Consider the following 115,343-nt stretch of genomic DNA (forward strand, 5'->3'; position numbering starts at 1 on the left):
TTTCGAAGTTGCCGCCGGTGGCGTCCTTGATCGTGACCTCAACCTTGCCGGCGTCCTTGTAGACGTCGTCGGCAGGGGCCGGAACGGTCACGGTGCCGGACGTCTTGCCGGCCTCGATGGTGATGGTCGCGCCGTTGGACAGGGTCACGGTCACCGGGGTGCCCGCTGGGTTGGTCAGCGTGGCGGTGTAAACGATCGAACCGCCCTCGGCCACAGTGCCGGTGGCGCTGAGCGTCAGGTCAGTGGTGTCGACGGTGTCGGTCACAGTGGTGCTGACCGGGGTCTTGTCGGCGACCAGGTTCTCGTAGTTGCCGCCGGACACGCCGGTGATCGAGTTGGTCAGCGGTGCATTGCCGGCCAGGGTGTCGTTCGGCGCGGTGGTGGTGATCGTGCCGGTGGTCTTGCCGACTTCGATGGTGATGGTCTGGCCGTTGGCCAGGGTCACGGTCACCGGAGAACCGGTCACTGGCGCGCCGACGGTGGCGGTGTAGGTGACGGTGCCGCCTTCCGCTGCCGTTTCCGAAGCGGTTAGCTTCACGGTGGAGGTGTCGATGGTGTCGGTGACTTCGGTGACGGCCGGAACGGTGCTCGGCACGAGGTTTTCGAAGTTGCCGCCGGTGGCGTCCTTGATCGTGACCTCAACCTTGCCGGCGTCCTTGTAGACGTCGTCGGCAGGCGCGGGGACGGTCACGGTGCCGGTGGTCTTGCCGGCCTCGATGGTGATGGTCGCGCCGTTGCTCAACGTCACGGTCACCGGCGTACCTGCCGGGTTGGTCAAGGTCGCGGTATAGACGATCGAACCGCCCTCGGCCACGGTGCCGGTGGCGCTGAGCGTCAGGTCGGTGGTGTCGGCGACATCGGTCACGGTGGTGCTGACGGGGGTCTTGTCGGCCACCAGGTTCTCGTAGTTGCCACCGGAAACACCGGTGATCGCGTTGGTCAGCGGCGCGTTGCCAGCCAGGGCGTCGTTCGGCGCGGTGGTGGTGACCGTACCGGTGGTCTTGCCGACTTCGATGGTGATGGTCTGGCCGTTGGCCAGGGTCACGGTCACCGGAGAGCCGGTCACCGGAGCACCCACGGTAGCGGTGTAGGTGACGGTGCCGCCCTCGGCCACCGACGTGTCGGCCGTCAGTTTCACGGTCGAGGTGTCGATGGTGTCCGTGACTTCGGTGACGGCCGGCGTGGTGCTCGGCACCAGGTTCTCGAAGTTGCCGCCGGTGGCGTCCTTGATGGTCACTTCGACTTTGCCGGCGTCCTTGTAGACGTCATCGGCCGGTGCCGGAACGGTCACGGTGCCGGTGGTCTTGCCGGCTTCGATGGTGATGGTCGCGCCGTTGCTCAACGTCACGGTCACTGGGGTGCCCGCTGCGTTGGTCAGGGTCGCGGTGTACACGATCGAACCGCCTTCAGCCACGGTGCCCGTTGCGCTCAGCGTCAGGTTGGTGGTGTCCACGGTGTCGGTGACGGTGGTCGAAACCGGCGTCTTGTCGGCGACGAGGTTCTCGTAGTTTCCGCCGCTGACGTCAGTGATCGCGTTGGTCAGCGGCGCATGGCCGTTCAACGCATCGTTCGGCGCAGTGGTGGTCACGGTGCCGGTGGTCTTGCCGACTTCGATGGTGATCGATTGGCCGTTGGCCAGGGTCACGGTGACCGGCGAACCGGTCACTGGAGCGCCCACGGTGGCGGTGTAGGTGACGGTGCCGCCTTCAGCCGCCGATTCGGTGGCGGTCAATTTGACGGTGGTGGTATCGACAGTGTCGGTGACGTCTGTCACGGCCGGAACGGTGCTCGGCACCAGGTTCTCGAAGTTGCCGCCCGTGGCGTCTTTGATGGTCACCTCGACCTTGCCGGCGTCCTTGTAGACGTCGTCGGCAGGCGCAGGGACGGTCACGGTGCCGGACGTCTTGCCGGCCTCGATGGTGATGGTCGCGCCGTTGGACAGGGTCACGGTCACCGGGGTGCCCGCTGGGTTGGTCAGCGTGGCGGTGTAAACGATCGAACCGCCCTCGGCCACGGTGCCGGTGGCGCTGAGCGTCAGGTCGGTGGTGTCGGCGACATCGGTCACAGTAGTGCTGACCGGCGTCTTGTCGGCGACCAGGTTCTCGTAGTTGCCACCGGAAACACCGGTGATCGAGTTGGTCAGCGGCGCATTGCCGGCCAGGGCGTCGTTCGGCGCGGTGGTGGTGACGGTGCCGGTGGTCTTGCCCACTTCGATGGTGATCGATTGGCCGTTCGCCAGGGTCACGGTGACAGGTGAGCCGGTCACTGGCGCACCGACGGTAGCGGTATAAGTGACAGTTCCGCCCTCGGCCACCGAAGTGTCCGCCGTCAGTTTCACGGTCGACGTGTCGATGGTGTCGGTGACTTCGGTCACGGCCGGTGTGGTGCTCGGCACCAGGTTCTCGAAGTTGCCGCCGGACGCATCCTTGATGGTCACCTCGACCTTGCCGGCGTCCTTGTAGACGTCGTCGGCAGGCGCGGGGACGGTCACGGTGCCGGACGTCTTGCCGGCCTCAATGGTGATGGTCGCGCCGTTGGACAGGGTCACGGTCACCGGAGTGCCGGCCGGATTGGTCAGGGTTGCGGTGTAGACGATCGAACCGCCTTCGGCCACGGTGCCGGTGGCGCTGAGCGTCAGGTCGGTGGTGTCGACGGTGTCGGTGACGGTGGTCGAAACCGGCGTCTTGTCGGCCACCAGGTTCTCGTAGTTGCCGCCGGAAACGTTGGTGATCGAGTTGGTCAGCGGCGCATTGCCGGCCAACGCGTCGTTCGGCGCGGTGGTGGTGACGGTGCCGGTGGTCTTGCCGACCTCGATGGTGATCGATTGGCCGTTCGCCAGGGTCACGGTCACCGGCGAACCGGTCACGGGTGCGCCCACGGTGGCGGTGTAGGTGACGGTGCCGCCCTCAGCTGCCGACTCGGTGGCGGTCAGCTTCACGGTGGTGGTATCGACAGTATCGGTGACCTCAGTGACCGCCGGAACGGTGCTCGGCACCAGGTTCTCGAAATTGCCGCCGGACGCGTCCTTGATGGTGACCTCGACCTTGCCGGCGTCCTTGTAGACGTCGTCGGCCGGGGCTGGGACGGTCACGGTTCCGGTGGTCTTGCCGGCTTCGATCGTGATGACGGCGCCGTTCGACAGGGTCACGGTGACAGGCGTCTGGGCCGCGTTGGTCAGGGTCGCGGTGTAGGTGATCTGGCCGCCCTCGGCGACCGAGCCGGTGGCCGACAGGCTCAGGCCGGTGTTGTCGATCGAGTCGGTGACGGTGGTGGTCGCCGGCGTGGTGCTCGGCACCAGGTTCTCGAAATTGCCGCCGGTGGCGCCGGTGATGGTGGTGCTGACGGTGCCGCCGTTGTTGTAGACGTCGTTCGGCGCGGTCGACACGTTGACGGTGCCGCTGGTCTTGCCGGCTTCGATGGTGATGGTCGCGCCGTTGGACAGGGTGACGGTCACCGGCGTCTGCGCCGGGTTGGTCAGGGTGGCGGTGTAGGTGATCTGGCCGCCTTCGGTGACGCTGCCGGTGGCGGTCAGCGTCAGGCCGGTGGTGTCCTTGGAGTCGACGATGGTGGTCACGGCCGGCGCCGGGTTCGGCACCAGGTTCTCGAAGTTGCCGCCGCTGGCGCCGGTGATGGTGGTGGTGACGGTGCTGCCGTTGTTGTAGACGTCGTTCGGCGCGGTCGGCACGTTGACGCTGCCGGTGGTCTGGCCGGCGCCGATGGTGATGGTCGAGCCGTTGGACAGCGTAACGGTCACCGGTGTCTGCGCCGGGTTGGTCAGGGTGGCGGTGTAGGTGATCTGCCCGCCTTCGGTGACGCTCGGCCCGGCCGTCAGGGTGACGGTGGTGGTGTCGATGGTGTCGGTGACCTGGGTGGTGGCCGGGGTGGTCGGCGTGGTCACGGTGATGCCGTTGCCGCCGGTGGTGCCGGTGACGGTCACGTCGATCTGTTTCGGGTCGTTGTAGACGGTGTCGTTCGGGGCCAGCGGCACGTTGACGGAGCCGGTGGTGGAGCCGGCCGGGATCACGATCACCGAACCGTTGGACAGGGTGACGGTCAGGTCGGTCAACGGTGCCTGGGTCACGGTCGCGGTGTACACCAGCACGCCGCCGGCTTCGGTGATGGTCGGCGTGGCGCTGAGGGTCAGGGTCGAGTCGCGCAGCGCGTTGGTGGTGGTGTCGGTGGTTTGCCCGCCGGTGGTGTTCTGGGCGGCCTGGCCGGCGCCGCCGATGCCGGCGGTCGGGAAGCCGATGGTCGGATCGACGCGGCCTGCGGTCGCATCGAGCATCACGAAGCTGTGGCCGCCGCCGGCCGCGCCGCCCGAGCCTGCGGCGCTCGGGCCTGCGGCGGTGGCTTCAAGGGCGGTGGTCGGGTCGGCGCCGGCGGCGATGGCCTGCTGCAGCTCTTCAACGGAAGGCGCCGCTTGCGCGGTGGCCTCGGCCAGGTCGGTGCTGGAGTCCGGAGCGTTGGCGCTCCACTGCGTGTCGCGGCCCAGGTCGAGAGTGCGGCCGTCGGCCAGCTCCAGGGACACCGCGCCGGCGACGCCGGTGTCGACCTGATCGCCGGCGAACAGCCGGTCGCCTTCAACGAGCACGCGGCGCACGCCTTCCGGCGACACCACGAATACCTGACCGACAATGCTTTTGACGATGGCAACAACACTGCTCATTGAAGACTCTCCGGGTGTCACGTTCAGTTGACTTCCATAGACCTGATGGTTCTTAGCCGATTCAGTCTGGACGTACTTTCAAATAAATGGGTGAAACATGTTTGACGCTGATCTGTGTCAATATTTTGGCTAGATTCTTTCGCTATTAACTTTATGCCAAACTATTGACCTTCTGGGAGCCATCCTAAACAATCGCCCCGGTAATGTCACATTGATATTTATGCGGCGACCCGTCCGTCAGCGTGTGACCCAGTTCCGGTTTTCAACTTTCCGACATACGGTCATCACGGTTGCCATCTTCCGACGCAGCACCCCCTTTTGCTGTGATTCAAGACAAGAAGTCCTGGGAAACACTCACCATGCGTTCGTACCTGTTCAAGGCACTACCCTTCGCCCTCGCCGCCTCTTTCGCACAAGCGCAAACCCTGCCGCAAGCCATGCAGCAGGCGCTGGATGTCCATCCGGAGATCCAGGCAGGGGTCAATAGTCGATTGGCTGCGGATTATCAATTAAAGGCGGCAAAAGGTGGATACCTGCCCAAGGTCGATCTGCTCGGCGGTTACGGCCGCGAAGGCACCGACAGCGTCACCACCCGCGCCAACGGCGGCGGCAACCACTGGGAGACCCTGAACCGCAGCGAGTCAAGTTTGCGTCTGTCGCAAATGGTCTTCGACGGTTTTGCGACGTCCAGCGAAGTCGGGCGTCAACAAGCCACCGTCAACTCCCGTGCCTATTCCTTGCTCGGCACTTCCGAGCGTACCGCGCTGACCGTGGCCCAGGTGTACCTGGACGTACTGACCCGCCGCGAGTTCGTGCGCCTGGCCGAGGAAAACCTCAAGAGCCACCAGCGCATCTACGACCAGATCCAGCTGCGCACCCAGCGCGGCGTCGGCAGCGGCGCCGACCTCGACCAGGCCGAGGCGCGGATGGCCCAGGCGCGCAACAACCTGATCACCGAGCAGACCAACCTCGCCGACGCCGAGACCAACTACCTCAGCGCCGTCGGCCAGATGCCCGACCAGTTGGAGCGCCCGGCGCCGTTCATGGCGATGCTGCCGGCCAACCTGAACGAAGCCCGCGCGCAGATGCTGGAGAACAGCCCGATCCTGCGGTCGGCCGAGTCCGACATCGCCGCGGCCGAGAAGCAGTACGAAACCGCCAAGTCGACCTTCTACCCGCGCTTCGACGCCGAGCTGGGCCGCACCGCCGACAACGACCTCGACGGCCAGAACGGCCACAACAACGAATGGCAGGCCATGCTGCGCATGCGCTTCAACCTCTATTCGGGCGGCAGCAACAAGGCCGACCTGGAATCCAAGGCCTACCTGTCGAACCAGGCGCTGGACATCCGCAACAACGCCCTGCGCCAACTGAACGAAGAACTGGGCCTGGCCTGGAACGCCCTGAACAACGCCAACGCCCAAGTGCCGATCGCCCAGCAGTACGTCGATCACAGCACCGCCGTGCGCACCGCCTACCAGCGCCAGTTCAGCCTCGGCGAGCGGACCCTGCTGGATCTGCTCGACAGCGAGAACGAATTGTTCACCGCTTCGCGCCGTCTGGCCGAGATCAAGAACATTCAGTTATTTACTCAATACCGAATCAAGGCGACCATGGGCGAGTTGCTCAAGAGCCAGGGAGTGGTCGCACCGATGGCGTCCGTCGTGCAGAACGACGTGAAGCCCAAGGTCCAACTGCCCGGGATGAATTGAGTTGTCCCCTTTCAATCGTTAAAGAGTGTCGAGCGTGGAATCAGAAGTCAGTCGAGTTCAACTCAGCCATGATCCACGCGCGATGCACGACGACCCGCTGCTGGACGGTCTGCTCGCCCTGTGCATGCTGCACCAGAAGCCCGCCAGCGCGGCGATGCTCACCACCGGCCTGCCGCTGCCCAAGCAGCGCCTGAGCGTCGAGCTGCTGCCCCGTGCGGCGGCCCGCGCCGGCCTGCAGGGGCGGGTGCTGCAACGCAAGCTGGAAGAGATCCCGGCCATCGCCATGCCGGCGCTGCTGCTGCTCAAGGACGGCCGCAGCGCCGTCCTGCTCGGCTGGCAGGACGACGGCCAGGCCCGGGTGCTGCTCAGCGAAAGCGACGGCGGCGAATCCCTGGTGGGCCGCGACCTGCTGGCCGACGACTACACCGGCAAGGTCTTCTTCGCCCAGCCCCAGCACAAGTTCGACGTCAACCACGGCACGCTGATCCCCCGGGCGCGTTCGTGGTTCCGCGACACCCTCAAGCGCTCGCGCTGGCTGTACGCCGACGCCATCGCCGCCAGCCTGCTGATCAACATCATCGCGATGGCCGCGCCGCTGTTCGTGATGAACGTCTACGACCGCGTGGTGCCGAACCAGGCCGAGGCGACCCTGTGGGTGCTCGCGCTGGGCATCACGGGGGCCTACCTCTTCGACCTGATCCTCAAGAGCCTGCGCAGCCTGTGCCTGGATCTGGCCGGCAAGAAAACCGACCTGATCATCTCCGCCACGCTGTTCGAGCGGATCGTCGGCATGGCCATGAAGTACCGGCCGGCGCGGGTCGGCAGCTTCGCCCAGAACATCCATGAGTTCCAGAGCCTGCGCGACTTCCTCGCCTCGCTGACCCTGACCAGCGTGATCGACCTGCCGTTCACGATCCTGATCTTCATCGTGATCGCCATCCTGGGCGGGCACCTGGTGTGGATTCCGGTGCTGGCCTTCCCGATCGCCCTGGCCATCGGCTACGCCCTGCAGAAACCGCTGGTGGCGACCATGGAGCGCACCATGGCGCTGGGCGCCGAGCGCCAGTCGAGCCTGATCGAGACCCTCGCCGGCCTCGACGCGGTGAAGGTCAACAACGCCGAGAGCGAGCGCCAGTACCAGTGGGAGCAGACCATCGGCACCCTCAGCCGCCTCGAGCTGCGGGTGAAGATGCTGTCCGGCCTGGCGATGAACATCACCCTGCTGATCCAGCAGTTGGCGGGCGTGGTCATGATCGTCTTCGGCGTGTACCAGATCATCGCCGGCAACCTGAGCATGGGCGGCCTCATCGCCTGCTACATGCTCAGCGGCCGGGCGCTCAGCCCGCTGGCGTCGCTGTCGGGCCTGCTGACCCGCTACCAGCAGGCGCGGGTGACCATGACCTCGGTCGACCAGATGATGGAGCTGCCCCAGGAGCGCAATTTCGAAGAGCGCCCGCTGAGCCGCAAGGTGCTGCAGGGCGCCATCGAGTGCCGCCAGCTCAACTTCACCTACCCGGAGCAGCAGAACCCGGCGCTCAAGGGCATCAACCTGGTGGTCCGTCCCGGCGAGAAGATCGGCATCATCGGCCGCAGCGGTTCGGGCAAGAGCTCGCTGGCCAAGCTGCTGGTGGGCCTGTACCAGCCGGACGACGGCGCCCTGCTGGTGGACGGCGTGGACATCCGCCAGATCGACGTCAGCGAGCTGCGCTACAACATCGGCTATGTGCCTCAGGACATCCAACTGCTGGCCGGCACTCTGCGCGACAACCTGATTTCCGGCGCCCGCTACGTCGAGGACGAGCTGGTGCTGCAGGCGGCCGAGCTGGCCGGCGTCCATGAGTTCGCCAGATTGCACCCCAAAGGCTACGAACTGCAGGTCGGCGAGCGCGGGCAGAACCTGTCCGGCGGCCAGCGCCAGAACGTGGCCCTGGCCCGTGCGCTGCTGCTCGACCCGCCCATCCTGCTGCTCGACGAGCCCACCAGCGCCATGGACAACACCGGCGAGGAGCGCCTCAAGCAACGTCTGGCGGCGGTGATCGAAAACAAGACCGTGGTGCTGGTGACGCACCGGGCGTCGCTGCTGTCGCTGGTGGATCGCCTGCTGGTGGTCGACCGTGGCCAGATTCTCGCCGACGGCCCGAAGGCCGCGGTGATGGAAGCGTTGAAGAAGGGGCAGATCAGTGTTGCTTAAGTCGGGTGTCAAGGAATCGATCCGCCGCTACTTCAAAGGCTCCGCGTCGTTGCAGGGCCAGCCGCTGCCGGAGGTCAACAAAGCGCTCATCGAGGACGCGCCGAGGGTGGTGCGCCTGACGATCTGGGCGATCATCGGCTTCTTCCTGTTCCTGCTGCTGTGGGCCAACTTCGCGGTCATCGACGAAGTGACCAAGGGCGACGGTAAGGCGATTCCGTCGTCGAAGATCCAGAAGATCCAGAACCTCGAGGGCGGGATCGTCTCCGAGCTGTTCGTCAAGGAAGGCCAGATCGTCGAGGCCGGCGCGCCGCTGATCCGCCTGGACGACACGCGGTTCGCCTCCAACGTCGGCGAGACCGAGGCCGACCGGCTGTCGATGCTGCTGCGGGTCGAGCGCCTGAGCGCGGAGGTCGAGGACCGTCCGCTGAACTTCCCCGAGGACGTGCTCAAGGCCGTGCCGGGCCAGGCGAAAAGCGAAGAGTCGCTGTACCTGAGCCGCCGTCAGCAGTTGCATGACGAGATCGGCGGGTTGCAGGAACAGCTGATCCAGCGCCAGCAAGAGCTGCGCGAGTTCACCTCCAAGCAGGCGCAGTACCGTCAGCAGCTGGGCCTGCAACGCCAGGAAATCAACATGTCCGAGCCGCTGGTGGCCCAGGGCGCGGTGTCGCCGGTCGAAGTGCTGCGGCTCAAGCGCGCCGAAGTGGAGACCCGCGGCCAGCTCGACGCCACCACGCTGGCGATTCCGCGGGCCGAATCGGCGATCAAGGAAGTTCAGCGCAAGATCGACGAGACCCGCGGCAAGTTCCGCAGCGAGGCGCTGACCCAGCTCAACGAGGCGCGCACCGACCTGAACAAGGCCCAGGCTACCGGCAAGGCGCTGGAGGACCGGGTCAGCCGCACGCTGGTCACTTCGCCGGTGCGGGGCATCGTCAACAAGATGCTGGTCAACACCATCGGCGGCGTGATCCAGCCGGGCAGCGACCTGGTGGAGATCGTGCCGCTGGACGACACCCTGCTGGTGGAAGCCAAGATCCGTCCGCAGGACATCGCCTTCCTGCATCCGGGGCAGGATGCGACCGTGAAGTTCACCGCCTACGACTACACCATCTACGGCGGCCTGAAGGCCAAGCTGGAGCAGATCGGCGCGGACACCATCACCGACGAAGACAAGAAAACCACCTACTACGTGATCAAGCTGCGCACCGAGCGCAGCCACCTCGGCACCGACGAGAAGCCGCTGCTGATCATTCCGGGGATGGTGGCGTCGGTGGACATCATCACCGGCAAGAAGACCGTGCTGAGCTACCTGCTCAAGCCGATCATCCGCGCGCGGGCCGAGGCCTTGCACGAGCGGTAGGCCATTGCCACAGGGGCGGCGCCCGACGCCGGTCCCCTGTGGAAGCGAGCCTGCTCGAGAACGCGTCTGTCCAGGCACCGCATTCGGTGGGGCTGTGACAAGAACCGCCGCTGTCCCCAATCGCCATATCGTTATTCATTAACGGTATTTAAATTTCAATTTTTATACCTATAAAGTCACACCCCTGCGTACCTGCCGACCAATCGGCGCGCCGCACGACACGAACGAACACGCAATCCAGCGTGAGTTTCTTGATCGACGCGCGCGCCCTTGAGCGTGCCGTATGTGGGAGTGATTTATGTCCGCCGCCACCGCCTCACCCGGCATCGCGCCGCAACCCTTTGAAGTCCGCCCGTTCGCAGGCGCCGTCGGCGCCGAAATCATCGGCCTGGACCTGGCCCGTCCGGTCAGCGATCAAGACTTCGCCCGCATTCACCGCGCCCACCTCGATCACCACGTGGTGGTGTTCCGCGAGCAGCGCATCACCCCGCAGCAACAGATCGACTTCAGCCGCCGCTTCGGCGTGCTGCAGATCCATGTGCTCAAGCAGTTCCTGTTGGCCGGTCACCCGGAAATCCTCATCGTCTCCAACATCGTCGAGAACGGCCAGAACGTCGGCCTGGGCGATGCCGGCAAGTTCTGGCACTCCGACCTCTCCTACAAAGAACTGCCGAGCCTGGGTTCGATGCTGCACGCCCAGGAACTGCCGTCCGAAGGCGGCGACACCTTGTTCGCCGACATGCACAAAGCCTGGGACAGCCTGCCGCAAGCGCTGCGCAACGCGGTCGAGGGCCGTTCGGCGGCGCATTCCTACACCGCCCGCTACAGCGAGACCAAATTCGAAGGCAACTGGCGCCCGACCCTGACCCCGGAGCAACTGGCCCAGGTCGCGGAAGTGGTGCACCCGGTGGTGCGCACTCACCCGGAAAACGGCCGCAAGGCGTTGTTCGTCAGCGAAGGCTTCACCACCCGCATCGTCGGCCTGCCGGAGGATGAGAGCCGACAGCTGCTGGCCGAGCTCTACGCCCACAGCGTCCTGGCGCAGAACATCTACCGCCACCGCTGGCAGCCCCACGACCTGGTGTTCTGGGACAACCGCTCGCTGATCCACCTGGCCGCCGGCTGCCCCGCGCACCTGCGCCGCAAGCTCTACCGCACCACCATCCAGGGCGACGCGCCTTTCTGAATTGCCGGAGAACCGATTATGTCCAAACGTCTTCCATTCGCGCCGCTGGCCGCCGCCATCGGCTTGGGTTTCAGCCTGATCGCCGGCAGCCTGGCGGCGCCGTCCGTGGCCCATGCCGAAGGTGAGATCCGCATCGCCGAACAGTTCGGCATCGTCTACCTGTTGCTCAACGTCGTGCGCGATCAGGGCTTGATCGAGAAGTACGGCAAGCAGGAGGGGATCGACATCAAGGTCGACTGGACACAGCTGTCCGGCGGCGCGGCGGTCAACGATGCGTTGCTGTCCGGCTCCATCGACATAGCCGGCGCCGGCGTCGGCCCGCTGCTGACCATCTGGGACCGCACCCACGGCAAGCAGAATGTCAAGGCCGTGGCTTCGTTGGGCAACTTCCCGTATTACCTCGTGAGCAACAATCCCCAGGTCAAGACCATCGCCGACTTCACCGAAAAGGACCGCATCGCGGTGCCGGCGGTCGGGGTCTCGGTGCAGTCGCGGTTCTTGCAGTACGCAGCGGCCAAGCAGTGGGGCGACAAGGAATTCAACCGCCTCGACAAGTACACCATCGCCGTTCCGCACCCGGACGCCACCGCTGCGCTGATCGCCGGCGGCACCGAGCTGACCGGGCATTTCTCCAATCCGCCGTTCCAGGATCAGGCCCTGGAGAACCCCAACGTCCACGTCGTGCTCAATTCCTATGACGTGCTCGGCCCGAACTCGCCGACCGTGCTGTTCGCCACCGAGAAATTCCGCAACGACAACCCGAAGACCTACAAGGCCTTCGTCGAAGCCCTGACCGAAGCGGCGCAGTTCGCCCAGAACGACAAGGGCGCGGCGGCGGACACTTACCTGCGCGTGACCAAGGCCAAGATCGACCGCGCCGCGCTGCTGAAGATCATCGACAACCCGCAGTTCGAGTTCAGCGTCACGCCGAAGAATACCTACCCGTTGGCCGAATTCCTCTACCGCGTCGGCGCGATCAAGAACAAGCCGGACTCGTGGAAGGACTACTTCTTCCAGGACGCCAAGCCACTGCAGGGGAGCTGACCGCCATGAACGCCCCTTTGCAAGGCCACACGGCCAGCAACCGCGCCGCCGGCACCGAAGCGCTGCTGGCGGTCGATCAGGTCAGCCTCGAATACCGCACGCCGCAACGGGTGGTGCGGGCCACCCACCAGGTCAGTTTCGAGGTCGATCCGGCGGATCGCTTTGTCCTGCTCGGCCCCTCCGGCTGCGGCAAGTCCACGCTGCTCAAGGCGGTGGCCGGGTTCATTGCGCCGCGCGAAGGCGAGATCCGCCTGCAAGGCCGGCGCGTGGAGGCGCCGGGGCCGGACCGGATCGTGGTGTTCCAGGAATTCGATCAGCTGCCGCCGTGGAAAACCGTGAAGCAGAACGTGATGTTCCCGCTGCTGGCCTCACGCACGCTGAAGAAAAGGGAAGCGCAAGAGCGCGCCCTGCATTACCTGGAGAAGGTCGGCCTGGCGGCGTTCGCCGATGCCTATCCGCACACCCTGTCCGGCGGCATGAAGGCGCGGGTGGCGATTGCCCGGGCGCTGGCGATGCAGCCGAAGATCCTGCTGATGGACGAGCCCTTCGCCGCGCTGGATGCGCTGACCCGGCGCAAGATGCAGGAAGAGCTGTTGCGGCTCTGGGAAGAGGTGCGCTTCACGCTGCTGTTCGTCACCCACTCCATCGAGGAGGCGCTGGTGGTCGGCAACCGCATCCTGCTGCTGTCGCCGCATCCGGGCAGGGTGCGGGCCGAGGTGCACAGCCATCAGTACGATCTGCACAGTCTGGGCGGCATCGCGTTCCAGGAGTCGGCGCGGCGCATCCACCGTCTGCTGTTCGACGAAGGCCGGTCGCCGGAGACCGCGCAGGTCTTGGACTTCACCGACATCCGCATCGCCTATTGAGCGGCCAGGAGCATTGCCCGATGAACCCTTCATCTTCTTCGCGTCATGAGTTCGAAACGGTGCTGGAGCCGCTGACCCGTGTGCCGGTCGAACGCGAACTGGCGCTCGGCCAGCGGTTGTGGCAGCAGGGTTGGCTGCGCAAGAGCATCATCCTGCTGGTGCTGGCGGTGCTTTGGGAGGCAGTCGCCCGGGTGCAGAACAACGATCTGCTGCTGCCGAGTTTCCTGCAGACCGCCCACGCCCTGTACGACGGCCTGCTCAGCGGCGAGCTACCGGGCAAGGTGTGGATCTCCCTGCTGGTGTTGCTCAAGGGTTACCTGATCGGCATCGTGCTGGCGTTCGCCTTGACCACCCTGGCGGTCTCGACCCAACTGGGGCGCGACCTGTTGAGCACGCTGACCTCGATGTTCAACCCGCTGCCGGCCATCGCTCTGCTGCCGCTGGCGTTGCTGTGGTTCGGCCTGGGCCAGAACAGCCTGATCTTCGTGCTGGTGCATTCGGTGCTGTGGGCGCTGGCGCTGAACACCTATGCCGGTTTCCTTGGCGTGTCGGAAACCCTGCGCATGGCCGGGCGCAACTACGGTCTGAAGGGCATGCGTTTTGTGCTGTCCATCCTGATTCCGGCGGCGCTGCCGTCGATCCTCGCCGGCCTGAAGATCGGCTGGGCGTTCGCCTGGCGCACCTTGATCGCCGCTGAGCTGGTGTTCGGCGCCACCAGCGGCAAGGGCGGCCTGGGCTGGTACATCTTCCAGAACCGCAACGAGCTGTACACCGACAAGGTGTTCGCCGGGCTTGTGGTGGTGATCCTGATCGGGTTGCTGGTGGAGAACCTGGTGTTCGATACGCTGGAGCGGGTGACCGTGAAGAAGTGGGGAATGCAGCGCTAGGTGCCTGGACTGGCCTCATCGCCAGCACGCTGGCTTCCACAGGGTTCTGCTCCGATGCAAATCCATTGTGGGAGCCAGCCTGCCGGCGATGGCGTCTGTGCAACCGCCGCCGATCCTGAAGCATGTCTGCTAGCATTGCGTCGGAATCAATCCTGATCGGCCATGAGTGCTTGCGATGCAACTCCCGGACATGAACCTGCTGGTCGCCCTCGACGCCCTGCTCAACGAAGGCAGCGTGGTCGGCGCGGCGCGGCGGATGAACCTCAGCCCGGCGGCCATGAGCCGCACCCTCACGCGGATCCGCGAGGCCATCGGCGACCCGGTGCTGGTGCGTGCCGGCCGGGGCCTGGTGCCCACGCCCAAGGCGCTGGAGCTGCGCGAACAGGTGCGCGATGTGGTCGAACAGGCCGCGCTGCTGTTCCGCTCGGCGGACACCGTGGAGCTGGGCACCTTGCGCCGGCGCTTCAGCATCCGCGCCAACGATTTTTTTGTCGGCGTCTATGGCGGCAAGCTGTTCGACACCCTCGACCGGCAGGCGCCGCACTGCGAATTGCGTTTCGTCCCCGAAGGCGACGGCGACGATGAGGCGCTGCGCGAAGGGCGGATCGACCTGAGCGTGAGCAACACCCGCCCGGTGATGCCGGAGGTGAAGGTGCAGAACCTGTTCTCCACCCACTTCGTCGGCCTGGTGCGCGAAGACCATCCGTTGTTCGACGCTGAAATCACCGCCGAGCGCTACGCCGCGTTCTCCCACATCAGCATGTCCCGCCGGGGCATCGCCCGCGGCCCCATCGACACGGCGCTCAATGCCTTGGGGCTGGAGCGGCGGGTGGCGGTGATCGCCCCGAGCTTTCACGCCGCGATGTTCGCCTTGCCGGACTCCGACCTGATCCTGCCGGTGCCCCGGGAAGCCTTGCTGAGCGTGCGGCGGCTGGGGCTGAAGCTGCGTCCCTTTGACTTGCCGATCCCGTTGCCGACCCTGATGCTCACCCAGGCCTGGCACCCGCGCTTCGACAAGGATCCGGCCCACCGCTGGCTGCGCGAGACCCTCAAGGCGTGCTGCGACGAGACCTGGCGTGCCGCGCGGCCCTGAGCGCACCTGATCCGTAGGGGCGCCATCGCCAGCAGGCTGGCGCCCACAACGCAAACGGTTGCGTCAGATGCACTTATAAGCTGCCGATAAGTCAATTTTCGTCAACATTAAGCCTCACTACCATGCTCCGGTATTCAATCAACCGGAGTGTGCGTTCATGACATCCCTGACGGTGCCGGCCCCTGGGGCCGCGACCGCTGCGGCGCCGGTGTTCGGAGCGCGGATCATCATCGGCCTGGTCGGTGTGCTGCTGGCGGTGCTGGTGTCGGGCCTCAACGAAATGGTGACCAAGGTCGCCCTGGCCGACATCCGCGGCGCCCTGGGCATCGGCTACGACGAAGGCACCTGGCTCGTCGCCAGCTACACCGCGACCTCGGTGGCGGCGATGGCGTTCGCGCCGTGGTGCTCGGTGACGTTTTCGCTGCGGCGTTTCACCCTGTGCGCCATCGCTGTGTTCACCCTGCTCGGCGTGCTCTGCCCGTTCGCCCCCAACTACGAAAGCCTGCTGCTGATGCGCACCCTGCAAGGGCTGGCCGGCGGCGCGTTGCCGCCGATGCTCATGACCGTGGCGCTGCGTTTCCTGCCGCCCGGCGTCAAGCTCTACGGCCTGGCCGGCTACGCGTTGACCGCCACGTTCGGCCCGGGCCTGGGCACGCCGCTGGCCGGGCTGTGGACCGAGCACGTCGGCTGGCAGTGGACGTTCTGGCAGATCATCGTGCCGTGCCTGATCGCCATGGCCGCCGTGGCCTACGGTTTGCCGCAGGATCCGCTGCGCCTGGAGCGCCTGAAGGCGTTCAACTGGAGGGGCCTGCTGCTGGGGTTTCCGGCGATCTGCATGCTGGTGATCGGGCTGCTGCAAGGCAATCGCCTGGACTGGTTCGAGTCGGACCTGATCTGCGGCCTGCTCGGCGCCGGTGCGCTGCTGCTGGTGGCGTTCCTGGTCAACGAGTGGTCGCAGCCGATCCCGTTCTTCAAATTGCAGATGCTGGGCATCCGCAACCTGTCGTTCGCCCTGCTGACCTTGGCCGGGGTGCTGGTGATCCTGCTGGCGGTGATCCTGATCCCTTCCAGCTACCTGGCCCAGGTGCAGGGTTACCGCCCGGTGCAGACCGCGCCGATCATGCTGCTGGCGGCGTTGCCGCAACTGATCGCGCTGCCGCTGGTGGCGGCGCTGTGCAACCTGCGCTGGGTCGATTGCCGCTGGGTGCTGGGGCTTGGCCTGAGCATGCTGGCGCTGTCGTGCCTGGGCGGCTCGCAGCTGACGTCGGCGTGGATCCGTGACGATTTCTACGTCCTGCAATGGCTGCAGATCTTCGGGCAGCCGATGGCGGTGCTGCCGCTGCTGATGCTCTCCACCGGCAGCATCACGCCGCTGGACGGACCGTTCGCCTCGGCCTGGTTCAACACCGTGAAAGGCCTGGCGGCGGTGATCGCCACCGGGGTGATCGAGGCGCTGACCACCGCGCGGCTGCATTTCCACTCGACGATGCTGGTGGACCGCCTCGGCAACTCGCCCCTGGCCGAACCCGACGGCGCCGGCCTCGCCCACCGCCTGCACGAGCAGGCGGTGGTGCTGACCTCCTCGGATCTTTACCTGTGCATGGCCGGCGTCGCGGTGGCGCTGATCCTGCTGATTTTCTGGCTGCCGACGCGGATCTTTCCGCCCCGTGCGCCGACCTGACTGGAACTGAAGGTTTTTATGACGACTCAAGCAAAGCAAAAACTCGCGGTCGCCGTGGCGGCCGCATTGGCCGTCGGCGTGCTGCTGCACCTGGCGGTGCCGGGCCTGTTCGGCAAACGCACCCAGCAGAACACCAACGACGCCTACGTGTCCGCCGACTACACCCTGGTGGTGCCGCGGGTGGCGGGGTTCATCAAGCAAGTGCTGGTGGAGGACAACCAGCAGGTCAAGGCCGGGCAATTGCTGGCGCTGATCGACGACCGCGACCTGCGCGCCGCCGCCGAAGCCGCCGATGCGCAGACCCAGGTCGCCCGTGCGCAACTGCAGAACGCCAAGGCCACCCTGGAGCGCCAGGCGTCGGTCATCGCCCAGGCCCAGGCCTCGGTGGTGGCGGCCAAGGCGGAAATGGCCTTCGCCCAACAAGAATTGAACCGTTACAGCCACCTGGCCGGCGTCGGGGCCGGCACCGTGCAGAACGCGCAGCAGGCGCGCACCCGCATCGATCAGGCCACGGCGCGGCTGGACACCGCCACGGCGGTGCTGGCGGCGGAACGCAAGCAGGTGGAGATCCTCACCGCCCAGCGCGATGCCGCCGACGGTGGCCTGAAACGCGCGCAGGCCGCGCTGGAGATCGCCAGCTTCGACCTCTCGTACACCCGCATCACCGCGCCGCAGGACGGCATGATCGGCGAGCGCGCCGTACGGGTCGGCGCCTACGTGACGCCGGGCAGCAAGCTGCTGGCGGTGGTGCCGCTGCAGCAGGCCTACGTGGTGGCCAACTTCCAGGAAACCCAGTTGACCGACGTGCAACCGGGGCAGGACGTGCAGGTGCGGGTCGACAGCCTGGGCGGCGAAGCCCTGAACGGGCGCGTGGAAAGCATCGCCCCGGCCACCGGCGTGACGTTCGCGGCGGTGAAGCCGGACAACGCCACCGGCAACTTCACCAAGGTGGTGCAGCGGATTCCGGTGAAGATCCTGCTGGAGCCGGGTCAGCCGTTGGCCGAGCGGCTGCGGGTGGGCTTGTCGGTCGAGGCGAGCATCGACACCGACAGTTCGGTGACGGCGGTGCGTGAGGTGACCCAGCGATGATCACTGTCGACCCGGCCGGCGCCTGCGCGAACGGCCTCGCACACATCGCCCTGCGGGAGCGGGCCTCCTCGCGGATTGGCCAGTGGCCGCTACGCCTTTCGAGCGTTCTGCTCGTCGTCAGTCTCAGCGCCTGCACCGTCGGCCCGGACTTTCGCAAACCGGAGGGCGTGCAGATCGGCGAATGGGCCCAGCCCGCCCGGACCGCCCCGAGCCAAGCGGTAGCCGAGCCCCTGAGCGAACGCTGGTGGGAGGTCTTCCACGATCCGCAACTCTCGGCCCTCACCCAGCGTGCGATGAACAGCAACCTCGACCTGCAGCGCGCCGCCAGCCGTCTGCAACAGAGCCGCGCGGTCCGTCAGGCGATCACCGCCGACCGCTATCCGACCACCGCCGTCACCGGCAGCTATGGGCGCAAGCGCAACAGCGGCGAGGGCCTCAACGACCCGTCGGGGCGCAATGGCGACTCGGCCTTCAACCTGTGGGACGCCGGGTTCTCCGCCTCGTGGGAGCTCGACTTCTGGGGCCGCGTGCGCCGGGAGACCGAAGCCGCCGACGCCAATCTGGAGGTGGCGGAAAACGACCGCCGCGGCGTACTGCTGGCAGTGCTGGCCGACACCGCGCAGAACTACATCCAGCTGCGCGGCGTGCAGAACACCCGCGCCGTCACCGAACAGAACCTGGAGGTCGCCCGGCACAGCCTGAAACTGTCGCAGCTGCGCCTGAACGATGGGGTGGCCACCGACCTGGACGTCGCCGAAGCCGCTGCGCAGGTGGCCGCCATCGAGTCGCGGCTGCCGGCGCTGGAGCAGCGTCAGGCGCAGCTGATCAACGCCATCAGTCTGCTGATGGGTGAACCTCCCCAGGCCCTGTCCAAAGCGTTGTCCGCCGATGCGCCGGTGCCGCAGTCGCCGCCCCAGGTCGCCATCGGCCTGCCGTCGCAACTGGCCGAACGCCGCCCGGACATTCGTCAGGCCGAAGCCCGGCTGCATGCGGCCACCGCCAACATCGGCGTGGCCGAAGGGGATTTCTATCCGCGCATCACGCTGTCCGGCAACCTGGGCTCCCAGGCCATGCAACTGAGCGACTTCGGCTCCTGGGGCTCACGGGCCTTCGCCATCGGTCCGCAACTGAGCCTGCCGTTGTTCGACGGCGGCCGCCTGCGCGGCGTGCTGCAGCTACGCGAAGCCCAACAGCAGGAGGCGGCGATCGCCTATCAGCAGACCGTGCTGCGCGCCTGGCATGAGATCGACGACCAACTGACGGCCTACAACGCCAGCCAGCGCCGCCGCGACAGCCTGGCCGAAGCCGTGCGCCAGAACCGCATCGCCCTGCGCACCGCGCAACAGCAGTACGTCGAAGGCGTGGTCGATTTCGTCAACGTCCTCACCGTGCAGAGCGCGTTGCTGACGACGCAGGAGCAATGGGTGGAAAGCTCCGCCGGCGTGTCGCTGGCGATGGTCGGGCTGTACCGGGCGTTGGGCGGGGGGTGGGAGTCGGTGTATCCGGAGGGGGAGGCGGTGCAGCGCTGAGGCTCATGTGATCGGGCAGGAATTGCCTCACCCGAACGGGCAGCGGATGCGGAACCCGAAAGCCTCGCAGGTTCAATTGAGCCTGGAGGCCTCAACCTGCGAAGTTTTCGATTTTGATCTGCCCGTCGGGAAATGTGGCGATGATTTCGAGCTCGCCGCCCATTGCGCGGATGTAGTTGCGCAAGGTGCTGATGTACATGTCGGTCCGGCGTTCCATTTTCGAGATCGCCGCCTGATTGACGTGCAGTGTTTCGGCGAGCGTCGCCTGGCTCAAGGCTTTGGCCTGCCGCAACTCGTTGAGAGGCATTTCCTTGATGTGTTGTTCGTAGATCGATTCGGCGCGTGCCCGGGCTTCGGGTGTCATGCGCGCTTCGAGTTCGGCAAATTTCTTAGCCATCGTGATAACCCTCTTTGCGCAATGTATCGAGATGCTCGTCGTACAGTCGATCGGCGAGCGGGACATTGACCTCATACCAGCGATCCTGACCGGTTTTGTCTCCGCCGATCAACAGCAATGCGCAGCGCCTCGGATCAAATGCATACAGGATGCGGTAGGGCCGTCCGCCATGTTGGATCCGCAATTCGCGCAGATGGCCATGTCGTGATCCATTGATGGCGCTGCTGTGCGGGAAGCGCAGGCCCGGCCCGAACTGGCCCAGCAGTTTGACGCTTGCGGCCACAGAGCTCTGCTCGCTTTCCGTGAGGTCGTCCCACCAGTTGCCGAACTCGTCGGTGTATTCGATTTCCCAATTCATGGGAAGCAAATATAAGCGCCATGGAATATTCCATAAAGGTTATATTTTCGATGGCTCGACCATAGTCTGTTTTATGGGATTACGCCAGTCTTCGTCGCAATGGTGGCCTTTCGCTTGACGCTAAACCCCGCTGTCGTAGACTCCGCACATCCGACAGGGAGTAGCGGTCATGCAGCGTTTTCGTGGTTGGGTTCTCGGAATGTCCCTTGCAGCGAGTGCAGTTCAGGCGCAACCCCCCGTGCCAGACGATCCGCTGCTGGAAAACGGTGTGGCCGCCCAAGCTGCCGCCAGTGGCAGCGAGGCCCGCGGCGTGCTGCGCGCCCGCGATCAGGCGGTGCTGGCCAGCGAGCTGTCCGGGCGCATCGTCGAGCTGCCGTTCAGCGAGGGCGAGTCGTTCAAGAAGGGCGACACCCTGGCGCGGTTCGACTGTTCGGCCTATCAGGCCCAGCTCAACGCGGCGCAGGCCGCCAGCCGCGGCGCCGGCGAGGAGCTGGCGCACAACCGGCAACTGGCGGCGCTCAACTCCGTCGGGCGGTTCGAGGTGGCGCGGGCCGAGGCCAAGGTCAGCGAGACCCAGGCGCAATCCCAGGTGTATCAGGTGCAGGTCAAGCGCTGCAGCGTGATCGCGCCGTTCGACGGGCAAGTGGTGGAGCGCAAGGTGCAGCGCTATGAGAGCGTGCCGGCGGGTGCGCCGCTTCTGGACGTGGTCGACAACCGCACCCTGGAGATCCACCTGCTGGTGCCGTCGCGCTGGATGGCGCGGCTCAAGCCCGGCCAGACCTTCAGCTTCGTCCCCGATGAGACCGGCAAGCCGATCGATGCCACGGTCAAGCGCCTTGGCGCGCGAATCGACGAGGGCAGCCAGACCCTGCTGCTGGTGGCCACGCTGCCGAACGCCACCGGCCTGCTCGCCGGCATGAGCGGCACCGCACGCTTTGCGGAGCTCAATTGAACGCCCCGGCGGGGGGCGGCGCCGAGCAGGTGTTCGCCCGCTTCCTTGACCTCGAACGGCAGATCCGCGCGGCCCGCGACGTTCCACAACTGGCCTACAGCCTGGTCAATGACGGGCAGTCGCTGTTCGGCTATCGCCACGCGACACTGTTGATTGCCGGCAAGGTGCAGGCCGTCACCGGGGTCAGTGCGGTGGAGCCGAACGCGCCGTTCGTGGCGTTCGTCGAGCAGGCGGTGGCGCAGCTGTTCAAGCAGGATGTGCTGAAGCAGGCACGGGTGATTGCGCCGTCGATGGTCAGTGAGCCGATCCGGGCCGACTGGCAGAGCCTGTCGGCGCTGCAGGTGTTCTGGCTGCCGCTGATCGACCGTCACGGCGAGGTGTTCGGCGGTTTGTGGCTGGCCCGGGACGTGCCGTGGAACCCCTCCGAACAAGTCCTGCTGTCGCAGCTGGGCGACACCTGCAGCCATGCCTGGCTGGCCTTGCAGCCGCGCAAGCCGTGGCGGTTGCGCTGGACGCGCAAGCGCCAGGCGGCATTGGCGGCGCTGGTGCTGCTCGGCCTGTTGGTGCCGGTGCGCCAGTCGGTGCTGGCGCCGGCCGAGGTGGTGCCGTTGGGCGGCCGCGTGGTCGCCGCACCGCTGGACGGGGTGATCGCCGAATTCCGGGTCAAGCCCAACCAGAGCGTGAAGGCCGGCGACCTGCTGCTGCGCTTCGACAGCACGACCCTCAAGGCCCAGGCCGACGTCGCCGAGCGTGCCCTGGGCGTCGCTGAAGCCGAGCTCAAATCCAATTCCCAGCGCTCGTTCGCCGATGCCGAGTCCAGTTCCCGGGTGGATCTGCTGGCCGCCCGGGTCGAGCAGAAGCGCGCCGAGCGCGATTACGCCCGCGAACTGCTCAACCGCAGCGAAGTGCGTGCCGAGCGTGACGGCATCGCCGTGTTCGCCGACGCCGAACGCTGGACCGGCAAGCCGGTGCAGACCGGCGAACGGCTGATGGAGATCGCCGACCCGAGCCAGGCCGAGCTGCGCATCGAGCTGGCGGTGGGCGACGCCATCGCGCTGGAGCCCGGCGCGCAGATTTCGCTGTTTCTCGACAGCGACCCGCTGCAACGTCACCTCGCCACCCTCGAACGCTCGGCCTACGAGGCGCAGCCCACCGCCGGTGGCCAACTGGCCTATCGGCTGGACGCCGGCTTCACCGAGGCGCCGCCGCGGATCGGCTTGCGCGGCACGGCGAAGATTTTCGGCGACCGTGCGCCGCTGGCGCTGTACCTGCTGCGCCGGCCGTTGGCGGGCCTGCGCCAGAGCGTGGGCCTGTAAATGATCCTGCCGAGCCTGCGCGCCGACCTGCAACTGTCGCCCGCGGCGCCGGCCCTGGACGGTTCGCCGCGCTGGACATTGGCGGATCCGGTGAGCGGTCGCTACTTCAAGCTCGGCGGGGCGGCGATGCGCCTGCTGCGCCACTGGGCGCTGGGCGACGCCGAGCAAGTGCTGCGCGCGGCCAACCGTGAGCCGGGCCTGGCCCTGGACGGCGCCGAGCTTGAGCAATTGCTGACGTTCCTGCGCAGCCACGACCTGATCAGCGCCGTCGACGATCAGCAGCGCGCCAGCTATCGGCTCAAGTCCTTGGCGCGACGCCAGAGCCTGTGGCAGATCCTGCTTCACCAATACCTGTTCTTTCGCATTCCGCTGTGGCGCCCGGACGCGTTCCTCAACCGCGCCTGGCCGTGGCTTGAGCGTTTCGGCCCCAGGCTTCTGCGCTATGGCCTGCCGGCGTCGCTGGGGCTCGGGGTGTTTCTGGTGTCGCGGGACTGGCAGCGTTTCGTCGGGACGTTTCCGCACCTGTTCAGCCTGGGCGGGGCGATCGCGTTCGGCGTGTCGCTGTTCTTCGCCAAGCTCTGCCACGAGTTCGGCCATGCGTTCATGGCCAAGCGTGCGGGCTGCCGGGTGCAGAGCATGGGCGTGGCGTTCATGGTGCTGCTGCCGATGTTCTACACCGACGTCAGCGACGCCTGGCGGGTCAACGACCGGCGCGCGCGGCTGCTGATCGGCGCCGGCGGGGTGATGGCGGAACTGCTGCTGGCCTGCCTGGCGTTGCTGGCCTGGTCGCTGTTGCCCGACGGGCCGGGCCGCACGGCGGCGTTCATGCTGGCCAGCGCGACGTGGATCACCACCCTGGTGGTCAACCTCAACCCGTTCATGCGCTTTGACGGCTACTTTCTGCTCAGCGACCTGTGGGAGGTGGACAACCTGCAGGGCCGGGCGTTTGCCCTGTGCCGCTGGCGCCTGCGCGAGTTTCTTTTCGGCTACGGCGCCCCGGCGCCTGAGCCTTGGTCGCCGGCGATGCAGCGGCGTTTGCTGATCTGGGGGTACGGTTCGTGGCTATGGCGTGCGGCGTTGTTTTTCGGGATCGCGCTGGCGGTCTATCACCTGTTCTTCAAGGTGTTGGGGATCTTCCTGATGCTGGTGGAACTGGTGTGGTTCATCTTCTTGCCGATCATGCGTGAGTGGCGCCAGTGGTGGAGCCGCCGCGAACAGGCCCATGCCCCGCGGGTGCTGCTCAGCGGCCTGGCGGTGCTCGGGCTGTTGCTGCTGCTGACCGTGCCGTGGCGCAGCGCCGTGGAACTGCCGGTGATGCTGGAGGGCGGCCGCGCCAGCGCCTTGCATGCGCCGGTGGCGGCGCGGGTCAAGACGGTGAACGTGCGGGACGGGCAACAGGTGGCCCAGGGCGATGTGCTGATCGAACTGGAGTCGTCGGACCTGGATTCGCGCCAGGCCATCGTGCGCAAGGAAATCCAGATCCAGCAATTGCTCATGCGCCGTCAGGCCGGGCGCAGCGAAACCGCCGCCGACGCCGGCATCGTCGAGCAGCGGCTGGCCGAGGCCGTGGCGGACTACCGCGGCTTGAGCGCCCAGCGCGAGCGCCTGCTGCTGCGCGCGCCCCATGCCGGCACCGTGCGCGACCTGCTGCCGAACCTGGCGCCCGGCCGCTGGTTGTCCACCAAGGACGCGCTGGCCCGGGTGGTCGAGGACGGCACGCGCCTGCGCGGCTATCTGGCGGAGGCCGAGCTGTGGCGGGTCAAACCCGGCGCCACCGGGCGGTTCATCGCCGACGATCCGATGCACCCGGCCATCGCCGTGCGGCTGGACGAAATCGACACCAACGGCGTGGCCTACGTCGATCAGGAGGCGCTGACGTCTGACCACCATGGGCCGATCGCTGTGCGCCGCGACGTGCAGCAGCGGGCCGAACCGGTGCAGGCGCAGTACGGCGCGCGCCTGGAGGCGTTGGATCGGCTGCCGATGCCGGCGCAGCCCCTGCGCGGCGTGGTGGTGCTGCAGGGCAGCGGCGAGTCGCTGCTGGGGGTGGCCTGGCGCCGGTTGGCGGCGCTGGGCGTCAGGGAAAGCGGTTTCTAGGAGGGCATGACGATGGCGGACAACACGAATGTCGCGGCGGACGGTCTGGTGGTGCGGCCTTCGCGACCCACCGACGGGCCGTTCCTGCACAGCCTTTACCAGTCGGCGCGGCCGGACCTGCAATGGATCGACGGCGAGCAGGAGTTCGTCCAGCAGATCGTCGGCCAGCAGTTCCAGGCGCAGGAACTGGGCATGGGTGAACACTACCCCAATGCCATGCATTACGTGGTCGAAAAGCTCGGCACGGCCATCGGCTCGTTGAGCACCGATTTCGGCGCCAACGAAGTCCGCGTGCTGTACCTGGCCTTCATCCCTCAGGCCCGCGGCCAAGGCTACGGCCGCGCCGTGCTGCAAGGGGTGCAGAAGGCCGCGCAGCAGATCCGCTGCCCGGTGGCGACGGTGGTGTGGGCCAACAACCCCCATGCGCGCCAGCACTACCTGGCGCTCGGGTTTTCCGTGGAGGAGCGCTCGCCGACGGCGGAGCGGCTGGTGTGGTATCCCCAGGGCTGAGCTTGCCGGCGGCTAGATGAACGAATCGAGGTCGAGGGTGTAGGGCGCGCCGATGGTGCGGCCCGACAGCGTGGCCAGCAGCGGGTCGTCCGCCAGGCTGTCCGGCGCCATGGCCAGCTGTTCCTGCGCAAGATTCTGCGGATGGGCCTGCCAGCGCGGCAGGCTCTCGGCCAGCCGCTGCGGGTGCCCGGCGAGGGAGCCGTAGACGTCTGCGGCCTTGACCTGGCGGTGGCGCAGGATCGCGAGGCGCTGACGGGTGCTGTCCACCCGGTCGACCTCACGGCTGAGCGCATCGATCTGCTTCTGGTGGGCGCGCACGGCGTTGTCCGGCCGCCCCGTCAGTTCGTTGCGCCGCTTGCGCAACTGCCCGGTGATGCGCTGGAGCGCCGATTCGACGTGTTCGAACTCGCGGTCGGTGACCAGCGAACGCCCCGCTTCCTGCGCCTCCTGCCAACGCCGCAAGGCCGCCCAGCACGCTGGGATGTACGCTCCGGTCATCGAATGGTGCCCGCCGTCGAGCAGTTGCTTGAGCAGCGACGGCCGATCCGGCAGGCCGTGGCGCTGGCGCACCGCCACTTCGCAGGCCGCGTGCTGGGTGATGGTGTCGCAACCCGGCGCCCACAGGATCGACGACACCTGCCCCTGCCCGAACTCCACCGGCATGGCGTGGCGCAGGGCACCGTGGTGGCCGTAGGCTTCGCCCGTCCAGTTGGTGATGCCGGCGACGAACAGCGACAGGCCGACGGGCACATTGACGAACGTCAGCGCCGCCCCCGCGCCGTAGACATCGGCCTTGGTGTTCATCCAACTGCCGGGCACGCTGGGCACCGGGTCGTTGTGGTTGACCATGCGGTAATGCACCAGCTCGCCCGCGGCCTCGACGAAACGGCGGTCGCCGGCGCGGGGGGCGCCGTAGGTGTAGAGCTGGATGTCGTAGTTGAATCCGGCCCTTCGACGGAGCATTTCAGACAAGAGCAGGGTGATCGCGCCACCAAGGCTGTGGCCGCAGATGAGGAGTTTTTGGCCGACGTGGAATTTCTCGAGGTACGCCACCACGAAGTCATAGGCTTTCTGGGCGGCTTGGTAGAACCCCCGATGGACTTGCCCTTCGCCTTCCTCAAACGGCACTTGCAGCGCATCTGCGTCACGCAAGCCGTCGGGGATTTTCTCGGCGGTGCCGCGCACGGCGATCAGTATCAGTTCGTCGTTGTGGGTGATGAAGGCTTGGGTGTCGGTGCTGTCTTTGTCACCGACATCATCTAGAAAGTGAACGCTGGCCGGGTGTTCCAGTTCGCCTTCCGGTGTCGGTCGGTTCTCGGCGTAAAGGATCGGGTCGAACGGTATGATTTCCAGCCGTCTGGAATACGGCACATCTTCGTAGAGCGGGTAAAAGGCTTTGGTCTGTGCGCTATCGACTTTCCAGAGTTCTTCGCACTTGGCCAGTGCATCGCCGAACCAGTTGCCGACGCTGGGCTGAAGCGAGAACTTCAGGGTTTGTGTCTCGGCGGAAGGTATCGCGGGTTGTTGGCCGAAAGGGCTGTAGCTCAAGGTCGCCATCAAGGCGAGCTGGTAAAGGTTGAGCGCACAGAACGACGTGTCTGTGGACAACAGGGGGCGCAATGCCCTCAGCGGACGCACTTCAAGCACCGTGTGCCGGTTCGGCATCAGGGCGGCCCCTAGTTTGCCGTGCTCAAGCATGATGGCCGCGCACCCCGAGTCGAGGGGGAAATGGCGGAACACCTCCGGCGGCAGGTGCGAAACGTGTCTGACCAGATGCCGGACTTCTACCTGAAAGTAATCGACGCCGTCGGCCAATGCGGGCCGTTCGCGTGTGCGGGTGGAGTCCGGGTTCAGGTAGCGGGTCTTCTCGGCGCGAACCTGGAGTTCAGTAATCTTGAGTGGGTAATGCGGCCTTTCCTTGAGTCTCAAGTAGACCGCCTCCTTTCCCTCGTAGGCTTGTTCAAATAACAATGAAACAGGCCCGGCAAAATGGTTCTCTAGTTTGCCGATGCCTTTTGCGTCTAAGTTACCTGCATATCTCATTCCTTCTGAGTCAGTAGCGATATAGGCCAGTCCGGCATAAGGCTCGCTCGAGCAGAACTCATCGATCAATTGAAAGCTGATCCATTTACCCCCAGTTGGACAAGCCAGCATACGGTTGCTCAAGGGATGTTCCAAATTCATCTCAAGTGATGTCATGTTGAACCTCCTTATTCCGTGCAGCCCGGATAAATGGTGCAAACGCGACCATCCGGCATTCTAAAAATGCTGAAGTCGGTGTAGTTGCCATGGCAGTAAGCCTCTTGATCTTCGTAACCGTCACCGAGGCAACGCTTCCAGCCGTTGGGCACTTTCACCCAAGTGTCTCCCCAACCCGGTTTTTCCTCCTTCGCCAACTTGACCTTCAACTTCACGGTCTTACCCGGCAATTGGTCGAGGGTATAGGCGGAGAAGGTCTTGCCCTGTTTGCGGGCGCCTTGATCGTCGGATGTCGTGCAATCAAGGATTTTCACGATGCGCCGGCTTGCGCCTGCGGTGCGAAACCACCATTCGCACTGGCTGTAGATTAAGCTTTCACCCTCTGGGTTGAAGGTGTTCTTGTAGCGCTCCTCCAGCACGTCACGAATGATGACCATGCCCTCGTCACGACCGAAATCACCGCGCTCCTTGCCATACTTCGCATAGATTTGCAGGGCGATTTTCCTGACCACCAACGGGCAGCCCTTGACGGTCTTGCGAACAGTGATTTCAGCATCGGGCCGGTAGTCCGTCCGCCACTGGCTGTTGAACACCGGCGCCAGGTTGTCACGCCTTTCGACGGTGCAGGTCTGGCCTTTTTCAGGGACGTAATGAACCGCCGCCACATAGGCAAACCCCGGCGGCAGGTCGGCGGTGAACGTGAAGGTGTTGGGTTCCCCCGCCGCGCACCCCATGAGCATCGCCAAGCTGCCGTACAGCCAGGCACCGCTGATCCAAAGCCTCATCGCGCGTCCTCCCCTTGCCAATGTCTCGACAACTGACAGACCCGCTCGAAATGCTCGTCCGGGGACTCGTCCGGCCCCGGTCGCCAATGCGGCGCGAGTTCGTGGGCCGGGGCCTGCAGGCTTTGCAGCAGGAGAACCTCCAGCCGCTGCGGGGCCGTCCAGCCCCAGGCGTCGGCCAGCGCCAGCCGTGCGCGCAGCCAGGTGTGCGGATCCTCCGAGCGGGCCAGGTCGGCGTAGGCCTGAACGTGTCCGGCCAGCAGGAAGCGGTGGGCGTTGGCCAGGCGGATGTCCAGGGTCTGCTCATCAGGCAGCGGCAGTTGCAGCCACGGCGGCGAATCCGGCACGGGGTAGGTGCCCGGCGCCGGGTTGTCGACGGACTGCCAGTGCGAGCCGTGCCAATGGCACACGCTGATGGCCGGCCCCAGGTACGCCGGCAAGGCCTCGGCGGGCAGGTGCGCCAGGGCCCGGGCCAGCACCCGGGCGTCGTGGAAGCGGTACAGCGCCTGATGAGGGCGGGTGCCGACGATCAGCCGCTCCTGCCAATGCCTGACCCACCCGGGCAGCCCACCCTGATCCAGGCTGGCCAACCAGCCCCAATGGGTGTGGGGCCTGTCGAGCAAGGCGTCGAGGCGACGGTCGTCGGGCCGCTCGAAGGTGAAGACGTAGGGGCCGGCGTCGGCCAGTTCGGCCACAACGGTTTCGCCGTAGACGCTGCGGAACTGTTCGTAGCGGCTGCTCTTGAGCCAGCGCTGGCGCATGTCGCGTTCGTTCTGCGAGTCGAGGACCAGGCACAAGAGGCGGTCGGCGCGGTGCTGTTCGGCCAGCCAGGGCAGTGCGGTGGAGTTCGTCATACCGCCGCTCCCGGCACCGGGCAGGCGCCGTCGCGGCAGGCTTCGCAGATCGGGCAGAAGTCTGCCCCCAGGGCTTTGCTGGCAGCCATCAGGCCCGGTTGCGAAGGCGCCACCAACGGCGGCAGCGGCGGTGCCGGCGCTGCGTCCGCGATGCCCTCGGGCTGCAGCGGCGGCGCGTGCAGGAAGGATGCCGGTGCGCCGCCGATCTGCAGGTCGGTGCTGGCCAGGATCCCGCGATGGTCGACCAGCAGGTGCTCGCCGCCGACCCTCAGGCTGATGCTTTTTTGAGCTTCCAGAACCAGATGTTCACCGGCGCGCAGGCACAGGTGCCCGGCGGCGTCGACCGTCATGGACGCACCGATCCGGGTGTGGCTGCCGGCGCTGACGTGCAAGTGGTCGCCGGCCTCCAGACGGGTCTTGCGGTCGCCGGTGACGGTGCGGTGCTCCTCGGCCTTCAGCACGCTGATGCTGTTGCCCCGGACGGTTTCCCGGCGTTCGTGGCCGACGTCGAGACGGCTGTCGTTGGCCACCTCCTGGTGCAGGTCGCGCTGGGCGCGCAGGCGGATCAGTTCATGGCCGGCGCGATCCTCGATCATCAGCTCGCTGGAGCCGCCGCTGTCCGGAGAGCTGCGGGAACGGAACACGCTGCGGGTCTTGTGCGTCGGCAGCTCGTAGGGCGGCGGGTTGAGGTTGTTGGTCAGGCAGCCACTGATCACCGGGCGATCGGGGTCGCCGTCGAGGAACGTCACCAGCACTTCCATGCCGACCCTAGGAATGACTGTGCTGCCGTGTGCCTGGCCGGCCCAGGTCTGGGCGGTGCGCAGCCAGCAGCTGCTGTGGGCGTCCCTTCGGCCTTCGCGATCCCAGAAGAACTGCACCTTGACCCGGCCATGGCGGTCGCAGTGGATTTCCTCGCCTGGGGGACCTGTGACCACGGCGGTCTGGGTGCAGCCGATGAGCGGTTTCGGGTGGCGCAGCGGCGGGCGGTAGACCGTGTCCCACGGCGTGGCCACGAAATGGTTGCGGTAGCCCTGGCGCAGTTCGTCGGGTGCGCCTGGGGCGTCAGGGGCGGCGATGTCGCCGCCGTATTCCTCCAGCGCCTCGGGCTGCTGGCCTTCGTGGCGGATCTCGGTCAGCAGCCAAAGGTCGTTGAGACCCGGATCAGGGTGGTCGGACAGCGACAGGAAATGCCCCGGCACCAGTGCCGGCTCGTCGCTGTCTCCGGTGCAGGGGCGGTCGTCGCTGCGGTGGCGTTCCAGGGCCCTCCGGGCGAGCAGCTTGCCGTGGTCGCGTTCGGTAGGGCGGCCGGGGTATTGGTAATCCTCCAGGCCGGGCTGACGGCCCCCCTTCGGCAGGCGGGCGTCGGCTTCCTGCACGATGTGCGCCTTCTCGAAGTCGTAGGCGCGGCGGCTGGCGCTGTCGGGCCGGGTCGTGCGCCGGTCGTCGAAACGCTGGATCGCCGGCCGGTCGGCGACCAGGGCGGCGGGCCGCTTGAACGGCGTCGGCCCGGCCAGCCTGGGGAACACGGTCTGGTCGTCGCCGAACACCAGCAGGTGCCGGTCGCGGCTGTGGCGAAAGTGATAGTGCAGGCCATCTTCCTCGCACAGGCGCTGAATGAAGTGCAGGTCGGATTCCTTGTACTGCACGCAGTACTCGCGGTCCGGCAGCGCGCGGCCGATATGGAAGTGGTGGAGGTCGGCGTGGATGCCGTGCTCCCCGAGCACCTGCGCGATGATCCGGGGGACGCTCAGATGCTGGAAGATCCGCTGGTTGACGCGATGGCGCAGGTTCGCCAGCCGGGGCGTCAGGGTTACGTCGTACCGGGTCAGCCGGTGGCCGATGTCGCCGCGGGCGACCTCCAGGATCTGGCCGTGGCGGCCGGATCCGGCATTGTCGAAGGCCAGGAAGGCCTGCCGCTGCATGAGATCGGCCAGGTCGATGTCCGGCCTCGGGCTGACCAGCCGGATCTCGAAGGCGAACGGCTGGCTGACGGACTCGGTGCCGGTGAAGGACAGCACCCGGAAATCGTGTTTAAGGTCGTCGGTCGAGAAGCGGAAACGCGCGTTGGCATCGAACATCCGTTGTTCCTTGTCCTGTGGCGGAGTCGGAACAACGTAACAAGCGGAACGGCGCAATGATGTCGGACGTTTCCCAATTCATCCGGTTGAAATGCAGGGACTACAGGGCGTTGACTGGTGTCCTACAGCCCGTTCCTGCAAGGGTTTTCAGTTGAAGGAAATGCAGAAATAACCCAACTGCGGATCCCGTCCCATCGGCGGCACCCGTGATACGAAGATGTCGTCCACCCGGCCGAGCTCCGGCAGTTCCAGGGCACACAGGCCGTCGACGAAGGCGGTCGGCTCCAGGCTGTCGAACTCCAGGCTGAACGGCATGCGTTCGCTGTGGCGCAGCTTGGCCGAAGGGATTTCCTCGTAGTGCCGGATGTGGATCGCCAGGGCCGAGCCGTCCGGCAGGTGCAGGGTGCCGGTCTGCCCCAGCAGGGCCTGGAAATGGTGGTTCTGGACTGATTGCAGCATGGTTGGGCTCCGGTGACGGGAAAAACGGCCGGGGGCTTGCGCCCCCGGCGTCCTTTCAGTTGCGCGACGGGAAGATGCCGTTCAGGGCGACGCTGAAGTTCACCACCAGGAACGGGTTCATCACGCCCATCGGCTGGCTGCCGCCCGCTGGGGAGATGTCCCCGGTGACGGTGGTGGTCAGACCCTTGAGCGGCACCGGCGTGGCGCCTTGCGCGTCGGAGTAGATGTTGGCCGAGCCCGGGCCGCCGCCGGAGGCGCCGAGGTAGGCGTTGGTGGCGGTCGGGGTGGTGGCCGGGTTGCTGGCCGGCACGGCCAGCTGCAGGGCGCTGTTGGCCGTCAGACCGGTCATCGCGTGGGTGTGGTTGGGCATGTTGGCGATGGTGGCGGTGACGCTTTCGACGCCGGCCACTTCGCCGATGGTGCGCGGCGTCAGGCCCAGGCCGTTGCCCTGCGACATGGGCATGCGCCCCTGCAGGTTGGGCAGCGCGAAGTTGGTCTGGCCGTTGCCGCCGTAATAGGTGCCGAGCAAGGCGAACAAGGCGTTGTACTGTGCGATCGAGAGAATCTGTCCGTTGCACCAGGCCCAGTCCCGTGGAGCGAACTGGAAGGCGAACGGCTGAATCGTACCCATGAATACTTCCATGATTCCTCATCCTTCTGTTGTGTGGTCGGCGCGCCGCGCATCGGCTCTTTTCGCCGGGCAGGTCAGGACGATCCGCCGGTTCCTTCCCGTTGCGCGGGCAGGTCACGCCAAGCCGTAGCGTAGACCCGGATCGGCAGACCTGCCGGATGTCGTCGCTATTGCGCATGGGGGGTGTCGCTGGCCTACAGTGAGCGTTCCGGGGGAATGGTTTAGGGCGGGAAAAGGGGAGGTTGATGGAAGCGCGTCGTGAAACACCGTTCGGGGACGCCCAGGAGCCGTTCGCGGCGCCCAATGCCGGCGTGCGGCGTCTGCTGCGCTGGGCCCGCGAGCATTGGCTGCTGCCGATCCTGCTGCTGGCCGCGGCGGTGCGGTTCTATGACCTCACCGCCGCCGCGGTCTGGGGCGACGAGGGCTCCAGCCTGCTGCTGGCCGCCTATCCGCTGGACGGCATCTGGCGCCATGCGGCGTTCGACGTGCATCCGCCGCTGTACTTCATGCTGCTGCACGGCTGGATCGCGCTGTTCGGCGACGGGATCTTCGCGATCCGCAGTTTCAGCGCCGTGCCCGGCATCGCCACGGTCGCGCTCGGCATGTGGCTGGTGGACCGCCTGGCCACCCGCCGCGCGGCGGTCATGGCCGGGGTGCTGCTGGCGCTGCTGCCGACGGCGGTGCGCTACAGCCAGGAAGTGCGCATGTACGCGCTGCTCGGGCTGTTGCTGGTGGCCGCCACGCTGGCGCTGGTGTGCTGGATCAAGCGCCCTCAGCGGCGCCGCTATCTGGCGGCCTACGCCCTGCTGCTCACGGCCGCGCTCTACACCCATTACTTCGCGGTGCTGGCGGCCCTGAGCCATTGGTTGTACCTGGGGCTGATCCGCTTGCAGCCCGGCCATCGCCTGCGGCACATCCAGCGGCGGGACTGGTGGCTGGCGAACCTGGCCGTCGCCGCGCTCTACCTGCCGTGGCTGCCGAACCTGTTGGGGCTGCTGCAGCACCTGGAGGCGCTCAAGGCCGGCGGGGACGTGGGCTGGGAGGATCCGGTGACGCTCTCGTCGCTGCCGTCGATGATCTGGACCTGGCTGATCCAGGACGACGGCGAACACCTGCCGCTGCCGGTGTTCTGCTCGGTGCCGCTGGCGGTGCTGGCGCTGGGCTGGGTGGCCGTGGCCCGTGACCGCAGCGTGGGGCACGGCAGCGCGCTGCTGGCGCTCTACACCGGCGTGCCGCTGCTGCTGGTGTTTGCGGTGTCCTTCATCTCACCCATGTTCATCGAGCGTTACCTGACGGCCTATGCGCTGGGCCTGCCGATGCTCGCCGCCGTGGCCGTCGACCGGCTGTACGCCGGCGCGCGCGTGCTGGCGGTGGCGGCGCTGGTGTCGTTCGCCGGGGTCGAGATGATCGGCGTGAACGCCAACGCCACGGTCGACCCCAATGACCAGTTCAGCGTCATGGTCGATCACGTCAACCGGCATTACGCCGCCGGCGACCGGATCGTCACCAGCGACATGCTCTGGTACTTGAGTTACGTCTACTACAACCGCACCGATGCCCAGGTGCGGCTGTTCACCCCGCCCGCCGCCGACGGCCGTCCGACCCGCCCCAACAGCTACGGCTTCGGCACGTTGGTCAGCACCGACGTGTACCTGGACCGCCTCGCCGATCTGCCCGAGGGCAGCCGACGGGTCTGGCTGATCGGCTCGCTCGACGATCCGGCCGAGTTCGGCCCGTTGCCCGACGGATGGCAGCGCGTCAGCGAAGTGCATGCCGGCGGTGCCTACGCTCGCCTGTATGTGCGGCCAAGTGCCGACAAACCGGGGGGATGAGCGCTTAAACGATTCACCGGGGCAGTCATTCGCGAAACGGATGGTCAACGTCGATTTAGCTTCGATTTGATATCAAAACACCACTAGTCGAAAGGTTATTGTTGGGCTACGCTCTGTCCGACAAACGGACTTAACCATTTGGTGAAGGGATGCAGCAGTTCCACTTTATCTCCGGCTTGCCGCGATCAGGTTCGACCCTTCTTTCTGCGATCCTGCTGCAGAACCCGCGCTTTCATGCCGGCATGACCAGCCCGGTGGGTGCGCTGTTCTCAGGTGTACTGGAGCAATGCAGCGCCGGCAGCGAGTTCGGCGCGGTGATCGACACCGACATGCGCCGCCGCCTGCTGCGCGGCCTGTTCCAGTCCTACTACGCCGACAAGGCCGACAAACCGGTGGTGTTCGACACCAACCGCCAGTGGAGCGCCCGCCTGCCGGCGATCAACGACCTGTTCCCCAACGCCAAGGTGATCGCCTGCGTGCGCAACGTCGCCTGGGTGATGGACAGCCTGGAGCGGCTGTACCGCGCCAATCCGTTCGAGAACACCAAGCTGTTCGGCGACGCCGGGGAGCGCAACACCGTCTACAGCCGCTGCGAGACCCTGGCCCAGCGCAACCGCCTGGTGGGGTTCGCCTGGGCGGCGCTCAAGGAAGCCTATTACGGCGAGCACGCCGATTCCTTGCTGATCATCGACTACGACCTGCTGACCCAGGCCCCGGAGCGGGTGCTGCGGCTGGTCTACGAGTTCATCGGCGAGCCGTGGTTCGAACACGATTTCGAGCATCTGGCCTACGACGCGCCCGAGTTCGACCAAGCCCTGGGGGTGTCCGGCCTGCACAAGGTCAAGCCCAGGGTCGCCCTGCAGTCCCGGCGCACCATCCTGCCGCCGGACCTGTTCAACCAATACGCCGATCTGTCCTTTTGGCTCGATGGCTCAGCCAGCGCCGCCAATGTCATTCGTATGAAGTCCGACGCCGCGATCAGTTGATCGCGGCGTTTTTCATTGATGTGTCACAACTGTTCGAGTCCGGGTGAGCAACATGTGGTGGAGCAAGAAACACGCGCGGGTAACCGAGGGTGCACGGACGCTGGCCGCGCCGATGATCATGTCGCTGGAGCCGCGCATGCTGTTCGACGGCGCGGTGGCGGCGACCGTCGCCGACACCGCTGCCCAGGCTGACAGCCATCCCGCCGCCGACGCCGCCAAGGCGCCGACCGCCGACCACCCGGTCGCCAGCAAAGACACCCACGGCCAGGCCGATGCCGCGCCCGCCGCCAGCCCAGTGGCGGTGCCGGGCCAGAGCGTGGTGTTCGTCGACTCCCGGGTCAAGGACGCCGACAGCCTGCTCCAGGGCATCGCCCCCGGCACCCAGGTGGTGAAGCTCGACGCGGGCAAGGACGGCCTGCAGCAGATCGCCGACTACCTCGACCAGCACCACGGCGTGAGTTCGGTGCAGATCATCGCCCACGGCAACGCCGGCGACCTGTGGCTGGGCAACAGCTACCTGTCGGCGGACAACGTCGCCCAGCGCAGCGCGGTGCTGGCGGAAATCGGCAAGGACATGAACGTCGGCGGCGACATCCTGATCTACGGCTGCTACACCGCCGAGGGCGACCGCGGTCTGAGCTTCGTCGATTCCCTGGCGCAACTGACCGGGCGCGACGTCGCGGCCTCGAACAACCGCACCGGCGTGGGCGGCGACTGGAACCTGGAAATCGCCACCGGCAACATCGAAAGCGCCAACGTGCTGTCGGCCAAGTCGATGAGCGAATACCAGTGGGGCCTGGCCACCTGGACCGCGACCAACAACCTCAACACCGGCGTCGGCTCGCTGCGGGCGGCGCTGGCCTCGGCGCAGAACGGCGACATCGTCACGTTCAGCTCCGGCATGACCGTGCAGCTCACCTCCGAACTGCTGATCAACAAGAACATCACCGTCGACGGCGACCTGAACAACGACGGCGTGGCCGACGTGACGCTCGACGGCCAGTACAAGACGCGAGTGGTGGAAATCGCCTCCGGCAGCACGGTGACGCTGGACGGCCTGGTGATCACCCGCGGGCTGGTGTCGGGCAACGGCGGCAACGGCGGCTACGGCGCGGCCGGCGCCATGGGCGGCGGGATCTTCAACGCCGGCGTGCTGACCCTCAGCAACGTTTCGGTCACCAGCAACGCGGCGGCCGGCGGCGGTGGCGGCGGCGGTGTCACGGGCGCGTTCTACGGCGGCGGCGGTGGCGGCGGCGGTGGCATCGGCGGTCAGGGCGGCGGCCATGGCGGCAGCGCCGGCCCCGGCGTCGGTACGCTGGGCGGCGGGGCCGCCACCGCCGGCATCGGCGGCTACGGCGGCGGCTACGACGCGGTCCAGATGGGCGGCCGCGGCGGCGGCACCACCGGCGGCACCGGCGGCCTGGGCGTGTCCAACTACAGCAACGGCGGCAACGGCGGCACGGCGAGCAACGGCACCATCTCCATCGGCGGCGGCGGTGGCGGGGCCGGCTGGGACAAGGTCGGCGGGGCCGGCGGCAACGCGGCCGGCGGTATCTACAACGCTGCCAGCGGCACCCTGAAGATCGTCGGCACGTCCGTCATCAGCAACAACATCGGTGCGGGCGGCGGCGGTGGCGGCGGTGGCGGCCAGGGCAGCAACGCCAGCAACGGCGGGATCGCCGGGCGCGGCGTCGGCGCCATCTGGAACCAGGGCGGCACGGTGCTGATCACCGCCGCCAACTTCGCCGCCATCAGCGGCAACGGCGCCGGCAGCGGCGCGGGCGGCACGGCCCAGGGCGGCGGCTCGACGGGCGCGTCGCCGACGGCCTTCGCGGCGATCTTCAACAACGGCGGCACCCTCAACACCGCGTACGTGGAACCGCCGACCGCAACCATCGTGGTGTCCGACACCGCGCTGAAGATCGGCGAGACCTCGCTGGTGACCATCACCTTCAGCCGGGCGGTGACCGGTTTCACCAACGCCGACCTGACCATCGCCAACGGCACCCTGAGCGCGGTGAGCAGCGCCGACGGCGGCATCACCTGGACGGCGACCTTCACCCCGACCAACGGCATCACCGACACCACCAACCTGATCGTCCTGGACAACACCGGGGTGACGGCGGTCTCCGACGGCGCAGCAGGCGTCGGCACCACCTCGTCGAACAACTACGCCATCGACACCCAGCGGCCGACCGCGACCATCGTGCTGGCCGATTCGGCCCTGAAGGTCGGCGAAACCTCGCAGGTGACCATCACCTTCAGCGAGGCCGTGAGCGGCTTCACCAACGCCGACCTGACGATCCCCAACGGCACGCTGAGCGCGGTGAGCAGCGCCGACGGCGGCATCACCTGGACGGCGACGTTCACGCCGACCGCCAACATCACCGACACCACCAACCTGATCACCCTGGACAACACCGGCGTCGTCGACCTGTCGGGCAACGCCGGCAGCGGCACCACGGACTCGGCCAACTTCACCATCGACACCCAGCGGCCGACCGCGACCATCGTCGTGACGGACACGAACCTGGCGGCCGGCGAAACCTCGCTGGTGACCATCACCTTCAGCGAAGCGGTGACCGGCTTCACCACCGCCGACCTGACCGTGGCCAACGGCACGCTGTCGGGCCTGAGCAGCAGCGACGGCGGCATCACCTGGACGGCCACCCTGACGCCGAACGCCAACATCACCGACAGCACCAACCTGGTCACCCTGGACAACACCGGCATCGCCGACCTTGCGGGCAACGCCGGCAGCGGCACCACCAACTCCAACAACTACGCCATCGACACGGCGCGCCCGACCGCCACCATCGTGGTGGCCGACAATGCGCTGAAGATCGGCGAGACCTCGCTGGTGACCATCACCTTCAGCGAGGCGGTGACCGGCTTCACCAACGCCGACCTGACCATCGCCAACGGCACCCTGAGCGCGGTGAGCAGCAGCGACGGCGGCATCACCTGGACGGCGACCTTCACGCCGACCGCCAACATCACCGACGCCACCAACGTCATCACCCTGGACAACACCGGGGTCACCGACGCGGCGGGCAACACCGGCAGCGGCACCACCGATTCGAACAACTACGCCGTCGACACCCAGCGCCCGACCGCCACCATCGTGGTCGCGAACCCGACGCTGGCCGTCGGCCAGACCTCGCTGGTGACCATCACCTTCAGCGAGGCGGTGACCGGTTTCACCAACGCCGACCTGACCATCGCCAACGGCACCCTGAGCGCGGTGAGCAGCAGCGATGGCGGCATCACCTGGACGGCGACCTTCACGCCGACCGCCAACGTCACCGACGCCACCAACCTGATCACCCTGGACAACACCGGGGTCGCGGACACGTCGGGCAACGCCGGCAGCGGCAGCACCGATTCGAACAACTACGCCATCGACACCCAGCGGCCGACGGCGACCATCGTCATGGCCGACAGCAACCTCGCCGCCGGCGAAACCTCGCTGGTGACCATCACCTTCAGCGAAGCGGTCACCGGGTTCACCAACGCGGACCTGACCGTCCCCAACGGCACGTTGAGCGCGGTGAGCAGCAGCGACGGCGGCATCACCTGGACGGCGACCTTCACCCCAAGCGTGGGCGTCAACGACGCCACCAACGTGATCACCCTGGCCAACACCGGCATCGCCGACCTGGCCGGCAACGCCGGCAGCGGCACCACCAACTCGGGCAACTTCACGATCAACACGCAGGTGCCGACGGCCACCATCGTGGTCGCCAACAGCAGCCTGGGGGTCGGCGGCACCTCGCTGGTGACCATCACCTTCAGCGAAGCGGTCACCGGGTTCACCAACGCGGACCTGACCGTCGCCAACGGCACCCTGAGCGCGGTGAGCAGCGCCGACGGCGGCGTCACCTGGACGGCGACGTTCACCCCGACCGCGAACATCACCGACACCAGCAACCTGATCACCCTGGACAACACCGGCGTGCAGAACAGCGTCGGCAACGCCGGCAGCGGCACCACCGACTCGAACAACTACGCCATCGACACCCAGCGCCCGACCGCCACCATCGTGGTGGCCGACACGGCACTCGGCGTCGGCCAGACCACCACGGTGACCATCACCTTCAGCGAAGCGGTGACCGGATTCAGCCTGGCCGACCTGACCGCGGAAAACGGCACGCTCAGCGGCCTGACCACCTCGGACAACATCACCTGGACGGCCACCTTCACCCCGGCGGCGGGCATCACCGACACCACTAACCTGATCACGCTGGACAACACCGGCGTCGCCGACGTGGCGGGCAACGCCGGCAGCGGCACCACCGACTCGAACAACTACGCGGTCGACAGCCAGCGTCCGACGGCGACCATCGTCATGGCCGACACCGACCTGCGCCCGGGCGAGACCACCACGGTGACCATCACCTTCAGCGAGGCGGTGACCGGGTTCGACAACAGCGACCTCAGCATCCCCAACGGCACCCTGAGCAGCGTCACCTCAAGCGACGGCGGCATCACCTGGACGGCGACTTTCACGCCGGCCCTGGGCGTGACCGACAACACCAACCTCATCGTCCTCAACAACGCCGGCTACACCGACGTGGCGGGCAACGCCGGCCTCGGCACCACCAGCTCGGCCAACTTCACGGTGAACACCCTGGTGCCGACCGCGACCATCGTCGTCGCCGACACCGCCCTCAAGGCCGGTGAAACGTCATTGGTGACCATCACCTTCAACGAGGCGGTGAGCGGCTTCGACAACAGCGACCTGACCATCGCCAACGGCACGTTGAGCAACGTCAGCAGCAGCGACGGCGGCATCACCTGGACGGCGACGTTCACCCCGACCGCCAACGTCACCGACACCACCAACCTGATCACCCTGAACAACGCCGGGGTGACCAACGCCTCGGGCAACAGCGGGGTCGGCACCACCGACTCGAACAACTTCGCCATCGACACCGCGCTGCCGACCGCCACCATCACGGTCGCCGACAACCGCCTGGGCATCGGCGAGACCACCACGGTGACCATCACCTTCAGCGAGGCGGTGAGCGGTTTCGACCTGTCGGACATCAGCGTCGCCAACGGCGTGCTGTCGAACCTGAGCAGCAGCGACGGCGGCGTGACCTGGACCGCCACGCTGACGCCGACCGCCGGCGTCAACGACGCGACCAACCTGATCGTGCTCGACACCGCCGGCGTGCAGGACGCGGCGGGCAACCTCGGGGCGAGCATCGCCATCTCCAACAACTACATCCTCGACGCGACCCGGCCGACGGTGAACATCGTGGTGGCCAACCCGCACCTGGGCATCGGCCAGACCACCACCGTGACCTTCACCTTCAGCGAGGCGGTGAGCAACTTCGACCTGTCGGATCTCAGCGTCACCAACGGCGACCTGAGCAACCTGAGCAGCAGCGACGGCGGCAAGACCTGGACGGCGACCTTCACGCCGACCGCGAACGTCACCGACCCGAGCAACTTCATCGCCCTCGACACCAGCAACGTCACGGACCTGGCGGGCAACGCCGGCAGCACAGTGGCGGTGTCCAACAACTACGCCCTCGACGCCGAGCGGCCCACCGCCACGGTGGTGGTGGCTAACCCGAACCTGGGCATCGGCCAGACCACCCAGGTGACCATCACCTTCAACGAGGCGGTCAGCGGCTTCGACCTGGCGGACATCAGCGTCGCCAACGGCACCCTGTCCGGCCTGAGCAGCAACGACGGCGGCAAGACCTGGACCGCGACCCTGACGCCGAACGCCAACGTCAACAGCGCCAGCAACGCGATCAGCGTCAACGCCGCCGGGGTCAGCGATCTCTCCGGCAACAGCGGCAGCGGCATCAGCCAGTCCGGCAACTACGTGATCAATACCGTGCCGCCGACGCCTCCGACGTCGCCGACCGTGGTGGTGACCCCGGATCCTGAATTCCGCAGCAGCGACCCGGTGACCGTAGCGCCGCCGCCGTACGTGCCGCTGCAACCGATCGTGTTCACCCCGCCCACCGGCAACCTCGGCTCGCCGCTGACCTTCTCACCGCTGTTCGAGCAGCGGGTGATCGGCGACGGCATCCGTCCGCTCGGTGACATTTTCATCAACCGCGGCGCGCTGAGCCCCAGCTTCATCGCCCAGGTGTTCGGCGACAGCACCTACGGCGACGGCACCGGTCACGGTTTCCTCGGCTTCGGCGGAGGCGACGGCGGGGTGTTCGGCAGCAGCACGTTCGCCGGCCTGTTCAATCAGGCCAGCGATGCCGAGCGCGAATCGGTCAACGCCTTCGACAGCCATCCGATCAAGGGCGGCGACGTTTCCCAGGGCCTGCGCGGCGTGTTCGGCGCGCCGACCCTGGGCCAGCAACTGCAGCAGTTCCAGGACAGCGAGCAGCACCGGGTCGACAGCCTGGCGGCGGCGCTCAAGCAGATCGGCGTCAGCGAAACGCCGAGCGCATAAAAACAACACACCATTTGTAGGACCCAAGGGGCGATCCAGGGATGAAGAAGAGTCAGAAGTTGTTCGGCGCCAGCCTGCTGGCGCTGGCGATCAGCGGATGTGCAGTCACCAGTGAGCCGATCGAGCGCAGCGTCAGCGAACAGCGGGCCCGAAGCGATCTGCAGAACATGTACAAGGGCCAGGAGCCGCTGCACGGCCCGCTGACCCTGCACCAGGCCATGGCCCGGGCGGTGAAGTACAATCTCGAAGGCCGGCTCAAGGTCATGGAGGAGGCGCTGGCCAAGCGGCAGCTCGACCTCGCCAGCTTCGACATGCTGCCGCGCATGGCGCTGGACGCCGGCTACGTGGGGCGCAACAACGTCAGCGCCTCCAGCAGCCAGAGCGTGCGCACCGGCACCCAGTCCCTGGAACCGTCGACCTCCCAGGACCGCGACCGCGACGTCGCCGACCTGACCATGGTCTGGAACGTGCTCGACTTCGGCGTCAGCTACATCAGCGCCAAGCAGCAGGGCGACCAGCGCCTGATCGTTCAGGAGCGCCGGCGCAAGGTGATCAACACCATCGTCCAGGACGTGCGCTCGGCCTACTGGCGGGCGATGGCCGCCGAACGCCTGCTCAAGCAGATCGATGCCTTGATGGCCCGGGTCGACACCGCCCGGCGCAACAGCCAGAGCATGAGCGACCAGCGCATCGGCGACCCGGTGCAGGCCCTCGGCTACCAACGCTCGCTGATCGAGGCGACCCGCCAGCTGGAGGAGCAGCGCCGCGCGCTGTCGCTGGCCAAGACCGAACTGGCGACCCTGATCAACCTGCCGATGGGCTCGGAGCTGACCCTGGCCACCGACGACGGCTACCAGATCCCGGAACTCAAGGTCGACCTGGCCAAACTGGAACAGGAAGCCCTGACCAACCGTCCGGAACTGCGCGAGCAGGACTACCAGACCCGCATCAGCGCCGCCGAGACCCGCAAGGCCATGTTGCGCATGCTGCCGGGGCTGGAGTTCTCCGCCGGCGGGCACTACGACAGCAACTCGTTCCTCGTAGAGCAAGGCTGGGCCGACTACGGCGTGAAAGTCACCTGGAACCTGTTCAACGTGATCTCCGCCCCGGCGGCCATCGACGTGGCCAAGGCCGGCGAAGAAGTCGCCGCCGCACGCCGTCAGGCGATGTCGGTGGCGGTGCTGGCCCAGTTGTACGTGGCCAACGCGAACTATCAGGAGGCGCTGCGCCAGTTCAAGACCAGCCAGCAGTTGTCGGAGATCGACGGCCAGATCGTCGGTCAGTTGCGCAACCGCCACCAGGCCGCCGGCATCGGCGAACTGGACCTGATCCAGGGCGAACTGAACAACCTGCAGGCCGACCTGCGCCGCGACCTGGCCTACGCCGACCTGCGCAACGCCTACGGCCAGATCTTCGCCAGCGCCGGGCTCGATCCGCTGCCGGATCAGGTGCAGTCGACCCAGGTGCAGTCGATCGCCACCGCCCTGGCCAACCGCGAAGCGGCGTGGGCCTCGGGCGACATTTCGGTGCCGGTGGCCCATGCCCCTGCGCAGTGATGCGCCCGGTGTCCCATGAGCCGGCCGGCCTACTCGCGGTTGCCGGTGGCGGTGGATCTGCCGCTGCTGCGCCAGGCGCTGGCGGCGATTGACGACAGCGCCTGGCGGGGGCATTTCAACACCGCGTACTTTGCCGGCGACTGGAGCGGCGTGGCGCTGATCTCCGCGGCGGATGCGTTCACCGAACTGTCGCCCGGCCAGGCTGCGCCGGTGCCCCGCGGGCCCTGGCTCAACGACCGCCGCTGGCGCCAGGCGCTGCGTGGCCTGCCGTTGCAGATCGTCAGCGCCCGGCTGCTTCGGCTCGGGCCGGGCGGGCAGATCCACGAACACCGCGACTACGACCTGGAAGGCCCCGAGGCGGATCTGCGCCTGCACATCCCGCTGCTCAGCCCGCCCGCCGTGGATTTCTGGCTGGACGGCCAGCGCATGCCGATGCAGGCCGGGGAGTGCTGGTTCCTCGACCTGTCGCGGCCCCACCGGGTCGACAACCGCGACAGCAGCGTTCGGGTTCATCTGGTGCTCGATTGCCGTCCCTGCCCTTGGCTTGAGCGGATGATCGGCGAAGGCCTGGCGGACACGCCGGCCCCCGGCACCGAAGACACGGCCCTGCAGCAGTTTCAGCGGCAAGTGGCGGACGATCCGGCGCTCAGCGCGACGCTGCAGGCCGTGCAGGATCCCGAGCGCTTCATCGATTGCGCCGTGGCGCTGGCCGCCGAGCGCGGCCTCGCGCTCACGCCTCAGGCCCTGCGCGCCGCGATGCGCAACGGACGGCGGACATGGAACGAACAATGGCGCGCATGAATTTCGACGGCTGGCTGCCGATCCGCATCTGGAGCGAGGCCGGGCAGTGGCAGGTGGACTGGTGCTGGTTCGGCGATGCGCCGTTGCGCCAGCCGTTTTTCCGCGATGCGGTGGACGACGCGCTGCGGCTGCCGTTCAACCAGGCCTTGCGCCGGCAGACGCCGCTGTCGGCGCTGACGGACTGGCAGGCGCACAGCCCCGGCCTTGCGCCGAGCGCGTTCATCCTGCATGCCTCGCGCTGCGGTTCGACCCTGGTCAGCCAGATGCTGGCCCGGCTCGATGACCACATCGTCGTGTCCGAGCCGCCGCCCCTCGATGCCCTGCTGCGCAGCGACCTGCCGGCGCCCGAACGCCGGGCGGCCATCGCCGGGCTGCTGTCGGCCTACGGCCAGCGTCGGCGCGGCGGCGAACAGCGGCTGGTGATCAAGCTCGACGCCTGGAACATCGGCGAATGGCCGCTGCTGCGCGAATGCCACGGGCAGACGCCGTGGCTGTTCGTCTACCGCGACCCGCTGGAGATCGCCGTCTCCCATATGCGCCGTCCCGGCATGCACATGGTGGCGGGCATGCTCGGCGACTGCGTGCTGGACGACGGCCTGCCGTTCGAGGGGCGCGAAGACTTCATCGCCCGGCGCCTGGGGCGTCTGCTGGAGGCCGGGTGGGTGCATTGCCGCGATTCCGGCGGGCTGGCGGTGAACTACAGCGAATTGCCCGAGGCCATGACCGGGCACCTGGCGACGTTTTTCGGATTGAGCGCCGAGCAGTGCCTTCGGGCATCGGCGGCGACCGTGCAGCACGCGAAACAGCCGGCGCAGGTGTTCGTCGCCGACGGCGAGGACAAGCGCCGCGAAGCGTCGGCGCTGCTCCAGGCGCGGGTCGAGCACTACGCCGGGGCGCCTTACCGGGCGCTGGAGGCGTTGCGGCAGGACGCATCGTGCGCCGAGGTCATTACGGTTTCGTCAGGTCGCTCATCCCTTTGAGCAGCTCGATCGGCAGCGGAAAGACGATCGTCGAGCTCTTGTCCCCGGCGATCGAACTCAAGGTCTGCATGTAGCGCAGCTGCATGGCGCCGGACTGGCGCCCCAGCATCTCGGCGGCCTGCATGAGCTTCTCGGAGGCCTGCAGTTCGCCTTCGGCGTGGATCACCTTGGCCCGCCGCTCCCGTTCCGCCTCGGCCTGCTTGGCGATGGCGCGCACCATCGATTCGTTGAGGTCGACGTGCTTGATCTCGACGTTGGCGACCTTGATGCCCCAGGCGTCGGTCTGGGCGTCCAGCACCTGCTGGATGTCGATGTTCAGCCGTTCCCGTTCGGCCAGCAGTTCGTCCAGCTCATGCTTGCCCAGCACCGCGCGCAGGGTGGTCTGGGCCAGTTGGCTGGTGGCCATGAGGAAGTCCTCGACCTGGATGATCGCCTTCTGCGGGTCGAGCACGCGAAAGTACAGCACCGCGTTGACCTTCACCGACACGTTGTCGCGGGTGATCACGTCCTGGGGCGGCACGTCGAGGACGATGGTGCGCAAGTCCACCCGCACCATCTGCTGCACCACGGGGATCAGCAGGATCAGCCCCGGCCCCTTGACCTGCCAGAAGCGCCCGAGCTGGAACACCACGCCCCGTTCGTACTCGCGCAGGATGCGGAACGTCGAGCCGGCCAGGGCGATGAGCAACAGCAGCAGCGCGACAAAACCGATTTGCAGACCCATGATCACTCTCCGAGCGGTGCCGCGTCAGCCGCGGCCACTTGCAGCAACAGGCCCTTGCGGCCCACCACCCGCACCGGTTGCCCGGTGTGCAGCGGCGTGGGGCTGAGCACCTGCCAGCGTTCTCCCTGCAATTGCACCCAGCCGCTGCGGGCATCGCCGGGCTCCACGACGGTGACCGCCGTCACGCTGCCGAGCAGCCCGGCGTCGCCGCTGACCGGCCGGCGCGGCCGGGTCTTGAGGGCCCGCCAGAGCAGCGCGGCCAGCAGCACCGCACTGACCAGGCCCAGGCCGAGCATCATCGGCACCGGCAGGCCGACGTCACCCAGGATCAGCGCGCCGACCACGAACATGACAAGGCCGGCCAACCCGACCACACCGTAGTTGGGCAGCACGGCTTCGGCGATCATGAACGCGATGCCGAGGGTGATCAGCCACAGGCCCACCGGGTTGACCGCCGGCAGCGGGGCATCCGCCGCCAGGGCTGCTCCGCTGAGCAGCATCGACAGGGCAAGCGCACAGCAACGGGTGTTCACGTGACCCTCCGGGAGCGTCAGGGGCTTACCTACAGTCTAGTTGAGCCTGCACCTGGATGATTTTTGATCAGTCCGGGCAAGCCGCCAGTGGGCGGAAATCCCTGTGCGGGCGGCCCGGCGGACTAGACTTTGTGGACGGCAACAGCATTCATGACCGTCCGCCGCACAGCGCCGGCGGGCATCGAGGTGCATCATGCGTATGGCAAGAAAGGTGCAAAGCAGCCTGAGACAGGCGCAATGCGAATATGACATCGTCGCTCATCCGCACTCCTCCAGCAGCCTGGAAACGGCGCGGGTCGCCGGGGTGCCGGCGGAGCGGGTGGCCAAATCGGTGATCCTCGACGATCGCCACGGGCACTACCTGATGGCCGTGCTGCCGGCCAGCCATCATCTGGACCTGAGCAAAGTGCCCGATGGCGGGCAATGGCAGATCACCCGCGAAAGCAACCTGGCGCACCTGTTCGACGACTGTGAACGCGGCGCGGTGCCGCCGCTGGGCGACGCCTACGGGCTGGACATGGTCATCGACCCGCTGCTGACCCGGCAGAAAGACATCTACCTGGAGGCCGGAAACCACAACAACCTGCTGCACATGAGCATCCCTGAATTCCTCAAGGCGGTGCCCCATGCGCAGGTGCGGGAGCTGAGCGATTAGCTACCGCCCTGCGGTGCACGACGCAGGACCTGCGCAAGCGAGCCTGTCCGCGATGACGGCGGCAGGCGGGCTCCCGCAGTCTTTCCTTTGCCCGTGACTTTCGAAGGAGCCAGACATGGAAAACCCGACCCACAGCCTTTCAGCGTTGTTCAAGCAACTCGGCCTGGCCAGCGATCCGGCCGGCATCGACCAGTTCATCGCCACCCATTCCCCGCTCAAGCCGGAACTGCACCTGGCCGATGCGTTTTTCTGGAACGAGGCGCAGAAGGCCTTTCTGCGGGACGAGATTCTGGATGACGCGGATTGGGCGGAGGTGGTGGATCAGTTGGATGTGATGTTGAGAAAGGGAAGGGCCGGGTAGTCGTCACTGCGGCAATGGCCATCGTCGAGCGGTATGGATCAGCGCCAGAATCCACACCGCCTCTTGCTCGATCTGGTAAACGAGACGGTAGCTGGGATGAGGAATGATCTCGCGCGTGCCGGCGATGATGCCGACGGGGCCGATGTTCGGGTTCCGGGAGAGGCGGGACACCGCCTCGCTGAAGCGGGTGTCCATGTCTGCGGCGGCTTTTGGGTTCGCTTCGTAAAGGTAATCCCAAATCTGTGCACGATCCTGTGCGGCGGTTGGTGTCCATATAATCTTCATTCTTGACTGTCTGCCCGCCTGCGCCTTGCGGCGAATTGAGCTTCAACGTCTTCGTTCGACAGGCCGTCACCCGAGCGGACGGCATCGCGGGCGATGTCGACCTTGCGTTGCAGAAAGGCTTCGTACTCCCGTGCTTCCCGTTGTGTCCGCACAAAGTCGCGCATCATTTCCCGCACGATCTGCGAAGCAGGGCGATGGCTGGCTTCGGCCTCGGACATGAACTGTTCGCGCAATTCCGGTTCAAGCTTCATTGTGAAAACGGCTTGTTTCGACATCATGTCGTTCCTCGATTTAGGTACTGACGAAGTATATACACCGTCAGTACCAATCAAGGAGCTTCACTGCGACCAACGGATCAATTTGTTTCAAAACTTGACTGAAATTCCCCGCCAATGCCATATTGATAGTTAGCAAACTAACAGTATGTGCCTCGCCCGTGTCCGACAACCTCGACATCCTTCAGATGAACATCAGCAGTGCCATGGTGGTGGCCGCCCGTCATTGGCGCAAAATCTGCCAGACCACGCTGGTCAACTACGGCATCTCCGAAGCCTGCGCCGTCCCGCTGCTGATGATCGGGCGGCTGGGCGAGGGCGTGCGTCAGGTGCAGGTGGCGCAGGCGGCGGGGATGGAAAGCCCGTCGCTGGTGCGCCTGCTCGATCAGCTGTGCCACGCCGGGTATGTCTGCCGCAGCGAAGACCCCCAGGACCGCCGCGCCAAATGCCTGAGCCTGACCGACACCGGCCGCGAGCTGGTGCAGGCGGTCGAGGCTGAACTGGTGCGCCTGCGCCATGAGGTGCTGGAAGGCATCGACCGGCGCGATCTGGAAGCTACGCTTCGGGTATTGAAGGCTTTCGAGGCGGCGCGTCCGCCGGCGGTGACCCATCCGTGAACGGCTTCTTTTCCGGCTTTCCTCCGGCCCGGGACTGGTTCTACGGGATCCGCACCTTCGCCGCCTCGATGATCGCGCTGTACATCGCCCTGCTCATGCAGATGCCGCGTCCGTACTGGGCGATGGCCACGGTGTACATCGTCTCCAGCCCGTTCCTCGGTCCCACCAGTTCCAAGGCCCTGTACCGCGCCATCGGGACGTTCCTCGGTGCGGCGGCCGCGGTGCTGTTCGTGCCGATGTTCGTCCAGAGCCCCTATGTGCTGGTGGGGGTCATCGCGCTGTGGACGGGGATCCTGCTGTTTCTCTCGCTGCACCTGCGCACCGCCAACAACTACGCCTTGATGCTCGCCGGCTACACCTTGCCGCTGATCGCCCTGCCGGTGGTGGACAACCCGTTGGCGGTGTGGGACGTGGCCGAGGCGCGCACCGAGGAGATTTTCCTCGGCATCGCCGTAGCCGCAGTGGTCGGGGCGATGTTCTGGCCGCGCCGGCTGGCCCCGGTGTTCAACGACGCGGTGGGCAAGTGGTTCGCCGACGCGACGACCTACAGCCTGCGCTTCCTCGGCCGCGACGTGCGCCCGGAAGAGATCGGCGCCCTGCGCATGGCCATGGTCGGCAGCTTCAACAGCCTCGAACTGATGATCGGCCAGTTGCCCCACGAAGGCGCCCGGCCGCAGACGGTGCGCAACACCAAGGAACTGCGCGGGCGGATGATCCACCTGCTGCCGGTGATCGACGCCCTCGACGATGCGCTCTATGCCCTTGAGCGCCGCACCCCGGAACTGGTGGAGCGCTTTGCGCCGCTGCTGACAGCCACCGGCGAGTGGCTCGGCCACAAGGACGCCGACCTCGGGCGGTGGCAAACCCTGAAGGATCGGCTCGACGCCCTGCAGCCGGATGCCGAAGCCCTGGACGACCGCAGGCAGTTGCTGTTCTCCAACGCGCTGTACCGCCTGGCCGAGTTCATCGACCTGTGGCAGGACTGCCGTTCGCTGCAGGACGCGATCCTCTGCGAGCGCCAGGACAGCTGGCGCGCGGTCTACCGGCACTGGCGCCTCGGGCGACTGACGCCGTTCCTCGACCGCGGGCTGATGCTGTATTCGGTGGCCTCGACCATCCTGGCGATCATCGTCGCGTCGGTGCTGTGGATCCTGCTGGGCTGGACCGACGGCGGCAGCGCGGTGATCCTGGCGGCGGTGTCGTGCAGCTTCTTCGCTTCGATGGACGACCCGGCGCCGCAGATCTACCGGTTCTTCTTCTGGACCGCGATGTCGGTGCTGTTCGCCAGCCTGTACCTGTTCCTGGTGTTGCCCAACCTGCACGACTTCCCGATGCTGGTGCTGGCGTTCGCCGTGCCGTTCATCTGCGTCGGCACCCTGACGGTGCAGCCGCGCTTCTACCTTGGCATGCTGCTGACGCTGGTCAACACCTCATCGTTCATCAGCATCCAGGGCGCCTACGACGCGGATTTCTTCGCCTTCGCCAACTCCAACCTGGCAGGTCCCATGGGGCTGCTGTTCGCGTTCATCTGGACGCTGGTGGCCCGGCCGTTCGGCGCTGAGCTGGCGGCCAAGCGCCTGACCCGGTTCAGCTGGAAAGACATCGTCCACATGACGGAGCCGGCGAACCTCGCCGAACACCGGCAACTGGGCGTGCAACTGCTCGACCGCCTGATGCAGCACCTGCCGCGCCTGGCGCTGACCGGGCAGGACACCGGCATCGCCCTGCGCGAAGTGCGGGTGGGGCTGAACCTGCTCGACCTGCTGGCCTACACCCCGCGGGTGCCCGGCGCGCCGCAGGCGCTGCTGGAGCAGGTGGTGGCGGAAGTCGGCGATTACTTCCGCGCCTGCCTCAAGGCCGGCGAGCGCCTGCCGGCGCCCAGCCCCTTGCTGATGACGATGGACCGCACCCGCCGTGCCCTCAGCGGCCACGGCGATGACGAAACCCGGCTGCACCTGTTGCATGCCCTCAGCGGCCTGCGCCTGGCGCTGCTGCCCGGCGTCGAGTTTCTCGGCAACGCCGAACCCGAAGAACCGTTGCCTCACGGCATCGATGGAGCCCCCCTATGATCGGTGACCTGGACATCAGCGGCATTTTCCTGCCGACCCTGCTGATTCTGATGGGCATCACGTACCTGCTGTTCCTGCTGGTGCACGGCGTGCTCACGCGCCTGCACTTCTACCGCCTGGTCTGGCACCGGGCGTTGTTCAACGTGGCGCTGTACGCCTTGTTGCTGGGCGCCGTGGATTCCCTCAGCCGATACCTGATGACATGAAAAAACCGTTTTTGACGCTCGGCCGCACCGTGCTGACCCTGTTGATCGTGACGTTCGCCGTCGTCGTCGTGTGGCGCATGGTGATGTATTACATGTTTGCGCCCTGGACCCGCGACGGGCATATCCGCGCCGACATCGTGCAGATCGCCCCGGACGTGTCCGGGCTGATCCAGCAGGTGGAAGTGAAGGACAACCAGCCGGTCAAGCGCGGCCAGGTGCTGTTCAGCATCGACCCGGACCGTTTCCGCCTGGCCCTGCGCCAGGCCAAGGCCACCGTCGCCGACCGCGAAGAGACCCTCGCCCAGGCGCAGCGCGAGGCCAAGCGCAACCGGGGCCTGGGCAATCTGGTGCCGGCCGAGCAACTGGAAGAGAGCCTGTCGAAGGTCGCCCGCGCCCAATCGGCTCTCGCCGAAGCGCTGGTGGCGGTGGACAGCGCCCAGCTCAACCTCGACCGCTCGGTGATCCGCAGCCCGGTGGACGGCTACGTCAACGACCGGGCGCCGCGCGCCCAGGAGTTCGTCACCGCCGGTCGGCCGGTGCTGTCGGTGGTCGACAGCAACTCTTTCCACATCGACGGCTATTTCGAAGAGACCAAGCTGGACGGCATCCGCGTGGGCCAGGCCGTGGACATCCGGGTGATCGGCGACCGTGCGAAGCTGCGCGGGCACGTCGAAAGCATCGTGGCCGGCATCGAGGACCGCGACCGCACCAGCGGCAGCAACCTGCTGCCCAACGTCAACCCGGCCTTCAGCTGGGTGCGGCTGGCGCAGCGCATTCCGGTGCGCATCGCGTTCGACGACGTGCCCGAGGATTTCCGCATGATCGCCGGGCGCACCGCCACGGTGTCGATCATCGAGGACGGCCGGCAGGAGTCCGCGCAATGAACCGGGCGCTGATGGTCGCCGGGCTGGGCGCGCTGCTGTCGGCCTGTCAGGTGGTCGGGCCGGACTATCACCTACCGGGCGAAGCGGCGGTGCAGCGCCACGACCTGCAGGGCGAACTGGCGGTGGACGGCAAGCCGGTGGTGTCGGCGCCGGTGCCGGCCGACTGGTGGCGCCTGTATCAGGATCCTCGGCTCAACGAACTGGTGCAGCAGGCCATGGCCTCCAACACCGACCTGCGGGTGGCGGCGGCCAACCTGTCGCGGGCTCGGGCCCGGGTCGACGAGGCCGAGGCGGCCGGTGGCTGGAGCGGCGGGGTGAAGATGGGGGCCCAGCGCCTGCAGGAGTCCGGTGAAGCGTTCCTGCTGCCGGAAAAGGTGCCGGTGGACAACATCGGCGAGATCGCCATCAGCGCCTCTTACCAGTTCGACCTGTTCGGCAAGCTGCAACGTGGCATCGAAGCGGCCAAGGCCAGCGCCGACGCGACCCAGGCCGCCGCCGACACCGCCCGCATCACCCTGGTGGCGGATGTGGTGCGCGCCTACACCCAGGTCTGCGCCGCCAACGAAGAGCGCGAAATCGCCCAGCATTCCCTCGACCTGCAGGACCAGAGCACTCGGCTCACCCAGCGCCTGCGCGATGCCGGCCGGGGCGACGAGACCCAGGTCACCCGCTCCCAGACCCAATTGAAATCCCTGCGGGCCGACCTGCCGCGCTACGAGGCGGCGCGCCAGGCCGGGCTGTTCCGCCTGTCGATGCTGCTGGCCAAGCCGGTGGCGCAACTGCCGGCCGGCACCGCCGGGTGCGCCGAACTGCCGAAGGTCGCGCAACTGATGCCCGTCGGCGACGGCGCTGCGTTGCTCAAGCGCCGTCCCGACGTGCGCCAGGCCGAACGGCAACTGGCCGCCGCGACCGCCGGCATCGGCATCGCCACCGGCGAGCTGTACCCGGACATCAGCTTCGGTGCGACGATCGGCACCGTCGGCCTGCTGGACGACCTCGGCAAACCGTCCACCAACCGCTGGGGCTTCGGCCCTTCGTTGAGCTGGAACGTGCCGACCAACGGCGCCCGGGCGCGCATCCGCGAGGCCGAAGCGTCGACCCAGGGCGCCCTGGCGCATTTCGACGGCGTGGTGCTGAACGCCGTCCGCGAGACCCAGACCGGCCTCGCCCAGTACAGCGCACAGTTGCAGCGCCGCGAGGCGCTGGCCGATGCCGAGCAGTCGGCGAAACAGGCAGCGGAGCAGACCCACCGCTTCTACCAGGCCGGCCGCGCGTCGTTCCTCGCCGACCTGCAGGCCACCCGCACCTACACCGATGTGCGGGCGCAGCTGGCGTCGGCCAACACCCAGGTCGCCCTGAGCCAGATCGATCTGTTCCTCGCCCTGGGCGGCGGCTGGGAAAGCGGACGAACGCAAGCGTCGGGCACCGGCAAACCCTGAGGCCGTTGCTATGCTTTGAAGTGTTGGAAGGGCGCCCGGTGCAAGGCGTCCTTGCAGCGCACTGGGCTTGCGCAGGTCGGGGAAACCAATAATGAAAAACCCTTACGCTCTTGGCTTCTGGTGCGCCCTGGTAGCGCTGGTGCTGCTCTCGGCCACCTATTTCTACGGCATCATGCTGGCCCATCAGATCGACAAGGCCATGGTGTTCCTCGACAGCGCCGTGGCCTTGATCGCGGTCATGGGGATTGTGGTGGTGGCCTGGGCCCTGGTGCAGGTCCGGCGGCTGAAGCAGCGCCAGCTGGAGCAAAGCAAGGTGCTGCTGCTGATCTGGGACACCAAAGTCGCGCTGCGCCGGGTCGAGACCGTGTTCGACCGGTATTTCTGGGGCAGCTACTGGCAACCGGGGCGCACCTTCGCCGAAGTCATGGGCGAACTCACCGGCACGCCGCTGGAAAAAAGCCTGGATGCCCTGAAAAAGCAGTGCCTGGAGCTCGACAAGCAAGTCGCCAGCGACGGCTGGCACTGGCTCAACAACGCCCGCGAACTGTCCGACGTCGCCACGGCCATGGCCCGCGAACGCTATCAGCTGGACTTCTGCGACCCGCGCAACGACGGCCCCGGCGGGGCGGTGATCGACCGGGACTTCGAAGTGCTGGTGTTCACCTGGACGGCGCGGCTCAAAAGCTTCGACCATCAACTGGACGAGATCGAGGTGCAGTATTCCTGAGCCCGCCAAGGCGCCATCGAGCTCACTGCCATCCCCTCGCCATGGACACTCTTTAACCTTTAAACACTGGGCCCTCACGGGGCGCCAGTGCTAATCTGCACCGCTAAATCCAGCGGAGTCGTGCCGCGGCCCGATCACGGGTTCAAGGAAGACGACCACACTTTCAGCCACGGAAATCGATCGGGTCATTCATGAATAAATCAGCAGGCGTGCTTCTGGGAATCGTTGTTGCCATCGGCGCCATCAGCGCCGGCGGGGCGTGGTACACCGGCACCAAAATCGAAGGCGTGCTGAACAACGCCGTCGCCAACGCCAACAAGGAACTGCAGGCCGCCATGGCCGGCTCCAACGGCAGCGCGTCGCTGGAGCTGGTGTCCCTGGAGCGCCACACCTTCAGCAGCACCGCCCAGTACCGCCTCAAGGGCGAGGGCGAGATGTTCGGCGAGGCGCCGGTCGAGCTGCTGTTCACCGACCGCATCGAGCACGGCCCGCTGCCGTTCTCGCGGCTGGCGTCGTTCAAATGGCTGCCGGTCATGGCCAGCAGTCACTATGAGCTGGAAAAGACCCCGCTGACGGAAAAATGGTTCGCCGCCACCAAGGGTGCCGCGCCGCTCAAGGGCGTGGTCAACATCGGCTACGACGAATCCACCACCGGCACCCTCGAACTGCTGCCGCTGGAAACGGCGCTGGACGACAAGTCGAGCCTCAAGTTCTCCGGTCTGAACATGGACATCTCCGCCAGCGCCCAGGCCCAGAAGGTCAAGGCCAACGGCTACATGGACAGCCTGCACCTGACCACCGTCGCCGAAGACGAGGCGCCGGTGCAGATCGAGCTCAGCGGCCTGACCCTGGCCAGCAACCTCACCAAGAGCACCTACGGCTACTACACCGGGGAGAACACCCTGGAGCTGACCAACAGCAAGACCACCTTCGGCGCCAAGCAGTCGGTGCTGGGCATCAAGAACTTCGAGATGAAGAACCTCACCGAAGAGACCGGCTCCAGCGCTTCGGGCCGCGCCGACTACAAGATCGGCGAGGTCACCCTCAACGACAAGAAGATCGGTTCGGCCAACCTGGCCATGAGCCTGAAGAACCTCGACATTCCGTCGACGATGTCGCTGATGCAGATCTACCAGACCAAGCTGCAGCCCTACGAGAAGGCCGCCGCCGAAGCCGCAGCCGCCGGCCTGCCGGCGCCGGAGCTGAACCTGACCCCGGCCGAAGAGGCCCAGGTCAAGGCCGACCTGCAGAAACTGCTGGCCGCAGGCCCCCAAGTGGCGCTGGAGAACCTGTCGCTCAAGACCGCCAACGGCGAAAGCCGCGCCAATCTGGTGATCGACCTGGCCAAGCCGCAGTCGATGGATCTGCCGCCGGACCAACTGGGCAAGCAACTGATCGCCCTGCTTGACCTCAACGTGCTGGTGTCCAAGCCGATGCTGGTGGACCTGATGAGCGTTCAGGCGCAGCTCGACGGCCAGACCGACGCCAAGGCCATCGTCGACCAGGCCAGCGCCGCCACCGACATGTTCGCCGGCATGGCGGTCGGTTCGCAGTTGGCGACCCTGGACGGCACCAACGTCACGACCAAGCTGCACTACGCCGCCAACCAGGTGGAGTTCAACGGCCAGAAGATGACCGTCGAGCAGTTCGTCGGCTTCCTGATGAACAAGTTCGCCGGCGTCAGCCAGGTTCAGTAACCGCTGCGCACCGCCACGGCGCCCGGCCTCTGCGCAACGCAGACGCCGGGCGTTTTGCTGTCTGGCGCCTGGGTTTTCGTTCGGTAGGAAAACCGTCACTGCAATTCTGAATAATTATTGCGTTGTCGATATTGGTCTACGCTTGCGTGCAAGACTGCCTGGATAAGCTTGGCCGGGTCTGCGATTCGGCCGCCGTTACGAATGGGCAAGGAGGGCATTGCGACCCGGCTGGCCATGTAAGGATGCTGACGAATGCCGCGTATTGATGTTCCTGTATTGCATCGTGGTTTACGCCCATTGTTCCGAGTCGCGCTGTGCAGCCAGTTGCTCTGGCCGGCACTGGGGTTCGCCGATACGGCCTACGACCGAATGGTGCTCGACGCCCGGGCCGGCCACTATGCGCCCGCGCTCGATGCCCTGCGCCAGGTGCCGCCGGCCCAGGCCACCGCCGGCCAGGTCAGCGACCACCTGCAGATCGCCAGTTGGGCCGGGCTCGACGCCGAAGTGGTGCAGGTCTACGAGACCCAGGGCCGCGGCCGCACGTTGCCGGTCCAGGCGCTGACCGCCACCGCCCGGGCCTACCGCAACCTCAAGCGTTGGGATCAGGCGACCCAGGTCTACAACCAGGCCCTGGCGCTGGATCCGGGCAATGCCGACCTGCAACTGGGGTTGGCCCTGACCCAGGCCGACGCCGGCAAGCCCGACGAAGCGGTGACCCGCGCCAAGGCGCTGGTCGCGGCCAAGCCCGACGACCCCTCCCGCCGGCTCGCGCTGGGCTATGCCCTGACCCGTGCCGGCAAGCAGTACGACGCGCTGCACGAATACGATCAGGCGTTCGTCCGCGCCGGCAGCAAGCCGGAAGTCGCCCGCGAATACGTGGTGGCCCTGCAGAAGGCCCGTCTGCCGGAGCCTGCGCTGCGCCTGGCTGACCAGCGTCCGGGCCTGATCGACCCGGTCACCCGGCGTCGCCTCGAAGGCGACCTGGCCGCCGAGCGGGTGCGCCTCGCCGACCTGGCCACCCGCAGCGAGAAGGAACGCTACGTCATCGCCGACCGGGCGCTGACCGACTACGACAAGCTGCTGACCACCTGGACGCCGGACGCCAGCGCCCACGACGACGTGACCCGCTGGCGCATCGACCGCATGGGCGCGCTCCGGGCCCGGGCGCGCACGGCCGACGTCATCGGCGAATACCAGAAGCTGCAAGGCGAAGGGGTGAAGATCCCGACCTACGCCCTGCGCTGGGTGGCGGCGTCCTACCTGGACCAGCGCCAGCCGGAGATCTCCACCGACCTCTACCGTCAGGTGTTGACAGCGCCGGACGCCGATGCCGGCGACCGCCTGGAAGACACCACCGGCCTGTACTACTCGCTGCTCGAAAGCGACCGCGCCGAAGAGGCCCGCAAGGTCGCCGAGGACCTGGCCAAGTCCCAGCGGCCGCGCATCGAGCTCAAGGGCTTGCCGGTGGGCAACCCCAACGACGAATGGATGGACGCCCAGCAGCTCGCGGCGCAGGCCGGCACCTACGGTTCCGACCTGCCCCACGGCGAAGAGCGCCTGCAAACGTTGGTCGACCAGGCGCCGGGCAACATCGGCCTGCGCCTGGCCCAGGCCGACCTGTACCTGGCCCGGGACTGGCCGCGCCGCGCCGAGAACCAGCTCAAGGAAACCGAAAGCCTGGTGCCGCGGGACATGGGCCTGGAAGTCGCCCAGGCCCACACCGCCATGGACCTGCAGGAATGGCGGCAGATGGATGCGCTGACCGACGACGTGGTCGCGCGCTTCCCCGACAACCGGCAGGTGCAGCGCCTGGCCCGTCAGCGCGAAGTGCATGACATGGCCGAGCTGCGCGTCGAAAGCTACGGCGGCAAGGCTTACGGCGGCGGCAGCGGTGATGCCGGCGCGGTCAGCGGCAGCCGGGACTTCGGCATCGAAAGCACCCTGTACAGCCCGCCCATCGATGAAGACTGGCGGGTGTTCGCCGGCGTCGGCTACGCCACCGGCGACTTCACCGAAGGCACCGGCCACCACCGCTTCCAGCGCGTGGGCCTGGAGCGCCGCACCCGCGACATGACCCTGGAGGCGGAAATCTCCAACCACTCCTACGGTTTCGGCGACAAGCAGGGCGCCCGCCTGGCGATCGCCCGGGACATCGACGACCACTGGCAATACGGCGGCAGCCTCGAGTACCTCTCGGCGCAGACCCCGCTGCGCGCGCTGAACAGCGGCATCAAGGCCAACGGCGGCAGCGGTTTCATCCGCTGGCGGGCCAACGAGAGCCGGGAATGGAAGCTGGCGGTCAGCCCGTCGCACTTCAGCGACGGCAACAACCGGGTCGAGGCGCTGCTCACCGGCCGCGAAGGCGTGTACAGCGCGCCGAACCTGCAGGTCGACGCCGGCCTGGAAGTGGGCACCAGCCACAACTCCAAGTCCGATGACGTGCCGTACTTCAACCCGAAGGCGGACTTGAGCGTCATGCCGCTGCTGAACGTCAACCACGTGCTCTACCACCGTTACGAAACGGTCTGGAGCCAACAGTTCCAGCTGGGCGCGGGCACCTACAGCCAGCGTGACCACGGCACCGGCGGCATGGCGCTGATCGGCTACGGCCAGCGCTACGCCTGGAACGACGTGTTCGAAGTGGGCGGCCTGTTGAGCGCGATCAACCGGCCCTACGACGGTGATCGGGAAACCGATCTGCGTCTGCTCGTCGACCTCACTTTCCGCTTCTAGAAGAGTCTGAAGATGCCTCTGATTTCGCGATTCATCCTTTTGCTGGGCGCGCTGCTGGCCAGCGCCTGCGCCCAGCAGGCCCCGGCCTTCCTGCCGCCGTCGGAGCGCCCGGTGGCGGCCAGCGAAAAGCCGTGGCCGAAGAACCACGTGCTGGGCATCGCCTACCACGACGTCGAAGACCGTGACCCCGACCAGGCCGTGGTGGCGGTGCGCACCGAGCGCATGATCGAGCAACTGGCGTGGCTGCGTGAGAACGGCTACCGGCCGGTCACGGTCGATCAGATCATGGCCGCGCGCAAGGGCGGGCCGGAACTGCCGCCCAAGGCGATCCTGCTCAGCTTCGACGACGGCTATTCCAGCTTCTACACCCGCGTGCTGCCGGTGCTGCGCGCCTACAACTGGCATGCGCTGCTGGCGCCGGTCGGCACCTGGATCGACACGCCGCTCAACCAGCCGGTGGACTTCGCCGGCACCCCGCGCCAGCGCTCGGACTTCCTGACCTGGGATCAGGTGCGGGAAATCTCGCAGTCGGGGCTGGTGGAGATCGCCGCCCACACCGACGCCAACCACAAGGGCATCCTCGCCAACCCCCAGGGCAACCTGCAGCCGGCGGCGGCGACCCGGCAATACAACGCGGTCACCAAACGCTACGAGACCGAGGACGAATTCCGCGCGCGGATCCGCACCGACGTGGCCGCCATCTCCGAGAAGATCCGCAAGGTCACCGGCAAGAAACCGCGCATCTGGGTCTGGCCGTACGGCACGGCGGACGGCACCTCGCTGACGGTGGTGGGCGAGCAGGGCTACGAGATGGCCCTGACCCTCGACGACGGCCTCGACGCCCTCGACAACCTGATGAGCAGCCCGCGTTTCCTGGTGGCCTCGGATCCGGACGGCGAGCACTTCGCCAACAGCATCGTCTCGGTGCAGGCCGAATCGCCGATGCGCGTGGTGCATGTTGACCTGGACAACGTCTACGACCCGGATCCGGCGCAGCAGGACGCCAACCTCGGCAAACTGGTGCAGCGCATGGCCGACATGGGCGCCAACACGGTGTTCCTGCAGGCCTTCGCCGATCCCCAGGGCGACGGTCTGGTGCATTCGCTGTACTTCCCCAACCGCCACCTGCCGGTGCGCGCCGACCTGTTCGACCGTGTCGCCTGGCAGCTGCGCACCCGTGCCCACGTGAAGGTCTATGCGTGGATGCCGGTGCTGAGCTTCGCCCTCGACGCGAAACTGCCGCGAGTCACCCGTTGGGATCCGCAGACCGGCGCCGTGTCGGTCGATCCGGACCAGTACAAGCGCCTGTCGCCGTTCGATCCCGAGGTGCGGCGGGTCGTGGGCGAAATCTACGAGGATCTGGCGCGCCTGACTTCGGTGGACGGCATCCTCTACCACGACGATGCGGTGCTTTCGGACTTCGAGGACGCCGGCCCGCAGGCGCTCAAGGTCTACGCCGCCAACGGCCTGCCGGGCTCGATCGGCGCGCTGCGTGACGACCCGGCGACGATGCAGCGCTGGACGCGTTTCAAGAGCCGATACCTGATCGACTTCACCCAGGAACTGACCGCCAAGGTGCGGGCGATCCGCGGCCCGCAGGTGCTGACCGCGCGCAACATCTTCGCCGAACCGATGCTCAATCCGGCGAGCGAAGCGTGGTTCGCGCAGAACTTCGACGATTTCCTCGTCACCTATGACTGGACGGCGCCGATGGCCATGCCGCTCATGGAGAAACAGACCCACGCCCGCTCCGGCCCTTGGCTGGAGTCGCTGGTGGCGACCGTCAAGGCTCGCCCGGGCGCGCTCGACCGCACGGTGTTCGAGCTGCAGGGCCGGGACTGGACGAAAAAGGACCAGGCCGAAATCGACGGCGCGCAACTGGCCGAGTGGATGGGCGTGCTCAAGCGTCAGGGCGTGACCAGCTTCGGCTATTACCCGGACAACTTCCTCGAGAACCTGCCGGACCTGAAAGCCGTGCGGCCTGCGCTCTCCAACAAATGGAACCCATGACATGCTGGATAGACTGTTGGCCCTGCTTGTTCTGGCGCTCGTCCTCGGCGTACCGCTGGGGCTGATCTTCCTGGTCACCGGGCAGTTCCTGATGGACTTCGTGTTCTTCTACCCGCTGTTCATGTCCGGGCTGTGGATCTCCGGCGGCCTGTATTTCTGGCTGCACTGGGAGCGGCACTGGCCGTGGAAGGACGACACGCTGCCGCCGCCCCTGGCCGGCGAGCCGCTGATCTCGATCCTGATCCCTTGCTACAACGAGGGCGACAACGCCGCCGACACCATCCACGCGGCGCTGGCCCAGCATTACCCGAACATCGAAGTCATCGCGATCAACGACGGCTCCAAGGACAACACCGCCGAGGTGCTCGACGCCCTGGCCAAGGAAGACCCGCGCCTGCGCGTGCTGCACCTGGCGGAGAACCAGGGCAAGGCTGTGGCCTTGCGCATGGGCGCCATCGCGGCGCGCAGCGAGTACCTGGTGTGCATCGACGGCGATGCGCTGCTGGCGCCGAACACCGCGGCCTACCTGGTGGCGCCGATGCTTGACAACGCCCGGCTCGGCGCGGTCACCGGCAACCCGCGGATCCGCACCCGTTCCACCCTGGTCGGGCGGGTTCAGGTCGGCGAGTTCTCCTCGATCATCGGCCTGATCAAGCGCACCCAGCGGGTGTTCGGGCGGATCTTCACCGTGTCCGGGGTGATCGTCGCCTTCCGCCGCACGGCGCTGCACCGGGTCGGCTACTGGAGCCCGGACATGATCACCGAAGACATCGACATCAGCTGGAAGCTGCAACTGGACCACTGGAGCATCTTCTACGAGCCCCGCGCGCTGTGCTGGATCCTCATGCCCGAAACCCTGCGCGGCCTGTGGAAGCAGCGCCTGCGCTGGGCCCAGGGCGGCGCCGAAGTGCTGTTCAAGAACATCCGCGGGATCTGGCAGTACCGCCACCGCTACCTCTGGCCGCTGCTGTTCGAGTACTGCCTGTCCACCGGCTGGGCGTTCACCTTCCTGCTGTCGGTGATCTTCTGGGCGGTCGGCAAGTTCGTGGCGCTGCCGGACGCCATCGCGGTGCACCACCTGATGCCGCCGGCGTTCACCGGGCTGCTGCTGGCGTTCGTCTGCCTGGTGCAGTTCGCGGTCAGCATCGTGATCGACCGGCGCTACGAGCCGGGGCTGGGCAAGACCATGTTCTGGGTGGTCTGGTATCCGTTGGTGTTCTGGTTCATCAGCCTTTTGACCACGCTGGTCAGCTTCCCCAAAGTGCTGTTCGGCCAGCACCAGAAGCGGGCGCGCTGGGTCAGTCCCGACCGGGGCATCAAACCGGTCGGGGACGACGAAGAGGAGGTCATCAAATGAAAATCATCCGGACCCGCCAACGGCCCTTCCTGGTGGTGGTCGATGTGTTCATCACCGTGCTCGCCTGGGTCGGCCTGCTGTACCTGCTGGTGCGCGGGCTGTGGCCGCTGATCGACACTCATGGAGGCGGGCCGCGGATCGACAACTCCGCGTTCGAGGCCTTGGGCACCCTTCAGATCTACCTGTGGGTGGCGCTGGTCAACGCGGTGATCCTGATCGGCTGGGCGCGCTACCAGCAGCGCAAGAGCAAGAGCTTCGCCCAGCGCCGCCTGCCGGCGCCGGTGGTGGACGACGAAGGCTTGAGCAAAAGCTTCAAGCTGTGCGACGACCGCCTGCAGAAGCTGCGCGGCAGCGGGGTGATGACCATCCACAACGATCAGGAAGGCGACGTCAGCCATGTGGTGCCGCACTTCTGGCCGGTGACGCCCGACGAACTGCCGCCGCCGCTGGCGCCGCTGGAGCATCCCCGGGTGATCTTCCTGCACGCCGAGGACGACGACAACCGCGAGCCGAGCCACCGGATCACCTGAGCCTGCGGATCAGCCGCCAGGCTTCCTCCATCGGCAGCGGCTGCTTCATGCGTTCGGCCAGCAGGGCCATGGCCCGGTCCTCTTCGCAGGCCACGGCCGCCACCACCACGCCCTGGCTGCCGAACAGGCCGATGAAGGGTGGCTGGCCGGGGTCGCCGTTGAACCCCACCTCATCCCAGTGCGCGGCATGGCCCAGGCAATCGTAGCTCCTGCCGAAATGCCAGGTCCAGAAGTACGGCACGTCCAGGTAATGCTCCTCGCCGCCGAGCATGTTGGTCGCCGCGATCCGCGCCTGCTGCTGGGCCAGGCGCCAGTGTTCGATGCGTTCGGGCCGGCCGTTGAGCGGAAACGTGGCGATGTCGCCGATGGCCCACACGTCCCGGGCCACGCGCATGCCGTCGTCCACCCGCAGCGACAGATCCTCTTCCCGCGGCAGCGACGCAAAGGCCTCTGTGGCCGGGTGAACGCCGATCCCCGCCAGCACCAGGTCCGCCGACAGGCGCAGGCCGTTGTCGAGCAGCACCGCCTCGACCTTGCCGTCGCCGATGATTTCGCGCGCCTCATGCCCAGTGATGAACCTGACGCCGTTGTCCTCGTGCAGCGCCCGCACCGCGCGGCCCACGGCGTCGCCGAAGCGGGCCGCGAAGGGTACGGCGTGGTGGGCGATCACCGTCACGTCGAGGCCGAGCTGGCGCAAGGCCGAGGCGCACTCGAGGGCGATGAAACCGTCGCCGACGATCACTGCGCGCTGGCCGGGGCGGGCGCTGTCCAGGATGCATTCGGCCTGAAGCCTGGAGCGCAGCACGAAAACCTGCGGCAGGTCGGCGCCGGGCAGCGTCAACCGGTTGGGCGAGCCGCCGGTGGCCAGCACGGCGGCGTCGTAGGCCAGGTTCGCGCCGTGCTTCAGGTGCAGGGTCTTCGCCGCGGTGTCGAGGGCGGTGACTTCGTCTTCGAGACGCTCGATGCGTTGCGTGCGGTAAAACCCTTCATCGCGCAGCGCCGGGGTTTCCCGGGGCGGCATTTCCCCGGCCAGCACGAATTTGCTCAGCACCGTGCGGTCGTACCCGGCGCCGGCTTCGCGGTCGACCATGACGATCCGCCCGCCGAAGCCTTTCTCCCGCAGCGCGGCGGCGCAGGCGGTGCCCCCGGCGCCCGCGCCGACGATGACGAAGGTGCGCGGATCGTCCGCCGGCGGCGTGTGGGGATCCGCCAAGGGCTGGTCGTCGACCCACACCTCGTCGCCGCGCAGCTCCAGCGGGTAGCGGATGAGGCCGTCGAGGGCCGGCGGTTCGCACAGCGCGCCGTCCTCAAGGCGAAACGCGCCTTTGTGCCACGGACAGATCAGGCGCCCATGGCAGATCGCCCCTTCGGCCAGCGGCGCCCCGGCGTGGGGGCATTCGCCCTGGAACGCGCGCAGGCTGGTTCCGGCGCGCACCAGCAGGATCTTCTGTTCGCCGACCTGCACCGGCAGGCCACGGTCTTCGGGGACATCGGCGAAACGGGCGACACGGTGCAGGGACATGATCGTGCTCCACGCAAGTGTTTCTCTTACGAGTTTGGCGCCGATTCCCAGGTTCAGCCAATTGCCACTGCCACGGCATGAACGGTACGGCTATAGTTTGCAGGCCGACGAAGGCCCAACCGCACAAGGTGCTCCCGGAATGACCCGATCGATTTCTCTCAACCCTTGGCTGGCGGCCCTTGCCGTCGCCCTTTGCGTGCAGTTGCCGGCGCAGGCCCAGGAGCGCTTCACCCTCAGCATCCCCGGCGTGTCGGACAACCGCCTGTTCACCTCGGCAGCGGCCAGCGACGCCAGCGGCTGCGGCGGCAAGAACCAGTCGCCGGCCCTGAGCTGGAACGCGGGCCCGACCGGCACCCAGAGCTACGCCATCGTCATGCACGACCCGGACGGCCAGAAGGGCCTGGGCGTCGATCACTGGATTCATTACGGCATCAAGGCCACCACCCGGCAGATCCCGGCCGGCGTCGGCGCCAAGTCGGCCCTCGAAGGCGTCGGCGGCACCAACAGCAAAGGCACCACCCATTACATCGGCCCGTGCCCGCCGGTCGGTGACAGCGCCCACCACTACATCATCCAGATCTACGCCTTGGACCTGGCCCCGGACGCCTTGCCCGCCGGGCTGACCCGCGCCGAACTGATGGACAAGATCAAGGGCCACGTGCTGCGCAACAGCAGCGCGGTGCGGCGCTACCACCGCTGAAAAAAAGTTTTGCGGGGTTAACCCGAACGCGAGGGGCTGCCCGTCTCAGGGGATGAATGGATCAATTTCCGCCCGAGGTCAGCCCCCATGTCCTTTCCTTCTCTGTTCCTGCGCCCCGTCGCCGCCGCCGTGATGCTGGTCATCGCCGGCTGCGGCGCGTCCTCCACACCGGATTCCCGTACAGTGGCGCCGCCGGTTCCCTCCGCCCCTCAAGTCTCCGCCCCTCAAGTCCGGGAGGAAGCGGCGATGGCGGACAGCGCGATGGCCAAGCGCAGCCTGCGCGCCGCACCGATGGCCGCTTATGCGCCGATGCCTGCCGCAGAAAGTTATCCACAGGGCTACCGTGACGAGTACCGCGAGCAGTACCAGGCACTGGCCGACAATCCTGTGCACAGCGTCGCCGAGGCACCGGTCTCGACCTTCAGCGCCGACGTCGACACCGGCGCCTACGCCAACGTCCGCCGCCTGCTCAACCAGGGCCGCTTGCCGCCCGAAGGCGCAGTGCGCCTGGAGGAGATGGTCAATTACTTCCCCTACGCCTACGCGCTGCCCACCGACGGCTCGCCGTTCGGCGTGACCACCGAACTGGCCGCGACGCCGTGGAACCCGCACACCCGGCTGCTGCGCATCGGCATCAAGGCATCCGACCGCGCGGTGGCGGAGCTGGCCCCGGCCAACCTGGTGTTCCTGGTGGACGTCTCCGGCTCGATGGATCGCCGCGATGGCCTGCCGATGGTCAAAGGCACCCTGAAACTGCTGGTCGATCAGTTGCGCGAGCAGGACCGGGTGTCGCTGGTGGTGTATGCCGGCGAATCGCGGGTGGTGCTGGAGCCCACGTCCGGGCGGGACAAGGCGAAGATCCGCAACGCCATCGAACAACTGACGGCGGGCGGCTCCACGGCCGGCGCCTCGGGCATCGAACTGGCCTACCGGATGGCGCAGCAGGCGTTCATCCCCAACGGCATCAACCGCATCCTGCTGGCCACCGACGGCGACTTCAACGTCGGCGTCAGCGATTTCGACAGCCTCAAGCAAATGGCTGTGGATAAGCGCAAGACCGGCATCTCCCTGACCACCCTCGGTTTCGGTGTGGATAACTACAATGAACACCTGATGGAACAGTTGGCCGATGCCGGCGACGGCAACTACGCCTACATCGACAACCTGCGCGAGGCGCGCAAGGTGCTGGTGGATCAGTTGGGTTCGACCCTGGCCACGGTGGCGAAGAACGTCAAGCTGCAGGTGGAGTTCAATCCGGCGCAGGTCAGCGAATATCGGCTGCTGGGCTACGAGAACCGGGCCCTGAAGCGCGAAGACTTCAGCAACGACAAGGTCGATGCCGGGGAGATCGGTGCGGGGCATACGGTGACGGCGCTGTACGAAATCGTCCCGAGCGGAGAGAAGGGCTGGCTGGAGCCGTTGCGCTACGGCAAGGCCGGCGCGGCGGCGTCGCAAAAGAATGGAGAATTGGCGATGCTGCGTGTGCGTTATCAACAGCCTCAAGGTGGGAAAAGCCTGCTCATCGAACGGCCGATCGCCGACCGGGTCGCGCCGCCGAGCGAAGACCTGCGGTTCGCCGCCGCCGTCGCCGCTTTTTCCCAGCAGCTCAAGGACGGGCGCTACACCGGCGATTTCAGCCTGAAGGACACCGAAGACCTGGCCCGTGGCGCCCGTGGCGATGACCGCTTCGGCCTGCGCAACGAATTTGTGCAGATGGTGGAACTGACCCGGAGCCTGCGCGACACCACGGCGTCGGCCCCTGAAGCCACCGAGCGACGGATTGAATAGTGAGCGGCCTGAAGGGCTTCATCAGCCAGCTGTTCGCAGCCAAGGACAGCCTTGCCGCCAGCAGTGACGAATCGCTGCTGGCGCGCTACCGCGAGGGCGACGGCGCGGCGTTCGAGATTCTGTACGCCCGCCACCGTCAGGGCCTGTACCGTTTTCTGCTGGGCCTGAGCGGCAAGCCCGAACTGGCCGAGGAGGTGTACCAGGAAACCTGGCTGAGCCTGATCCGCAGCGCCAGCCGGCCGCAGGGCCGGGCGACGTTCCGCACCTGGCTGTTCCAGATCGCCCGCAACCGCTTGATCGACCACTGGCGCAAGCACGGCGCCCGCCAGCCGTTGCACGACAGCTACGACGAGCAGGCGCACGCCGTCAGCGACGAAACCACCGATCCCGAACAACTGCTGAGCCTGAGCCGCGACAGTCAGCGCCTGGAGGACGCCCTGCAGGCCTTGCCCGCCGACCAGCGCGAAGTGTTCCTGCTGCGCGCCCACGGCGACCTCGACCTGGCGCAGATCGCCAGCCTCACCGAAACACCGCTGGAAACGGTCAAGAGCCGCCTGCGCTACGCCCAGCAAAAACTGCGTCGGCTGCTGGCCGAGGAGGTACTGACATGACTGACGCCCGCCGGACACCCGAAGACCCGGTGATTGCGCACGTGCGCGAGCACCACGCTGGTGAGCCGTCGCCGCACCTGGATGCATTCATCCTCGACGCCGCCCGCCGGCAGGCACCGGCCGCAAGGCCGGGCCTGTGGCAGCGCTGGCTGCGGATGTGCCGTCAGCCGCGTTATCAGGTGGCGTTCGCCAGCCTGGTCGGCGTGGCGCTGATGCTGTCGATGGTGCAGCAGGCGCCCGAGCCGGTGCCGCGCTACGATTTCGCCCCCGCCGCCAAACCCGCTGCGCCTGCGGCCCGCCAGGAAGCGGCCGAATCCCGCTCGCTGGCCGCACCGGCCGCCGCGCTGTCGGCCCCTGCGCCGGCGCCGATGGCCGAAAGGGCGGCGCCGATGGAGAGCGAAGCGCTCAGCGCCGACAGCGCTGACGAGGCCAAGGCCAGCAAGCGCGCCGCGGCCCCGGCCAACGGCCTCGACCGGCAATTGCGCGAAGTCCTGCGCCTGCGCGAAGCCGGCCAGGCCCAGGCGGCGGACAGACTGTTCAACGAACTGCACAAGCGCTATCCGGGCACCGACCTCGACGCGCGGCTCACGCAATTGCAGGAAAAATGACCGCTGCGTCCGCCCGCGATTTGGCATTGCCCCGCAAAAGCGCGCACTATCGGGGCATTGCCGATGCGCTGGAGAACACCGTGGCACCGAAAATCGACCGCATCGCCCAACTCCTCAACTGCCCGGAAAAGGGCGAGGAGATGCGGCGAGCGATTACCGAAGCCCGCAAGGAGTTTCTGCTGAACCAAGCGGAAGAGAACGTGGCTGACGAAGATGACGTTTTCGACCTGGAGGCCGGGGAAGACGAGGATGACGGGTACGACGAGTTCGACTGGACGACGGAGTAGATCCGAAACCGTCCCGTTCCGGCACCCACAAAAAAGCCCCGGACCTTGCGGTCCGGGGCTTTCTCGTTTCGATTCATGGCGCACCAGGCGGGATTCGAACCCACGACCCCTGCCTTCGGAGGGCAGTACTCTATCCAGCTGAGCTACTGGTGCAGCGGGCGACATCATACCTAGGTCGATCCGGGGCGTCCATGCCGGTTTTCAGCTTGGCGAATTGCGTTTCCGTTACCGGCCTTTTCTGCGCGCCGGCCGGCTGCAATGTCCTGCAATGAGCGCTTCTGGCGCTTTGGCGCGGCTGATCTATCGTTTTCCTGCGGCGGGCTTCCGGATGCCCATCCCCAAGGAGAAACCCATGACTACCGTCAATCCCCAAATCACCGATGCCGTCACCCAATCGAACGTACAGGTCGTGGGCTCTGCGCCGTCCACGGCCATCGCCACGCTGTCCCAGGTCGCCAGCCACGCGGTCGGCCTGGCCCTGGAGAACGCGGTCAGCCACCAGCAGGCGATGAACATCGTCGGCAACGCCACGGTGGCGGCGGCCGTGCGGCAGATCCTGGCGGTGGGAGACAAATCATGACGGACAAGGAGCAGGCCCGCAGCGCCGCCGCAGAGCCGGCAGCGGCCGACCCCGCCGCCACGGCGGCCTCGCTGCTGGAATCGCTCAACGAGCAGTTGCTCAAGCAGGTGGCCGACGGCGTCGGCAGCGAATCCCTGAACCGGCAGATCGTCGAGTCGATCAATTTGCTGAACACCCAATTGGCCACGCAGACGCCGGTGGTCTCGGCCCTGGCGTCGGAGCTGCTGGTGCGTCAGGCCAGCGGTCTGGTGGCGCAGTCGGCGGCCAGCTATTTCGACGGCGTGACCAAACTGGCCCTGGCCGCCCAGGGCGTGCTGCTGCGCAAGATGACCGAAAGCATCGTCAACGACGAGCTGGAGATCGCCAGCGAAAGCGCATTGGGAGCCCTCAACACCCACCTGTTGGTCGGCGGCGCCGCGGCGGTCGCGGCGGCCACCGGTGCCCTGGACGGCGAAGGCGTGGACCAGGCGCTTGAACGGATCAACCAGAGCATCGCCCGCTTCAGCGCCAACCTGGCCGAGCGGGCCGCCAATGCATGAGCAACCCATCGTCCAGCGAAAGGAGCCGGAACATGGCAACCGTGAATGATCAGATCACCGATGCGGTCACCCAAACCAACGTCAACGTGCTGGCCGAGGCGCCGGCGATGGCGCTGGGCAGTCTCTACCAATCCATGGCGCACTCCACCGGCATCCTGTTCGAGAATGCCGTGAACGCCCAGCAACAGCAGAACATCCTGGCCCAGGCGGCGGCCACCCAGGGCGTGATGCAGATCTACAGCCTCGACACCACGGCGGATGCCCTGGCGACCCGGAACATCCTCCAGGATGTCGCCGCCAAGGCGCCGAAGACCTGAAACACCTGTCGCCGATACTGCAAAAGGCCCCGCCCACCGAGCGGGGCCTTTTGCTCGTTGATCCGAAAACCTCAACAAATGCGCCGTTTTTGTTCTTTTTTTCGAACGGCCTATTGTCCTTTAAACCTGTTGAACCTAGGATTCGTTTGAGATTTCAAACGCTCCTTGTCTGGATGCTGAGCCGCACACGCTACGGACCGTGCGCCATCCATGTGCTTCACCCGGTGAATGATTTCCCTGACGGCAGCCTCGAGAGGCGCCTTTCTACAATCATAATTTTGCTCCGCGCCGTGCGCGGTGCTGTTAAGGAAAGCCGACATGCAGCTTAAAGACACCCAGTTGTTCCGCCAGCAAGCCTTCATCGATGGCGCTTGGGTCGATGCGGACAACGGTCAGACGATCAAGGTCAACAACCCGGCCACGGGCGAAATCCTGGGCACTGTGCCGAAGATGGGCACCGCCGAGACCCGCCGCGCCATCGAGGCCGCCGACAAGGCGCTGCCGGCCTGGCGTGCGCTGACCGCCAAGGAGCGCGCCTCCAAGCTGCGCCGCTGGTTCGAGCTGATCATCGAGAACCAGGACGACCTGGCCCGCCTGATGACCCTCGAGCAAGGCAAGCCGCTGGCCGAAGCCAAGGGCGAAATCGTCTACGCCGCCTCGTTCATCGAGTGGTTCGCCGAGGAAGCCAAGCGCATCTACGGCGACGTGATCCCTGGCCACCAGCCAGACAAGCGCCTGATCGTGATCAAGCAGCCGATCGGCGTCACCGCCGCCATCACCCCGTGGAACTTCCCGGCGGCGATGATCACCCGCAAGGCCGGCCCGGCTCTGGCCGCCGGTTGCACCATGGTGCTCAAGCCCGCTTCGCAGACCCCGTTCTCCGCCTTCGCCCTGGCTGAACTGGCCCAGCGCGCCGGCATTCCCAAAGGCGTGTTCAGCGTGGTCACCGGCAGCGCCGGCGACATCGGCAGCGAACTGACCGGCAACCCGACCGTGCGCAAGCTGTCCTTCACCGGCTCCACCGAGATCGGTCGCCAACTGATGTCGGAATGCGCCAAGGACATCAAGAAAGTTTCCCTGGAGCTGGGCGGCAACGCGCCGTTCATCGTGTTCGACGACGCGGACCTGGATAAGGCCGTCGAAGGCGCGATCATCTCCAAGTACCGCAACAACGGCCAGACCTGCGTCTGCGCCAACCGCCTGTACATCCAGGATGCGGTCTACGACGCGTTCGCCGAGAAGCTGAAGGCCGCCGTGGCCAAGCTCAAGATCGGCAACGGTCTGGAAGAGGGCACCACCACAGGTCCCCTGATCGACGAGAAGGCCGTGGCCAAGGTGCAGGAACACATCGCCGATGCCGTGGGCAAGGGCGCGACCGTGCTGTCCGGCGGCAAGCCGATGCAAGGCAACTTCTTCGAGCCGACCATCCTGACCAACGTGTCCAAGGACGCTGCCGTGGCGAAGGAAGAGACCTTCGGCCCGCTGGCGCCGTTGTTCCGCTTCAAGGACGAAGCCGAAGTGATCGCGATGTCCAACGACACCGAGTTCGGCCTGGCCTCCTACTTCTACGCCCGCGACCTGGGCCGTGTGTTCCGTGTGGCCGAGGCCCTGGAATACGGCATGGTCGGCGTCAACACCGGGTTGATCTCCAACGAAGTCGCGCCGTTCGGCGGCATCAAGGCGTCGGGCCTGGGCCGTGAAGGCTCCAAGTACGGCATCGAGGACTACCTGGAAATCAAATACCTCTGCCTGGGCGTCTGAGACGCGCCGGCAAGGCTTTGCTCCAAGCGCAAAGGGCACGAGAGCGCTGTCCCTTTGCGTCGCTCCACAACGGAATTTTCTCTGCGGCCGGGATAGCTGCGGCAGTCGATCATCGCATGCTGCCCCAGTTGCCTCCCCGCTGCGTAATCCTTGAACCACGCCGACCGATGAGCGGCGAATGAGGAATGTAATGAGCAAGACTAACGCTGATCTGATGGCCCGCCGTGTAGCCGCTGTTCCACGTGGCGTCGGCCAGATCCACCCGATCTTCGCCGACTCCGCGAAGAACGCCACCGTGACCGACGTCGAAGGCCGCGAGTTCATCGACTTCGCCGGCGGCATCGCCGTGCTGAACACCGGCCACGTGCACCCGAAAATCATCGCCGCCGTGACCGAGCAGCTGAACAAGCTGACCCACACCTGCTTCCAGGTACTGGCCTACGAGCCTTACGTCGAGCTGTGCGAAAAGATCAACGCCCGCGTGCCGGGTGACTTCGCCAAGAAAACCCTGCTGGTGACCACCGGTTCCGAAGCCGTCGAGAACGCCGTGAAGATCGCCCGTGCCGCCACCGGCCGCGCCGGCGTGATCGCCTTCACCGGCGCCTACCACGGCCGCACCATGATGACCCTGGGCCTGACCGGCAAGGTCGTGCCTTACTCCGCCGGCATGGGCCTGATGCCGGGCGGCATCTTCCGTGCGCTGTACCCGAACGAACTGCACGGCGTGAGCATCGACGACTCCATCGCCAGCATCGAGCGCATCTTCAAGAACGACGCCGAGCCGAAGGACATCGCCGCGATCATCATCGAGCCTGTGCAGGGCGAGGGTGGTTTCTACGTCGCGCCGAAAGAGTTCATGAAGCGTCTGCGCGCCCTGTGCGACCAGCACGGCATCCTGCTGATCGCTGACGAAGTGCAGACCGGCGCCGGCCGCACCGGCACCTTCTTCGCCATGGAGCAGATGGGCGTCGCCGCCGACCTGACCACCTTCGCCAAATCCATCGCCGGCGGCTTCCCGCTGGCGGGTGTGTGCGGCAAGGCCGAATACATGGACGCCATCGCACCGGGCGGCCTGGGCGGCACCTACGCCGGCAGCCCGATCGCCTGCGCCGCTGCGCTGGCGGTGATGGAAGTGTTCGAGGAAGAGAAGCTGCTGGACCGCTGCAAGGCCGTCGGCGAGCGTCTGGTGACCGGCCTCAAGGCCATCCAGGCCAAGTACCCGGTGATCGGTGAAGTCCGTGCCCTGGGCGCGATGATCGCCGTCGAGCTGTTCGAGAACGGCGACAGCCACAAGCCGAACCCGACCGCCGTGGCGGCCGTGGTGGCCAAGGCCCGTGAAAAAGGCCTGATCCTGCTGTCCTGCGGCACCTACGGCAACGTTCTGCGGGTGCTGGTGCCGCTGACCTCGCCGGACGAGCAGCTGGACAAAGGCCTGAAGATCATCGAAGAGTGCTTCGCCGAGCTGTAAGGCCGGGCACCGTGTGACCGGATCGACAAAAAACCCGCTTCGGCGGGTTTTTTGTTGCCTGGGGAACGCATCCTTCGATTCCGGGCTGTATCGAATCGCCAGCATTGGCTAAGGTTCAACCATTGCAAGGGAGGGCGAGCATGACTGCCGTCGAATTACCCGCTGTACCGAGAGTCCTGATCGCCGAGGCCGACCCCTGGTCGCGCGATCTGCTCAAGCAGGTGTTGCTGAACGTGCGCTGCGACGCGCGGCTGGACCTGTGCGCCGATGGCCAGCAGGCGATGTCGCTGCTGGGCGAAGTGCCCTACGACCTGGCCATCGTCGATTGGGAGCTGCCCGGCGTCGACGGCCTGAACGTGCTGCGCAGCGTCCGCCAGCGCAAGCGCAACCCACCGCTGCCGTTCATCCTGATGAGCACCCGCAACGACAGCGCCAGCGTGCGCGAGGCCCTGCCGCTGGCGCCGACCGCCTATCTGACCAAGCCGCTGAACATGGAGAGCCTGACCGAGCGCCTGCAAGGCCTGCTGCTCAGCGCCGGGGAAGAAGTGTTCTGCGAAGTGCCGGCGCTGGCGCCGGGCATGACCCTGTCGGTGTTCCTGGAGCGGCGCCGCGAGCAGACCGACGGCGCGCCGCTGATGACCGATGTGCAGGTGGCGATCAAGCGCAGCCTCAATCCCGACGGGTTGGACCTGAAGCTGCTGGAGGAAGAGATCCGCACCGATCCGCAGATCACCGCCGTGCTGATCGCCGCCGCCAACAGCGCTGCCCAGCACCATGGCGCACCGGTGCAGACCCTCGCCCAGGCGCTGCACCGCTTGGGCACCGGGCAGAGCACCAACCTGATCCTGGGCCTGGCGCTCAAGCGCAGCGCCAAGCTCAGCGACCCGTACCTGGCCGATTACGCCGAACGCTATTGGGGCCTGTCGCTGCACACCGCCGAATATGCCCGGACACTGGCGCGGTTGCTCGACCTGGATCAGGAGCGCTGCTATTGCGCGGGGCTGCTGCACCGCCTCGGCGATCTGGCGCTGCTGCGCTGCCTGCAGGAGTGGAAGCAGGCCGGCGGTGCGCTGGACGAGACGGAAGAAGTGGGCGACGCGCTGGTGGCGTTCGGCGCGGCCTACGGTTCGGCGCTGCGTACCCGTTGGCGCTTGCCGCTGGAGCTGCGCGAGCTGATCGCGTCGGTCTACCAGCTCGGCGGCGGAGTGTATTCCCGAGAGGCGCTGGTGATGAACATGGCGGCGCAGATGGCTCGGCTGACCGAGCAGGAAGGCGTCGAGGAACTGGCGAAGAGCCGTACGGCGCGATTGCTCAAGATCGGCCTGCCGGAACTGACGCGGATGCGCAAATAGCCGGGTCTGGAGCAAAGTTCCTGCCGGCGGGCCGGCTCCCACAGGGCCGGAGGCGGCTCAGCCGCAGACGATCCGGTTCTTGCCCAGCCTTTTGGCCTTGTACATGGCCGCGTCCGCCCGGGCGAACAGGCTGTCGAGGCTTTCGTCGTCGACGGTCAGGCAGGTCAGGCCCTGGCTGACGGTGATGCCGTAGGCGTGTTCGCCATGCTGGAAACTCAAACGCTGGATCTCCCGCTGCAGGCGTTCGGCCACTTGCAGGGCAAAGTCCTGCGCGCATCCCGGGAATACGGCGGCGAACTCCTCGCCGCCGATGCGCCCGAACAGATCCCCGCTGCGCAGCGAGTCGCGTCCGCACTCGGCGATCCGTTGCAGGACGCTGTCGCCCTCCGGGTGGCCGTAGGTGTCGTTGATCAGTTTGAAGTCATCGATGTCCAGCAGCAGGAACGCCAGCGGCGAGCCTTGCAGGCGGGCCTGCTCGAACTCGCGGTGGGCGCATTCGAAGAAGTGGCGGCGGTTGCTGCTGCAGGTCAGCGCGTCGGTGGTGGCCAGGCGTTGCAGCTCGGTTTCCATCTGCTTCTTTTCGGTGATGTCTTCGGCGATGCCGACGATGATCACCGGCCGGCCCGGTTCTTCCTGGCGGTTGATGAAGCATTTGTCGCTGAGCCAGCGCACCTGGCCGTCGGCGGCGATGATCCGGTATTCGCGGTCCTCCACCGCGCCTTTGCGCAGCACGTCGGTGAGGCTGCGTTCGGCGTAGTCCAGGTCGTCGGGGTAGATGCTGTCGCGCCACTGGTTGTAGTCCGCCAGCAGCAGCCCGGCGGAGCGGCCGAAGATCCGCTCGTAGGCGGGGCTGACGTAGAGCACCTGACGGGTTTCCCAGTCGAAGGCCCACAACACGGCATTGACGCTGACCAGCAGCGAGCTGAACAGTTGCTCCCGTTCGCTCAGGCGGGCGACTTCGCCCTGGGCGTGCATCAGCGCCATCAGCGTTTGCGCGGCTTCGGGCCACTGGGAAGGGGATGAGCCGTTTTCATTGTTATTGACCATCGACGCGAATCTCAAAGGGTGTGCCGCCGGTTCGCAGCGGCCACAGCTGAGCCTGCCGGGGTGGCGAAGTGTCTTTGAGATGGGGGATGCGGGGCTAAGTTCCGCGCTGTTGCGGTGAGGGAGGGAGGCTCCCGCCGGGCGGTCGTGGCGAGGGGGATTCAGGGGACACCGCGTTGCCGGTCTTGCAGCGGCAAGCCCTCCTGTGAGCGAGGGCTTGCCCGGTTACCGGTCAGGCGGCTGAAGGGCGCAGCGAATAGGTTTTCAGCTGGTCGGCGAAGTCGCGCAGGGACTGGATGCCGCTGGCCTCGGCCTCATGCACCCAGTCCTTGATGGCAGCGAGCATGTCGTGGCCGTTTGCGCTGGTCTTGATCCAGATCTGCTGCAGGGCCAGGCGCTTCTCGTAGATTACCGCCAGCGCGTGGCTGTGCTCGAGCATGTTCTGGATGCGCACGTGGTGGCGGTCTTCCAGCAGGCTGGTTTCCCGGGACAGCAGGCGCTTGGCCCGGTGGAACTGGTGGCGCACCGAATGGTCGACCCTGGCCAGTTCCTGCTTGACCAGGGGAGCGATCACCAGCTTGCGGTACTGGGCCATGATCTGGAAGCGGTTGTTGAGGATCGCCATGGCGGTGTCCATGTCCAGGCTGCCCTTGCCCTTGACGCGGTGGGCGATCGGCGCGACCCGCTGCACCTTGGCCAGGCGCAGGAAGCAGAAGACCTTGATCCAGGCCCAGCCCAGGTCGAACTCCCACTTCTTCACCGACAGCTTGGCCGAATTGGGGTAGGTGTGATGGTTATTGTGCAGTTCTTCGCCGCCGATCAGGATGCCCCACGGCACCAGGTTGGTCGCGGCGTCGCGGCATTCGAAGTTGCGGTAGCCCACGGCATGGCCGAGCCCGTTGACCACGCCGGCGGCCCAGACCGGGATCCACATCATCTGGATGGCCCAGATGGTGATGCCGATGGTGCCGAACAGCAGCAGGTCGATGACGGCCATGATCGCCACGCCCAGCAGCTTATGGCGGCTGTACAGGTTGCGTTCGATCCAGTCCTCGGGGCAGTTCTTGCCGTAGATACGCAGGGTCTCGGGGTTGCGGGCCTCTTCGCGGTACAGTTCGGCGCCCTTGCGCAGCACCGTGGACAGGCCCTTGATCACCGGGCTGTGCGGGTCGTCCTCGGTTTCGCATTTGGCGTGGTGCTTGCGGTGGATCGCGGTCCACTCGCGGGTGTTCTGCGCGGTGGTCAGCCACAGCCAGAAGCGGAAGAAATGCTTGAGGCCGGCATTCAGCTCGAGGGAGCGATGGGCCGAGTAGCGGTGCAGATAGACCGTGACGCTGACGATCGTCACGTGGGTCATCAACAGGGTGACGGCCACCAGCGACCAGGCCGACAAGCCGAGAAAACCTTCGTACCACATAGCCTTTGGGGCCCTCTGTAGAGAAAAAACAGCCGCTGCATTATCACCAAGCACACAGATAAAACCAGTCGCCCTTTCAGATAAGAGTTGGCTGGATGTTTCTTGACCTATAATCCCAACTTTTTTGTAGGGACATGGACGGCCGAATGTCTGCCTCTTATCGCGATGCCTTGCGTGCAGCGCTGCTTTACCTGGTTCTGGCGGTGGTCTGGCTGCAGGGGACTGGCTACTTATTGAACAGTTTCTTCGATGATTCAGTGGCCTTGCTGCACTGGCAACTGATCAACGGTTACGTGTTCGTGGCACTCAGCGCCGGGCTGATCTTTCTCGCGCGGGCGCGGTTGTTCGAATGCCTCGGCATCGGCGCCCGGCTGCGCGAGCGTCAGGCCGACCGCGAGCGCCTGCGCCAGGCCGCCGCCGTGTTCGACTGCACTCGCGAGGGGGTGCTGGTGACGGATCGGCAGGGGCTGATCGTGCACGTCAACCGCGCCTTCATGGAAATCACCGGTTACCGGTGCGAGGAAGTGCTGGGCCGGCAGCCGAGCCTGTTCAAGTCCGGCCACCATCCGCCGGGCTTCTACCAGGCGATGTTCGCCACGCTGCAGACGAGCGGCGAGTGGAGCGGCGAGATCTGGAACCGGCGCAAGAGCGGTGAGATCTACCCGCAATGGCAGACGATCCGCGTCATCCGCGACGATCAGGGCCGGCTCAGCCATTACGTGGCGGTGTTTTCCGACATCAGCGCGATCAAGGACTCGGAACACGAACTCAAGCACCTGGCCCACCACGACCCGCTGACCGACCTGCCCAACCGCCTGCTGTTCAGCGACCGCGCCGAGCAGGCGCTGGCGTCCGCCCAGACCCACAAGCGCGGATGCGCGCTGCTGATGGTCGACCTGGATCATTTCAAGCTGATCAACGACAGCCTCAGCCACAGTGTCGGCGACCGCCTGCTCAAGGCAGTCGCCGCACGGCTGCAGGATCTGTTCGGGGCGGGCATCACCCTGGCCCGGCTCGGCGGCGACGAGTTCGCGGTGCTGGCCGAAAGCTGCCCGCAGCCTGCGCAGGCGGCGGTGCTGGCCCAGCGCATCCTGGACGGCCTCAAGGAGCCGTTCTGCCTGGAGGGCCACGAACTGTTCATCAACGCCAGCATCGGCATCAGCCTGTTCCCCAGCGATGCCCTGAGCGCCGAGCAACTGCTGCGCAACGCCGATGCGGCGCTGTTCAAGGCCAAGAGCAGCGGCCGCAACGGCTATGCGCTGTACACCGAAGAGCTGACTGCCCACGCCCAGCAGCGGGTCGAGATCGCCTTCGAACTGCGCCGCGCGCTCGAGCAGCAGGAGCTGCGGGTCTATTACCAGCCGGTGCACGACCTGCACAGCGGCCGCCTGGTGGGGGTCGAGGCGCTGGTGCGTTGGCAGCACCCGCAGCGGGGGCTGGTGTCGCCGGCGGAGTTCATCCCCATCGCCGAACGCACCGGCCTGATCGCCGACATCGACGCCTGGGTGATGCGCCAGGCCTGCCGGCAGATGTGCCAGTGGCAACAGGCGGGGGTTGCGCTGTCGTTCGTCGCGGTCAACGTGTCGTCCCGGCTGTTCGCCCGCCGCGAGCTGTACCGGCAGGTCGCGCAGGTGCTGCACGAGACCGGGCTGGATCCGGCCTGCCTTGAGCTGGAAGTCACCGAAAGCGCGGTGATGGACGATCCGGAGGTGGCGCTGGAGCAGATGCATCGCCTGCGCGAGCTGGGCATCCGCCTGGCCATCGACGACTTCGGCACCGGCTACTCGTCGCTGCTGCGGCTCAAGCGCCTGCCGGTGCAGAAGCTCAAGATCGACCAGGGGTTCGTCGCCGGCCTGCCGTGGGACGAAGATGACGGGGCGATCGTGCGGGTGATCATCGCACTGGCCCGGAGCATGGGCATGCAGGTGCACGCCGAAGGCATCGAACAGCCCGAGCAGGCGGCGTTCCTGCTGGAGCAGGCGTGCGACCTGGGGCAAGGCTACTGGTTCGGGCGGCCGGTGCCGGCGCAGGACATCGATTGGTCCAGGGTTCCGGTCATCGGCTGACGGCCTCGCTGCGGATACTCCCGTGGCGAGGGCGCTAGCTCCCGCCCGGGGTTCGGGTCTGCGGTGCAGACCAGAGGGAGCAATGGCCCTCTCCACAGGGGGCTTGGCCGCAAGCCCTTGTCCCGTCAGCTAATGTTTTCAAGTTATATAAACATTCTTAAATAGTCTTTTTAAGAATATCCAGCCCTCTCTTATATTGCTCCCACGCCGGACGCAGCGCGAGCCGCTGCCAGGCACATCCCATACAAAGGAGCAGCACCATGAGCGCATCCCTGCGTAGCGTTGACGGTCAGGACGAAAGCACCATCCTTCGCGAAATCCAGAGCGCCTTGCGCGACCTGCGTTTCGGCGCGGTGGAGATCACTGTGCACAACGCCCAAGTGGTTCAGATCGAACGCAAAGAGAAATTCCGTCTGCAGCAGCCGGGCAACAAGACCGGCTGAACCGCGATCCCGGTCTGCGCCAGCGCCTGCGGGGGATTGATGCCGGCGTCGGCGCAGACGGCGGTCTTGAACAGGCAAACCGCTTTTCGCAATCCATAAGAAAAAGCCACCACCCAGAATTCCAGGAGCTTTCCCCATGTCGTCGATTCGCCGTTACGCTTTGGCCGCCCTGGCCAGCGCTGTGTTTGCCGGTTCTGCGGTCGCCAAGGACTACGAGCTGCTCAACGTGTCGTATGACCCGACCCGTGAGCTGTATCAGGATTACAACGCCGAGTTCGTGAAGTTCTGGCAGGAGAAACATGCCGGCGACACGGTGAAGATCCAGCAGTCCCACGGCGGTTCCGGCAAGCAGGGCCGGGCGGTGATCGACGGCCTGCGCGCTGACGTGGTGACCCTGGCGCTGGCCGGCGACATCGACGAAATCGCCAAGCTGGGCAAGACCCTGCCGGCGGACTGGCAGAAGCGCCTGCCGGAGGCCAGCACGCCGTACACCTCGACCATCGTGTTCCTGGTGCGCAAGGGCAACCCCAAGGGCATCAAGGACTGGGGCGACCTGATCAAGAACGACGTGTCGGTCATCACCCCCAACCCGAAGACCTCCGGCGGCGCACGCTGGAACTTCCTCGCCGCCTGGGCCTATGGCCTGAAGGCCAACGGCGGTGACGAAGCCAAGGCCAAGGCCTACGTGCAGACCCTGTTCAAGCATGTGCCGGTGCTGGATACCGGTGCCCGTGGCTCGACCATCACCTTCGTCAACAACGGTCAGGGCGACGTGCTGCTGGCCTGGGAGAACGAAGCGTTCCTGGCGCTCAAGGAAGACGGCGGCGCCGACAAGTTCGACATCGTCGTGCCGTCGCTGTCGATCCTCGCCGAACCACCGGTGGCGGTGGTCGACAAGAACGCCGAGAAGAAGGGCAACGAGCAGATCGCCGAGGCGTACCTCAAGCACCTGTACAGCCCGGCAGGCCAGGAGATCGCGGCGAAGAACTTCTACCGTCCGCGTGACAAGGACGTGGCGGCCAAGTACGCCCAGCAGTTCCCGAAACTGGAACTGGTGACCATCGACAAGGACTTCGGCGGGTGGAAAACCGCGCAGCCGAAATTCTTCAACGACGGCGGCGTGTTCGACCAGATCTATCAGGCGCAGTAATCTGATTTGGCAGCCTGAAAAACTGTAGGAGCGAGCCTGCTCGCGAAGAGGGAGTATCAGTCAACATTCATGTCGCCTGATACTCCACTTTCGCGAGCAGGCTCGCTCCCACATTGTTAGATGTGTTTTTGACCAAGGACTTTTATGTCGCGTCGTATCTCCCCCGTCATACCCGGCTTCGGGCTGACGCTGGGCTACACCTTGGTGTACCTCAGTCTGATTGTGCTCATCCCGCTGGCGGCGATGTTCGTCCACGCCGCCCAACTCACCTGGGATCAGTTCTGGACGATCATCTCCGCCCCCCGCGTGCTGGCCGCCCTGAAGCTGAGCTTCGGCACGGCGTTGTGCGCCGCGGTCATCAACGGCGTCATCGGCACGCTGATGGCCTGGGTGCTGGTGCGCTACAGCTTCCCCGGCCGCAAGGTGATCGACGCGATGATCGACCTGCCGTTCGCCCTGCCGACGGCGGTGGCGGGCATCGCGCTGACGGCGCTGTACACCCCCACCGGCCTGGTCGGGCAGTTCGCCGCGGACCTGGGCTTCAAGATCGCCTACACCCCCCTGGGCATCACCCTGGCGCTGACCTTCGTGACCCTGCCGTTCGTGGTGCGCACGGTGCAGCCGGTGCTGGCGGACATCCCCCGTGAGGTCGAAGAGGCCGCCGCGTGCCTGGGCGCCAAGCCCTTGCAGGTGTTCCGTCACGTGCTGCTGCCGGCGCTGCTGCCGGCCTGGCTGACCGGTTTCGCCCTGGCGTTCGCCCGGGGCGTGGGCGAGTACGGTTCGGTGATCTTCATCGCCGGCAACATGCCGATGAAGACCGAGATCCTGCCGCTGCTGATCATGGTCAAGCTCGACCAGTACGACTACACCGGCGCCACGTCCATCGGCGTGCTGATGCTGGTGGTTTCCTTTGTCCTGTTGCTGCTGATCAACCTGTTGCAGCGGCGCATCGAAACCCCATAAGGAGGCGCGAACCATGTCCCAACCGTCCATTGCGGCCGCGTCCTCGGCCAACGCCGCCCGTCGCGGCAACGCGGCAGCGCGCCAGACCCTGATCGGCCTCGGCTGGCTGATCTTTGCGCTGTTCCTGTTGCTGCCGCTGTTCATCGTGGTGTCCCAGGGCCTGAAGAACGGCATCGGTGAGTTCTTCACCGCGATCCTGGAGCCGGACGCCTTGTCGGCGCTGAAGCTCACGGTGATCGCCGTGCTGATTTCGGTGCCGCTGAACCTGGTGTTCGGCGTCAGTGCCGCCTGGTGCGTGAGCAAGTACTCGTTCCGCGGCAAGAGCATCCTGGTGACCCTGATCGACCTGCCGTTCTCGGTGTCGCCGGTGATCGCCGGCCTGGTCTACGTGCTGATGTTCGGCGCCCAGGGCCTGTTCGGGCCGTGGCTGCAGGACCACGACATCCAGATCGTGTTCGCCCTGCCGGGCATCGTGCTGGCGACGATCTTCGTCACCGTGCCGTTCGTGGCCCGCGAACTGATTCCGCTGATGCAGGAGCAAGGCACCCAGGAGGAAGAGGCCGCGCGCCTGCTCGGCGCCAACGGCTGGCAGATGTTCTGGCACGTCACCGTGCCCAACATCAAATGGGGCCTGATCTACGGCGTGGTGCTGTGCACCGCCCGGGCCATGGGCGAGTTCGGCGCGGTGTCGGTGGTGTCCGGGCACATCCGCGGGGTCACCAACACCCTGCCGCTGCACGTGGAGATCCTCTACAACGAATACAACCACGTGGCCGCGTTCGCCGTGGCGAGCCTGTTGCTGATCCTGGCGCTCTTCATCCTGCTGCTCAAGCAGTGGAGCGAAAACCGTATCAACCGCCTGCGCACCAGCGCCGCGGAGGAATAATTCATGTCGATCGAAGTGCGTAACGTCAGCAAGAACTTCAACGCGTTCAAGGCGCTGGACAACATCAGCCTGGATATCCACAGCGGCGAGCTGGTCGCCTTGCTCGGCCCGTCCGGCTGCGGCAAGACCACGCTGCTGCGCATCATCGCCGGCCTGGAGACCCCGGACCAGGGCAACATCGTGTTCCACGGCGAGGACGTTTCCGGCCACGACGTGCGCGACCGCAACGTCGGTTTCGTGTTCCAGCACTACGCCCTGTTCCGCCACATGACCGTGTTCGACAACGTCGCCTTCGGCCTGCGCATGAAGCCGAAGAACCAGCGCCCGAACGAAAGCCAGATCGCGGCCAAGGTCCATGAACTGCTGAACATGGTGCAGCTGGACTGGCTGTCGGACCGGTATCCGGAGCAGCTCTCCGGCGGCCAGCGCCAGCGGATCGCCCTGGCCCGCGCCCTGGCGGTGGAGCCCAAGGTGCTGCTGCTCGACGAGCCGTTCGGCGCCCTCGATGCCAAGGTGCGCAAGGAACTGCGCCGCTGGCTGGCGCGCCTGCACGAGGACATCAACCTGACCTCGGTGTTCGTGACCCACGACCAGGAAGAGGCGATGGAAGTCGCCGACCGCATCGTGGTGATGAACAAGGGCGTGATCGAGCAGATCGGCTCGCCGGGCGACGTCTACGAGAACCCGGCCAGCGATTTCGTCTATCACTTCCTCGGCGACTCGAACCGCTTGCACCTGGGCGGCGACGACCACGTGCTGTTCCGTCCCCACGAAGTGTCGCTGTCGCGCCATGAGCTGGAGGATCACCACGCCGCCCAAGTGCGCGACATCCGCCCGCTGGGCGCCACCACCCGGGTGACGCTGAAGGTCGAAGGCCAGAGCGACCTGATCGAGGCCGAAGTGGTGAAGGACCACGACAGCCTGGTCGGCCTGGCCAAGGGCGAGACGCTGTTCTTCAAGCCGAAGGTCTGGCAGAAGGTCGCCAGTCTCTAAAGGCGAAAGCATCGCCAGCAGGCTGGCTCCCACAGTGAACCGGTGTGAACACGCAGTGTGTGAGCGATCGGAATCCCTGCGGGAGCCAGCCTGCTAGATGGCCGCGCGGTTCGGATTGACCCGCACCCCGCCCACCCGCGCCTCGATCTGCTCCTTCAGCCCCTGGCGCAGGCCGAGCATGAACGCCAGCTCCACCGTCACGAACAGCGGCCCGACGATCAACCCGGTCAGGTCATCGACGAACGCCGGTTTGCGCCCTTCGTAATGGTGGCCGACAAACTGGATCGCCCAGCCGATCACGAACATCGCCAGCCCGCTGCCCAGCCACACCAGGGTGCTCTGTTGGGCCAGCGCATGCCCGGCCCAGACCGACAGTGCCATCAGCCCGGTCATCAGCAGGCCGAGACGGAGCTCCAGGCGCAGGTAGAACCAGGCCGACGCCAACGCCACCAACACCGCCGGAGAGATCCACAGGGCGCCGACCGGCCATTCGGGCCGCGACAGCAGCACCGCCACCGCCACCACGATCAGCGGGATGCCGACGAAGTGGCTGGCGATGTTGCGCGGGTCGCGGTGGTACGCGGCGTATTGACTCAAATGATCGACGAGGTTTTTCATTGTTGTTCCTCCTGTAGGGTGACCGGATCATGCCTGGGGCACGGCACCCGTTCTGTCAGGCAGGCGACAATCTTTGGGAGCGTTCATGGAAAAGGTCTGGCGCGAGCGTCTGATGACCGGGCAGTGGTTCAGCCATCTGCCGGCGTCCTTTCAGGATAGCCTGCTGGCGGCGGCCCGGGAGCGGCGGATGGCGGCGGGGCAGCGGTTGTTCAGGCGCGGCGATCCGCCGTGCGGGCTGTACGCGGTGCTCGATGGCGCGGTGCGCATCGGTGCGGTCAGCGAGCACGGCAAGGAAGCGCTGCTGAGCCTGGTGGAGGCGCCCCACTGGTTCGGCGAGATCTGCCTGTTCGACGGCCAGCCGCGCACCCACGACGCCTATGCGGCCGGGTCGTGCACATTGCTGAACATCCCGCAGGCGACCCTGCTCAAGCTGCTCGACGAGCATCCGCTGCACTGGCGTCATCTGGCGTTGCTGATGAGCCAGAAATTGCGCCTGACCTTTATCAACCTCGAACAGCTGAGCCTGCTCCCGGCCCCGGCGCGCCTGGCCCACCGTCTGCTGATGATCGCCGAAGGCTACGGCGAGCTCGACCCGCCCCGCCGCGTGCTGCAACTGCCGCAGGAGCAACTGGCGTCGATGCTGTCGCTGTCGCGCCAGACCACCAACCAGATCCTCAAGGACCTGCAGGGGCAGGGGATCATCGGCTTGGGCTACGGCGAAATCGAGATTCTCGATGCCGAGCGGCTGAGGGCCCTGGCCACGATCTGACAAGTGCGCGGGATCACCTGTGGGAGCGATGGCGTGAGGTCTGTCACCGGCGATGTCGGATCAACGACCGCCATCGCGAGCCGGCTCGCTCCCGCCGTGTGCAGGCGTCAGCGCAACTGATCGCGGAACTGCCCCGGCGTCATCCCCGTCCAGCGCTTGAACGCGCGGCTGAAGCTGCTGGTGTCGGCGAAGCCCAGCAGGTAGCTGATTTCGCTCAGCGAGCAGTGCGGGTCGCGCAGGTGCAGCAGCGCGAGGTTCTCGCGGCTTTCGTTGAGCAGCGTGTCGAACCGGCAGCCTTCGTCCGCCAGGTGCCGCTGCAGGCTGCGCAGGCTCAGGTGCAGGGCCTGGGCGATGCGTTCGGCGCCGGGTTCGCCTTCGGGCAGTTGCTCTTCGATGGCGTCGCGCACCTTGCGCTCCCAGGTCAGCGGCTTGAGCTGGGCGAGGGTGCGGTTGAGCACCGCCTCGTTGTGCTCGGCCAGTTCCGGGTTGGCGTCGTCCAGGTGGCTGTCGAAGTCGGCGAGGGCGAACTCCAACCGGTCTTCTTCGGCGGCGAAATGCACCGGGGCGCGGAACACCTTGTGCCACGGGTGGGCGTCGGTCGGTTCCGGGCGGCGCAGGTACACCGCCAGCGGCGCGTAATCGCGGCCCAGGCGGTTACGGCAGGTGCGCACGTAGATCGCGGCGAAGGCGTCGATGGCTTCGAACGCCGGGGCCGGGTTGCCGGCCGGTACGTTCAGGCGGAAGCGGTAGCGGTCCTCGTTGCGGGTGAGCTCCAGCTCCAGGGCATCGCTGACCACCGGGTGATAGCGCACGATCCGCTCGAACACTTCCCGCAGGCTGCCGCTGGCCACCAGCGCATAGCCCAGGGCATGGAACGTCGTGGGGCTGACGAAGCGCGACACCCGCAGGCCGATGGCCGGGTCGCCGCTGACCTGCACGGCGATCTCCCACAGGCGCGTGGTGCCGGACAGCGGGTAGCGGGCGTTCGGGTCGTCCATCAACTGCGGATCGAGCCCCGCCTGCCGGCACAGCTCGGTGCTGTCGAGCCCCAGCGCATCGAGTTGCTTGCGCAGGGCACGGGTCCAACTGGCGAGGGAGGTCGGTTCCTTCATGTCGATTGGCGCTTCCGGTCAACAGGTTGGCGTTCTCGGCTACCGCGTCCGGCCCCGCCGCAGGGCAGGATGCGGACATCGATAACCAGAGGATGGAAGCATGCACCGTACTTCTGCAAGTCCCCAGCGACACAATGACACCCAGCGCGCGGCGCACATTCGCCAGGTGGTGCTGGCCAGAGGCGCCGAACTGCGCGAGCGCTACCCCGTTCTGAACCGTCAGGACGCCCTCGGCGCCGGGATCCTGGCCTTCGCGCTGGTGGGGATGACCGCGTCGGCGGCGCTGTACGTCACCGGCCATCTGGCCTGGTGGGCGTGCCTGTTGCTCAACGGGTTCTTCGCATCGCTGACCCACGAGCTGGAGCACGACCTGATCCACAGCATGTACTTCCGCAAGCGGCGGGTGCCGCACAACCTGATGATGGCGCTGGTCTGGCTGGCGCGGCCGAGCACCATCAACCCGTGGATCCGCCGCCACCTGCACCTCAACCACCACAAGGTGTCCGGCACCGAAACCGACATGGAAGAGCGGGCGATCACCAACGGCGAACCGTGGGGCCCGGCCCGGCTGCTGATGGTGGGCGACAACGTGATGTCGGCGTTCATCCGCATGCTGCGGGCCAAGACCTGGGCGCACAAGGTCAGCATCCTCAAGCGCTCGCTGAAGGTCTACGCGCCGCTGGCGCTGCTGCATTGGGGCGCGTGGTACGTGTTCCTCGGCTTCCACGGAGCCAACGGCGTCGCCTGGCTGCTGGGCTCGACCATCGACTGGTCGGCGACCACGCTGTCGGTGATGCAGGTGATCGACATCGCCGCCGTGGTGATCATTGGCCCGAACGTGCTGCGCACGTTTTGCCTGCATTTCATCAGCTCGAACATGCATTACTACGGCGATGTGGAGCCGGGCAACGTGATCCAGCAGTGCCAGGTGCTGAACCCTTGGTGGCTGTGGCCGCTGCAGGCGTTCTGCTTCAACTTCGGCAGCACCCACGGGATCCATCATTTCGTGGTCAAGGAGCCGTTCTACATCCGTCAGATGACCGCACCGGTGGCGCACAAGGTGATGCGCGAGATGGGGGTGCGGTTCAACGACTTCGGCACGTTCGGGCGGGCGAACCGGTTTGTGCGCAAAGAAGGCGCGGTGGTGCGGGAGGAGGCGGGTACGGCCAGGGCCTGATGGGAGAACTCACTGGCGCCATCGCCAGCAGGCTGGCTCCCACAGGTACTGCGCAGATACACAGCAACGCAGATCACTCCGGAGCCCTGTGGGAGCTTGGCGGCAAGCGATGGGGCCGGTACGGCCAGCGTCTCCGGCACTGACCCTCCGCCATCGCCAGCAGTGTGAGAGCGGGCGTGCTCCAGGCGCCCTCAATCCGGCTGGAACGGCGACTCGCTCAGGATCACTCCGGTCTCTTCCACGTAGCGCTGCCAATGGCCGATCAAGGCCTCAAGTTTCTCCGGCCGGTCCTGCGCCAGGTCGTGGATCTCCCCCGGATCCGCCGCCAGGTCATAGAGCTGCCAGGTCGCCGGCCCCACCGGGCCCGGGATGTAGACCGCTTTCCAGTGCCCCTGGCGGATCGCCCGGCGCCCGAACAGCTCCCAGCCGGTGACGGTGTGTTCGTCATGCACCTGCGCCGTCTCGCCGGACAGGAAGCCCAGCCACGATTTGCCCCGCAGCGGCGCCACCGGTTTGCCGCGCCACTGCTTGCCGGGATGGCGCACGCCGGCCAGGTCGAGGATGGTCGGGGCGATGTCCATGACCGTGCCGAAGCCGTGGCTGATCTGCCCGCCGACCGGCAGCGGCGGGTAATGCAGCAGCGCCGGTACGCGGATCCCGCCTTCGGTGGTGAAGGCCTTGAACAGCCGCGACGGCGCCGTGGCCACCTGGGCCCAGCTCGGCCCGTACCAGACGTAGGAGTTGGCGCGGCCGATGTTGTCCAGGCTGTTGTCGTAGTGCCGGTCGAGGAAGGTCAGCAGCTGCGGGCCGAATTTCGGGAAGGCCTCCAGCAGCGCGCCTTCGGCGCCGTTGTCGGACATGAACAGGATGAACGTGTTGTCGAGCTGCCCCTGCTGGCGCAGGTAGTCGACGACCCGGCCGATGTTCCAGTCCATGCGCTCGACCATCGCCGCGTAGACCTCCATGGCCCGGGCGGAGATCTGCCGTTGCCGGTCGCTCATGGCGTCCCACTGCGCGTTCAGCTGGATCAGCGGATGCGGCTCGACGTCCGTCTCGATCAACCCCAGCGCCTTGAGTTTCTCTAGCCTTTCGAGGCGCAGGGCCTCGGGGCCGGCGTCGTAGCGGCCGCGGTACTTTTCGACGATCTCAGCCGGCGCCTGCAACGGCCAGTGCGGCGCGGAAAACGGCAAGTAGGCGAAGAACGGCCGGGTCTGGTCACGTTCCTTCAGGTAGTGCAGCAGCTTGTCGCCGAACGCATCGGAGGAATAGAAGTCCTTGGGCAACGCGTCGAGGAAGGTATCGTCCTCGATGTACAGCGCCGGGGTGGACTTGAGCAGGCGCGGCGTGTCGTCCTGGTACGGCGGCTCGAAACCGTAGTGGTTGGCCGCGCCCGGCAGCAGCGAGAACGAACGCTCGAAACCCCGGGCGTGGGGGGCCAGCTCGGCGGTCAGGCCCAGGTGCCACTTGCCGCTCATCAGGGTTTGGTAGCCCGCTTCGCGCAGCAGCTCCGGCAGCGCCACCACGCGGTCGTTGAGGTGGCCCTCGTAGCCGGGCTTGCCGATCAGGTCCGGCGTCAGCGCCTCGGCCATGGTGCCGATCCCGGCGATGTGGTGGTCGGTGCCGGTGAGCAGCATCGAACGGGTCGGCGAGCAGGTCGGCGCGGTGTGGAAATCGGTCAGGCGCAGGCCGTTCTCGGCCAGGGCATCGAGGTTCGGCGTGGCGATCTCGCCGCCGAAGGCGCCGATGTCGGAGAAGCCGAGGTCATCGGCCAGGATCACCAGGAAATTGGGGCGTTGCGGCATCGGCAGACTCCTGTTCAGTAGGCAATGAAAGACAGCGGCAGATCGCGGATCTGCACCGCCGGGGCAGGCAGGTAGTGACCGTCGCCGGTCAGTTCGTGCAGCAGTTCCTCGCGCAGTTGGTGGAAGTCGAAGCCGCTGCGCTGGCGGGGACGGGGCAGGGCGATGTCCACCACTTGCTTGATCCGTCCCGGCCGCGGCTCCATCACCACCACCCGGTCGGCCAGGAAGATCGCTTCCTCGACATCGTGGGTGACCAGGATGGTGGTGATCTTCGCCCGGTCGCGGATGGCCAGCAGTTCGTCCTGCATCTGCTGGCGGGTCAGCGCGTCGAGGGCGCCGAAGGGTTCGTCGAGCAGCAGGATCCGCGGGCTCGCCACCAGCCCGCGGGCGATGGCCACGCGCTGCGCCATGCCGCCGGAGAGCTGGTGCGGGTAGGCGCGGGCGAAGTCGCGCAGGCCCACCAGTTCGATGAAACTGTCGATGCGCCGCTGCTTCTCGGCGGCGCCGAGGGGCTCGTTGACCAGGCCCAGGCCGATGTTGTCGGCCACCGTCAACCACGGGAACAGGCGGTGTTCCTGAAACACGATGCCGCGTTCGCTGCCGACGCCGGTGACGGCCTTGCCGTCCACGGTGATCTGCCCGCGGAACGCGGTGTCCAGGCCCACCAGCAAGCGCAGCAGGGTGGATTTGCCGCAGCCGCTGGAGCCGACGATGGCGACGAACTCGCCCTCGGCGATGTCGAGGTTGAATTCGCGGATCGCCTCCAGTTCGAAGCCGTCGACGTCAAAGGATTTGCCGACGTGGGTGAAGCTGACAATCGGTGCGTTCATGCGTGTCTCCAGCGGGTGGCGCGGATTTCCAGGCGTTGGCCGATGAGGTTGAGGAGGGCGCCGGTGAGGCCGACCAGCAGCATTCCGGCCATGATCAGGTCCATGCGCAGCAGTTGCTGGGCGCCGATCATCTGGCTGCCGATGCCGCCGTTGGACGGCATGAAATATTCGGCGCCGATGGTGCCGAGCCAGGCGTAGATCAGGCTCAGGCGCAGGCCGGCGAAGATGCCCGGGGCCGCGCCCGGCAGCACCAGCCGGCGCAGGCGCTGGCCGAGGTTCAGGCGCAGCGCCTGCGCCGCCTCGTTGAGCTGCGGCGACAGGTTGGCGACGCTGCGTTGGGTGGCGACGAACAGCGGGAAGAACGCGGCGAGGGCCACGAACACCCACTTGGCCAGTTCGCCCAGGCCGAACCACGCGGTGAGCAGCGGCACCCAGGCGAAAATCGCGATCTGCCGCAGGGCAGCGAGGGTCGGGCCGACCAAGCGTTCGGCGCTGCGCGACAGACCCAGCAGCAAGCCCAGCGCCAGGCCGAGCCCGCCGCCGATCAGCAGGCCGCCCAGGGTGCGGCCCAGGCTCAGGGCCATGCCGCCGATCAGCGTGCCGTCGCGCAGGCCGTTACGGGTGGCCTCCAGCACGGTCAACGGGCTGACCAGGAGGTTGGCGTCGATCCACTGCCCGTCGCTCGCCGCCTGCCACAGCGCCAGCAGGCCCAGCGGCAGCAGCCACGGCTGCACGCGCTGCCAGCCCCGGTAGCGCGGGCCCCGGCGGATTTCGGCGGTGGCCGGGTGCGGCCAGTGCACCAGCCGGCTGTCGAGCAGGCCGACGCCGCAGTCCATCGCCACGCCGAACAGGCCGATGACCACGATGCAGACGAACACGATGTCGAGCATGAACAGCTGCCGCGCCCAGACCATCAGGTAGCCGATGCCTTCGCTGGAGGCCAGCAGCTCCACCGCCAGCAGCGACGTCCAACCGGCCGCCAGGGCCAGGCGTACGCCGGCCATGAACGCCGGCAGCGCAGCGGGCAGGATCAGGCGGCGGATCAGCAAGTGCGGCGGCAGGCGCAGCACGGTGGCGGCTTCGCGCAGCTTCGGTTGCGCATCGCGCACGCCGACCAGGGTGTGCAGGGTCACCGGCACCACGATGGCCTTGACCAGCACCACCAGCTTGAGCGTTTCGCCGATGCCGAAGACCACCATGAACAGCGGGATCCACGCCAGCGTCGGCACCTGGGCGAGCCCGGCGAACGTCGGGAATATCAACCGTTCGAGCGGCCGGCTGAAACCCAGTGCCGCGCCCAGCGCCGCGCCTATTGAAACGCCGGCCAGCAGGCCCCAGAGCAACCGCTGCAGGCTGATCCACAAATGGCTCCACAATTCACCCCGGGACAGTTCGAGCGCACTGCTCCAGACCAGCGACGGTGCCGGCAGGATCTGCTCACTCATCCATTGGCTGCGCGCCGCCAGCCACCAGAGGGCGAACAGGCTGAGCGGCAGCAGCCAGGGCAGCAGGCGTTGGCTCAGCGTCGGCCAGGGCCGCCGGGGTTTGAGCGACGGCGCCGGCAGCGGCAGGCTGAGCAGGGAATCTCGGGCCATGGTTGACCTCCGTTGTCGGGTTGCATGGCAGACCGCTGCGTGTGCGGAAGCGGTGTATGCAAAATCGATATATAAACAACTGATTCAATGCTATTGGGAGATAAGCCAGACCATTTAAGGCCTCCAGCCCTGACGCATCCAATGCATTCGGAGAATATTTTCGATGCTGTTTTTGCATACGGGCCCAGGAGCCCCGACGCCGCCTGCTTAGCTTAAAAAGCTATAAAAATGTGCATTTATAGTATTTATGTGCAGAAGGCCATTGCGCCTACGTTCGGCTCCTCAATGCCCGCCGCAATCAGGAGCCGCGCCCATGAACCTTCCCTTCAAACGTGTCACCCGTCTGTTTGCCGCCTCTGCGCTGGCGGGGTTGTTCGCCTTCACCGCCCACGCCGATGAACTCAAGGAAATCCGCATCGCCGTGCCCGACCTCAGCGCCGGCACCCAGCACAGCGGCGGCGGCATCGTCGACGTGCTGCGCCATCAGCAGGTCTTCGAGAAGGCTTTCGCCGAGCAGGGGATCAAGATTCAGTGGAGCTTCTTCAAGGGGGCGGGCCCTGTGATCAACGAGGCGTTCGCCAACGGCCAGGTGGATCTGGCCTACCTGGGCGACCTGGCGGCGATCATCGGCAAGTCCAACGGTCTCGACACCCGCCTGCTCAGCGCGACCGCCCGTGGCGTGAAGCAGTACCTGGGCGTGGTGCCGGGGTCGGGGATCAAGACGCTGCAGGACCTTAAAGGCAAGCGCGTGGCGATCTTCCGCGGCACCGCGACGCAGCTGTCGTTCGATGCGGCGCTGGCCAGCCAGGGCCTGAGCGAGAAGGACGTGAAAGTCATCAACCTCGACTTCAACGCGGCGGTGGCCGCCCTGGCGGCCAAACAGATCGATGCGTCGTGGGGCAGCTCCGGGCTGACCGCGCTTCAAGCCAAGGGACTGGCCGAACTGCCGCTCAACACCAAGGACTTGGGCGGCGCCGGCAGCGTGCAGGCGGTGCTGGTGGGCACCGGCAAGTTCGTCGATGCCCATCCCTACGTCGTGGCCAAGCTGCTCAAGGCCCAGCAGCAGGCGGTAGACTGGCTGACCCAGGACAGCAACAAGGACGCCTATGTGCAGTTGGTCTCGGGGTTGGCGAGCTATCCGCCGGTGATCCTGACCCAGGACCTGAAGGATCAGAGACTGAGCGAAGTGTTCCCCTCGACGCTGGATCCGGTGTTCCTCGGCAAGCTGCAGGACGCGGTGGATCTGGCGGCGCAGCAGAAGCTGATCCGCAAGCCGTTCAAGGTCAATGACTGGGTAGCGCCGGGGCTGGCGGCTGCCGGGCTCTGAACCGGTGGCGGCAGGGCTGGCCTCATCGCCAGCAGGCTGGCTCCCACAGGGACGTGGATGACAGCCCTAGACCGCGACGCCGAGGGCCTGCCTGTCCAGCGTCACCAGCGTCTCGATCATCGCCCGCGCCGCCGGCGACAGGCGGAAGCCAGTGCGGCTGACGATCCCGCACCGGGCGTTCATGCTTTCCAGGTTCTGCGGCAGGTTGCGCCAGTGCAGCAGTGCCAGCGAGCCCTGGGCGATGTCCTGTTCGAACGCCTCTTCGGTGCCCACGCCGATGGCGTTGGACTGCAGTACCACCTTGACCAGCGCCGGGAAATGCTCGGTCTCGATGGTCGGTGAAAAGTCGACCCGGCCGCTGAGGTTCGCCAGCAGTTTGCGGATGCCCGGCGGGATCAGCGTGGTCGCCAGCGGGTAGTCGAACATGTCGTTGGTCGACAGGCTTTCCTTGGCCAGCAGCGGATGCCCCGGCCGGCAGAAGAATACCCCGCGCTTGGGCGTCAGCGCCTGGGTCTGGAAGTTGGGGTCGGCCTCGAAATGGCGGATGTCGGCGATGAAGAATTCGATCTCCTCGCGGCTCAGGGCGCGGCTGAGCTTTTCCCAGTTGTCCACCTGAAAGCAGGTGCGCACCTTGGGGTGCGAATTGACGAACTGCGCCACCGCATCCGGCACCAGTTTCACCGCCGGCGCAGGGCCGCAGCCGAAGCGCAGTTCGCCGGCGTCGAGCTTGGTCATCTGCGTCACTTCGGCGCTGAGCAGCGCCGCGCCCTGCACCAGGGTGAGGGCGTGCTGCAACACCACTTGGCCTTCCGGGGTGGGGCGCAGATCCTTGTTGCCGCGGTCCACCAGCACGCAGCCGAACTCCTGCTCCAGCCCTTGGATGCTGCGGCTGAACGCCGGTTGGGTGATCCCCATCGCGTCCGCCGCGCGGACGAAGCTGCGGTGTTCGTTGAGGGCGATGAAGTAGCGCAATTGGCGAAGATCCATATGCTTTTCCGGCATCCTAAAAATAGCGCGAAGGCATTTGCGACGAGGGTTGATCGAGGTTTTAAATGCAAGCTCTTATTCCGTCAACGAAGCACGTGAATATCTATTAGATGTAAATGGAATATAGATAGAGCGTTGCTTCGCTGCCGGCCAACCGCAAGCAGATGATGAGGGTCGATCCATGAGCAATGCCGCACTCGCTGTAAAACCCGCTGTCCAGGCGCTGGACATCCATCCGGTGGCCGGCCGCATCGGCGCCGAGATCCGTGGCGTGCAACTGTCCGGTGAGCTGGACGCCGCCACCGTCGAAGCCATCCAGCAGGCGCTGGTGCAATACAAGGTGGTGTTCTTCCGCGAGCAGACCCAGCTCGACGACCAGCGCCAGGAGGCGTTCGCCCACTTGCTCGGCGAACCGGTGGCGCATCCCACCGTGCCGTCCCGCGAGGGCACCCGCTACCTGCTGGAGCTGGACGGCGCCGAGGGCCAGCGCGCCAACTCGTGGCACACCGACGTGACCTTCGTCGAGGCCTACCCCAAGGCCTCCATCCTGCGTTCGGTGGTGGCGCCGGCCTTCGGCGGCGACACCCTGTGGGCCAACACCGCCACCGCCTACAGCGAACTGCCGGCGGAGCTGCGGGAGCTGGCGGACAAACTGGTGGCCGTGCACAGCAACGAGTACGACTACGCGGCGGTGAAGCCGCACGTGTCGGCGGAGAAGCTGGAGCGCTACCGCAAGATCTTCACCTCGACCGTGTACGAGACCGAACACCCGGTAGTGCGGGTGCACCCGGTCAGCGGCGAGAAGAGCTTGCTGCTGGGGCATTTCGTCAAACGCATCAAGGGCTATTCCCAGGCCGATTCGGCGCACCTGTTCGGGTTGCTGCAGAGCCATGTGATCCGCCAGGAGAACACCGTGCGCTGGCGCTGGAAGGCCGGCGACGTGGCGATCTGGGACAACCGTTCGACCCAGCATTACGCGATCGACGACTACGGCATCCAGGACCGGGTGGTGCGCCGCGTGACGCTCAAGGGCGAAGTGCCGGTGGGGGCTTCCGGGCAGCGCAGCCGGACCGTCAAAGGGGCTGAAAGCGTCGGTGCCTGACCCGACCCTTGGCAGGCAAGTCGATGGGGCGGCCAACGAAGTGGCCGCCTTCACCACACGCCGATCTGCACGGCTTTCTCAGTGCCGGGCTCGCCGTAGCGGAACCGTTGCCCGCGCTCATCGATTTCCCGGTGACTGATGGTGGTGCGCCGCTTCAGCCCGCGCAGCCACTCGAACAGATACCCCGCATGTTCCTCCCGCACCGCCGCGTACGCCGGCTCCTCCCCTAGGTCGCGCAGTTCCTGCGGGTCGTTCGACAGGTCGAAAAGCTGCGGCCGGAAGCCGTCGTAGGCCAGGTATTTCCAGCGTTCGCTGCGCACCATGGTCATGCGGCAGCGGTCGATGGGCCGGCCCAGCCGCTCCCGCGCCGGGGCCTGGAAGGCGTAGTCGTATTCGCTGATCGCGTAACGGCGCCACGCGGGACGCTCGCCGTGCAGCAGGGGAATCAACGAGCGCCCTTCCAGCCGGTGCTCGGCACCCGGCAGGCCCAATGCCTCCAGGAACGTCGGCAGCGCGTCGATGGTTTCCGTCAGTCGTTCGTCCACCGAACCCCGGGTGATGTCCGCCGCCGCGCGAGGGTCGCGCACGATCAGCGGCACGCCCACCGCCTGCTCCAGCAGGAACTCCTTTTCCCCCAGATAGTGGTCGCCGAGAAAGTCGCCGTGATCGCTGGTGAACACGATCAGCGTGTCCTCCCAGTGCCCGTTGCTTTGCAGGAAATCGAACAATCGGCCGAGGTGGTCATCGATCTGCTTGACCAGGCCCATGTACGCCGGAATGACGTTCTGCCGTACTTCATCCCGGGAGAAGTTCAGGCTTTCTTCGTGTTGGCGGAAGGCGTTGTAAACCGGGTGGTTGCTGGCGTTTTCGGGGGCGGCGCGCACCGGTTCGAGAATCGATTTCGTACTGTACAAGGCGTGGTACGGCGATGGTACGATATAAGGCCAATGAGGCTTTATGAAGGATAGGTGCAAACACCAGGATTGCCCGTTTTGTTCGTTGATGAAGTCGATGGCGCGATCGGTGGTGAAAGCGGTCTCCGAATGCCGTTCGGGGATGCGGGCCGGCAAGTGCGCATGGCGCATGTGCCAGCCGCTGAGGATGGCGCCGTTCTCGCCTTCGGCGGCGTTGGCCCAGTCGTGCCAGGGGTTGCGGCCGCCGAAGCCGTGGCTGCGCAGGTAATGGGTGTAGGGGGAGGATTCGCGCTTGTCGTCGAACAGCGGGTCGTCGGGGTAGATGCCGTCATGCCGCAGGTAAGGCTCGAAGCCGACTTCGTTGAGCGCCCGGGCATGGTCGCCGTCGGGATCGAGCGCCAGCCGCTGCAGGCCGTCCAGGTTCGGCGTCGCGTGGGTCTTGCCCACCAGCGCGGTGCGGATGCCGTGGGGGCGCAGGTAGTCGCCGAGGGTCAGTTCATCCAGCGGCAGCGGCACTGCGTTCCAGGCCACCTGGTGGCTGCTGACGTAGCGCCCGGTGTAGGCCGACATCCGCGACGGGCCGCAGATCGTGCCTTGGGTGTAGGCACGGCTGAAGCGCACGCCGGTGGCGGCGAGGCGGTCGATGTTCGGGGTGTGCAGGTGCGGATGGCCGTAGCAGGACAGGTAATCGCGGCGCAGTTGGTCGCACATGATGTACAGCACGTTGCGCACGGGTTTTGGCGGGTTGGGCATGGGGCTCACCGGTCAGAGGGACAGGCGGCTTTTTTCGCTGCGGTCGGGGCCGTTCGGCAAGTGCATTCGGGGAATGCCTGTCATGCAGGGATTGCATCGGCTCGGCGGTCTTGCCCCGATCCTGCGGTGCCTTTACTGACGCCATCGCCAGCAGGCTGGCTCCCACAGGGTTCTGCGCTGATCACCGATCCGGGTACGGCCGCGCCCTTTGTGGGAGCCTGCCTGCTGGCGATGGCGGCGGATCAGACCGCCAGCCCGTCGAGGGAGCACATCCCTTCGTCCAGCGCATCGATCTCGCGGATCTGCGCCACCATCGCCTCGGCCAGCGGTGACAGGCGATAGCCCGCCCGGCTGACGATCCCGTAGCGGGTGTACAGCTCCTCCAGGTCATCGGCCAACCCTTCGATCTTCAGGCACACCAACTCGTCCCGGGCCCGGTGCAGCGCGTCGGAGTATTCGCCGACGATACCCACCGCATCCGAGCGCAGCACCACGCCGAGCAGGCTGGCGCTGTTTTCGCATTCCACGTTCGGCGTGAAGTCCGGGCGGCCGCTGAGGTCGACGATCACTTTGCGCAGGTTAGGCGGGCGGATGCTTACCGCCATCGGATAACTCATCAACTCGGCGGCGCTGACCCGCTCCCGCGCCGCCAACGGATGCCCGGCGCGGCAGCAGAAATGCCATTTGCGCGGACGCAGGCGGTGGGTCAGGTAGTCCGGATCGGCCTCGAAATGCCGGGTGTCGGCGACGAAGAACTCGAACTCTTCGCTGTGCAGGCGTTTGCTCAGGCTCTGCCAGTCATCGACCTGGTAATGCACACGCGCCTTGGGGTAGCGCCCGATGAAGCGGCCGACGGCCCGGGGGATGAGCCCCGCCGCCGGCGCCGGGCCGCAGCCGAAGCGCAGTTCGCCCGCCTCGAGGCCGTTGAACTGGCTGATCTCGTTGGCCATCTGTTGCGCGCCGCTGACCAGCCGTCGCGCATGCTCCAGCAGCACCAGGCCTTGCTTGGTCGGCGGCAGATCCTTGCGCCCCCGGTCGACCAATTGGCAGCCGACGCTGTGCTCCAGCGCCTGGATGCTGCGGCTGAACGCGGACTGCGACAGGTTCACCGCCTGCGCGCCGGCGACGAAGCTGCGTTGTTCGGCAAGGGCGATGAAGTGACGTAACTGTCGCAAGTCGATATGCATTTTTCACATAAAAAATATCCGGGAAATGCATTGGATATGCATTAGGTCGACTCCTTATAAAGGCAATCTCTTATGCAGTAAAAGTTTGTAAATCAATATACAAATAACTTTGAAGAATATGCAGCGCCGGATCGGCCTGTGCGTTCTTTGACCAGGAGCCGCCTCATGAGTCCGTTCAACCCCGCCACTGCGCTGCCGCCCCGACGGCTCAAACGCTTGCCCTTGGCCTTGTTGCTGGCCGGGAGCGCCAACTGGAGCGCGGGCTACGCCGCCGATCCGCAAACGCCGGCGCCCGTTCCGGCCGGCAAGGGCGCCACTGCCGATTCACAGCTGGAAACCGTGACCGTCACCACCCGCCGCCGGGAGGAAAGCGCCCAGGATGTGCCGACGCCGATGAGCGTGGTCAGCGGCCAGACCCTGGAGACCCAGCGGGTGTACCGGATCCAGGACCTTCAGCAACTGGTGCCCAGCGTCAACGTCGCCTACATGCATGCGCGCCAGTCCAGCGTGTCGATCCGCGGCCTGGGCAACAACCCGGCCAGCGACGGGCTCGAAGGCAGCGTCGGGCTGTACATCGACAACGTGTACCTGGGCCGTCCGGGGATGGCGGTCTTCGACCTGATGGACATCGAGCAGCTCGAAGTGCTGCGCGGGCCCCAGGGCACGCTGTTCGGCAAGAACACCACCGCCGGGGTGATCAACATCGGCACCCGCGCACCGAGCTTCACCCCGGAACGCAGCATCGAGACCTCGGTCGGCGAGGATGGCTACTTCCAGACCAAGGGCACGATTTCGGGGCCGCTCAACGATCAGTTGGCCGGGCGCTTTTCCGCCTACCGCACCCGCAGCGACGGCGACATCAAGAACGAGTTCAACGGGCACGACCTCAACGGCGGTTCCCGCGACGGCTTCCGCGCGCAGTTGCTGTTCAAGCCCAACGAGTCCTTCAACCTGCGCTGGATCGGCGACTACAACGAAGAGGACTCCAGCGCCGGCACCCGCGTGCTCTACAGCACCGGGCCGACCATCAACGGCGTGAACGTCTATTCGGCACGGGCAGCGGCTGCGGGCGCGACCCTGGTCAACGGTTCGCACCGCAAGGTCAACCTGGACAACGACCAGCACGTCACCGTGCACCAGGGCGGCACGTCGGTGGAGGCCAACTGGACGCTGCCGAGCGATTTCACCCTGACCTCGGTCAGCTCCTACCGGTTCTGGAATTTCACCCCGCGCAACGACGACGGCCTCAACGTCCCGGCCACCTACAACGCCGGGGTGTCGGTGGAGGACAAGCAGTATTCCCAGGAATTTCGCCTGGCGTCGCCCAAGGGCGAGTTCTTCGATTACGTGCTTGGCGCCTACTACTTCGGCTCGGACCTGGACAACAAATCCTTCGCCTACTACGGCCCGCAGGCGGACATCTGGAACGGCACGCCGCGCGGTGCGCTGGCCAACGTCGACACGGTCGGCCACGGCCACATCAAGACCGACAGCTTCGCGCTGTTCGCCCAGGGCACCTGGCACCTGACCGAGCGCCTGGACTTCACCGCCGGGGTGCGCGGCACCTACGAAGAGAAGAACGCCTGGGTCGACCGCGACGCGCCCCGTGGCGGCGCTGCGGTGACCGGTGCAGCGGCCACGGCGCGGCGCGGCCGGGTCGGCGCCTACGATTCCGGCGACCTCAACCAGTACAGCTCCAGCCCCTCCGGACTGCTCAACCTGAGCTACCGGTTCAGCGATGAACTGCTGGGCTACGCCACGCTGTCCCACGGCGAAAAGTCCGGCGGGGTCAACCTGGTGGTCGGCTCGGCGCCGACGGCGGGGGCCGATTCGTTGCTGATCGGCACCGAACGCGCCAACAACGCCGAGCTCGGTTTCAAGAGCACGCTGTGGGACCGTCGCCTGCAACTCAACGCCAACGTGTTCTGGACGCAGGTCAACGCCTACCAGACCAACGCCTACGACGACGTCAACCGCGTGCAGTACCTGACCAACGCCGGTTCCGTGCGCTCGCGCGGGGTCGAGTTCGACAGCACGGTGATCCCGCTGCGCGGCCTGACGCTGAACTTCAACGGCTCCTTCAACGACGTCAGCTACCTCTCGTACAAGGATGCGCCGTGCCCGCCGGAAGTCAGCCTCGCGCCCGGAGCCCCGGCCTCTTGCGACCTCAGCGGCCACCAAGTGGTCGGCGCCTCGAAATGGATCGGCAACGCCAACGGCGAATACAAGTGGAACCTGGACAACGGCTTCGAACCCTACGTCACCGCCAGCTACGCGTTCCGCTCCAAGGCGGTGGGCACGGTGGAGGACTCGGACTTCGGCCAGATCCCGAGCTACGCGGTGGTCAACTTTTCCACCGGCCTGCGCGGCGACTTCAACCAGGGTCAGTGGGACGTGTCGCTGTGGCTGAAGAACGCCTTCGACAAGACCTACTACACGACCCTGTGGACGGGCGGCAACGGTGGCTATGAGGGCCTGCTCGGCACCCCGCGGACGTTGGGTGTGACGGGCCGTTATGACTTTTGACGGGGCGTGTCGATATGACAGTTATGACAGCCGTTATACATCGGCGGCAGGGGTGTAGAGGTTTGTCGGAGGAGGCTTAATACTTTGGTGCAAAGTATGCCGGGTGCTCATAGTTGTTATTGCGAATTCGTTGGTAAATAGCCCGTTATATGCGTGGACAATCGGTCATTCTCGAACCATCCTGAGTGCCGTGAGTTTCCAGGAGGAAACTTGCTCTCATCGGAAGATACTTAACCAACGATTAAGGAAATCTCGTTATGTCGAGCATTAATGGCACTTATGTAAACGCTAACGCTGGCGCCAAACTGACGATTACCGATGGCAACGACTCCAACGGCACCTTCAGCGGCCGGTTCAGCCAGAACGGCGTGAACTACGACATCGCATACGGGCACTACCACTTCCAGAACAGCACCGGGCAGCCTACGATCATCACCTTCGCGGCCCTCAACGACGGCACCGGCTATCAGGCCTGGACACTGTTCTCGCCAGACCACAACTACTCGAAAGTGCGCGCGGTGGGTTCGCGCAACAACTTTGACGGCGACGTGGTCGGCCTGGCCGGGGAGTTCGTGAAACAATAATGACGCCGCAGTAATAAAAGCCGATGCATTAACCTGCATCGGCTTTTTTGTTTTCTTTCATGAAACAGCAACTATTCATTTCGCATTAGTTGTCCCCGCTTCTTGGGTCGCCTGTAAAACACATGCCTTGGATGAATACTTTTCATGCCTCAAAGGCATGCGGTTTTCCATCCTCCGCTACAGCCCTTGCGGGACGTGGTCTTGGCGGAAATGACCGTTTCTTATATTCCATATAAGTCTATTCATAACATCAAAGATTACTTTCGGAGATAAGCGACTGGCCTAATGATGGGGCCGTCGATGGGCCGTGGGGGATTCAACAAGCGGTTGTCGGCAGCTTTGGCAGAACGAGAACGCAAAAGAGACCGCAGGGAGTGAATCAATGGGCAATGTCCAGACCGCCGCCGCACAGGAGGTGCTGTGGCGCCAGGCGCCGAGCGGCGAATTGGTCGGTCTCGGCCGGCCTCACCGGGTGCCGCTGGGGCAGTTGCGTCTGCAGCGCTCGCCCAAAGGCATCCTGAGCCGGCGCGAAACGATCCTGCTCGGCGTGCTGGCCCTGGTGGTGCATGGCGCGGTGATCTACTGGGTCGGCCGGCAGCCGACCCCGGCGCTGCCGGTGGTGCCGCCGCAGGTTCCGCCGATGACCATCGAGTTTTCGCGTCCGGCGCCGCCGGCGCCTCCTGTGGTCGAGCCACCGCCGCCGGCGCCCGTGGTCGAACCGCCTCCGCCGGTGGAAGACGAACTGGCGGTGAAGCCGCCGCCGAAAAAACCGGTGCCGAAGCCGATTCCTAAACCGGTCGCCAAGCCTGTGCCCAAACCTGCGCCCAAGGCGGTCGAGCAACCGCCGGCACCGCCGCAGCCGGCTGCTCCGGTCGCGGCACCTACGCCGCCCGCGCCGCCTGCGCCCGCACCGGTCACACCGGCCTCGGCCAATGCCGCTTACCTGAAGAACCCGGCGCCGGAATACCCGTCGCTGGCCCAGCGCCGCGGCTGGGAAGGCACCGTGCTGCTCAGGGTGCACGTGTTGGCCAGCGGCAAGCCGGGCGAGATCCAGATCCAGAAAAGCAGCGGCCGGCAACAGCTCGACGACGCGGCGCTGGAGGCCGTGAAGCGCTGGAGCTTCGTGCCGGCCAAGCAGGGCGATGTCGCCCAGGACGGCTGGGTCAGCGTCCCCATCGATTTCAAGATTCACTGAACCGAAACCAAATTCGCGCGAAACGTTTATACGAGGGAATGCACCATGACGTTACTGGCCTCTCCACTGGAATCCATCGAAAGCGCAGTGATCTGGCTGCTGGTGGCCTTTTCCGTCGCCACTTGGGGACTGGCGCTGCTCAAGGCTGTGCAGTTCGGCCGCCTGAAGGCCCAGGACCGCAGGTTTCACAAACGGTTCTGGGCGGCGTCGAGCCTGGATTCCGCCGCCGAGCTGAGCGAGACCCAGCCCGGCGCCGCCGCTCGGGTGGCCCAGGCCGGCTATGCGGCGATCCAGGTGGGCGAGGCGCCGGCGGCGGATCTGAGCCAGGCGATCAATCACCAGGATCGCCTGGAGCGTGCCTTGCGCCAGCAGATCGTGCGCGAGCGGCGTTCGCTGGAAACCGGTCTGGCGGTGGTCGCGAGCATCGGCAGCACCTCGCCGTTCATCGGCCTGTTCGGCACGGTGTGGGGGATCATGGAGGCGTTGAAGGGCATCAGCGCGGCGGGGTCGGCGAGCCTGGAAACGGTGGCCGGGCCCATCGGTGCGGCACTGGTCGCCACCGGCGTGGGGATCGCCGTCGCGGTGCCGGCGGTGCTGGTTTACAACTACTTTCTGCGGCGCCTGAAGCTGACCGCGGCGGATCTGGACGACTTCGCCCATGACTTCTACAGCCTGGCGCAGAAGAGCGCGTTCCGCGTGCTGATCCACCCGGCGGCCCAGCGCGCCGCGGTGGCCGGCGGTGCGGCGAAAGTGAAGGAGGCGTCCTGAGATGGCCTTCTCCACGCAAGACAGCGACGAGGTGCTGAGCGAGATCAACGTGACGCCGCTGGTGGACGTGATGCTGGTGCTGCTGGTGGTGTTCATCGTCACCGCGCCGCTGCTGACCAACGCGATACCGATCAACCTGCCCAAGACCGAAGCGGTGGCGCCGGTGGAGCAGAAGGATCCGCTGGTGGTGAGCATCGACGGGGCCGGCAAGCTGTTCATCAACAAGGATGAAATCCAGCCGGACCTGCTGGAGTTCAACCTCAAGGCCGCCAAGGCCAAGGATGCGGAAGTCCGCGTGCAGCTGCAGGCGGACGACGGCGTGAACTACGGCGAAGTGGCGCGGGCCATGGCGTCGATCGAGCGGGCCGGCATCACCAAGCTGTCGGTGATCACCGCGCGGTGAACGAATGTCGATTTTTCCGGGGCCGTCTCCTTGGCAGGGTGCGGCCCCTTTTTTATTTCCGTCTTCTTTGCGCCGCCGCTCCCTGCAGGCGCGAGCCTGCTCGCGAAGAGGCGGTGCAGGTCGCCAACGGCGGTATTCGCAAGCAGGGTCGCGTCGGCAAAGTCATCGCTGTATATGTGTTTTGGGTATTAATAAATAGCTTCTTATTCCTTAACGAATATAACTCCCATCCCTATACTCGACCAGGAACAGACACGACGCAGGAGAGCATCCCCATGCGCAACGAACCGATTCGTTACCTGATTGTGCCGGGCTGGCAAGGATCGCCAGAGGATCATTGGCAAACCCATTGGCAGAACAGCCTGCCCAACAGCGCCCGGGTGGAGCAGGCCGACTGGCTGACGCCCCGGCGTGAGGACTGGGTGGCGGCACTGGCCGAGGCGATCGCCGCCGACAGCGCGCCGGTGATCCTGATTGCGCACAGCCTGGGCTGCATCACCGTTGCCCATTGGGCGGCCAACGCGCCGTTGCAGGCCCTGCGTCAGGTGCGCGGCGCGCTGCTGGTCGCACCGGCGGATGTCGAGCGTCCGGCGTGTGTGCCGGCCCTGCGCAATTTCGCGCCGATCCCGACCGACCTGCTGCCGTTCCCCAGCCAAGTGGTCAGCTCCGACAACGACGCCGCCGTCAGCGCCACCCGGGCCCTGGAGCTGGCACGCAACTGGGGCGCCGAGGCGGGGATCCTCGCCGGGGCCGGGCACATCAACGTGAAGTCCGGCCATCGGCGCTGGGAACAGGGATTCGCGTACCTGTACCGCCTGCAGAACCGCATGGAACATCACGCCCGGCGGCGCGCTTGAACCCTACTTTCCATTTTTGATCGCCCCCGTCTCCCGGCGGTTCTGGGCGGGAGTCTGCCATGAGTTTCGAGACCTTCGGCCAGCCGTTGCTGACCTTTCCCGATGCGGAAAAAAGCCCCCTGAGCATCCGCGCCAAGGCGCTGGTGTTCGTCGATCCGCGCTCGCGCCGGTTGCGCGAGCACATGAACCAACTGGCCCCGCGGTCGATCTCGGTGCTGATCCGCGGCGAAACCGGCACCGGCAAGGAACTGCTCGCCCGGCACATCCACCGCGCCAGTGACCGCAGCGGCCTGTTCGTGTCGGTCAACTGCGGGGCGATCAGCCCAACCTACGCCGACGCCGAACTGTTCGGCTATGCCGCCGGCAGTTACACGGGCTCGGCCAGCAGCCGCGCCGGCTGGTTCGGCTCGGCCAACGGCGGCACCCTGTACCTGGACGAAATCGGCGACTTGCCGTTGCCGATCCAGATCAAACTGCTCGCCGCCCTGGAAAACCACGAAGTCACCCGGGTCGGCGCCCATCAGCCGAGCCCGGTGGACGTGCGCCTGGTGGCCGCCACCAGCATCGACCTGGCGCAGGCGGTGGCGGCGGGGAAATTCCATGAGCGGCTGTTCCATTACCTCAGCGAAGGCCATCTGGAACTGCCGGCCTTGCGCGAGCGGACCGGCGACATCCTGTCGTTGGCCGAGTACTTCCTCGGCATCTACAGCCAGCGCCTGGACCTGCCGGTGCCGCTGATCAGCGAGGCGGCGCAGGAGGTGCTGGAGCGCCACAGCTGGCCGGGCAACACCCGGGAGCTGGAGAACGTCATTCACTTCGCGTTGCTGGTGAGCACGGGGGACGAAATCCTGCCGGAACACCTCAACCTGCCCGAGGCGTCCGGGCTGCTGGCTCAGTTTGAACGCCATGTGGCGGGCATCGGCATCGGCGGCACGCCCGACGAACGCAAGACATTGAAAGACTTGCTTTTGCGCCTGGCGGAAGGGTTGTAACCATTTTGTTCAACATGAACAAAATGGAATATGAAGCTGAATAAACGTTATTGTCCGGGAATAAAAAATCCCGGTATTGTCCGCTTCACGCCAGCGATAGCACATCACTGGCACTTGTATTCAATGCCGTCGTCGATGACGACCATGACTTTCGATAAGGACACTGCATGAAAAAGGTTCTGCTGTTCTCCGCATTGGCGGCTGCCCTGACCGCATCCCTGGCCCAGGCCGGCGAGAAACTGGTGGTGGCGGCCACGCCGGTTCCCCACGCCGAGATCCTCGAACTGATCAAGCCGACCCTCGCCAAAGAAGGCGTGGATCTGGAAGTCAAAGTCTTCACCGACTACGTGCAGCCGAACGTGCAGGTGGGCGAGAAGCGCCTGGATGCCAACTACTTCCAGACCAAGCCTTACCTGGACAGCTTCAACGCCGGCAAATACAAGGACGACAAGGCCAAGTACCTGGTGACCGTGAAAGGCGTCCACGTCGAACCGTTCGGCGGCTACTCGAAGAAGTACAAGTCGCTGGCCGACCTGCCGAACGGCGCGACCATCGCGATCCCCAACGAAGGCAGCAACAGCGGCCGCGCCCTGATCCTGCTGCAGAAAGCCGGCCTGATCGAGCTGAAGGATCCGAAGAACGCGCTGGCCACCCCGAAGGACATCGCCAAGAACCCGCACAACTTCAAGTTCAAGGAACTGGAATCGGCCCTGCTGCCGCGGGTGCTGAACGAAGTCGACCTGGACATGATCAACACCAACTACGCGCTGGAAGCCAAGCTGAACCCGACCAAGGACGCCTTGGTGATCGAAGGTGCCGACTCGCCTTACGTGAACTTCCTGGTGGCCCGTGAGGACAACAAGAACAGCGACGCGATCCAGAAGCTGGCCAAGGCCCTGACCAGCCCTGAAGTCAAAGCGTTCATCGAGAAGAAGTACAACGGCGCGGTATTGCCGGCGTTCTGATCCGACGCATCCGACGCAACAGCACCCCCTTCAGGTGTGAAGACGCCGACGGCCAGCGATGGTCGTCGGCGTTTTCGTTTGCGGCGGTGTCGCAGCCTGCGGTGAGGGAGCCCGCTCCGTCACCGCAAGGGCCTAGGCGAGCCCCGTCTTCAGCGCCCTGCGCAACGCCACCAACAGTTTCACGATGTCCTGCGGATCCAGCCGCTGCGGCACTTTTACGTCAGCCATGTTTTCTTCCTTGTAATGGTTTGGCCCAGGGAGTCTGGTCAAAAGCTGTGCGTCCTTGGAGGGGCAATCTGAAAAAAAGATCCTTCCTACAGCGCCGGGGAAAATAGCTTTCTTCTTCCGTCCCGGCAAACCCGGCGATTAGTTTTTTGTGTGATATCAATATGCTTTATCGGTATTTAAATTCTTTTTTTTATACCTATAAAGTCGGTGCCTGCAGGACGGCCACCCGCTGTCCATGGATTGCACCACCGTCGCTTACCGAGCGGCGTCAGGACGTTTCATGACCTTCGATTACGCGTTCATCCTCAGCACCTTGCCGGCCTTCCTCAGCGCCGTGGGCGTGACCTTGCAGGTCGGGCTGATCGCCATCGGCACTTCGTTGGCCGTGGCGCTGTTCAATGCGGCGCTCCTGGTGTTGCGTGTGCCGTACCTGCCGAAGGTCATCGGCCTGTACGTGGAACTGGCCCGCAACACGCCGCTGCTGATCCAGCTGTTTTTCGTCTACTTCGCGTTGCCGACCGTGGGGGTTCAAGTGTCCGGTTTCGCCGCCGCGATCATCACCCTGACGTTCCTGGGCGGCGCCTACCTGACTGAGGTGCTGCGCGCCGGCGTCGAAGCGGTGCCCAAGGGGCAGATCGAATCCGGCCGTTCCCTCGGGCTGTCCGACCTGCAAGTGCTGCGCTACGTGATCCTGCCGCAGGCGGGGATCCTCAGCCTGCCGTCGCTGTTCGCCAATTTCATTTTCCTGCTCAAGGAAACCACGGTGGTGTCGGCCGTGGCGGTGCCGGAACTCCTCTACACCACCAAGAGCTACATCGCCCTGTACTACAAGACCTACGAAATGCTCGCCGTGCTGACGCTGATCTGCGTGCTGCTGTTCCTGCCGCTGTCGCTGCTGCTCGGCCGTCTGGAAAGGAGGCTGCAACATGGCCAGTTCGGGTCTTGAGCTGCTGTGGGTGTCGTTGCCGCAACTGGCGGCCGGCGCCGGGCAGACCTTGTCGATCTCGCTGCTGAGCATCGCGGTCAGCACCGTCGGCGGCGTGCTCTACGGCGTGCTGCGCACCCTCGACGTAAAGTGGCTCAACGCGGTGCTGCGGGTCTATCTGGAGCTGTTCCGGGCGATTCCGGTGCTGGTCTGGCTGTACCTGCTGTTCTTCGGCCTGCCGATTTTCTTCGGCCTCAGCGTGCCGAGCTTCTGGTGCGCCGTGACGGTGCTGTCGCTGTGGGGCGCCAGCGAAGTCGGCGAGGCGGCGCGCGGCGCATTGCGCTCGTTGCCCCGCGGGCAGCGCGAGGCCGGGCTGTCGCTCGGCTTCAACGCCGTGCAGCTCTACGCCTACGTGCTGATGCCGCAGGCGCTCAAGCGCATGACGCCGCCGACCATCAATGTCTACACGCGCATCATCAAGACCAGCTCCCTGGCGGTGCTGATCGGCGTGGTGGACGTGATCAAGGTCGGTCAGCAGATCATCGAACGCACCTACGAATCGGTGCTGATCTACGGTGCGCTGTTCCTGTTCTTCTTTTTCATCTGCTACCCGCTCTCTGCCGCCTCCCGCGTGCTGGAGCGGCGCTGGGCCCACGCATGAGCGCCTCGACCGCTTGGCAGGGCCCGCACCCCGCCCGAGATTTTCTTTGCGAACCCGCAGACCGCACGCGCGCAGCCGTTCCTGGAGAAGTTCTCCCCGCCGAAGCCTGGCCTTCGGCGACGTTGCCCAAAACGACTCAGACCAAGGAACCGTCATGAAAACTGCCAAATCGCTGTTCGTTCTGCCCCTGCTCGGCCTCGCGCTGCTGGCCGGCTGCAACAAATCCGAGGAACCGGCCAAGCCCAAGGTCGCCAGCGAAAGCGCTGCGCCCGCAGGCAGCCTGGACAAGATCAAGGCCCGCGACAAGCTGATCGTCGGCGTGTTCACCGACAAGCCGCCGTTCGGCTTCGTCAACGAAACGGGGCGCTACGTCGGCTTCGACACCGACATCGGCCGCCGGCTGGCCAAGGACCTGCTGGGCGACGAGAACAAGGTCGAGTTCGTCGCCGTGGAGCCGGCCAGCCGGATCCCGTTCCTGCAAAGCGACAAGGTCGACCTGATCCTGGCCAACATGACCGTCACCCCGGAGCGCAAGGACGCGGTGGACTTCACCAACCCGAACCTGCGGGTGGCGGTGCAGGCGCTGGTGCCCCAGGGCAGCGCGGTGAAGCGGCTCGACGACCTGGCGACCCGCACCACCATCGTCACCACCGGCACCACCGCCGACATCTGGCTGACCAAGCACCACCCGGACTGGAAACTGCTCAAGTTCGAGAAGAACTCCGAATCGCTGCAGGCCCTGGCCGGCGGCCGCGGCGACGCCTACGCCCAGGACAACCTGGTGCTGTTCAGCTGGGCCAAGCAGAACCCGGGCTACCGCGTGCTGGACGAAAAGCTCGGCGACGAGGCCCCGATCGCACCGGCGGTGAAGAAGGGCAATACCGAACTGCGCGACTGGGTGAATGCCGAGCTGGCGAAGCTGGGCGAGGAGAAATACCTGCTCAAGCTGTACGACCAGTACGTGCGCAAGGAACTGAGCGACGACACCCAGCCTGAGAGCGTGATTGTCGAAGGCGGCAAGTGGCAGGGCTGAGCGCCTGACCAAAAGCTGTGGCGAGGGAGCCTCGCCACGGGCTCAATCCGGCCAGTGCCAGGCCGGCTCGTCCAGCATTCGCTGGCCGACGACGCCGGTCTGGCCGAGGGTCTTTTCCAGCACGATGCAGTTGCAGTCTGGATCCTCCTGCAACGCCGAGATCAGCCGCCGGGCGTGGGACACCACCCACACCTGGCAGTCCTGCGATACGCGGATGATCAGGCGCGCCAGCGCCGGCAGCAGGTCCGGGTGCAGGCTGGTCTCCGGTTCGTTCAGCACCATCAGCGACGGCGGGCGCGGCGTCAGCAGCGCCGCGACCAGCAGCAGGTAACGCAAGGTGCCGTCCGACAGCTCCGCCGCCGACAGCGGCCGCAGCAACCCTTCCTGATGGAATTCGATGGCGAAACGTCCGCCGGCCAGCGGCGCGATCTCCAGGCGTGCGCCGGGAAACGCGTCGCTGACCGCCGCCCGCAGGGCTTCGGGATCGCCGATCTCGATGATGGTGCGCAGCGCCGCCGCCAGATCCCGGCCGTCGTGGTGCAGCACCGGGGTGCGGGTGCCCAGTTGCGGCTGGCGTGCCGGGGCGTCAACGTCGCTGCGAAAGTGGTCGTAGAAGCGCCAGCGGCGGATGAACTCGCGCATCTGGAACACCTCCGGCGAGGTGCGCAGGCTGCCGACCTGGTCGAACAGGCTGTCGAAGGTCGGCGTGTGCTGCGCCAGCACCTCCCAGCGGCGGCCTTCGCGGGCGCGGATCATCGGGCCGTCGCGGTCCACCAGCAGACTGGCCGGGCGATGGAACGGCCCGGCCCAGATGCACTCCCGTTTGATTTCCGGATCCAGGGCAAAGTACGAGCGGGACGGCTCGGGCAGGCCCAGCGCGATCGCATAACCGAAGTCCTCCCCGGCGAACCCCAGGCGCAGGCGCTTGACGCCTTGGCGCACCGTGGGCTCGATGGCCACCTCGCCATTGCGCATCCGTCGGCTGAGGGTTTCCGGTCCGGCCCAGAAGGTCGAGTCCAGCCCGCCTTCGCGGGCCAGGGCGTTGACCACGCCGCCCTGCGCGGTCTCCGCCAGCAGGCGCAGGGCCCGGTAGAGGTTGGACTTGCCGCTGCCGTTGGGGCCGGTGATGAGGTTCAGGCGGCCCAGCGGGATCACCAGTTTGTTGATCGAGCGGTAATTGGCCACCGCCAGGGTCTTGAGCATGGGCGTTTCCTTCTGCCGGAGCCGGCCAGTTTGCCTGAATGCCGTGTCGCCGTGTGCCTGCGCACGCTTCGTGCGGTAAAGCCGTGCAATGGTCAAAGGCTGTTCTAAGCTCTCAGTCGTATCGTCTCTGTCACGTCAGAAAAAGCCAAGGAGTCTGCATGGCGGGTCCCGGATATAAAGTGGCATTGGCCCTGAGCGCCGTCGCTTTGCTGAGCGCCTGCGGCGAAAAGAAAGCCGCCGAGGAGTACCTGCCCAGGGTGCTGGTGCTCGACGTGAAGCCCGCCGACTACGCTGCCGCCGTGACCCTCACCGGCGATGTGCAGGCGCGGGTGCAGACCCAACTCTCGTTCCGCGTCGGCGGCAAGATCATCCAGCGGCTGGTCGAGGTCGGCGACCGGGTGAGCGCCAAGCAGGTGCTGGCCCGGCTCGACCCCAAGGACCTGCAGACCAACGTCGACTCCGCCCAGGCCCAGGTGCTGGCCGAGCAGGCCCGGGTGAAGCAGAGCGCGGCAGCCTTCGTGCGCCAGCAGAAACTGCTGCCCAAGGGCTACACCAGCCAGAGCGAATACGACTCCGCCCAGGCTGCGCTGCGCAGCAGCCAGAGCGCCTTGAGCGCTGCCCAGGCGCAGCTGGCCAACGCCAAGGACCAACTGAGCTACACCGCCCTGGTGGCCGATGCGCCGGGGGTCATCACCGAGCGCCAGGCCGAGGTCGGCCAAGTGGTGCAGGCGACAATGCCGATCTTCAGCCTGGCCCGGGACGGCGACCGCGATGCGGTGTTCAACGTCTACGAGTCGCTGCTGGCCGAGCGGCCGTCGAAACGTCCGATCGTGGTGAGCCTGCTCGACAACCCCGCGGTCAAGACCACCGGCACCGTGCGTGAGGTCACCCCGTCGGTGTCGGCGCAGTCCGGCACGGTGCAGGTCAAGATCGCCCTCGACGGCCTGCCGCCGGGGATGCAGCTCGGTTCGGTGGTGAGCGCCACGGCCAAGGGCTCCGGCAAGCCGGCGGTGGAGCTGCCGTGGTCGGCCCTGACCAAGAAGGTCAGCGAACCCGCCGTGTGGCTGGTGGACGGCAAAGGCGAGGCGCAGCTGCAAGCGGTGACGGTGGGCCGCTACCTGACCGGCAAGGTCGTCGTCAGTGAAGGCCTAAATGGCGGGGAGAAGGTCATCATCGCCGGAGGGCAGTTGCTGCATCCGGGCATGAAGGTCGAGATCGCCGACTACACCTACAAGGATCTGAAAATGGAAGCGCAGCCATGAAGCGCCTGGGACTGCTGTCCGTCGGGGTACTGCTCGCTGCGTGTTCCAAGAGCGAAGCGCCGCCGGAGCCGGTGCGTCCGGTGCTGTCGGTCAAGGTGCAGGCGCTCAGCGAAGAGAGCCTGGGGCGGTTCGCCGGCAACATCCAGGCGCGCTACGAGAGCAACACCGGCTTTCGCGTGGGCGGGCGCATCGCCAGCCGCAACGTCGATGTGGGCGCCGAGGTCGGCAAGGGCACGCTGCTGGCGACCCTCGACCCGTCCGATCAGCAGAACCAGCTGCGCTCGGCCCAGGGCGACCTGGCCAAGATCGAGGCGCAACTGATCAACGCCCAGGCCAACGCCCGCCGCCAACAGGCGCTGTTCGACCGCGGGGTCGGCGCCCAGGCGCAGCTGGACATCGCCCAGACCGACCTGAAGACCACCCAGGCTTCGCTGGACCAGGCCCGGGCGGCGGTCAGCCAGAGCAAGGACCAACTCGGCTACACCGAATTGCGTTCGGACCATAAGGCCGTCGTCACCGGCTGGAGCGCCGAGGCCGGCCAGGTGGTGACCGCCGGCCAACAGGTGGTGACGCTGGCGCAGCCGGACATCAAGGAAGCGGTGATCGATCTGCCGGACACCCTGGTCGATCAGTTGCCCAAGGACGTGGTGTTCCAGGTGGCGGCCCAACTCGACCCCGGCATCAACACCACGGCGGTGATCCGCGAGATCGAACCCCAGGCCCAGAGCGCCACCCGCACCCGCCGCGCGCGCCTGACCCTGGCCGAGACGCCGCCGGGCTTTCGCCTCGGCACGGCGATCAGCGTGACCTTGCGGTCGGCGATCAAGCCGCGCATCGAACTGCCGGCGGCGGCCTTGCAGGAGGTCGACGGCAAGCCGCGCATCTGGGTGATCAACCCCCAGGACAAGACCGTGGCGCCCCGCGACGTCCGCCTGCTCAGCCGCACCGACAGCACCGTGGTGCTGGACGGCGGGGTGCGCAACGGCGAGCGGGTCATCAGCGCCGGGGTCAACAGCCTCAAGCCCGGACAAACCGTGAAATTTGACGAGGACAGTCAATGAAAGGGTCTTTCAACCTCTCCGAATGGGCCCTCAAGCATCAGTCGTTCGTCTGGTACCTGATGTTCGTCGGGTTGCTGATGGGGGTGTTCTCGTACTTCAACCTGGGACGCGAGGAAGACCCGTCCTTCACCATCAAGACCATGGTGATCCAGACCCGGTGGCCCGGAGCGACCCAGGAGGAGACGCTCAAGCAGGTCACCGACCGCATCGAGAAGAAACTCGAAGAGCTCGACTCCCTCGACTACGTGAAGAGCTACACCCGCCCCGGCGAATCGACGGTGTACGTGTACCTGCGCGACACCACCCAGGCCAAGGACATCCCGGAAATCTGGTACCAGGTGCGCAAGAAGATCAGCGACATCCGCGGCCAGTTCCCCCAGGGCATCCAGGGGCCGGGGTTCAACGACGAGTTCGGCGACGTGTACGGCTCGGTGTACGCCTTCACCGCCGACGGCCTGACGATGCGCCAGCTGCGCGACTACGTGGAGCAGGCGCGGGCCGAGATCCGCGGCGTGCCGGGGCTGGGCAAGATCGAGATGATCGGCCAGCAGGACGAGGTGCTGTACCTGAATTTCTCCACCCGCAAACTGGCGGCGCTGGGCATCGACCAGCGTCAGGTCGTGCAGAGCCTGCAGCAGCAGAACGCCGTGACGCCGGCCGGGGTCATCGAGGCCGGGCCCGAGCGGATCTCGGTGCGCACCTCGGGGCAGTTCGCCTCGGAAAAGGACCTCGCCGAGGTCAACCTCAAGCTCAACGACCGCTTCTACCGGCTGGCGGACATCGCCGACATCTCCCGCGGCTACGTCGACCCGGCCACCCCGGAGTTCCGCTTCAACGGCACGCCGGCCATCGGCCTGGCCATCGCGATGCAGACGGGCGGCAACGTCCAGGCCTTCGGCAAGGCCCTGCACGAGCGCATCAACGAAATCATCGCCGACCTGCCAGTGGGCGTCGGCGTACACAACGTGTCCGACCAGGCGGTGGTGGTGGAGGAGGCCGTCGGCGGGTTCACCAGCGCACTGTTCGAAGCCGTGGTGATCGTGCTGGTGGTCAGCTTCGTCAGCCTCGGCATGCGTGCCGGGCTGGTGGTGGCGTGCTCGATTCCCTTGGTGCTGGCGATGGTGTTCGTCTACATGGAGTACAGCGGCATCACCATGCAGCGGATCTCCCTCGGCGCGCTGATCATCGCCCTGGGCCTGTTGGTGGACGACGCGATGATCACGGTGGAGATGATGGTCACGCGTCTGGAGATGGGCGAGACCAAGGAGCAGGCGGCGACGTTCGCCTACACCTCCACGGCGTTCCCGATGCTCACCGGCACGCTGGTGACGGTGGCGGGTTTCGTGCCCATCGGCCTCAACGCCAGTTCCGCCGGCGAATACACCTACACCCTGTTTGCGGTGATCGCCGTGGCGATGCTGGTGTCGTGGGTGGTGGCGGTGCTGTTCGCGCCGGTGATCGGCGTGCACATCCTGAGCACCAACGTGAAGCCCCATGAGGGGGAGCCCGGCCGCATCGGGCGGGCGTTCAACCATGGTCTGCTGTGGTGCATGCGCAACCGCTGGTGGGCCATCGCCATCACCGTGCTGTGCTTCGTCCTGTCGGTGGTCGGCATGCGCTTCGTGCAGAACCAGTTCTTCCCGTCCTCGGACCGCCCGGAAATCCTGGTGGACCTGGATCTGCCGCAGAACGCTTCCATCGACGAGACCCGCAAGGCGGTGGACAAGCTTGAGGCCACGCTCAAGGGTGACCCGGACATCGTGCGCTGGAGCACCTACATCGGCCAGGGCGCGATCCGGTTCTACCTGCCGCTGGACCAGCAGCTGCAGAACCCCTACTACGCCCAGCTGGTGATCGTCAGCAAGGACTTCGAGGCCCGCGAGGCGCTGAGCCAGCGGATCCGCGACCGCCTGCGCAAGGATTTCGTCGGCATCGGCGGCTACGTGCAGGCCCTGGAGATGGGCCCGCCGGTGGGCCGGCCGATCCAGTACCGGGTCAGCGGCAAGGACATCGACCAGGTGCGCAAGCACGCCATCGACCTGGCCACCGAGCTGGACAAGAACGAGCACATCGGCGAGATCATCTACGACTGGAACGAGCCGGGCAAAGTCCTGCGCATCGACATCGCCCAGGACAAGGCGCGCCAGCTCGGGCTGTCGTCCGAAGACGTGGCGAGCCTGATGAACAGCATCGTCAGCGGCTCGACGCTGACCCAGGTCGACGACGACATCTACCTGATCAACGTGGTCGGCCGGGCGGTGGACTCCGAGCGCGGCACGCCGGAGACCCTGCAGAACCTGCAGATCGTCACGCCCAACGGCACCTCGATCCCGCTGCTGGCGTTCGCCACGGTGCGCTACGAACTGGAGCAGCCGCTGGTGTGGCGCCGCGACCGCTTGCCGACCATCACCATCAAGGCGGCGTTGCGCGGCGACATCCAGCCCACGGACCTGGTGAAGGTGCTCAAGCCCTCCGTCGACGCGTTCGCCGCCAAGCTGCCGCCGGGCTACAAGGTCGCCACCGGCGGTACGGTGGAGGAGAGCGGCAAGGCCCAGGGGCCGATCGCCAAGGTCATCCCGCTGATGCTGTTTCTGATGGCGACCTTCCTGATGATCCAGCTGCACAGCGTGCAGAAGCTGTTCCTGGTGGCCAGCGTCGCGCCGCTGGGGCTGATCGGCGTGGTGCTGGCGCTGGTGCCCACCGGCATTCCGATGGGCTTCGTGGCGATCCTGGGGATCCTGGCGCTGATTGGCATCATCATCCGCAACTCGGTGATCCTTGTGACCCAGATCGAAGAGTACGAGCAAAAGGGTTATGCGCCGTGGGACGCGGTGGTGGAGGCCACCGAACACCGGCGCCGGCCGATCCTGCTGACGGCGGCGGCCGCGAGCCTGGGCATGATCCCGATCGCCCGCGAAGTGTTCTGGGGGCCGATGGCCTACGCGATGATCGGCGGGATCATCGTGGCGACCTTGCTGACGCTGCTGTTCCTGCCGGCGCTGTATGTGGCGTGGTACAGGATCCGCGAGCCGAAGAAGGACGCGCAGTGACAAGCGGGCGCTGTGCGCCCGTCGCCGGCAGGCTGGCTCCCGCCGGGGGAGTCAGTGCCGTTCAAATGTGGCTGCCGGCGATGGCGTCCTGGCCGATCTTGCGCCAGACGCTGGCCAGCCAAGGCTGCTGCTCCCGCGGCAGGCCCGCCGGCCGGTAGTAGTGCTCCAGCTCCGCGAACCCGGCGGCGGTCAGCAAGCGGCGCCAGGCCTCGAGATCGTGGTACGAGCCGTAGCGCGGGCCGTTCCAGCCCTCGCGGTTGTCCCCGCGGGGGTTGGAGCTGAACAGCACGCCGCCCGGCTTGAGCGTGGCGTGCAGTTGCCCGAGCACACGGGGCAGTTCCTGCAACGGCACATGGAACAGCACCGCGTTGGCGAAGATCCCGTCGAAGCGTCCGGCCGGCAGGTCGAGCTTGAGGAAATCCTGCCGCCAGACTTCGCAGCCGCTGTCCTCCCGGGCCATCCGCACAAACGCTTCCGAGCCGTCGAGGCCGATGGCGACATGGCCCAGGCGGGTGAAGGTCTGCAGGTCGCGGCCCGGTCCGCAGCCGAAGTCCAGGATGCTGAAGGGCGCCGGGCCCTGAATGTGGCGCAGCAGGGCGTCGATGTTCTGGCTGACGTCGTGGTCGCGGGTGCCTTCGCGGAAATCTTCCGCCACCGAGTCGTAGTGGCCCAGGGTGGTGGAGGTGATCTGTTCCAGATCGGAGGGGGTCTGTTTCATGGTCGGCTGCGCGGGCTATGGGATGTGCCGAATATACGCCAACCTGTAGGGCCGCTGCGCAGCCCGTCGCCAGCAGGCTGGCCCCCACCGAAGTCATGAACGCCGCCGTCCACTGTGGGAGCCAGCCTGCTGGCGATGACCGTTTTATTGGCGACGCAAGACTCAGCGCTTGTTCAAGCCCCGCGCCAAGCGGTCGCCGCCCAGCTGGATCACCGCCACCAGCGCCACCAGCAGCACGATCACCGTCAGCATGATCTGGCTGTCGAACCGCTGATAGCCGTAGCGGTAGGCGATGTCGCCCAAGCCCCCGGCGCCGATGGCCCCGGCCATGGCCGAGGAGTTGATCATGGTCACCAGGGTGATGGTGAAGCCGCCGACGATCCCCGGCAGCGCCTCCGGCAACAGCACGTGCCAGACGATGTGCCAGCGCCGACAGCCCATGGCCTGGGCCGCTTCGATCAGGCCGTGGTCGACCTCGCGCAGGCTCACCTCGGCGATCCGCGCGAAGAACGGCGTGGCGGCGATGGTCAGCGGCACGACCGCCGCCCACACGCCGTAGGTGGTGCCGACGATCAGCCGGGTGAACGGGATCAGCGCGACCATCAGGATCAGGAACGGGATCG

96 protein-coding genes, 1 tRNA gene and 1 pseudogene (1 of these 98 running past the window's edge) are annotated in these 115,343 nt (G+C 66.3%); 70 read left to right on the forward strand and 28 right to left on the reverse strand.

Annotated elements, in window-relative coordinates:
- A partial coding sequence (locus CAG41_RS14380; RefSeq protein ID WP_139834971.1) for a retention module-containing protein occupies window positions 1–4,666 on the reverse strand: 4,666 nt, incomplete at its 3' end.
- A gap of 359 nt (window positions 4,667–5,025) precedes the next feature.
- Here CAG41_RS14380 and CAG41_RS14385 point away from each other — a divergent pair.
- The 11 genes from CAG41_RS14385 to CAG41_RS14435 all read left to right on the forward strand — a co-directional run bounded on the left by CAG41_RS14385 (window position 5,026) and on the right by CAG41_RS14435 (window position 19,301).
- A complete protein-coding gene (locus CAG41_RS14385; protein WP_085707121.1) occupies window positions 5,026–6,378 on the forward strand; it encodes a TolC family outer membrane protein in 1,353 nt (450 codons plus the stop codon).
- A 34-nt stretch (window positions 6,379–6,412) separates the two neighbouring features.
- Window positions 6,413–8,569 (forward strand): type I secretion system permease/ATPase, encoded by a 2,157-nt coding sequence (locus CAG41_RS14390; RefSeq protein WP_085582191.1) that lies wholly within the window; start codon window positions 6,413–6,415, stop codon window positions 8,567–8,569.
- Window positions 8,559–9,926: an HlyD family type I secretion periplasmic adaptor subunit gene (locus CAG41_RS14395; protein ID WP_085582189.1), complete on the forward strand. Its 1,368-nt coding sequence runs from the start codon at window positions 8,559–8,561 to the stop codon at window positions 9,924–9,926. The genes CAG41_RS14390 and CAG41_RS14395 overlap by 11 nt, the downstream gene beginning before the upstream one ends.
- Before the next feature lie 298 nt (window positions 9,927–10,224).
- Entirely contained in the window at window positions 10,225–11,112 is an 888-nt protein-coding gene (locus CAG41_RS14400; protein WP_085631795.1) for a TauD/TfdA family dioxygenase, read from the forward strand.
- A gap of 18 nt (window positions 11,113–11,130) precedes the next feature.
- On the forward strand, window positions 11,131–12,156 hold the full coding sequence (locus tag CAG41_RS14405) for an ABC transporter substrate-binding protein (protein ID WP_085582185.1): 1,026 nt from the start codon (window positions 11,131–11,133) through the stop codon (window positions 12,154–12,156).
- Window positions 12,157–12,161: 5 nt separating this feature from the next.
- Complete coding sequence (locus CAG41_RS14410) at window positions 12,162–13,022, forward strand: ABC transporter ATP-binding protein (RefSeq protein WP_085707122.1); 861 nt, start codon at window positions 12,162–12,164, stop codon at window positions 13,020–13,022.
- A 20-nt stretch (window positions 13,023–13,042) separates the two neighbouring features.
- The gene (locus tag CAG41_RS14415; RefSeq protein ID WP_085707123.1) at window positions 13,043–13,909 is read left to right on the forward strand and encodes an ABC transporter permease; all 867 of its coding nucleotides are present in this window, start codon (window positions 13,043–13,045) and stop codon (window positions 13,907–13,909) included.
- A 175-nt stretch (window positions 13,910–14,084) separates the two neighbouring features.
- Entirely contained in the window at window positions 14,085–15,002 is a 918-nt protein-coding gene (locus CAG41_RS14420) for a LysR family transcriptional regulator (RefSeq protein ID WP_085707124.1), read from the forward strand.
- 157 nt (window positions 15,003–15,159) lie between these two features.
- Complete coding sequence (locus CAG41_RS14425) at window positions 15,160–16,683, forward strand: MFS transporter (protein ID WP_085631803.1); 1,524 nt, start codon at window positions 15,160–15,162, stop codon at window positions 16,681–16,683.
- A gap of 18 nt (window positions 16,684–16,701) precedes the next feature.
- A complete protein-coding gene (locus CAG41_RS14430) occupies window positions 16,702–17,772 on the forward strand; it encodes an HlyD family secretion protein (RefSeq protein ID WP_085707125.1) in 1,071 nt (356 codons plus the stop codon).
- Window positions 17,769–19,301: an efflux transporter outer membrane subunit gene (locus CAG41_RS14435; protein ID WP_256575719.1), complete on the forward strand. Its 1,533-nt coding sequence runs from the start codon at window positions 17,769–17,771 to the stop codon at window positions 19,299–19,301. Before CAG41_RS14430 ends, CAG41_RS14435 begins: the two co-directional genes overlap by 4 nt.
- A 91-nt stretch (window positions 19,302–19,392) precedes the next feature.
- On the opposite strand, the gene CAG41_RS14440 is transcribed toward CAG41_RS14435, so the two are convergent.
- Together CAG41_RS14440 and CAG41_RS14445 are read right to left on the reverse strand one after the other, a co-directional pair.
- Entirely contained in the window at window positions 19,393–19,698 is a 306-nt protein-coding gene (locus CAG41_RS14440; RefSeq protein WP_085582173.1) for an XRE family transcriptional regulator, read from the reverse strand.
- Window positions 19,691–20,056, reverse strand: a complete 366-nt coding sequence (locus CAG41_RS14445) for a type II toxin-antitoxin system RelE/ParE family toxin (protein ID WP_085582171.1) — start codon at window positions 20,054–20,056, stop codon at window positions 19,691–19,693. Before CAG41_RS14445 ends, CAG41_RS14440 begins: the two co-directional genes overlap by 8 nt.
- Before the next feature lie 169 nt (window positions 20,057–20,225).
- Here CAG41_RS14445 and CAG41_RS14450 point away from each other — a divergent pair, with 169 nt between their 5' ends.
- From CAG41_RS14450 to CAG41_RS14465, 4 genes are read left to right on the forward strand one after another with little or no spacing between them, the layout of a single operon-like run.
- Window positions 20,226–21,008: an efflux RND transporter periplasmic adaptor subunit gene (locus tag CAG41_RS14450; protein ID WP_085582169.1), complete on the forward strand. Its 783-nt coding sequence runs from the start codon at window positions 20,226–20,228 to the stop codon at window positions 21,006–21,008.
- Window positions 21,005–22,324 carry an efflux RND transporter periplasmic adaptor subunit gene (locus CAG41_RS14455; RefSeq protein ID WP_085707126.1) on the forward strand — a complete coding sequence of 440 codons (1,320 nt, stop codon included), beginning with the start codon at window positions 21,005–21,007 and terminating at the stop codon, window positions 22,322–22,324. Before CAG41_RS14450 ends, CAG41_RS14455 begins: the two co-directional genes overlap by 4 nt.
- Complete coding sequence (locus CAG41_RS14460) at window positions 22,325–24,421, forward strand: biotin/lipoyl-binding protein (protein ID WP_085707127.1); 2,097 nt, start codon at window positions 22,325–22,327, stop codon at window positions 24,419–24,421.
- A gap of 12 nt (window positions 24,422–24,433) precedes the next feature.
- The gene (locus tag CAG41_RS14465) at window positions 24,434–24,931 is read left to right on the forward strand and encodes a GNAT family N-acetyltransferase (RefSeq protein WP_085582163.1); all 498 of its coding nucleotides are present in this window, start codon (window positions 24,434–24,436) and stop codon (window positions 24,929–24,931) included.
- 12 nt (window positions 24,932–24,943) lie between these two features.
- Here the strand turns inward: CAG41_RS14465 and CAG41_RS14470 are convergent, their stop codons facing one another.
- The 6 genes from CAG41_RS14470 to CAG41_RS14495 form a co-directional block, all read right to left on the reverse strand.
- Window positions 24,944–27,130 carry a lipase family protein gene (locus CAG41_RS14470; protein ID WP_085707128.1) on the reverse strand — a complete coding sequence of 729 codons (2,187 nt, stop codon included), beginning with the start codon at window positions 27,128–27,130 and terminating at the stop codon, window positions 24,944–24,946.
- An 11-nt stretch (window positions 27,131–27,141) separates the two neighbouring features.
- Window positions 27,142–27,915, reverse strand: a complete 774-nt coding sequence (locus tag CAG41_RS14475) for a hypothetical protein (RefSeq protein WP_085707129.1) — start codon at window positions 27,913–27,915, stop codon at window positions 27,142–27,144.
- Entirely contained in the window at window positions 27,912–28,766 is an 855-nt protein-coding gene (locus CAG41_RS14480; protein WP_085707130.1) for a DUF4123 domain-containing protein, read from the reverse strand. The genes CAG41_RS14475 and CAG41_RS14480 overlap by 4 nt, the downstream gene beginning before the upstream one ends.
- On the reverse strand, window positions 28,763–30,844 hold the full coding sequence (locus CAG41_RS14485) for a type VI secretion system tip protein VgrG (protein WP_085707131.1): 2,082 nt from the start codon (window positions 30,842–30,844) through the stop codon (window positions 28,763–28,765). Before CAG41_RS14485 ends, CAG41_RS14480 begins: the two co-directional genes overlap by 4 nt.
- 147 nt (window positions 30,845–30,991) lie before the next feature.
- Window positions 30,992–31,303, reverse strand: a complete 312-nt coding sequence (locus CAG41_RS14490; RefSeq protein WP_085582153.1) for a hypothetical protein — start codon at window positions 31,301–31,303, stop codon at window positions 30,992–30,994.
- Window positions 31,304–31,358: 55 nt separating this feature from the next.
- Window positions 31,359–31,946: a phage tail protein gene (locus CAG41_RS14495; protein WP_085582151.1), complete on the reverse strand. Its 588-nt coding sequence runs from the start codon at window positions 31,944–31,946 to the stop codon at window positions 31,359–31,361.
- A gap of 233 nt (window positions 31,947–32,179) precedes the next feature.
- On the opposite strand from CAG41_RS14495, the gene CAG41_RS14500 reads away from it, so the two are divergent.
- From CAG41_RS14500 to CAG41_RS14525, 6 genes are all read left to right on the forward strand, one after another.
- On the forward strand, window positions 32,180–33,766 hold the full coding sequence (locus CAG41_RS14500) for a glycosyltransferase family 39 protein (protein WP_085707132.1): 1,587 nt from the start codon (window positions 32,180–32,182) through the stop codon (window positions 33,764–33,766).
- 149 nt (window positions 33,767–33,915) lie between these two features.
- Window positions 33,916–34,752: a sulfotransferase gene (locus CAG41_RS14505; protein WP_085582147.1), complete on the forward strand. Its 837-nt coding sequence runs from the start codon at window positions 33,916–33,918 to the stop codon at window positions 34,750–34,752.
- A 52-nt stretch (window positions 34,753–34,804) separates the two neighbouring features.
- The gene (locus CAG41_RS14510) at window positions 34,805–41,182 is read left to right on the forward strand and encodes an Ig-like domain-containing protein (RefSeq protein WP_085707133.1); all 6,378 of its coding nucleotides are present in this window, start codon (window positions 34,805–34,807) and stop codon (window positions 41,180–41,182) included.
- A 41-nt stretch (window positions 41,183–41,223) separates the two neighbouring features.
- Window positions 41,224–42,738, forward strand: coding sequence for a TolC family protein (locus CAG41_RS14515; RefSeq protein WP_085582142.1), 1,515 nt, complete (start codon window positions 41,224–41,226; stop codon window positions 42,736–42,738).
- Between the two features lie 15 nt (window positions 42,739–42,753).
- Window positions 42,754–43,539 (forward strand): aspartyl/asparaginyl beta-hydroxylase domain-containing protein, encoded by a 786-nt coding sequence (locus CAG41_RS14520; RefSeq protein WP_085582140.1) that lies wholly within the window; start codon window positions 42,754–42,756, stop codon window positions 43,537–43,539.
- The gene (locus tag CAG41_RS14525; RefSeq protein WP_085707134.1) at window positions 43,527–44,519 is read left to right on the forward strand and encodes a sulfotransferase family protein; all 993 of its coding nucleotides are present in this window, start codon (window positions 43,527–43,529) and stop codon (window positions 44,517–44,519) included. Before CAG41_RS14520 ends, CAG41_RS14525 begins: the two co-directional genes overlap by 13 nt.
- On the opposite strand, the gene CAG41_RS14530 is transcribed toward CAG41_RS14525, so the two are convergent.
- Both CAG41_RS14530 and CAG41_RS14535 read right to left on the reverse strand, forming a co-directional pair.
- A complete protein-coding gene (locus CAG41_RS14530; protein ID WP_085694938.1) occupies window positions 44,488–45,243 on the reverse strand; it encodes a slipin family protein in 756 nt (251 codons plus the stop codon). The two genes, CAG41_RS14525 and CAG41_RS14530, sit on opposite strands and share 32 nt — an antisense overlap.
- 2 nt (window positions 45,244–45,245) lie before the next feature.
- Window positions 45,246–45,776 (reverse strand): NfeD family protein, encoded by a 531-nt coding sequence (locus CAG41_RS14535; protein ID WP_085582133.1) that lies wholly within the window; start codon window positions 45,774–45,776, stop codon window positions 45,246–45,248.
- A 193-nt stretch (window positions 45,777–45,969) separates the two neighbouring features.
- Between CAG41_RS14535 and CAG41_RS14540 the strand changes: the two genes are divergently transcribed.
- Together CAG41_RS14540 and CAG41_RS14545 are read left to right on the forward strand one after the other, a co-directional pair.
- The gene (locus tag CAG41_RS14540) at window positions 45,970–46,431 is read left to right on the forward strand and encodes an aminoacyl-tRNA deacylase (protein ID WP_085582131.1); all 462 of its coding nucleotides are present in this window, start codon (window positions 45,970–45,972) and stop codon (window positions 46,429–46,431) included.
- Between the two features lie 115 nt (window positions 46,432–46,546).
- Window positions 46,547–46,792, forward strand: a complete 246-nt coding sequence (locus CAG41_RS14545) for a DUF2789 domain-containing protein (RefSeq protein ID WP_085631829.1) — start codon at window positions 46,547–46,549, stop codon at window positions 46,790–46,792.
- A 3-nt stretch (window positions 46,793–46,795) separates the two neighbouring features.
- Here the strand turns inward: CAG41_RS14545 and CAG41_RS14550 are convergent, their stop codons facing one another.
- Together CAG41_RS14550 and CAG41_RS14555 are read right to left on the reverse strand one after the other, a co-directional pair.
- Window positions 46,796–47,077 (reverse strand): type II toxin-antitoxin system RelE/ParE family toxin, encoded by a 282-nt coding sequence (locus CAG41_RS14550; RefSeq protein ID WP_085582127.1) that lies wholly within the window; start codon window positions 47,075–47,077, stop codon window positions 46,796–46,798.
- On the reverse strand, window positions 47,074–47,352 hold the full coding sequence (locus tag CAG41_RS14555; RefSeq protein WP_085632030.1) for an antitoxin of toxin-antitoxin stability system: 279 nt from the start codon (window positions 47,350–47,352) through the stop codon (window positions 47,074–47,076). The genes CAG41_RS14550 and CAG41_RS14555 overlap by 4 nt, the downstream gene beginning before the upstream one ends.
- 188 nt (window positions 47,353–47,540) lie before the next feature.
- On the opposite strand from CAG41_RS14555, the gene CAG41_RS14560 reads away from it, so the two are divergent.
- The 11 genes from CAG41_RS14560 to pgaD all read left to right on the forward strand — a co-directional run bounded on the left by CAG41_RS14560 (window position 47,541) and on the right by pgaD (window position 61,621).
- Entirely contained in the window at window positions 47,541–47,969 is a 429-nt protein-coding gene (locus tag CAG41_RS14560) for a MarR family winged helix-turn-helix transcriptional regulator (protein ID WP_085632032.1), read from the forward strand.
- A complete protein-coding gene (locus CAG41_RS14565) occupies window positions 47,966–50,038 on the forward strand; it encodes an FUSC family protein (RefSeq protein ID WP_085707135.1) in 2,073 nt (690 codons plus the stop codon). The genes CAG41_RS14560 and CAG41_RS14565 overlap by 4 nt, the downstream gene beginning before the upstream one ends.
- Window positions 50,035–50,244: a DUF1656 domain-containing protein gene (locus tag CAG41_RS14570; RefSeq protein WP_085582123.1), complete on the forward strand. Its 210-nt coding sequence runs from the start codon at window positions 50,035–50,037 to the stop codon at window positions 50,242–50,244. Before CAG41_RS14565 ends, CAG41_RS14570 begins: the two co-directional genes overlap by 4 nt.
- Window positions 50,241–51,128, forward strand: coding sequence for an HlyD family secretion protein (locus CAG41_RS14575; RefSeq protein WP_085582121.1), 888 nt, complete (start codon window positions 50,241–50,243; stop codon window positions 51,126–51,128). The genes CAG41_RS14570 and CAG41_RS14575 overlap by 4 nt, the downstream gene beginning before the upstream one ends.
- The gene (locus tag CAG41_RS14580; RefSeq protein ID WP_085582119.1) at window positions 51,125–52,567 is read left to right on the forward strand and encodes an efflux transporter outer membrane subunit; all 1,443 of its coding nucleotides are present in this window, start codon (window positions 51,125–51,127) and stop codon (window positions 52,565–52,567) included. The genes CAG41_RS14575 and CAG41_RS14580 overlap by 4 nt, the downstream gene beginning before the upstream one ends.
- 91 nt (window positions 52,568–52,658) lie before the next feature.
- Window positions 52,659–53,294 (forward strand): NADH:ubiquinone oxidoreductase subunit N, encoded by a 636-nt coding sequence (locus CAG41_RS14585; protein WP_085582117.1) that lies wholly within the window; start codon window positions 52,659–52,661, stop codon window positions 53,292–53,294.
- A gap of 191 nt (window positions 53,295–53,485) precedes the next feature.
- Complete coding sequence (locus CAG41_RS14590) at window positions 53,486–54,991, forward strand: YdgA family protein (RefSeq protein WP_085582115.1); 1,506 nt, start codon at window positions 53,486–53,488, stop codon at window positions 54,989–54,991.
- A 252-nt stretch (window positions 54,992–55,243) separates the two neighbouring features.
- Window positions 55,244–57,724 carry a poly-beta-1,6 N-acetyl-D-glucosamine export porin PgaA gene (gene pgaA / locus CAG41_RS14595; protein WP_085582114.1) on the forward strand — a complete coding sequence of 827 codons (2,481 nt, stop codon included), beginning with the start codon at window positions 55,244–55,246 and terminating at the stop codon, window positions 57,722–57,724.
- Between the two features lie 12 nt (window positions 57,725–57,736).
- Window positions 57,737–59,734, forward strand: a complete 1,998-nt coding sequence (gene pgaB / locus CAG41_RS14600) for a poly-beta-1,6-N-acetyl-D-glucosamine N-deacetylase PgaB (RefSeq protein WP_085656652.1) — start codon at window positions 57,737–57,739, stop codon at window positions 59,732–59,734.
- A 1-nt stretch (window position 59,735) separates the two neighbouring features.
- Window positions 59,736–61,091 (forward strand): poly-beta-1,6-N-acetyl-D-glucosamine synthase, encoded by a 1,356-nt coding sequence (gene pgaC / locus CAG41_RS14605; RefSeq protein ID WP_085582111.1) that lies wholly within the window; start codon window positions 59,736–59,738, stop codon window positions 61,089–61,091.
- A complete protein-coding gene (pgaD, locus tag CAG41_RS14610; protein ID WP_085582109.1) occupies window positions 61,088–61,621 on the forward strand; it encodes a poly-beta-1,6-N-acetyl-D-glucosamine biosynthesis protein PgaD in 534 nt (177 codons plus the stop codon). Before pgaC ends, pgaD begins: the two co-directional genes overlap by 4 nt.
- Here pgaD and CAG41_RS14615 read toward each other — a convergent pair.
- Window positions 61,614–63,143 (reverse strand): FAD-dependent oxidoreductase, encoded by a 1,530-nt coding sequence (locus CAG41_RS14615; RefSeq protein ID WP_085707136.1) that lies wholly within the window; start codon window positions 63,141–63,143, stop codon window positions 61,614–61,616. The genes pgaD and CAG41_RS14615 overlap by 8 nt on opposite strands.
- Window positions 63,144–63,282: 139 nt before the next feature.
- Here CAG41_RS14615 and CAG41_RS14620 point away from each other — a divergent pair, with 139 nt between their 5' ends.
- The 5 genes from CAG41_RS14620 to CAG41_RS14640 all read left to right on the forward strand — a co-directional run bounded on the left by CAG41_RS14620 (window position 63,283) and on the right by CAG41_RS14640 (window position 67,137).
- A complete protein-coding gene (locus CAG41_RS14620; protein WP_085639522.1) occupies window positions 63,283–63,843 on the forward strand; it encodes a YbhB/YbcL family Raf kinase inhibitor-like protein in 561 nt (186 codons plus the stop codon).
- A gap of 87 nt (window positions 63,844–63,930) precedes the next feature.
- Window positions 63,931–65,631, forward strand: a complete 1,701-nt coding sequence (locus tag CAG41_RS14625; protein WP_085707137.1) for a VWA domain-containing protein — start codon at window positions 63,931–63,933, stop codon at window positions 65,629–65,631.
- Between the two features lie 29 nt (window positions 65,632–65,660).
- A complete protein-coding gene (locus CAG41_RS14630; protein WP_170930288.1) occupies window positions 65,661–66,242 on the forward strand; it encodes an RNA polymerase sigma factor in 582 nt (193 codons plus the stop codon).
- Entirely contained in the window at window positions 66,239–66,850 is a 612-nt protein-coding gene (locus CAG41_RS14635; RefSeq protein ID WP_085707138.1) for a hypothetical protein, read from the forward strand. The genes CAG41_RS14630 and CAG41_RS14635 overlap by 4 nt, the downstream gene beginning before the upstream one ends.
- A complete protein-coding gene (locus CAG41_RS14640) occupies window positions 66,847–67,137 on the forward strand; it encodes a hypothetical protein (RefSeq protein ID WP_371917481.1) in 291 nt (96 codons plus the stop codon). The genes CAG41_RS14635 and CAG41_RS14640 overlap by 4 nt, the downstream gene beginning before the upstream one ends.
- Window positions 67,138–67,213: 76 nt before the next feature.
- Here CAG41_RS14640 and CAG41_RS14645 read toward each other — a convergent pair.
- Window positions 67,214–67,290, reverse strand: a tRNA-Arg gene (locus CAG41_RS14645).
- Window positions 67,291–67,489: 199 nt separating this feature from the next.
- Here CAG41_RS14645 and CAG41_RS14650 point away from each other — a divergent pair.
- The 6 genes from CAG41_RS14650 (at window position 67,490) to CAG41_RS14675 (ending at window position 73,154) form a co-directional block, all read left to right on the forward strand.
- Window positions 67,490–67,717 carry a RebB family R body protein gene (locus CAG41_RS14650; protein ID WP_085582097.1) on the forward strand — a complete coding sequence of 76 codons (228 nt, stop codon included), beginning with the start codon at window positions 67,490–67,492 and terminating at the stop codon, window positions 67,715–67,717.
- Window positions 67,714–68,256 carry a hypothetical protein gene (locus CAG41_RS14655; RefSeq protein WP_085582095.1) on the forward strand — a complete coding sequence of 181 codons (543 nt, stop codon included), beginning with the start codon at window positions 67,714–67,716 and terminating at the stop codon, window positions 68,254–68,256. The genes CAG41_RS14650 and CAG41_RS14655 overlap by 4 nt, the downstream gene beginning before the upstream one ends.
- A gap of 32 nt (window positions 68,257–68,288) precedes the next feature.
- On the forward strand, window positions 68,289–68,573 hold the full coding sequence (locus tag CAG41_RS14660) for a RebB family R body protein (protein ID WP_085631847.1): 285 nt from the start codon (window positions 68,289–68,291) through the stop codon (window positions 68,571–68,573).
- Between the two features lie 318 nt (window positions 68,574–68,891).
- Complete coding sequence (gene gabD, locus CAG41_RS14665; RefSeq protein WP_085639510.1) at window positions 68,892–70,334, forward strand: NADP-dependent succinate-semialdehyde dehydrogenase; 1,443 nt, start codon at window positions 68,892–68,894, stop codon at window positions 70,332–70,334.
- 190 nt (window positions 70,335–70,524) lie between these two features.
- A complete protein-coding gene (gene gabT / locus CAG41_RS14670) occupies window positions 70,525–71,802 on the forward strand; it encodes a 4-aminobutyrate--2-oxoglutarate transaminase (protein ID WP_085582089.1) in 1,278 nt (425 codons plus the stop codon).
- 140 nt (window positions 71,803–71,942) lie between these two features.
- Complete coding sequence (locus CAG41_RS14675) at window positions 71,943–73,154, forward strand: response regulator (RefSeq protein ID WP_085582087.1); 1,212 nt, start codon at window positions 71,943–71,945, stop codon at window positions 73,152–73,154.
- A gap of 57 nt (window positions 73,155–73,211) precedes the next feature.
- On the opposite strand, the gene CAG41_RS14680 is transcribed toward CAG41_RS14675, so the two are convergent.
- Window positions 73,212–74,201: a sensor domain-containing diguanylate cyclase gene (locus CAG41_RS14680; RefSeq protein ID WP_085707139.1), complete on the reverse strand. Its 990-nt coding sequence runs from the start codon at window positions 74,199–74,201 to the stop codon at window positions 73,212–73,214.
- A 229-nt stretch (window positions 74,202–74,430) separates the two neighbouring features.
- A complete protein-coding gene (desA, locus tag CAG41_RS14685) occupies window positions 74,431–75,615 on the reverse strand; it encodes a delta-9 fatty acid desaturase DesA (protein ID WP_085582083.1) in 1,185 nt (394 codons plus the stop codon).
- Window positions 75,616–75,761: 146 nt separating this feature from the next.
- Between desA and dibA the strand changes: the two genes are divergently transcribed.
- From dibA to CAG41_RS14715, 6 genes are all read left to right on the forward strand, one after another.
- Entirely contained in the window at window positions 75,762–77,681 is a 1,920-nt protein-coding gene (dibA, locus tag CAG41_RS14690) for a phosphodiesterase DibA (RefSeq protein ID WP_085582081.1), read from the forward strand.
- Between the two features lie 260 nt (window positions 77,682–77,941).
- On the forward strand, window positions 77,942–78,124 hold the full coding sequence (gene oscA / locus CAG41_RS14695) for a sulfur starvation response protein OscA (RefSeq protein ID WP_085582079.1): 183 nt from the start codon (window positions 77,942–77,944) through the stop codon (window positions 78,122–78,124).
- Between the two features lie 136 nt (window positions 78,125–78,260).
- Window positions 78,261–79,274 (forward strand): sulfate ABC transporter substrate-binding protein, encoded by a 1,014-nt coding sequence (locus tag CAG41_RS14700; RefSeq protein ID WP_085582077.1) that lies wholly within the window; start codon window positions 78,261–78,263, stop codon window positions 79,272–79,274.
- Window positions 79,275–79,418: 144 nt separating this feature from the next.
- A complete protein-coding gene (gene cysT / locus CAG41_RS14705; protein WP_085707140.1) occupies window positions 79,419–80,237 on the forward strand; it encodes a sulfate ABC transporter permease subunit CysT in 819 nt (272 codons plus the stop codon).
- A 13-nt stretch (window positions 80,238–80,250) separates the two neighbouring features.
- Window positions 80,251–81,123, forward strand: a complete 873-nt coding sequence (gene cysW, locus CAG41_RS14710; RefSeq protein ID WP_085707141.1) for a sulfate ABC transporter permease subunit CysW — start codon at window positions 80,251–80,253, stop codon at window positions 81,121–81,123.
- A 3-nt stretch (window positions 81,124–81,126) separates the two neighbouring features.
- On the forward strand, window positions 81,127–82,116 hold the full coding sequence (locus tag CAG41_RS14715; RefSeq protein WP_085582071.1) for a sulfate/molybdate ABC transporter ATP-binding protein: 990 nt from the start codon (window positions 81,127–81,129) through the stop codon (window positions 82,114–82,116).
- 93 nt (window positions 82,117–82,209) lie between these two features.
- On the opposite strand, the gene CAG41_RS14720 is transcribed toward CAG41_RS14715, so the two are convergent.
- Window positions 82,210–82,734 (reverse strand): DUF962 domain-containing protein, encoded by a 525-nt coding sequence (locus CAG41_RS14720; protein ID WP_085582069.1) that lies wholly within the window; start codon window positions 82,732–82,734, stop codon window positions 82,210–82,212.
- An 85-nt stretch (window positions 82,735–82,819) separates the two neighbouring features.
- Here CAG41_RS14720 and CAG41_RS14725 point away from each other — a divergent pair, with 85 nt between their 5' ends.
- On the forward strand, window positions 82,820–83,503 hold the full coding sequence (locus CAG41_RS14725; RefSeq protein ID WP_085707142.1) for a Crp/Fnr family transcriptional regulator: 684 nt from the start codon (window positions 82,820–82,822) through the stop codon (window positions 83,501–83,503).
- A 107-nt stretch (window positions 83,504–83,610) separates the two neighbouring features.
- Here CAG41_RS14725 and CAG41_RS14730 read toward each other — a convergent pair whose 3' ends face one another.
- On the reverse strand, window positions 83,611–84,615 hold the full coding sequence (locus tag CAG41_RS14730) for an AraC family transcriptional regulator (RefSeq protein ID WP_085707143.1): 1,005 nt from the start codon (window positions 84,613–84,615) through the stop codon (window positions 83,611–83,613).
- Window positions 84,616–84,715: 100 nt separating this feature from the next.
- Between CAG41_RS14730 and CAG41_RS14735 the strand changes: the two genes are divergently transcribed.
- Complete coding sequence (locus CAG41_RS14735) at window positions 84,716–85,792, forward strand: fatty acid desaturase (protein ID WP_085707144.1); 1,077 nt, start codon at window positions 84,716–84,718, stop codon at window positions 85,790–85,792.
- A 191-nt stretch (window positions 85,793–85,983) separates the two neighbouring features.
- On the opposite strand, the gene CAG41_RS14740 is transcribed toward CAG41_RS14735, so the two are convergent.
- The 3 genes from CAG41_RS14740 to CAG41_RS14750 are packed head-to-tail and all read right to left on the reverse strand — an operon-like array spanning window position 85,984 to window position 90,019.
- Window positions 85,984–87,594, reverse strand: coding sequence for an arylsulfatase (locus CAG41_RS14740; protein WP_085631859.1), 1,611 nt, complete (start codon window positions 87,592–87,594; stop codon window positions 85,984–85,986).
- Between the two features lie 14 nt (window positions 87,595–87,608).
- The gene (locus CAG41_RS14745; RefSeq protein WP_085639492.1) at window positions 87,609–88,424 is read right to left on the reverse strand and encodes an ABC transporter ATP-binding protein; all 816 of its coding nucleotides are present in this window, start codon (window positions 88,422–88,424) and stop codon (window positions 87,609–87,611) included.
- Window positions 88,421–90,019, reverse strand: coding sequence for an ABC transporter permease (locus CAG41_RS14750; RefSeq protein ID WP_085707145.1), 1,599 nt, complete (start codon window positions 90,017–90,019; stop codon window positions 88,421–88,423). The genes CAG41_RS14745 and CAG41_RS14750 overlap by 4 nt, the downstream gene beginning before the upstream one ends.
- Before the next feature lie 313 nt (window positions 90,020–90,332).
- On the opposite strand from CAG41_RS14750, the gene CAG41_RS14755 reads away from it, so the two are divergent.
- A complete protein-coding gene (locus CAG41_RS14755; RefSeq protein WP_085707146.1) occupies window positions 90,333–91,346 on the forward strand; it encodes an ABC transporter substrate-binding protein in 1,014 nt (337 codons plus the stop codon).
- Between the two features lie 66 nt (window positions 91,347–91,412).
- Here CAG41_RS14755 and CAG41_RS14760 read toward each other — a convergent pair whose 3' ends face one another.
- Window positions 91,413–92,333, reverse strand: coding sequence for a LysR family transcriptional regulator (locus CAG41_RS14760; protein WP_085582054.1), 921 nt, complete (start codon window positions 92,331–92,333; stop codon window positions 91,413–91,415).
- A 181-nt stretch (window positions 92,334–92,514) separates the two neighbouring features.
- Between CAG41_RS14760 and CAG41_RS14765 the strand changes: the two genes are divergently transcribed.
- On the forward strand, window positions 92,515–93,435 hold the full coding sequence (locus CAG41_RS14765; RefSeq protein ID WP_085639486.1) for a TauD/TfdA family dioxygenase: 921 nt from the start codon (window positions 92,515–92,517) through the stop codon (window positions 93,433–93,435).
- A 50-nt stretch (window positions 93,436–93,485) separates the two neighbouring features.
- Here the strand turns inward: CAG41_RS14765 and CAG41_RS14770 are convergent, their stop codons facing one another.
- Together CAG41_RS14770 and CAG41_RS14775 are read right to left on the reverse strand one after the other, a co-directional pair.
- Window positions 93,486–95,102, reverse strand: coding sequence for an alkaline phosphatase family protein (locus tag CAG41_RS14770; RefSeq protein ID WP_085707147.1), 1,617 nt, complete (start codon window positions 95,100–95,102; stop codon window positions 93,486–93,488).
- A gap of 242 nt (window positions 95,103–95,344) precedes the next feature.
- Entirely contained in the window at window positions 95,345–96,289 is a 945-nt protein-coding gene (locus CAG41_RS14775; RefSeq protein ID WP_085707148.1) for a LysR family transcriptional regulator, read from the reverse strand.
- A gap of 165 nt (window positions 96,290–96,454) precedes the next feature.
- On the opposite strand from CAG41_RS14775, the gene CAG41_RS14780 reads away from it, so the two are divergent.
- From CAG41_RS14780 to CAG41_RS14830, 12 genes and pseudogenes are all read left to right on the forward strand, one after another.
- Window positions 96,455–98,815, forward strand: a complete 2,361-nt coding sequence (locus CAG41_RS14780; RefSeq protein ID WP_085707149.1) for a TonB-dependent receptor — start codon at window positions 96,455–96,457, stop codon at window positions 98,813–98,815.
- Between the two features lie 257 nt (window positions 98,816–99,072).
- Window positions 99,073–99,399: a hypothetical protein gene (locus CAG41_RS14785; protein ID WP_085582046.1), complete on the forward strand. Its 327-nt coding sequence runs from the start codon at window positions 99,073–99,075 to the stop codon at window positions 99,397–99,399.
- Window positions 99,400–99,781: 382 nt separating this feature from the next.
- Window positions 99,782–100,594 carry an energy transducer TonB gene (locus tag CAG41_RS14790; protein WP_085582044.1) on the forward strand — a complete coding sequence of 271 codons (813 nt, stop codon included), beginning with the start codon at window positions 99,782–99,784 and terminating at the stop codon, window positions 100,592–100,594.
- Window positions 100,595–100,639: 45 nt separating this feature from the next.
- Entirely contained in the window at window positions 100,640–101,362 is a 723-nt protein-coding gene (locus tag CAG41_RS14795) for a MotA/TolQ/ExbB proton channel family protein (protein WP_085694925.1), read from the forward strand.
- Between the two features lies 1 nt (window position 101,363).
- A complete protein-coding gene (locus CAG41_RS14800; RefSeq protein ID WP_085582040.1) occupies window positions 101,364–101,765 on the forward strand; it encodes a biopolymer transporter ExbD in 402 nt (133 codons plus the stop codon).
- A gap of 275 nt (window positions 101,766–102,040) precedes the next feature.
- Window positions 102,041–102,622 carry an alpha/beta hydrolase gene (locus CAG41_RS14805; protein ID WP_085639474.1) on the forward strand — a complete coding sequence of 194 codons (582 nt, stop codon included), beginning with the start codon at window positions 102,041–102,043 and terminating at the stop codon, window positions 102,620–102,622.
- A gap of 59 nt (window positions 102,623–102,681) precedes the next feature.
- Window positions 102,682–103,614 (forward strand): sigma 54-interacting transcriptional regulator, encoded by a 933-nt coding sequence (locus CAG41_RS14810; protein ID WP_085707150.1) that lies wholly within the window; start codon window positions 102,682–102,684, stop codon window positions 103,612–103,614.
- Between the two features lie 167 nt (window positions 103,615–103,781).
- Complete coding sequence (locus tag CAG41_RS14815) at window positions 103,782–104,579, forward strand: MetQ/NlpA family ABC transporter substrate-binding protein (protein ID WP_085656666.1); 798 nt, start codon at window positions 103,782–103,784, stop codon at window positions 104,577–104,579.
- Window positions 104,580–105,087: 508 nt separating this feature from the next.
- Window positions 105,088–105,753, forward strand: a complete 666-nt coding sequence (locus CAG41_RS14820) for an amino acid ABC transporter permease (protein ID WP_085582032.1) — start codon at window positions 105,088–105,090, stop codon at window positions 105,751–105,753.
- Window positions 105,734–106,393 carry an amino acid ABC transporter permease gene (locus CAG41_RS14825; protein WP_085582030.1) on the forward strand — a complete coding sequence of 220 codons (660 nt, stop codon included), beginning with the start codon at window positions 105,734–105,736 and terminating at the stop codon, window positions 106,391–106,393. The genes CAG41_RS14820 and CAG41_RS14825 overlap by 20 nt, the downstream gene beginning before the upstream one ends.
- 24 nt (window positions 106,394–106,417) lie before the next feature.
- Window positions 106,418–106,551, forward strand: a pseudogene (locus CAG41_RS28755) (amino acid ABC transporter ATP-binding protein); the annotation flags it as partial.
- Window positions 106,548–107,426 (forward strand): transporter substrate-binding domain-containing protein, encoded by an 879-nt coding sequence (locus CAG41_RS14830; RefSeq protein WP_085707151.1) that lies wholly within the window; start codon window positions 106,548–106,550, stop codon window positions 107,424–107,426. The pseudogene CAG41_RS28755 and the gene CAG41_RS14830, both read left to right, overlap by 4 nt.
- Before the next feature lie 42 nt (window positions 107,427–107,468).
- On the opposite strand, the gene CAG41_RS14835 is transcribed toward CAG41_RS14830, so the two are convergent.
- Window positions 107,469–108,629, reverse strand: a complete 1,161-nt coding sequence (locus tag CAG41_RS14835; protein WP_085639465.1) for an AAA family ATPase — start codon at window positions 108,627–108,629, stop codon at window positions 107,469–107,471.
- Window positions 108,630–108,787: 158 nt separating this feature from the next.
- On the opposite strand from CAG41_RS14835, the gene CAG41_RS14840 reads away from it, so the two are divergent.
- From CAG41_RS14840 to CAG41_RS14850, 3 genes are read left to right on the forward strand one after another with little or no spacing between them, the layout of a single operon-like run.
- Window positions 108,788–109,891, forward strand: coding sequence for an efflux RND transporter periplasmic adaptor subunit (locus CAG41_RS14840; RefSeq protein WP_085582024.1), 1,104 nt, complete (start codon window positions 108,788–108,790; stop codon window positions 109,889–109,891).
- Complete coding sequence (locus CAG41_RS14845; protein WP_085582022.1) at window positions 109,888–110,952, forward strand: efflux RND transporter periplasmic adaptor subunit; 1,065 nt, start codon at window positions 109,888–109,890, stop codon at window positions 110,950–110,952. The genes CAG41_RS14840 and CAG41_RS14845 overlap by 4 nt, the downstream gene beginning before the upstream one ends.
- Window positions 110,949–114,002: an efflux RND transporter permease subunit gene (locus tag CAG41_RS14850; RefSeq protein ID WP_085631877.1), complete on the forward strand. Its 3,054-nt coding sequence runs from the start codon at window positions 110,949–110,951 to the stop codon at window positions 114,000–114,002. Before CAG41_RS14845 ends, CAG41_RS14850 begins: the two co-directional genes overlap by 4 nt.
- A 61-nt stretch (window positions 114,003–114,063) precedes the next feature.
- On the opposite strand, the gene CAG41_RS14855 is transcribed toward CAG41_RS14850, so the two are convergent.
- Both CAG41_RS14855 and CAG41_RS14860 read right to left on the reverse strand, forming a co-directional pair.
- A complete protein-coding gene (locus CAG41_RS14855) occupies window positions 114,064–114,720 on the reverse strand; it encodes a bifunctional 2-polyprenyl-6-hydroxyphenol methylase/3-demethylubiquinol 3-O-methyltransferase UbiG (RefSeq protein ID WP_085582018.1) in 657 nt (218 codons plus the stop codon).
- A gap of 162 nt (window positions 114,721–114,882) precedes the next feature.
- Window positions 114,883–115,343, reverse strand: the 3' portion of a protein-coding gene (locus tag CAG41_RS14860) for a methionine ABC transporter permease (protein WP_085639460.1). Its footprint extends 184 nt past the window's final position; 461 of the gene's 645 nt are visible here — the last part of the coding sequence; its start codon lies off the right edge, out of view — the gene reads right to left on this strand; its stop codon occupies window positions 114,883–114,885.

Origin of the sequence: Pseudomonas sp. B35(2017) (assembly GCF_002113645.1) — a bacterium.
Lineage (GTDB): Bacteria > Pseudomonadota > Gammaproteobacteria > Pseudomonadales > Pseudomonadaceae > Aquipseudomonas > Aquipseudomonas ekonensis.

Coding starts and splice junctions, on each gene's coding strand:
- CAG41_RS14650 (WP_085582097.1), top strand. CDS start 67,490: ATGACTACCGTCAATCCCCAAATCACCGATGCCGTCACCCAATCGAAC.
- CAG41_RS14845 (WP_085582022.1), top strand. CDS start 109,888: ATGAAGCGCCTGGGACTGCTGTCCGTCGGGGTACTGCTCGCTGCGTGT.
- CAG41_RS14755 (WP_085707146.1), top strand. CDS start 90,333: ATGAACCTTCCCTTCAAACGTGTCACCCGTCTGTTTGCCGCCTCTGCG.
- CAG41_RS14675 (WP_085582087.1), top strand. CDS start 71,943: ATGACTGCCGTCGAATTACCCGCTGTACCGAGAGTCCTGATCGCCGAG.
- CAG41_RS14840 (WP_085582024.1), top strand. CDS start 108,788: ATGGCGGGTCCCGGATATAAAGTGGCATTGGCCCTGAGCGCCGTCGCT.
- CAG41_RS14780 (WP_085707149.1), top strand. CDS start 96,455: ATGAGTCCGTTCAACCCCGCCACTGCGCTGCCGCCCCGACGGCTCAAA.
- CAG41_RS14615 (WP_085707136.1), bottom strand. CDS start 63,143: ATGTCCCTGCACCGTGTCGCCCGTTTCGCCGATGTCCCCGAAGACCGT.
- CAG41_RS14770 (WP_085707147.1), bottom strand. CDS start 95,102: ATGCCCAACCCGCCAAAACCCGTGCGCAACGTGCTGTACATCATGTGC.
- CAG41_RS14820 (WP_085582032.1), top strand. CDS start 105,088: ATGACCTTCGATTACGCGTTCATCCTCAGCACCTTGCCGGCCTTCCTC.
- CAG41_RS14470 (WP_085707128.1), bottom strand. CDS start 27,130: ATGACATCACTTGAGATGAATTTGGAACATCCCTTGAGCAACCGTATG.
- CAG41_RS14415 (WP_085707123.1), top strand. CDS start 13,043: ATGAACCCTTCATCTTCTTCGCGTCATGAGTTCGAAACGGTGCTGGAG.
- CAG41_RS14440 (WP_085582173.1), bottom strand. CDS start 19,698: ATGGCTAAGAAATTTGCCGAACTCGAAGCGCGCATGACACCCGAAGCC.
- pgaA (WP_085582114.1), top strand. CDS start 55,244: ATGCCGCGTATTGATGTTCCTGTATTGCATCGTGGTTTACGCCCATTG.
- cysT (WP_085707140.1), top strand. CDS start 79,419: ATGTCGCGTCGTATCTCCCCCGTCATACCCGGCTTCGGGCTGACGCTG.
- CAG41_RS14405 (WP_085582185.1), top strand. CDS start 11,131: ATGTCCAAACGTCTTCCATTCGCGCCGCTGGCCGCCGCCATCGGCTTG.
- CAG41_RS14830 (WP_085707151.1), top strand. CDS start 106,548: ATGAAAACTGCCAAATCGCTGTTCGTTCTGCCCCTGCTCGGCCTCGCG.
- CAG41_RS14800 (WP_085582040.1), top strand. CDS start 101,364: ATGGCCTTCTCCACGCAAGACAGCGACGAGGTGCTGAGCGAGATCAAC.
- pgaC (WP_085582111.1), top strand. CDS start 59,736: ATGCTGGATAGACTGTTGGCCCTGCTTGTTCTGGCGCTCGTCCTCGGC.
- CAG41_RS14815 (WP_085656666.1), top strand. CDS start 103,782: ATGAAAAAGGTTCTGCTGTTCTCCGCATTGGCGGCTGCCCTGACCGCA.
- CAG41_RS14760 (WP_085582054.1), bottom strand. CDS start 92,333: ATGGATCTTCGCCAATTGCGCTACTTCATCGCCCTCAACGAACACCGC.
- CAG41_RS14775 (WP_085707148.1), bottom strand. CDS start 96,289: ATGCATATCGACTTGCGACAGTTACGTCACTTCATCGCCCTTGCCGAA.
- oscA (WP_085582079.1), top strand. CDS start 77,942: ATGAGCGCATCCCTGCGTAGCGTTGACGGTCAGGACGAAAGCACCATC.
- CAG41_RS14510 (WP_085707133.1), top strand. CDS start 34,805: ATGTGGTGGAGCAAGAAACACGCGCGGGTAACCGAGGGTGCACGGACG.
- CAG41_RS14825 (WP_085582030.1), top strand. CDS start 105,734: ATGGCCAGTTCGGGTCTTGAGCTGCTGTGGGTGTCGTTGCCGCAACTG.
- CAG41_RS14810 (WP_085707150.1), top strand. CDS start 102,682: ATGAGTTTCGAGACCTTCGGCCAGCCGTTGCTGACCTTTCCCGATGCG.
- CAG41_RS14640 (WP_371917481.1), top strand. CDS start 66,847: ATGACCGCTGCGTCCGCCCGCGATTTGGCATTGCCCCGCAAAAGCGCG.
- CAG41_RS14635 (WP_085707138.1), top strand. CDS start 66,239: ATGACTGACGCCCGCCGGACACCCGAAGACCCGGTGATTGCGCACGTG.
- CAG41_RS14850 (WP_085631877.1), top strand. CDS start 110,949: ATGAAAGGGTCTTTCAACCTCTCCGAATGGGCCCTCAAGCATCAGTCG.
- CAG41_RS14420 (WP_085707124.1), top strand. CDS start 14,085: ATGCAACTCCCGGACATGAACCTGCTGGTCGCCCTCGACGCCCTGCTC.
- CAG41_RS14795 (WP_085694925.1), top strand. CDS start 100,640: ATGACGTTACTGGCCTCTCCACTGGAATCCATCGAAAGCGCAGTGATC.
- CAG41_RS14555 (WP_085632030.1), bottom strand. CDS start 47,352: ATGTCGAAACAAGCCGTTTTCACAATGAAGCTTGAACCGGAATTGCGC.
- CAG41_RS14490 (WP_085582153.1), bottom strand. CDS start 31,303: ATGCTGCAATCAGTCCAGAACCACCATTTCCAGGCCCTGCTGGGGCAG.
- CAG41_RS14575 (WP_085582121.1), top strand. CDS start 50,241: ATGAAAAAACCGTTTTTGACGCTCGGCCGCACCGTGCTGACCCTGTTG.
- CAG41_RS14460 (WP_085707127.1), top strand. CDS start 22,325: ATGATCCTGCCGAGCCTGCGCGCCGACCTGCAACTGTCGCCCGCGGCG.
- CAG41_RS14480 (WP_085707130.1), bottom strand. CDS start 28,766: ATGACGAACTCCACCGCACTGCCCTGGCTGGCCGAACAGCACCGCGCC.
- CAG41_RS14855 (WP_085582018.1), bottom strand. CDS start 114,720: ATGAAACAGACCCCCTCCGATCTGGAACAGATCACCTCCACCACCCTG.
- CAG41_RS14450 (WP_085582169.1), top strand. CDS start 20,226: ATGCAGCGTTTTCGTGGTTGGGTTCTCGGAATGTCCCTTGCAGCGAGT.
- CAG41_RS14700 (WP_085582077.1), top strand. CDS start 78,261: ATGTCGTCGATTCGCCGTTACGCTTTGGCCGCCCTGGCCAGCGCTGTG.
- CAG41_RS14655 (WP_085582095.1), top strand. CDS start 67,714: ATGACGGACAAGGAGCAGGCCCGCAGCGCCGCCGCAGAGCCGGCAGCG.
- CAG41_RS14680 (WP_085707139.1), bottom strand. CDS start 74,201: ATGGTCAATAACAATGAAAACGGCTCATCCCCTTCCCAGTGGCCCGAA.
- CAG41_RS14735 (WP_085707144.1), top strand. CDS start 84,716: ATGCACCGTACTTCTGCAAGTCCCCAGCGACACAATGACACCCAGCGC.
- CAG41_RS14585 (WP_085582117.1), top strand. CDS start 52,659: ATGAAAAACCCTTACGCTCTTGGCTTCTGGTGCGCCCTGGTAGCGCTG.
- CAG41_RS14740 (WP_085631859.1), bottom strand. CDS start 87,594: ATGCCGCAACGCCCCAATTTCCTGGTGATCCTGGCCGATGACCTCGGC.
- CAG41_RS14660 (WP_085631847.1), top strand. CDS start 68,289: ATGGCAACCGTGAATGATCAGATCACCGATGCGGTCACCCAAACCAAC.
- CAG41_RS14530 (WP_085694938.1), bottom strand. CDS start 45,243: ATGGGTCTGCAAATCGGTTTTGTCGCGCTGCTGCTGTTGCTCATCGCC.
- CAG41_RS14750 (WP_085707145.1), bottom strand. CDS start 90,019: ATGGCCCGAGATTCCCTGCTCAGCCTGCCGCTGCCGGCGCCGTCGCTC.
- CAG41_RS14620 (WP_085639522.1), top strand. CDS start 63,283: ATGACCCGATCGATTTCTCTCAACCCTTGGCTGGCGGCCCTTGCCGTC.
- CAG41_RS14410 (WP_085707122.1), top strand. CDS start 12,162: ATGAACGCCCCTTTGCAAGGCCACACGGCCAGCAACCGCGCCGCCGGC.
- CAG41_RS14835 (WP_085639465.1), bottom strand. CDS start 108,629: ATGCTCAAGACCCTGGCGGTGGCCAATTACCGCTCGATCAACAAACTG.
- CAG41_RS14765 (WP_085639486.1), top strand. CDS start 92,515: ATGAGCAATGCCGCACTCGCTGTAAAACCCGCTGTCCAGGCGCTGGAC.
- CAG41_RS14745 (WP_085639492.1), bottom strand. CDS start 88,424: ATGAACGCACCGATTGTCAGCTTCACCCACGTCGGCAAATCCTTTGAC.
- CAG41_RS14465 (WP_085582163.1), top strand. CDS start 24,434: ATGGCGGACAACACGAATGTCGCGGCGGACGGTCTGGTGGTGCGGCCT.
- CAG41_RS14515 (WP_085582142.1), top strand. CDS start 41,224: ATGAAGAAGAGTCAGAAGTTGTTCGGCGCCAGCCTGCTGGCGCTGGCG.
- CAG41_RS14485 (WP_085707131.1), bottom strand. CDS start 30,844: ATGTTCGATGCCAACGCGCGTTTCCGCTTCTCGACCGACGACCTTAAA.
- CAG41_RS14500 (WP_085707132.1), top strand. CDS start 32,180: ATGGAAGCGCGTCGTGAAACACCGTTCGGGGACGCCCAGGAGCCGTTC.
- CAG41_RS14435 (WP_256575719.1), top strand. CDS start 17,769: ATGATCACTGTCGACCCGGCCGGCGCCTGCGCGAACGGCCTCGCACAC.
- CAG41_RS14715 (WP_085582071.1), top strand. CDS start 81,127: ATGTCGATCGAAGTGCGTAACGTCAGCAAGAACTTCAACGCGTTCAAG.
- CAG41_RS14385 (WP_085707121.1), top strand. CDS start 5,026: ATGCGTTCGTACCTGTTCAAGGCACTACCCTTCGCCCTCGCCGCCTCT.
- CAG41_RS14495 (WP_085582151.1), bottom strand. CDS start 31,946: ATGGAAGTATTCATGGGTACGATTCAGCCGTTCGCCTTCCAGTTCGCT.
- CAG41_RS14475 (WP_085707129.1), bottom strand. CDS start 27,915: ATGAGGCTTTGGATCAGCGGTGCCTGGCTGTACGGCAGCTTGGCGATG.
- CAG41_RS14730 (WP_085707143.1), bottom strand. CDS start 84,615: ATGAAGGAACCGACCTCCCTCGCCAGTTGGACCCGTGCCCTGCGCAAG.
- CAG41_RS14570 (WP_085582123.1), top strand. CDS start 50,035: ATGATCGGTGACCTGGACATCAGCGGCATTTTCCTGCCGACCCTGCTG.
- CAG41_RS14625 (WP_085707137.1), top strand. CDS start 63,931: ATGTCCTTTCCTTCTCTGTTCCTGCGCCCCGTCGCCGCCGCCGTGATG.
- gabT (WP_085582089.1), top strand. CDS start 70,525: ATGAGCAAGACTAACGCTGATCTGATGGCCCGCCGTGTAGCCGCTGTT.
- dibA (WP_085582081.1), top strand. CDS start 75,762: ATGTCTGCCTCTTATCGCGATGCCTTGCGTGCAGCGCTGCTTTACCTG.
- CAG41_RS14805 (WP_085639474.1), top strand. CDS start 102,041: ATGCGCAACGAACCGATTCGTTACCTGATTGTGCCGGGCTGGCAAGGA.
- CAG41_RS14720 (WP_085582069.1), bottom strand. CDS start 82,734: ATGAAAAACCTCGTCGATCATTTGAGTCAATACGCCGCGTACCACCGC.
- CAG41_RS14785 (WP_085582046.1), top strand. CDS start 99,073: ATGTCGAGCATTAATGGCACTTATGTAAACGCTAACGCTGGCGCCAAA.
- CAG41_RS14790 (WP_085582044.1), top strand. CDS start 99,782: ATGGGCAATGTCCAGACCGCCGCCGCACAGGAGGTGCTGTGGCGCCAG.
- CAG41_RS14590 (WP_085582115.1), top strand. CDS start 53,486: ATGAATAAATCAGCAGGCGTGCTTCTGGGAATCGTTGTTGCCATCGGC.
- CAG41_RS14525 (WP_085707134.1), top strand. CDS start 43,527: ATGGCGCGCATGAATTTCGACGGCTGGCTGCCGATCCGCATCTGGAGC.
- CAG41_RS14505 (WP_085582147.1), top strand. CDS start 33,916: ATGCAGCAGTTCCACTTTATCTCCGGCTTGCCGCGATCAGGTTCGACC.
- CAG41_RS14400 (WP_085631795.1), top strand. CDS start 10,225: ATGTCCGCCGCCACCGCCTCACCCGGCATCGCGCCGCAACCCTTTGAA.
- CAG41_RS14540 (WP_085582131.1), top strand. CDS start 45,970: ATGCGTATGGCAAGAAAGGTGCAAAGCAGCCTGAGACAGGCGCAATGC.
- desA (WP_085582083.1), bottom strand. CDS start 75,615: ATGTGGTACGAAGGTTTTCTCGGCTTGTCGGCCTGGTCGCTGGTGGCC.
- cysW (WP_085707141.1), top strand. CDS start 80,251: ATGTCCCAACCGTCCATTGCGGCCGCGTCCTCGGCCAACGCCGCCCGT.
- CAG41_RS14430 (WP_085707125.1), top strand. CDS start 16,702: ATGACGACTCAAGCAAAGCAAAAACTCGCGGTCGCCGTGGCGGCCGCA.
- CAG41_RS14520 (WP_085582140.1), top strand. CDS start 42,754: ATGAGCCGGCCGGCCTACTCGCGGTTGCCGGTGGCGGTGGATCTGCCG.
- pgaB (WP_085656652.1), top strand. CDS start 57,737: ATGCCTCTGATTTCGCGATTCATCCTTTTGCTGGGCGCGCTGCTGGCC.
- CAG41_RS14580 (WP_085582119.1), top strand. CDS start 51,125: ATGAACCGGGCGCTGATGGTCGCCGGGCTGGGCGCGCTGCTGTCGGCC.
- CAG41_RS14445 (WP_085582171.1), bottom strand. CDS start 20,056: ATGAATTGGGAAATCGAATACACCGACGAGTTCGGCAACTGGTGGGAC.
- CAG41_RS14425 (WP_085631803.1), top strand. CDS start 15,160: ATGACATCCCTGACGGTGCCGGCCCCTGGGGCCGCGACCGCTGCGGCG.
- pgaD (WP_085582109.1), top strand. CDS start 61,088: ATGAAAATCATCCGGACCCGCCAACGGCCCTTCCTGGTGGTGGTCGAT.
- CAG41_RS14560 (WP_085632032.1), top strand. CDS start 47,541: ATGAACATCAGCAGTGCCATGGTGGTGGCCGCCCGTCATTGGCGCAAA.
- CAG41_RS14545 (WP_085631829.1), top strand. CDS start 46,547: ATGGAAAACCCGACCCACAGCCTTTCAGCGTTGTTCAAGCAACTCGGC.
- gabD (WP_085639510.1), top strand. CDS start 68,892: ATGCAGCTTAAAGACACCCAGTTGTTCCGCCAGCAAGCCTTCATCGAT.
- CAG41_RS14550 (WP_085582127.1), bottom strand. CDS start 47,077: ATGAAGATTATATGGACACCAACCGCCGCACAGGATCGTGCACAGATT.
- CAG41_RS14725 (WP_085707142.1), top strand. CDS start 82,820: ATGGAAAAGGTCTGGCGCGAGCGTCTGATGACCGGGCAGTGGTTCAGC.